Genomic DNA, 115343 nt, shown 5'->3' with positions numbered 1-115343 from the left:
AAAAGAACAAACGAATTTTAAAACTTCAGAAACAAACGCTTAATATTCAGAAAGATATGATTCACGTTTTAGGGGAGGCGATTGAAACTCGCTCCGGTGAAACCGGTAATCACGTTAAGCGTGTTGCTAAACTATCGGCATTGCTTGCTAAGCAACGTGGCTTAAGCCATCGTGAGGTCGAAATGATTGAGATCATTAGCCCGATGCACGATGTGGGTAAGATTTCAGTCCCAGAATCAATTTTGGATAAACCAGGTAAGTTAACCGATCAAGAGTGGGAAGTAATGAAACTTCATACTACTGCAGGTTATAACTTATTAAAGAGCGGATCTGGCGATATTACTAATTTGGCTGCAATTATTGCTAACGAACACCATGAGCGCTGGGACGGTACTGGATATCCTAGTGGTAAGGTGGGGGAAGACATTCATTTGTTTGCTCGTATCACGGCAGTTGCGGATGTGTTTGATGCGCTACTTAGTACTCGTTGTTACAAAGAGCCGTGGCCATTAGAGATGGTTGTCGATTTGTTCGAGCGAGAAAGTGGCTATCAATTTGATCCTCAGCTTACTAAGCTTTTATTGAACCACTTACCAGAGTATGTTGCTATCCGTGATTCGTATCCAGACACAGGTAGTATTGAGCTGGTTCCTATGCCCGTGACCGAAACTAAAGTTTCGAAAGAGTCGACTATTATTTAACGGTCTTTTTCTCATTTATCTTCGTTCTATGCTTAGTCATCTTGATATAAATAGGTGATTGAGCGGGTTCTTATATCTCTAGTTCATCTGCCTGTTATCCTTCGTACCATTCTCTATCGTAAATTTATATTTTCAACTGCAGTTGGGCTAACTTTGTATACCTATCAAGGCTTGACTTTGTAGAAACCTTGTCAATTTGGTGAAAACTGTTGCTTATGCTGAGTCATAAAGTGATCAACTGCATATTTCGCGAAGTGAAATAAGCTTGTGTCGGTAAAGTGTTACCTTAATCATCTCGACACTTCACATAACCCTATAGGATAAGGCATTGAATTCAATGCGAGTGAGAGAGCTATGCGGTTAGAACAGACTAAATGTGTAATTTTCGATTGTGACGGGACACTCATCGATAGCGAAAAGCTATGTTGCCAAGCCTTGGTGAATGTATTCTCTGGCTTTGGGGCGAAGTTAAACGTTATTGATTGCTATGCCCACTTTCAAGGTGGAAAATTGGCTGACATCTTGATGGATACACAAGAACGTTTAGGGTTATCTATCTCGATTGATACACTTGAACCACTTTATCGCACTGAATTAGAAGCACTGTTCCAACGTCATTTAAAGCCGATGGATGGAGCTATTGAGCTTATTGAATTTCTAAAGAGACAAGACATTGAGTTTTGTATCGCTTCTAATGCACCGAAATCTCGAGTGGAATCTTCTTTAGCAATGACCGGAATGCTCGACGACTTTAAAGGCAAAGTGTTTTCTGCTTTCGATGCTAATAGTTGGAAACCAGAGCCTGATCTTATTATGTACACCGCAATGAATATGGGCTTTCTACCTAATGAGTGCATCTATGTAGATGATACTTTGAAAGGAATTGAGGCGGGTGTTCGTGCGGGTATTCAATCGTTTCGATTACGTCCAAGTATTGATGAAGCAGTCGTAGATCCCGAAGCCGGCTCAACAGAGCTAGCAGTTCAGGATATCTACAGTTTGGAAGAGATTTCGGTTTGGATTAATGGCAAGCACTGCTCAAGTGGTGGTATATCGAATTCTGCAGCTTTGGTGGGGTAGAGCCTAGTGAAAGGCTTATTACCTTACTAAATTGTTTTGTGTGGAAACCACAAGATGCGCAAGTGAACTTTTCTCCACTTTCTGAAAGCAGATATTCGTCGTGTTGGCATAAAGGGCATGTAATATCGTCGGTGTTTGGTGCTTCTGTTTTATTCATTATGTGTCACCTGCAGCAAGAGGGTAAGCGAAAAAGACCCGTTCAATTAGATTACCCCTAAGCTCGAATATTAGACAGTTCTGACACCTCATAATCTCCCCTTTGCGACAAACTTCATGGTAATGATAATAGAATAGTTAAATATTATACGGTTTGATATACTGGTATGGAGTACCGTAACTTTGGACCATCCCGTGAAATCTATTGCTCTGTTATTTATTGTCTTTGCCCTAACGGGATGTAAGCAACAAACTGCTATATCGGATTCTGACGCAACTAAGCCCATTCGTAGCGTCAAATACATAACCACTGTCTTTCAATCACATACGCAAACTCGTGAGCTTAGCGGCATAGTGCGCAGTGCACAAACGTCTCCTTTGAGCTTTCAAGTGGGGGGAACGGTCAGTGAGCTTACTGTTTCTAAGGGGCAACGTGTTGAAAAAGGGCAAGTGCTTGCTCGACTTGAAACGAATGATCTGGTGTTTGCGTTACGCAAAGCAAAGGCGTCATTAGGAGCGGCAAAAGTCGCTAGGTTGCAAGCCGAAGATAAGTACCAACGTTCTGCAAAATTGAGTATTAAAGGCTTTGTATCAGAATCTGAACTGATCGCAATTCGCGCAGACTTAGATGCTAAGCAGCAACAAGAGAACCTCGCTCAAACCGACTTGTCGAATGCCGAGCTGAACTTAGAGCGTGCCAAACTATACGCGCCATTTTCGGGTCAAGTCACTCAGCTATCTGTTGATGAATTTACTAAGGTCAATTCTGGGCAGAAGATCATTGAACTGGTTAACGATTTTGTCTACGAAGTTGATTTATTGGTACCGGAGTCATTGATCTCTGAGGTTTATTTCGGCGAAGAAGCTAAGGTCAAAATCCCTGCACTAAATGACGGCCTATTAACCGGCATCGTCTCCGAAATTGGTGCCGTGGTTGAAAGAGGTAATGCGTATTCGGTGACATTACAGCTGAGTGAGCCAAAGGTTGAATTGCGAAACGGCATGTCTGCTGAAATTCAGCTCAATATTGGTACTGAAAATCATGGCGTTGTTTTACTTCCTATCGATTCATTTAACTTTAATGATCGCGATTCAAGCTCAGAGAGAAACAATGCTGCAATCTTTGTAGTGAATCCAGAACGTCATGTGATTGAAAAACGTTATGTTGAAATTAATCGCAGTGTCAATACTCAAGTTGTCGTGATCGGAAACCTTTTAGAGGGTGAACATGTCGTCACTGCGGGCATTCCTTATCTTTATGAAGGGCAACAAGTCACTTTGTGGGAAGGCTTGTAAGTATCATGCATAAAATTACTGAACTCGCCCTGAAATATCATAGATTTACGCAAGTGTTCTTGGTAATGCTTTTTGTTATAGGCATTAGCACCTTTAAGAATGCGCCAAGCAACGAAGACCCAGAAATTATAATTCGTAGTGCTGTCGTTATTGCACAATTCCCGGGTATGTCACCAGACCGTATCGAGAAGTTCATCACTAAGCCCTTAGAACGAGAAATCAAACAGATCCCCGAAGTAATAGAGATAAAGTCCTGGTCACGGACTGGGGTTACACAGATTACCGTTACCGTTCATGATAAGTACTTCGATCTACAGCCTATCTGGGACACGCTTCGAAATCGTATGGACAGTATGAAATCAAGCTTACCAGATGGTACACAAGGTCCTTTTGTCAACGATGAGTTTGGTCGTGTTTATTCGTCTACGATTGCTCTTACTGGTGATGCTTTCGATGACCAAGAGTTGAGAAAAACGGCTGAAGTATTACAGGACCGATTAAGTAGTGTTCAAATGGTGTCGCAAGTTGAACTCTATGGCGTTAATGAAGAGCGAATTTGGGTTAACGCAAGAAGTGGTGCATTGGCCAACGAAAAGTTTCAGTTTCGTCAGATCGTATCGGCACTTCAGGCTCGTAATGTTGTGTTACCCGGTGGTTTAATTGAAACAGATACTTTGCAAATCGAGATTGAACCTACAGGCAACTTCAACAGCATAGATGAGATTCTCGATCTTGATTTGATCGAGCGAGAGTCCGGAAACTCGGTTTACTTGAGAGACTTGGCCGACGTTGAGCGTGGTTATGAAAACCCATTTAATACACCCGTTTATTTCAATGGCAGGCGCGCGATTATCATTGCTGCGTCTATGGCGTCAGGTAGCCAAAGTGATGCTTTTGGTGCTGAAGTCTTGGAGTTTATTGAATCTGCTCAAGCTGAACTGCCGTTAGGTATGAATTTAGAGCTCGCGACTTTTCAACCAGAAAAAGTTGATGAGGCAGTGAGTTCCGCAACCAATAACCTAATGCAAACCATTGGTGTCGTACTAGCCGTTGTGATGGCGTTTCTCGGTGTAAGAATGGGGTTGATCATTGGCAGTATTGTTCCGTTAACCATACTCCTTACCGTTATTGGGATGTCGATTTGGGGTGTTGAACTGCAAAGGATGTCTATTGCAGCGATCATTATTTCACTCGGTTTGCTGGTAGATAATGGAATCGTAATCGCAGAGTTCATCAAAAGTAAAATGGCTGAAGGTGTCGACCGTTTTGAAGCGGCAGTCTCGGCATCGAAAGCCATGGCAGTTCCGTTGTTAACGTCATCATTGACGACGATATTGGCCTTTATGCCCTTGTTATTGGCCCAAGATGTTACCGGAGAGTATCTACGATCTTTGTCACAAGTGATTACTGTAGCGTTATTGTCTTCGTGGTTTCTGTGTTTATTCGCAACTCCGGTTATGTGTGTTTGGTTCATGAAACCAATCAGACAAATAGCACATGACGATAGGCAGCGGTCGCTTTCTCGTTTTCATCTAGGCTACCGACGCTTTATCAGTACTATTTTAAGCATGCGCTTAGTCACTTTGGCCGTGGTGCTGAGTATCTTTGCTGCCTCGATCTATAGCTTCAAGTTCGTCACTGTACAGTTCATGCCAGGCTCAGAGCGAAATCAGTATCTCGTGTTTGTCGACCTTCCTGCAGGGACTAAAGTTGAAGAGTCTGAAAGGGTGTCCGCGAGACTTGAAGATTGGTTGTTGGATAACGAACAAAACCCGAACGTCACCAGTACTATTCGATATGTAGGAGACGGTGGGCCGCGCTTTTTCTTAGCACTTTCACCAATCGATAGAGCGCCTAATCGCGTTTTTATGGTTGTTAATACAACAGACTACAAGGCCGCGTTGGCGATGGTTAATAAAACCAACCGTTTTATTGTCGAACAGTTGCCAGAAGCGAGTGGGCAAGCCAAACGAATGTGGTTGGGGGGAACTGAGTTGGGGTTGGTTGAGTACCAAGTGGTGGGTAAAGACATATCGACCATCCAGCATATTGCGAAACAGATTGAGTTAACCTTGCGACAAGTACCCGGCGCCGTTGGAGTCTCGAATGATTGGGAAAATAACGTCCCTAAACTTATTCTCGATATAGATCAAGCTCGAGCGATTCGTGCTGGTGTGAGTAGCCGAGACATAGCCACAAGTTTAGACAGCTACTTGCGTGGTAAAGAGGTCACCAGTTTTAGAGAAAATGAAAATGTGATTCCAGTTATCGTTGGTGCAGAAGATAAAGAGAAAACCATCGACAAGCTCTTTACCAAACAGATCGTATCTTCAACTAATGGTGAGGCTTTGCCGCTTATTCAATTTGCCACCATTAAAGCAACCAGTGAACCTTCGATCATTCGTCGTTTTGATTTACAAAGAACGGTGACTGTTAGTGTGAAGCATGAAAGCTTACAAGCGAGTGAACTTAACAAGTTGGTTCAACCTAAGCTTTCTCAGATTGAGCTTCCACCGGGCTACTATATAGCGCTAGGTGGGGAACTTAAGGGTGCAAGTAAAGCTAATGGCGCTTTGTTTGGGTATTTGCCCCAGTGCTTCGCTGTGATGATTTTGTTGTTGCTGCTTCAATTCAATTCTATTCGTCGACCGCTGATTATACTGCTGACGATTCCACTGTCTTTGATTGGGGCTGTATCGGGCCTATTGATTACTAGCGCGTATTTCACGTTTCCTGCGATGCTCGGTATTTTCAGCTTAGCGGGGATCATTATTAACAACGGAATTGTGCTGATTGATTGCATTGAACAGAATCGTAATAACGAGATGAGTGTACGTCGCGCCATTATTGAAGCTTGTACGAGTCGCTTTAGACCTATTGTTATGACCACGCTAACCACCATACTTGGACTCGTGCCGTTAGCGGTTTCTGGCGGTGAGTTTTGGTATTCAATGTCGATTGTGATGATTTTTGGAATGGTAGTCGGCACTATTCTGACACTCGGTGTAGTGCCTGTGCTTTATAGCTTATTCTTTCGAGAATCAGTGAAAGAACCCAATAAGAGAGGGCTGGTGTTGCCCGCTTACTGAGTCAATTCACTAATTAAGCTAGCTCTGTGGGCTTACTAATTAGTTAAAGAAAAAGGACTCATTTGAGTCCTTTTTATGTTGCCATACTTAGTTTTTAGGTGCCATTTGACGAAACAAAACAGATTGAGCTGAATGTTAATCCTAATTAAGTGCGGTATCGCGCCAACGTTTGAGACAGAGAAACCGATGCCTCTGTTAGCCTAGATACACCATTTGAGGAGTTTTGAGCCACTTCTTTAATCACATCAGATTGACTGCGAATATCGTTAAGTTCTGCTGCAATGGTATTGGCTACGTTGCTTTGCTCGTCTGCCGAAGTTGCGATTTGAATACTCATATCCATCAGCGCTTGAGCTGAATCTGCAATAGAGTTTACATCGTGACCAATGTCTGAAATCAGCTGGCTACTGGTTTGCGCTTGATCAACCGTTTGTTCGGTGATCTTCGCGATATTTTGGCTCTCTTGTTGTAAGCGCTCAATCATCGCTTGGATCTCTACCGTTGCTGACTGAGTGCGACTTGCCAGTGTTCTTACTTCATCAGCAACGACAGCGAAACCACGTCCTTGTTCGCCTGCACGAGCCGCTTCAATCGCGGCATTTAGAGCAAGTAAGTTAGTTTGCTCTGAAATAGCGTTGATCGTCGTGATGACTTCGTTAATTTGGCTTGTGTTTACATTCAAGCTCGTAACAGAAGAAGAGGTTTGCTCAATTAAAGCAGAAAGAGTCGTGATCTCTGAAATTGCTTGTTGAACCTTTGCGTGGCTATCGTTGATCTGCTGTGCGTCTTGTTCAGTTTGCTCTGTTGAGCGTGCAGAAATGTTAGATACTTCATTCGCTGAAGCCGTCATCTGATCCATTGCAGTAGCAACAGAATCTAAAGATGCGTTCTGGCTCATGATTTGAGTCTCACTGCGCTTCATCTCTGTTTCGAAAGAAGCTGACGTTTCACTTAGGGTTGCTGCACTGTGGTTTACGTTGTTGACTAACTCACTAAGGGTGTCCATTGAGCGGTCAAGAGCACAACCAATCGTTCCAAACTCGTCTCGGCCAGGGTGGAAGCCAAGGCGTGATGTTAAGTCACCATCACCAATCTTTTGTGTCGTTGAATAAAGAACCCAAAGTGCGCCGCCTAGGAAAGTCGCTACCCAGTAACAAAAAAGACCAAAAGGCACACACCATAAAAAACTGAGTAATAAAGAGTAAAGTGCTTGCTGCTTTTGATTCTGTATATCTTTAGTTGAAACGGTAAGTGAGTAGTAGTTACCATCCTGTGCAAGTGCTGTTGCAGTCACCGAACCATTGTTTGAAAGAGAGGTTTTTTGAGGGCTGCTTTGTTGACTAACAGAGCGAAGAGAACCGGGGGAGTCTGACGCTAATAAAATGCCTTGCAGTTGATGTTCAACCTGCTGTTTAGCACTAGTATCGATTTGTTTAATTGTGTTGACGTAGTTGAGGCCAGCAAGACTTGCCACTGCGGCGACAAAGATTAAGAAAATGACCCAAAACTTGTCGTTAATAGACATTTTAATAAACAGTTTGTCTATCGTTCGAAATTGTACTTCTTTCATAAAAACTCCACGGTAAATCCTTTACCGTGGACTCTAAATAACCGACCCTAATAAAAATGTGATATCAATCGACTAATTGTGAAAATTAATGATAACAACATATCGTTTATGAGATCTCAATCAAGTATTTTTGTGCGGTATGGATTTGTTAACCTAGAGAAGGCAATAGCCCTACTGAAATAAGGACTTGAACCGCAATGATAAACACGCCAACGCTACCTGCTAAAAACAGCGCTTTGCTTCCACCTAACACTTGGTACGTCGCTTCTGGAGCTTGAGGTTTAACTGAGAAGTCAGTGTAACGGACCTTGTATACCATGACTGTCGGCAAAAGAATCGCGAGTACTGAAAGTGCAATGGCTGCATAGCCTAATGCCATTATGAAACCTTGTGGGTAGAACAGGGCAAAACCTAATGGCGGTAAGAAAGTGATAGCGGCCGTTTTAACACGTTTAGCACTGCCTAGTTTCTTGCTTAACGAATCGCCCATGAATTCAAATAAGCCCAAGCTCACGCCAATAAAAGAAGTCAGCAGTGCAAGATCCGCGAATACACCGACGATGACGCTTAAGTTTGATTGATGAACGGTTTGCGATAGTGATACTAAAAGTGCCCCCAAGCTTGTATCGGACAACAATTGTTCTTGGCTAACCACACCCAAAGTAACACTCTGCCAGAAAACGTAGATAACTAATGGTAGGGCAGAGCCTGCAATCATAACCTTACGTAAAGAACGAACATCGCCGTCTAGGTATCGAACAATAGATGGGATACTGCCGTGGAAGCCAAAAGAAGTAAATACAACAGGAATCGCTGCAACAATCAAACCTTGCTGTAAAGGCATGCTTAATAGGTACTGAGATGTAATGTTTGGTGCTAGGAAGCTGAGTACTAGTACCATTGCAATCAGTTTGAGTCCGAATAAAACACGGTTAACTTTATCAACACTGTGAGTACCAATCGTAACAACGCCGGCAACTAATAGGGTAAATAGTAGTGTGGTGATTTGACCATTGAGTTCGATACCCGCGATATCCGAAATACGTTGGTTAAACTGCGCACCACCGCCCGCGATGTATGCAGCGCATAGCGCGTAAAATAGGAACATAACAGCGAAGCTCGCAATCCATTTACCTTTTGTTCCTAAAATGGTGTGAGCTAAAGTGTGTAGGGTTGCGTCAGATTCTGCAAATTGGTGAAGCTCTACCATTAATAGAGCCGTAAAGGCCATTAATGCCCATAAACCAAGCATCAAGAAAAGTGAAGTTGAAAAGCCAATACCTGCAGAAGCAAGTGGAAGGGCGAGCATGCCAGCACCGATGGTTGTGCCTGCAATGATCAAAGTACTACCAAAAACCTTTGATTTATTCATTGTATATAATTCTTTACGTTAGGGTGTGTTTTGATTGTAATTCTTCTAGCTTAAGCGCATAAACCCAAAGAATATCTCGATTTTGAAGTATTCTGATTGAGTTTAATTCCAAATGCAATGCCTAATGTAATTAAAAATATCCACTGTAAATTTATTCTTACATCGAGGGGTTTGACAGCATTGAACTGACCAAAGCAAACGTTTGACCATGATCGGCTTCAAAATTTGTAGAGTAATTTGTTGTACTTGGTGTAAGGTGGCAGTACATATGTCGTTCGCGTATACCCCTTTAGCGTAAAAAGCGCTAATGATCGCGAGTAGCTTCAAGCTATGAATATGGAATGGGTAGAGTAGAGTGCTTTCATCAAAGTGACATAATATAAGTCCAAGATGGTGCACTAGTTAATCGGACATCATGTCCACACTAAGGAATAGAGGGGGCACTATGAGTGACCAATCTTACAATGACGAAAGTCTTGAGTTGTTAGATGCTATGGAAATTGGCATCGATTTATCTGACTATGAACAGACGGTTAAACAATTAGCAGAAGAACTTTTTAAGTCTTCAAACTAGGCGTTACCTGAACTAAAGGTTTCTGTAGTTCAACGTTCTCAAATTAAACAATTCTTAAACTGAGCAAATCTCATTCGCTCACACGTCATAACAAAACTATCCTCATTAAAGTTCGCGAAGATAAACGAGTACGTTTACCATGTTACTTAGTTCTCGATACTTTAATGAGGTTCAATGAACTTTCTCGCACACCTTCACATCGCCAAGCACTGTAACAGCAACTTAGCAGGTAACCTGTTGGGTGATTTTGTTAAAGGCGACCCCAATAAACAGTATTCGGATTCACTTTCTGACGGCATTAGGCTTCATCGATTTGTTGATAGCTATACTGATCGTCATGATGTATCTCGTTCTGCTAAATCGCTGTTCTCAGACCAAACACGACGCTTTGCGCCTATCGCACTCGATGTATTTTGGGATCACTGCTTAGCCAATCATTGGGCTCAGTTCTCGCAGCAGACATTAGAGCGTTTTTGTTTAGATAGCCATCAACAGATCTTTGAACATCAAGAGCTGCACTGGCCTGAGAATTTCATTACGATGCATCAAAAAATGGCAGAACAACGTTGGTTGGAAAGCTATCAGGACATGTCATCTATAGAGGTGGTATTGCAAAGAATGGCACTGAGAAGGCCTAAGCTCGGTATGCTCGAAGTATGTTACGATGACCTCGAGCGTCACTATAATACGTTGCAGTGTCACTTTGTTGAGCTTTATCCCAACGTTTTAGAAGAAGCAAAGCAGTTTAATGCGCTTCAAATGAAGAAAAATCAAAAGGAAAGGTAAACAGCGTAATGCAGGTTTGCTACAATCCGCGCCTATTTAATCTTTGAGCATCATACTATGTCTGAATCTACTAAATCTTTTAACCAACTAGGATTGTCTGAGCACCTTCTTGCTACGCTATCAGAGCTTAACTTTACGGCTCCAACCAGTGTTCAAGAACAAGCGATTCCATTGGTATTAGAAGGCAAAGACGTACTGGCTGGTGCTCAAACGGGTACGGGTAAAACGGCTGCGTTTGGTTTACCGATTATCCAAAGATTAATCGAAACAAAAGACAACGTTATTCCGAACCCTAAGCTCGTTCGCGCGCTTGTGCTAGTACCAACACGTGAACTCGCACAGCAGGTGTTTGACAACCTCACTAGCTACGCGAAGGGCACTGAAATTAAAGTGGTTGTAGCGTACGGCGGCGTTAGCATGAAGGTTCAAACGGATAACCTACGCGGGGGTGCAGATATTCTTGTTGCTACACCTGGTCGTCTTATCGATCACATGTTCACTAGGAACATCATGTTGAGCCATACAGAAGTACTGGTGCTAGACGAAGCAGACCGTATGTTGGATATGGGGTTCATGCCTGACATCAAACGTATCCTTTCTCGTATGAATGAAGTGCGTCAAACGCTGTTCTTCTCTGCAACGTTTGATAACAAAATCAAAGCGATTGCACATCGTATGATGCAGAAGCCAAGTGAAATTCAAGTTACGCCAAAAAACAGCACCGCTGAAACCGTAACACAGATGGTTTATCCGGTTGATAAATCGCGTAAGAGTGAACTTCTGGCTTACTTGATCGGTTCAAAGAACTGGCAACAAGTGCTGGTATTCACTAAAACTAAGCAGGGTACCGATGCGCTAGTAAAAGAGCTTAAACTAGACGGCATTAAAGCGGCATCAATCAATGGCGATAAGAGCCAAGGTGCGCGCCAAAAAGCATTGGATGATTTCAAATCGGGCAAAGTGCGAGCGTTGATTGCAACGGATGTAGCAGCGCGTGGTATCGATATTCAGCAACTAGAACAAGTTGTGAACTACGATATGCCATTTAAAGCAGAAGACTACGTTCACCGTATTGGTCGTACAGGTCGTGCCGGTAACAGCGGTTTGGCAATTTCATTGATGAGCCAAGACGAAGCCTACCTATTGGGTGACATTGAGCGACTACTGGATACACGCTTGCCTCAAGAGTGGTTAGATGGCTTTGAACCAAGCCTTGAAAAAGACCTTGCACCTGATCGCAGTGGCCGTAGCAAGAGTCGTTCATCGGAAAAACGTAAGATGAAAGCAAAGCTTAAGATTCATCAAAACCGTGGTAAAGCGAAAGCACGTCGCTAATTCTTTTGGCGGTTGATGCTTATCGCTTTATTGACGTGAAGGCATCAATCTAATCCAATATAAAAATGCCCCATTACTGTCATTCAGTAATGGGGCATTTTCGTATTAAGCATTGAATTTGAAGCAGCGTCTTTAGTGTTTACTTTGCTCGTGTTCGCATTTCCACACGCAAGGTACTTCATAAACTAGCTCTTCAATCGAACTTGGATTCAATACCCATTCATCACTGATATTGAACGTATTGATCATTTGCTTGTTGAACAGTTGCCAATGTTTTAACAACGCTTCTTCCGGTGTCGATTGCATGTCACCTTCATTCCATGTGCTTTCCATGAAAGGGGTTAGGCATACCGCTCCGTGTGCATACATAATCATTTGCCATTTAATTTCATAAATGTTGATCAAGTTATCTGGGTTCGCATCATTATATTCTTCTGCCAACATATTGATTTCTTTTTCGACATCACCAACATTGTCGATAAAGTAATCGACCAAGTTGTCTTTTTGGCGCACAGAGTCAGTGATAAGTTGCATTGGCTTACGTGAATGAATCATGTTGCTAAAGAGGCGCATGCTAAATAGATAAATAGTAATACTCGGCGCAACACCTTTTGGTAACTCTTCCATAATTTTAGCAATGTAAGACTGAAAATATTCGTGTAAACAATCGCTTATGGAGTGCCAGATCTTTTCTTTGCTACCAAAGTGATGGCGAATAAGGCTATGCGAGACGCCGGCTTTTTCACTGATGTTTCGCAGTGAAACGCTATCATAACCATGCTCACAGAACATTTCCGCAGCAACACTCATGATCAAAAATCGAGTCTCTTCAGCGTCTTTTGCGCTTCTTCTACCTTGTTTCTTTTCTGTCATCTTCATTTCACACATTTACCTGATTACCACATTCTACACTGTTTTTACTGAAATAAAAAATACTGCACAGGTGGAAAGTAAAGCTTGAGAATTATTAAATATTAAATATACTGCCCATCTGTGTAATAAATCATAATAATTAGATGGAGAAGCATCATGCAATCCAAGTTGTCTATTCAAGCCAAGGCGGGTAAGCAGATAGGACTGGCGTTTGCTGCACTATTACTCGCAAGCTCTTTGACCGGATGTAATAAGGTTCAGTCAGAAGAAACGGTTCAAGTTGTTAAGCCAGTCAAGCTGTTTGAGATCCCTCAGCAGACGGATATCGAGCTTGATAGCTTTATCGCAAAAGTGGATGCGACCGACCGTGCCGCACTTTCATTCCAAGTGGGTGGAGATATTGAAACGTTCTCTGTTCGTATGGGACAAGAGGTGAAGAAAGGCCAAGTACTCGCTGTGCTAGATGCAACGGACTATCGTATTGCGGTTGATGCAGCCCAAGCAAAATTTGATCTGGCGAACAGCCAATACAAGCAAGCGTCTGAGCTGTACTCGAAGAAGCTTGTAAGCACGGATTACTACGACCAAGCCGTAAACACCTTTACTGCCGCTGAAGTTGAGTTGGACCAAGCACAAACAAACCTTGGTTACACCACATTAGTTGCTCCATTCGATGGCGTGGTATCGATGGTGTTTGGTAAGCAATATCAGTTAATCGCTGAAAAACAGCCTGTACTTAATATTTTGAATCACAGCGAGATGGATGTGACTTTCTCTATCCCTGTATCAAAGCTTGAAGACCGTTCTATCCAAGACCTAACTAGCTCATACATGTGGGTTGTGATGGATAGCCACCGCGGCATTCGTATCCCAACGCGTTTTAAAGAGATCTCAACGCAACCAGACGAAGACACGAACAGCTACCAAGCGGTTGTGTCTATCGAGAAACCTGAAGGTATTAATCTGCTTTCTGGTATGACGGCACAAGTTGAAGTTCAGAAAAATAAGTTGGACTACGGTATTGGCATTGTTGATTCAGCTTGGCTAAGCAAAGAAGCAGATCACGGTGAACTGTGGCGCTACAACCCAGAGTCTCAATTGATTTCTAAAGTACAAGTCACCCTTGATGGTCAAGGCAAGGTTATTGAAGGCTTGTCTTCTGGCGACTTAATCGTAGAAGCGGGTGTCGATGTGTTATCTGATGGGCAACAAGTAAAAGCTTGGTTACGTGAGGGCGGTATTTAATGAACCTTTCCAAATTATCAGTTGTGGTTGTATCTGCGTTATTGCTTCAAGCCTGTAACAATGAAACCGACCACCGTGAGCAACCTTCACTTTTGGTTTCAACCTTTGAAGTGGGTGCGCCACTGACTGACCAATTCAGAAGCTTTAATGGACAGGTGATGCCTGCAGAACTCACACCATTGGCATTTAAGCTTGCTGGTGAGATTCAACAAGTATTGGTTGAAGCTGGTGACAACGTAGAAAAAGGCCAGCTACTGGCGACCTTAGACAACGCGACATACCTGCAAGATCTGACAGACGCTAAATCTCAATTCAAATTAGCGAGTAAGCAACTGGCGCGTGGTTCTGAGATGTTTGACAGCAAGATGTTGTCGCAATCGGAACACGATCAACTGACCGCTAACTATAAACTGGCATCGGCTAATTTGGCTGCGGCAAAGCGTAAGCTGAGTTACACAGAGCTTTTAGCACCATTTTCTGGCACGGTTTCAACCGTCGATAAGCAACGTTTCGAAAACACCATTCCGGGCGAAACGTTACTCAGTGTGTACCAGAACGACAAGGTGTATGTGCGAATTCAAGTATCAGATTCGATCTTAGCGTCTATCAGCCCAGATATGCGTTCGAATAGCTATCGACCTGACGCAACCTTTGGCGGCCACTCTGGAAAATACCCTCTAACGTATCTAGAGCACACTAGTGAACTGCACCCGCAATCTCGCACCTACGAGTTTTGGATGCAGATGCAACAACCTGAAAGTGAAATTTTACCGGGTACCAGCGTTACGGTAAATGTCGATATGGCAAAAGCGGGCTTGAGTGATGTTCAAGGTTACCAGTTGCCGATGACGACGCTACAAGCAGGCGCTGAAGCGAACCAATTTTACGTGTGGAAGATGGAAGACGGCCAAGCATTCAAAAGTGAAGTGGAAGTCGACAAGATCAGTGGCCAAGGCGCACTTATCGCGCATGGCGTCGAACAAGGTGAGTTACTCGTAAATTCGAATCTAAGAAAACTCCGTGACGGAATGCAATTGTCAGGAAAAGCAGAATGAACATCGCAGAATATTCAATAAAGAACAAAGTAATCAGCTGGCTGTTTCTAGTCATTTTGGCCATTGGCGGTGTGACGTCTTTTGGTAATCTATCCCGTTTAGAAGACCCAGCTTTTACCATTAAAGATGCAATGATTATTTCAACTTACCCTGGCGCTACGTCTATGGAAGTTGAAGAAGAGCTAACTTATCCGCTTGAAAAAGAGATAAGACAGCTTCCTTATATCGACAAGATCACTTCGACATCATCGAATGGTATGTCTCAAATTATGGTCAGCATGAAGATGGATTACGGTCCAGACGAGCTACCACAAATCTGGGATGAAATGCGTCGTAAGATCAACGATCTACAGCCAACGCTACCAAGTGGTGTTAATTCCGTTCAGATCATTGATGATTTTGGTGACGTATTTGGTGTGATGATCATGCTGACCGGTGATGGCTACGATTACGTTGAGTTAAAACAGTATGCTGATTACCTCACACGTGAAATCGAACTGGTTGAAGGCGTAGGCAAGGTAAGTATCGCAGGCGACCAACAAGAGCAACTGTTTGTTGAGATGTCACTGGAACGTTTAGCCGCATTGAACCTAGATATGTCGACGGTTACGTCACTGTTAGCACAACAAAACAGTGTGGTATCGGCAGGCGAGGTGATGCTGAATGGTCAAAGCCTAACGATCAAGCCTAACGGCACATTGAGCACGGTTGAAGAGCTAGAAAATCTAATCATTCATGGTCGTGACACTGGCAACCTGATTCGTTTGAAAGATGTCGCTGAAGTGACTCGCGGTATTCAAGAAAAGCCAGGCAATGTATTAACGTACAACGGCAAACCAGCAATTAACTTAGGTATTGCGTTTTCTTCAGGCGTAAACGTAGTAGAGATTGGTAATGCGCTAGATGCGGAACTAGACCGATTAGAAAGCATTAAACCTGCCGGTGTAGAGCTGAACTACTTCTACAACCAAGCGCAAGAAGTAGATAAGTCAGTCGCTGACTTCTTAATCAGCCTAGTAGAAGCGGTAGCTATCGTTATCATTGTATTGCTGTTCGCAATGGGCTTACGCAGTGGTTTGATTATCGGTTTGGTTCTTCTATTGACGGTATTTGGTACCTTCATATTGATGGACTACAACAATGTCGAACTGCACCGTATCTCACTGGGTGCTTTGATCATCGCGCTCGGTATGCTGGTGGATAACGCGATTGTTGTCGTTGAAGGTATATTGGTTGGCTTGAAGAAAGGTAAGACCAAGCTTCAAGCGGCAAAAGACATCGTGACACAAACGCAATGGCCACTATTGGGCGCGACCATTATTGCTATTACCGCTTTTGCACCTATCGGATTATCGAAAGATGCAACGGGCGAGTTCATGGGCTCATTGTTCTGGGTACTGTGTTTCTCGTTATTCTTGAGTTGGGTAACGGCGCTAACACTAACGCCATTCCTTGCTGAAATGTTGCTTCAAGAAGAAGACAAAGTCGATCAGAACGAAGACCCATACAAAGGTATTCTGTTCGTTATATTCGGTGCATCTCTGAAATTTGCATTGCGTTTTAGATGGTTAACTGTCGTCAGCATGATCGCTTTGCTAGCGGTGTCTGTGGTTGGTTTTGGTAAGGTGAAGCAGCAGTTCTTCCCACCATCAAATACGCCGATGTTCTACGTAGACATGTGGATGCCAGAAGGTACGGATGTACGTGAAACGATCAAGCAGACTGAAAAGGTTGAGAGCTACATTCGTCAAGAAGACGACGTAGAGTTTGTAACCACAACGGTTGGGCAGGGCATGCAACGTTTCGCTCTGACATACCAACCAGAAAAAAGCTACGAAGCGTACAGCCAGTTACAGGTAAGAACCACTGACCGTGACACCATGTTTAAGGTTCTAGCGGAGTTAGACAAAAACTTAGCGAATGAATTTGAGCAACCAACGTTCCAGTTCAAACTGATTGAATTCGGCCCGTCACCAGCTTCAAAGATTGAAGCGCGTATTATCGGTGCTGATCCTCAAGTATTGCGTAGCATTGCCGTTGAAGTCGAAGACATCTTGCTTGCCGATCCAGGCTCACGAAATGTTCGTCACGATTGGCGTGAACGCACTAAAGAGCTAGTGCCACTGTTTAACGAATCAAAGGCTCGTCGCCTTGGCATTTCAAAAACTGATCTGTCTGAGACGTTACAAATGGCATTCGGCGGTTACAACATCGGTTTACTGCGTGATGGTACTCATATGTTACCTATCGTTGCGCGTTTACCAGAAGAAGAGCGTTTTGACTTTGAATCACTGAACAATGTGAAGATTTGGAGCCCATCGCTACAAACTTACATTCCAGTTGAGCAAGTGATTGATGGTGTAGAGCTTCAATGGTCCGAACCACTGATTCAACGTCGCGATAGAAAGCGTACACTAACAGTACTGGCTGACCACGACGTACTTGGTGAAGAAACGCCGGCTAGCTTATTTGCTCGTGTTAAACCAAAGGTAGAAGCATTAGACCTGCCAGAAGGCTACAGCATCAGTTGGGGTGGTGAATACGAAAGCTCAAAAGATGCACAAGAATCTCTATTTGGTTCATTACCAATGGGTTACTTGCTGATGTTTATCATCACTATGCTTCTATTTAATTCGCTTCGTAAGCCACTTGTGATTTGGTTTACGGTACCACTTTCTATCATTGGTGTTTCGATTGGTCTGCTAGGGACTAATATGCCATTCAGCTTCACGGCATTCCTAGGTCTACTGAGCTTAAGCGGCATGATCTTGAAAAACGGTATCGTACTGCTTGACCAGATCAACACTGAACTCTCAACAGGTAAAGACCCATACTTAGCGGTTGTCGACAGTGCGATTAGTCGTGTACGACCGGTATCTATGGCAGCATTGACGACTATCTTGGGTATGATTCCCTTGGTATTCGATGCATTTTTCGGCTCGATGGCGATTACCATCATGGCAGGCTTAGGCTTTGCTACAGTACTAACGCTAATAGTAGTACCAGTGATGTTCGCTATTCTATATAGAATCAAACCGTCCACTGCGGGTTATTAGGGAATGATATAAAACAGATTCTTTTAAGCCAGCCCAGTCAATTTTGACTGGGCTTTTTTATGCGCGTGATTTTACGCAACATCGATTTAAGTAAACATCTGCATGCAGAGAAAACGATGTGAAAACCGCTACACGAACAAAGAACTTCGTTAATAAAGGAATGTGTTCAGTAACAGGTATTAAAAAGCCGCTAACCAGTGGCTAGCGGCTTTAAGAAGAGTAAGGGCGGTTTTAGATTGCTAAACGGATATCCAACTCAATCGGTTTAGGCATCGCTAGATGGTAGCCTTGGTACATGTCAAAGCCCAAGCTTTGCATTGCCGTGAGTTGATGCTCTGTTTCAATGCCTTCGATGACAGTCTTAGCGCCGATTTGCTTCGCGAGTTCTAGAACTAATTCCATTTCTCGTGTGTCACCTTGCTCAAAATCTAACATCACTGAGCGATCGATCTTAATGATATGAGGATTGATGTGGCGGACGCGTTGTTCTGTTGATGCTTGTGTTCCGAAATCGTCGACCGCGATTTGAAAACCATTCTCCGCAAGAGAGAGGGCTGCATCTTTCAAGCGCTCTTCACTTTCGGCATTCAGTTCGACCAATTCCATCACGATCTGCTCACATGAAAGGTTCAACTCATGAAGACGTTTTGCCAGAAGGCTGTCACTGACCTTTTCTGCAGCAAATAACTCACCAACGTTTGGAAGAACATTCAAAAACAAGTCTAAATGGCGGATATTCGATTGTGCGAAGTTACGGATATGGATAGCGCGACTCAGCCTTTCTACATTGATCTTGTCAGTGCATAAGGTATCGTCGGAATGGAAGAAGTGATCAGGACGAACAACATCCCCTTTGCTATTCGAAATACGCACCAAAGCTTCAACGCCTATCTGAGTCATTGAACTGTCAAATATAGGTTGATAGACACTTCTAAGTGTTAAGTCTTGATATTTCGCAATAAACTGCATATCGGCATCCACAGATATACAGCTAATAAATTCACTTCTGTCTGATAAAATCATAGTCGCTAATAAAGGTGTTTATTTAATGACGAAAATATACGTCATGGCTGTCACAATATTGACAGGTGTAAGTAAATTGTCAATTAATAAAAAATCATACGTAGGGTCAATAATTAAATAAAGATAATTAACGAAAAATCAGCATGATAAATGACATTAGTCATTAAATTTACTTATCATTCGCTGTGTTTGATAGTTGCTGTGAATTTAATGGCTAAGTAACGTCTCTCATATTAACCTCAGCCAATATAAGGCTATAACGCTGATACACCAGCGAAAAGTAGGGTTAAAGGCTTAGATTGTGGGGGAATGTCAAAGTTACAAAATGGAGGGACTAAGAGAGTTACACAGAAATGATATCTATCTCTCAAAATCGAGACGACGAGTACAACAACTATTAATAATTAAAACAGAAGGTTCGAATAATTAATGAACAGGGAATGAGTTTTCTTTTATAAAATATTGGGATGAAGGTCTAACAATTTACTTTAAATATTGAATGAAAAAGTTGACCCGTATTATCACTGCCATTGAAGTACCGCATAAAGTTGCAGGTATTTACGAACCAATTGTTGATTTACTGACCGTTTGAGTGGGTGGCCGAATTTAATAAAGCAAGGGCTGATTCTGAAATTGTTATTTAAATCGGAAGCGAATTGAGAATCACTCTCTCTTAGAGTGATGCCTTGCTGGCTGTATTCCGTTATCTCGTCTGGGAGTTCTCCCATCCACCAATGTAACAACTCACTACTGTTTTTACTTCGGCTTATCCAATGGTCGGAGACAATGATCAAAACGTCATTGGGCTGAATTGCGAATCCATACTCTTGCTGCCAGTTATGAATGTCTAACATCAACTTTTTACGACACGTTTTTCCCGCGCTCACCATATGATGGCTAATCATCCAAACGGTACCGATTTCAGAAGAGATTCGGAAGTGTCTAGGGTTTTCACCAGAAGAGAGCATTTCGAGTGGGCTGATGTTGCTTGCATGGTTAAAGCTAACAAAGGTGTGTTCCATTCGTCGGGCAAAGGCTTTACCGATGTGATGCTCACTGATCCCTTGGTTGTGCACCGTAGGATAATGACGCTCACAGAGTTTTAGACAATCGTCTTGAAACTGATTGACGCTTTTAATCACGAGATCTAATAACAATGAAGTCCCTTATACACAGTTACTATCTTATTGATGGGCAATAGTACGGTAATTAATGTGTCATTACCTATTGCCAAAGTGCGAGTTCTTGATCCCTCTATCAAAATTAGCGATTGCGGAGCGATTTTATGGATAGCACTGGCACTTCGCGGGTCTGTATTCTAAATTATGAGGAATTCTAATCAGTTAGAAAGACTATCTTTAGCTGCAAAGTTACAAGTGAGCTAGCTAGATTATAGTTTAGTCAGCTGTTCACGATGGATTTATTTACTCTTTACTTGGAAACATTCATGACAATTCAACTAGATTCGAAGCAAAAGTCTGAGCTCACCCATACTCTACAAAAATACCTGCAAGATGAACTCGATGTGGAGCTTGGCCAGTTCGACACAGAATTCTTGGTCGACTTCATCAGTAAAAAGTTTGGGGCGGTTTATTACAACAAAGGGATAGAAGACGCTCAAAAAGTGATGGAGCGTAAAATGTTAGATATCTCAGATGAGCTTTACGAGATCGAACAAATCGTTGAAATCTAACGCTTAGCCCAAACTTGTTCAAATAATTTGAATAACTCGTTTAATTTGAAATGATGTTACCAATGTAAAGCTTGGTAAATAATATGTTACACAAACTTGGTGTAGGGTACGCTTTTCAAAACTACACTACTCGTTAACATTCGGAAGAGATGCATGGACAACAACGTTAGAAATTACAACCCTTTAGCAAGAGCGATGCATTGGATCTCAGCACTCGCGATTTTTGGCTTATTTGGTGTAGGCCTGTGGATGGTTGATCTTTCATATTACAGCGAGTGGTACAAAACAGCACCAGATTATCACCGTTCGGTAGGCATTCTTTTGGCTGCCGTTACCGTTATTCGCTTGCTTTGGAAACTAGTTACCGCGTCACCTAAGGTGGAAGGGAAAAGCTATGAAGTTGCAGCAGCGAAGATCGCTCACGGCTTCATGTACATCAACTTAGCGGTTTTATTTATTTCAGGTTATTTGATTTCAACATCAGATGGCCGCGGGATCGAGGTATTCAATTGGTTCACTGTACCAAGTATGGGCGAACTGTTTGCAAACCAATCTGATCTCGCAGGTACGGTTCACTACTATGCTGCATGGGTACTGATCATTATGGCATCAGTGCACGCCTTAGCGGCGATAAAACACCACGTTATCGACAAAGACGATACGCTACGAAAAATGATAGGAGCTTCAAAATGAAAAAGTCAATTATCGCTACAGGATTAGCATTTGCTATGGCAATGCCTTTCGCTGCGAACGCCGCTGATTACGTGATTGATACAAAAGGTGCGCATGCTTCAGTTAACTTTAAAGTTAGCCACCTAGGTTACAGCTTTATCCAAGGTCGTTTTAACACATTCTCTGGTGATTTCTCGTATGACGCAAACAACGTTGAAGCATCAAAAGTAAACGTTGTTGTTGATACAACGAGTCTAGACTCTAACCATGCTGAGCGTGACAAGCACATCCGTAGCTCTGACTTCATTGATGCAGGTAAATTCTCAGACGCTACTTTTAACAGCACGAAAGTGGTTGATAAAGGCGATGGCAAACTTGAAGTAATGGGTGACCTTAAACTTCACGGCGTAACTAAGCCTATCGTTATCGAAGCTGAATTCATCGGCGCTGGTCAAGACCCATGGGGCGGTGAGCGTGCTGGTTTCGTTGGTACAACTCGTCTAGAACTTGCTGACTTCAACATTCCAGTAATGGGCGCTTCAAGCTACGTAGACATGGATCTACACGTTGAAGGTGTAAAGAAGTAATCTAGCTATTGATGATTGCTGCAGGTATCAATCTTTTATGTAGCACCAAAAGTTGAATCGATACCTAGAAAGCAACAGTTAGAAAAAGAGAAAGGCGCAAAGTATTCACTTTGCGCCTTTTTATTACGGTAAATGGTAACGCGTTTAGATCTGTTTTGTGTCAAACCTTTAGTTGCGCTTTAAGCCACCATTTACTTTTAGCCAGTCAACGTTGCCATGACTGATTTTCGAGGAGAACAACTAATCCCTAATTGTTCAACCTTGTTCTAGTTAGCTAACCACTTCCTAGTAAAACAGTCGTTAGCTACACGCTTCCTAGTTAAACCATTGCAAGTTAATCCACTGTAGATTAAACCACTGCAAGTTAACCCCTTGACCAGTTAAGCCGTTTCTAGTTCCGCTTTTGGTACTACGTTTAGGCGGTCACCGTAGATTGGGCGAAGTGCTTGCATCACCTCAGTACGAGTAAGAACACCCACCATCACACCGTTTTCCAATACTGGAAGCATATGTGGCTGGCTCACTTTCATCGCTTTTGCACGCTCTTCTAGAGAAAGAGAAGTCAAGCGAGTTGCGAAGCCCATGCTGGTAGTAGGGTACAGTTGCTCTTTGTCGATACATAGGAACTCAGCTACATCAACCAGCTTGTCGTTTGCATCGATTGCCACCACGTCACGGCTCATTAGGTCTACGACTTTCTGGCCTTTAGTTGGGATGTAGTCTTGGCACCAAAGGTCGACCATTACGTCGTGAACAGAGAAGATACCAACCAGACGACCTTCAACATCGCAAACAGGAGCGCTAACAAGTTGAGCGTCTAAAAGTGAATCAATTGCCACTGATGTAGGCATTTCTACGCTTAGTGTAATTGGTTGAGTGTTCATGATTTGCTTGATAGTCGTTGCTGTGTTCATAGTGATTTCCTTAACTGACGTAATTTCTGTTGTTTGTGTAATTGCAGTAATTTTTGCTGCTTTAAGTTGTGGGCGACGGTAGATACTCCAGTTGGCTAAGCCGACCAATACTGAACCACCTACGATGTTGCCGATTGTCACTGGTATTAAGTTTGCGGTGACAAATTGCATGATGTTTAGGTCTGCGTACTGCGCTGGTGTTGCGCCGATTTGCATCCAGAAGCTTTCCGGTGCGAATGCTTGAATTGTGATGCCTAGCGGAACCATGAACATATTCGCCACACAGTGTTCAAAGCCTGAGCTTACGAACATTGCAACGGGTAACACGGTCATCATTGCTTTGGTCATTGCGTTAGCGGAGCTGAACGTTAACCAAATGGCTAAACACACCAGCAAGTTACAAAGCACACCCAAAGCAAAAGCTTGAACAGGGCTGTGGTGTAGCTTGTGCTGTGCAATGTTAAGAGCGTTTAAGCCCCATTGGCCACCATCTAATTGATATAAGCCTGCTGCGCTTACCAAAGCCAAAAGGAACATGGCACCGATAAAGTTACCGACGTAAACCTTGCCCCAGATAGACAGCATCTTAGTGAAGGTTATTTGCTTGTTAGCCCATGAGATGCTTGATAACACTGAACTGGTAAACAGCTCGCCACCGCAAATTACAATCAGGATTAACCCCATGCTGAATGCAAGACCGCCGGCTAAACGACTCAATCCCCATCCAGCATCAGCGCTACCTGTGGTTACCGTGATGTAGAATAAAAAAGCAAGCCCGATGAATGCGCCAGCCATGATTGCCAAACTCAATGTCATGCTGCTGGTTTTATTTGCTTTGCTTAATGCAAACTTCTCGGCTTCCGCCATCATTTCTGTTGGTGAGAACAGTTGCTGATTTTCAGAAGTGCTGGTTGCCATATCCCCCCCTTGAACAATCCGTCATGTGTAATTCCTAGTGTTAATGACTTGGTTAATCCGTAATGATTAATCAATCGTGTTTTGCAGGGCTCGTTGTGTCCTGCCATTCCAGATTAGGGTGTTGAGGGGTAGAGGTAAAATTGATAATTTTTAGAAACCACATCAAATTTATTGATATAGATTTTGTTACGCGTAGAATGAAATTGATTGCTCATCGGCTTAATAATAAACGAGCATCAGGACACAAATAATTAAAAGCATTAAGGATGAATTTTGCGTTATTCATTAAAGCAACTCGCGGTATTTGATGCAGTAGCAGACTCCGGGAGTGTCAGTCAGGCAGCAGACAAATTGGCGTTGACTCAGTCGGCGACAAGTATGTCTCTTGCACAGTTGGAAAAAATGCTCGGCAGGCCTTTGTTTGAAAGGCAGGGCAAGCAAATGGCCCTAACTCATTGGGGCATGTGGTTAAGACCAAAAGCGAAGCGTTTACTGCAAGACGCACAGCAAATTGAGATGGGTTTCTATGAGCAGCATTTGTTGAGTGGTGAACTCAAATTAGGTGCTAGCCAAACGCCAGCGGAACACCTCGTTCCGGATCTCATCAGTATTATTGATAACGACTTTCCTGAGATGCGAATCTCGCTCGGTGTACAAAGTACCGATGCTGTCATTGATGGTGTATTAGATTATCAATATGATCTGGGTGTTATCGAAGGTCGTTGTGATGACAATCGAGTTCACCAAGAAGTGTGGTGTACTGACCATTTAACGGTGGTTGCTTCGGCTCATCACCCGTTTGCGAAGCGTGAACGAGTGAGTTTGGCACAGTTAGAGCAAGCGAAGTGGGTATTGCGCGAACACGGCTCGGGTACTCGCAAAGTTTTTGATAGCTCTATTCACCATTTAATTGGTGATCTCGATGTTTGGCGAGAGTATGAACACGTTCCTGTTTTAAGAAGTTTGGTAGCAAACGGCCCATATTTAACGTGTTTACCTTATCTCGATGTCGAGCAGTTTGTTGAATCAGGGCAGCTTGTGACTTTGAATGTTCCTGAGCTTGAAATGGAGCGTACGCTTTCATTCATTTGGCGTGCCGACATGGCAGAAAACCCACTTGCTGAATGTATTAAGCGAGAAGGTAAGCGAATGATGAAAGGCAAACGGTCGGTTCTGTAAGGTAGATTTGATAAAATACTAATAACTAAATGTGTTGAATAAGCGTTTCCGGTCTCTATCTGGTGATAAATGCACATTCGCGTACATTATTAATGTGATCGTGATCGTCTAAATGAAGGCGTTCTTACCATAGTATGCTTACTTGATTTTAAGTGAGGCTAAATCCGGTTGCGTTCAATGACGTAATTAGGCTTTAGAAATAGTATGAGTACATTAGTCGCGATTTCATTAACAACAGGTATTTTGTCAGGTCTTTGGGGATGGATAGCTATCTCTTTCGGCTTATTGTCATGGGCAGGTTTCCTAGGCTGCACCAGCTACTTTGCTTCGCCAACAGGCGGCGTAAAAGGACTAGCAGGAAGCTTATTGACCAACATGACAGGCGTATTCTGGGCAATGGTGATTATCGAAAGCTCAACCTTCGCAGGGTTAGAGATTTTAGGCTACATGATTACTGCTGTTGTGGCTTTCTTTATGTGTATTCAAGCGAAACAAGCGTGGCTAGGTTATATCCCAGGAACCTTCATTGGTTGCTGTGCGACGTTTGCTGCAGGTGGCGATTGGCAACTTGTAGTACCATCTTTACTGCTTGGTGGTGTGTTTGGATACTTGATGAAAGCAACAGGGCTATGGCTTCACGAGAAATCGACTCAATCTTCGGAAGTTGTTGAACAACACGCTAAACAGGCAAAGGCTTAATAAATACGTTAAGAAAGCTATGGTTTAGTCACTGTGAACTCTTGCAAGATAACCCCCAATTAATTTGTATATCGATTTATACAGGCACACCATTTGGTGTGCCTTTTTTTGTTGAGAGGCAATAAACTAAAGATTTCATCAGTAGAGCAACTGATAGCATCTATAAAACAAATTATGCTTAGGTATTCCCGTTCGCCATGGTGATCACGCGTTTTAACGTCCACCTCAATAATAACGGAATGCATTCTTGTCCTTGGTCCTCACAATGAGAAACGATAGCTAATGCAAGGTCGGGTTTCGCGTGTTTCTTTAATACCTTCGCGACCACTTTTTTGGGAGGGATAGGATGGTCATAAGGGATCTTAACCATATCCCGGAAAAAGTTTTCAAAACCATTCATGTACAAGTAATGCTCGATGTCTCTATCTGGTAGTTCAGTGAGGCGATGTCTTGCTTGGTCTTTTCCTAACTTAGATAATACTGTTGCGGCGTATTTCTTACCTGCCGCATCTCCGTCGGTAACCACGTGCCAATCAATCCCGAACTCTTGAGCTACTTTGATTAGAGCTTTAAGCCCCGATTGAGCGAACTCTATAATTTGCACACCTTCTGCTGCAAGGTTGTAACCACATTGGTTGGCGAGTTCATTGAATAACCAAACTTCGGTTTCACCTTCAACTAATAACCAACAGCGAGCAAACAGGGCACCGGAACGGTGGAAACGAATATGAAACCCAATTCGTCTAAGTTCATCTTTACTGAAGTGATTCATGTTGAGCTGATTGGCGATGGTTTTGTCAGATTGACGTACCAAGCGACGAATTGATTGGAATGGCACTGCTGCAAGTAAATCGCCGCTATTAGTTGTAAGGATTTTCTGCATGGGTAGCTTTTGCATCAAACTCCACGCCCTTGCTAAATGGGTTGGATGTAATCGACCTTCGGGATCTTCAAGGATCAGAAGAGGACGAGCACATCGTCGTAAGTCGTTTGGCCCTTTAGCTTGCAGGTAGGCGTTAAGTAACCCCATGAATAATAAGCGGGTTTGTTTATTTTTTGTCTCTTCAACAAGTTGATGAATGCTCTTGTCGTTCGCACCAGCTGAGTAGAGTAGGCCATCCCTTTGTTTTCTAGGATTACGACGAGAAGTACTTTTGAAAGAAAAGTAGTGCTCGATTAGGCTTTGCATCGACTCTAGGCTACTGCGCATTTCGCCTTTATTGACATGGCCAGGTATCGCCATTAAGCGACGGCAGGTATTGTCGATTCGTTTTTCTATTCTTGCTTGGCGCCCATTACCATTGGTACCATTTCCGTTCGCCCCATTGCCATTGCTTGTATGATTACTGCCGTTTCCATTTCCATTCGTATTATTAGCCTGACCGTTAGTTGGTAGGTGAGCATTATGATTAAGAGACTTGCCGTTGAAAGGACGATCAAAGTGCCTCGCATCACGCAAACGGATGACGGGGTGTAAGGTCATTAATTCTTGAGCGAGCTTTTCCGAATGATGAAGCTTAAGCGGATTACCATCCAAACCTAAAAATGCATAGTGTGTGGTCGTTTCGTACTGCTCTAACGTCGCGCTTATTCGGTAATAGATGCGAAATGCGCCAAACTCATCTTGAACCCAGATAGGTTTGAGTTTGCGATAACGACCTGCGTTAAGTTCGCTCTTGTCGTTAGCTTTTAATGCGAGAACAATTTGAAGGTGTTGAGACTGTGGATGTGACACAGAGTAATCGACATGAAAATCGGTCATTTCAAAGTGATATGGTACACCGTCTGAAGGCAGTACGACGGAAAGGGCATCCAATAATGAAGACTTACCCCAAGTATTTTCACCAATAAGCGTGGTTAGCTCGTCAAACGCGAGTGACATGCGCTTGATACCTCGAAAGCCAGAAATCTCGATTCTTTCTAGTTGCATAGGCTTACTCCTAACGGAAGGCTCTGCTAATTGTTTGAAAGCTAACAGATATCTTTAATCATAATCGAAAAATACCAATCCGGTATGCTCACCTGTCACAAAACCCGTTGTTTATTAATACGGTGCAAAATGAGATTTTTGATCTATCTCGAGTATTTTTTTGCAGTGCAGTTTCATAAAATTCACGATTCTGTCATGATTCTCGACCTAGTATGAAGGGACAAAGAGAGAAGAAAATATGACTAAAAAGAATAAGCCGACAAAAATAGTGTTGGCACACATCAACGACACCCACTCATACTTTGAACCAACCTCGTTACAGCTATCACTTAAAATGAACAATCACATCATTGAACCTTATGTCAGTGCTGGTGGCTTTGCTCGAATTTCAACACGCTTTAAACAAATAGAACAAGATGCCCAGCGCCAGAAGGTTGGAACCTTGTTCCTACACGCTGGCGACTGCTTCCAAGGCACTTTGTACTTTTCTTTATTCAAGGGAAAAGCCAACGCCGATTTGTTGAACGCCCTTAATATAGATGCCATGACACTCGGCAATCACGAGTTAGACATGGGTAATGAACCCGTTGCGATTTTCGCGAAAAGAATCAAATTCCCACTGTTAGCTGGTAACTGGAATCTATCGAATGAGGATATCAATAAAACTCATACGTTAGCGGACAACGAAATTGTTAAGCCTTATCTGCCTGAAACACGAAGTGCTTCTTTTATAACGAAAGAGTTTGATGGCGAGAAGGTCGCAATATTCGGCTTAAGCATCGACAAAATGGCGGGCATTGCGAATCCAGACTTTGATACGCCATTTGAAAACGCGCTAGAAACGGCAAAAGCCACAATAGAGCAGATCCATCAAGCTGGTATTAACAAGATTGTGCTGCTGAGTCACCTTGGCTATGAGGCTGATTTAGAGTTAGCAGCGAATGTAAAAGGCATCGGTGTGATTGTTGGTGGCCACAGTCACCGCTTACAAGGTGATTTCTCGGATATCGGCTTAGTGAAAGACGATGACTACGGTGTAAAAATTGGTGACACCTATGTTGTGCAAGCGGGTTTCCACGCAATGAGTCTAGGCCACTGTGAAATTGAATTCGATGCTCAAGGCAAAGTGACGCACTTTAATGGTAAGAACGAACTGTTATTAGGTCGTCGACTCTTTATAGACGCGAAATTGAGTGAAGTAGGGCAAGACGACGCACATGATATGGCGTGTGAGTTTTTGAACAATCACCCCAATATTGCAGTGTGTAAAAAAGATCCTGAACTGCAGAGTATTCTTACGGATAAATACCAGCCGCGAGTTCGAAAGCTTCAGCAACAAATTATTGCTCATGCAGATACAAAACTTCGCCATGTACGTATCCCGGACGAGAAAGGCCCGAGCCAACTTGCGCCCTTGGTTGCTCAGTCATTCCATTACTTAATGAATAAGAAAGGCCATCAGGTAGACTTTGCGATCCATAACTCTGGCGGTGTAAGAAATTCACTGAATAGCGGCGATGTCTCTGTTGCCGATATTGCCGGAAAACTACTACCGTTTGCCGTACCCATTGGTGTGTATGAAGTAAAAGGTGAAACGATCGCTGGCATGCTTGAAGGTGCAATCAATAACGCGATTGATAATGGCGTCGTGGGGACGGGGTCTGGCAGTTTCCCTTATACGTACAATCTGAGGTTTTGTTACCACAAAGAAGCGCCTTTAGGGCACAGGATTCACCATCTAGAAATCCACTCTGATGAATCGGGTTGGCAGACTGTTTCTCGCAAGCGTATTTACCGTGGCGCGTCGTCTGCCTACACAATGAAAGGGAAAGAGGGCTATAACGCCGTGTTGGATATGATAGGCGATGGCACGGTAACCACTGACTCTATGGCAGACTGCTTCATTGAGTTTCTGCAAGACCACCCAGAGTCTCTTCAACACATTGAACCGTTGAATTGTATGGAATGTTTTAGATAAGCGAAGCTAATACTGATGTTAAATGCTATTAACTGGGGTTATTTATAAAATTGGCATTGTTTATGCTTCACCTCTGCAGGTCGCCTTCTTGTGGAGATATGCATGGATAAGAAAGATTGGTTAGATGCGGTAGCGGTTGTCGGTTGGGTATCGGTTTGGTCAGCGTTAGTGTATTTGGTGCCAACTACAGGTTTGTAATGGTCCTACGTGCTGGATAAGATCAGCTTTGAACAGTCGCAGTATTCCCATTATCAATAAACGCTATACCAAGCGTAAGTGGAAGAAATAAAAAAGGAGCAGGTTGCTCCTTTTTTGCTTTTTCTGTGCAAATTTATATAGACGAAACACAATCAGAGGATTATTATCCACGCGTTTGGGGAGTAGTTAGCGCAAGTTTACATATCGTCATCTCGTTAGGCCAAGAGTCTATCCGGTATGTAAAGGTGAAATCCCATATTTCACTTCAACGAGACCAACGCAATCACAGTCAAGATCCGTAATGGAGCTTGATATGCTTTGTTTGCGGAAGGTCTTTGTACAGTTCTTCCGCCCGGAGGAATAATGAACTCAACTCAATCTCTATTATCTACAAATAGTGAATCCTTTTTTTCATCGCCAATCATGACGACTTATGCGGGCTTTTTCCTGCTGACCGTTATTCTCGTCTCTATTGATATCTATCAGACTCGTGGCGGCAACGTTACTATCAAAAAAGCGGCAATCTGGAGTGTTTTCTGGTTTGTACTTGCGTTTTTGTTTGCTGGCTCTATTTACCTATTTTGGGACATTTATGCGCCGAATAGTGATTACACAGCGCAAAAAGCAACCGTGTCATTCATTACGGGTTATTTGTTAGAAAAATCCCTTAGCGTAGACAACTTGTTTGTTTTTGCGATGATCTTTGCTCAATACCAAGTTCCTGAGCATCTGAGACCACGTGCGCTTCTTTGGGGTGTAATTGGTGCACTTGTACTTCGTGCAATTATGATCGCATTAGGCGCACAGCTATTGGCTGAATACCACTGGGTACTTTACGTGTTCGCTGCGTTCTTGATTGGTACTGGTATTAAACTGGCATTAGACAAGGGCGAAGAGGAGAGTGTGAATACACTGCCTGAAAAGTTACTTCGTAAAGTGATGCCGGTAACAGAGGATTTCCATGGCCCTGCATTAATGGTTAAACAGGGTGCTAAATGGGCGTTCACTCCAATGATGTTGGTCATCGGTGCGATTGCAGTCATGGACGTGATGTTTGCATTGGACTCTATCCCTGCGATCTTTGCGGTAACACAAGAACCGTTCTTGGTATTAGCGGCAAATGTATTTGCGTTACTTGGCCTTCGTTCGTTGTATTTTGTACTACAAGGTATGATGGATAAGTTCATCTACTTGAAACCAGCACTGGCATTCATCATGGTGTTCATCGGTGTGAAAATGCTATTGGTTGATAGTGAGTGGGCTATCCCAACTTATTGGTCGCTCGCTGTACTGATCTCGACTATGACGATTGCGGTTATAGCGTCGGTTTATGCGAAGAAGCCAGGTATTGAACAAGTAAATTAAAAACAAATATAACTTATCGAAAAGTCGATAATGAATACGTGGCTGATGAAGTGAAAAATTTATTTATGTAAATTTTCTGTGACATTGGCCACTGTTGTTTGCGGGGTATTTGTACTAAATGCATGATTTAAACACCATATTGAATTTGTAGTCACTTGATATGCATATCTATTTCTTGGCATTGTTAATGGTTTGTTTTATTAGAAAAACTAATCCCAAAGTCTAATTTTAGTCATTTTTTAACCTACAAAAGATCACCTATTATTCTTGTCATCAGAACGAAACACATTAACAAATTTATAGAGAGGCAATCATGGCTCAAGCAGTACAAATGAATACTATCGCTGTTCCTAACTCTATGGATAAGAAGACCTACTCGGTTAACTTCAAAGGATTGATTGCACACATTTTCGATATTCTTTTCGTAGACAACTCTCCACGTAGTTACTACGCAAGCGACTTATCTGGTCACATGCAACGCGATATCGGCATTAACCGTTAATCTCAGCGTTAACATGTAAATATAGAATTTTAAGAAAACGCCAGCTTCCCAAGCTGGCGTTTTTGTATCTGAAATAAATTCTATCTCTTCGCAAATTAGCACCTGAAAAAAAGCTTAGGCATAACGGTCTGTCACACGTCGAATGCGGCAATGATAAAGCTAAGAATGTATGCAGACGAGGTGGATACAGTGAGTAGTGACGCTCTAGCATCGATAACTTGGTTTCTGAAGGGTATTAATCGGGGAAATAGAAGCGAAAGGGCGATTTAGTTACGTAATACAGCTGAAATACGTTAATATAGCGCGCTATTATTTTAGCTTTGAGTTCCTGCAATTAATGACTAACACCACAACATCAACCAACTTCTCTGATCTTGGCTTAATCTCACCTTTGATGGCTCGTTTATCTGAGCTTGAATACCAACAGCCAACGCCTATCCAAGCGCAAGTTATTCCAAGTGTGTTAGCAGGACGCGATTTAATTGCAGGCGCAAATACCGGTTCAGGTAAAACCGCAGCATTTGCACTTCCACTGTTACAAAAGATTCATGAAGATGCACCTCTGGACCGTCGTTCAGGCAAAGGTAACTTTGTTTCTGGCCTTATCTTGGTTCCCACTCGTGAACTTGCTAAGCAAGTGGCTGACAGCGTTAAATCTTACGCTGTACATTTCAACGGCGCGATTAAAACGGTTTGTGTGTTTGGTGGTGTATCGGTAAACACTCAGATGCAGGCGCTACGTGGCGGCACTGATATTTTGGTAGCAACGCCAGGTCGTCTGCTTGATCTCATTTCAAGCAACGCAATCAAGCTAGACAAAGTAAAAACGTTAGTGCTTGATGAAGCCGACCGAATGCTAAGCCTAGGTTTTACCGAAGAACTTGATGCAATCTTGAAGCTATTGCCGAGCAAGAAACAAACATTATTGTTCTCTGCGACTTTCCCAGAGCAAGTTCAAACGCTTACTCACGAACTACTAAGCGATCCCATTGAAGTTCAACTTCAAAGTGCCAATGCGAGCACACTGGTTCAACGTGTATTTGAAGTAGAAAAAGGTCGCAAGACAGCGTTACTCGCACACCTAATTCAACAACACGAATGGCGCCAAGCTCTTATCTTCGTAAATGCTAAGAACAGCTGTGAGCACTTAGCAGACAAGCTTTACAAGCGCGGCATCATCGCTGAAGTATTCCACGGTGATAAAGGGCAAGGTTCACGTACTCGTATCCTTGAAGATTTCAAATCTGGCGAGATTGACGTTCTTATCGCGACAGACATTGCGGCACGTGGTCTGGATATTGAGAAGCTGCCAGTAGTAATCAATTTTGACTTACCGCGTAGCCCGTCAGACTACATGCACCGTATCGGCCGAAGTGGTCGTGCGGGCGAGGTTGGTCTTGCGCTATCTTTGATCGATCACGAAGATTACCACCACTTCAAAATCATCGAGAAGAAGAACAAGATTCGTCTTGAGCGTGAGCAAATTGAAGGCTTTGAAGTGGATGAAGAAGCGACGGCTGAACTTATCGCAGCACTAAAACCTGTTGCGCCACCGGCTGGCACAGGTAAAAAGAAGAAAAAGAAAAAAGCACAAACCAATCAAGATGTTTGGTTAAGAAATAACTAAATTGAAAACAGTTAGATAGTAGATACAAGAAAGGCGCTCAATTGAGCGCCTTTCTTAATTCAAACAGTAAAAAGAAATTACTTCTTACGGCAGAACTCAGCGATTACGTACATTGATTGACCACCGTTTGTTTTACCAGAAACAAGCTTAGGATCATCACCAACGCTGATACCACGGATAACAGTACCTTGCTTAATCACTTGGTTAGTACCTTTGATTGGCAGGTCTTTAATTACTGTTACGTCGTCACCTTTCTTCAGTTCAACGCCGTTCACGTCAAGAGGCTTGTCATCAGCAGACATACCAATTTGTGCCCAAACTGACGTTTCTTCTTCAAGGTACATCATGTCTAGCGCGTCTTGAGCCCAGCTCTCTGTGTTCAGACGAGTTAGTTGACGCCATGCAGTTACTTGAACTGGCGCTTCCTGGCTCCACATGCTGTCAGTCAGACAACGCCAGTGGTTGATATCTTTAGGATCGTCAATCTCACCAAGACATTTGTCACATACCATGATGCCGTGATCCACTGTTACGTGGCTGTGTGGCGGCACTGCGTATGCAGTAAGAGAAGAATCAGAACCACATAGTTCACATTTAGATTGGCAGCGTTCTAGCATAGTAGCTTCAGAAGACATAATGGACTCACATTTATTAGGTATTAAATTTACGGGGCTATTATCCACTTTATTTGCAATAAAGAAAGAGGTCGTACGGTATTCTGTCTTGATTAATTTTAGCTGAGATCAACCATTTGTGTTTTAAGTTTCTATGCAAACGGTTAACTAGGGGAATTGTTCGAACGACAGAGACAAAAATGCCAGCGGTTAGGCTGGCATTTGGTTTCATTTAGAACTCGTAATTATTCCAATACAGAACCAGTAATAGACGCTGCAGTTAAAGCGTTATCTATCAAGAAGTCTAAAGCTTGTGCCTGCATGCTAGCGTGATGAGCTGCATCTAGGGGTACCGGAGTTGTGTCATCTTGAGGAATCACGAAGGTACTGTGTGAAGCAACATCACTAAACTTAACAAAGTCTTTTGAACCGTCGGGAGTTAGATTAGCTGAATCAACAACAGTCAGGCCAAGTTTTGTCGCTAATGGTGTTGTTCCGGCAAACGGAGCACTTGCTACGGAATTAGGTACTGTATTATCGCCTTGTACTTGGCCCATATAAATAGGAAGGACAGGTGAACCAGAGCTTAACAGGTGGTCAGCGTTAGTGAACGGGTCGATGGTATCTAACACGGTTTGAGCAGCATAAGCAAATTGCTGAAACGCAGCCGTCATCACGGCTAGCTGCGCTGTGGTTGCATTGCTTTCAAACGTTTCATAACAGATTTTGTCTGATAGGCTGGCACAGGTAGCACTTGCGAAACTCGCGTATTCCGTTGAAGCGCTCAACGCAACATTGTGTTTAACCTGAGGGCCGAACTCAGTAGAACCGAGTAGAAGGTTAGATATTTGACCGCCAGAGTTTTCTATGGCTGCTGCACTGAATGAGTAAAGCGAATTAGCTGCGACACTACCGAGCGTGCGGTTAGAGGCTGCAACTGCAGTCGTTCCAACAATACCGCCTAGCGAGTGGCCTAGAAACTTAACTTGCGAGCCTTTGGTTAAATCAAAACCTTTAAGTGGTGACGCGCCTAACAATGTTGCTTGTGATGATACGGCTAAAGCCGCGCGTAAGCCCATTACATCAAGTGCACTTTGGCGTACGTTATCGCTAGCGACAGGTAAGTTCGCTAAGTTTAGATAAGCCAGAACGTCAGCGTTTGCCGAACGAGTATCATCCAAACTACGCGTACCATGTATTGGTAAGTCAATGGCTAAAACTGCTGTTCCGGCTCTTGCTAAGTTGTAGGCAAATGCGTAAGCGTTTTCTTTAGCAGAGGTGATACCGTGTTGGTAGATCACTACATTAGTAGGATCAGAACCATTCGGTGTAAACAACAAGAATTCAACAGCTTCCAGTGATTTAACTTGTGGGACAGGAGAGTACTTGGTGATCACTCTTTCACTATCAAGCGGTGAGCCGTCAGCCAGCGTTAAATTCAAACCGATTAACTTCAACTGTTCAGTTTGACTCGTCGCTAATATGCTTGTGTCGATGCCTGCAGCAACTAACTGGGCTGCCATATTTGCTTGCTCAGCACTATTACCTAAAGCATTTGAGACCTTAGCCAGGCTAGGCATACCAGATTCAAATGGCTGAGAGTTCCATTCAGTAGTGCTTGTTTCTAAGTAGTAAGGTAATTGAACGAAACCTTGGCTGACATCTACGTTGTCAGTGGCACCGTACATAAATTCGATGGCTCCTTTGGCTTTCGCGATTGTTGCTGCATCTCCGCCTCCAATGTATTTGTCAAAATCAGTATCGTTAGTTAATGCGGTTTTGAAGGTTTCAGTAGAAACAAACTGCATCGCATAAGCTGTCGACAGGTCAACAGAGTTGGGGTTTGCACTGCCTTTCCAGACACCATTGAGGTTTGCAGTTGCTAATCCTGTTGCGGTTGCAGCCTTTGTTGCGAAAAGAGAATCACCAACGGATTCAGTAGTAAACCATGTCGAGTAAATGATGTTCTCAGTATCAAGAGTAATTGCACCTTGAGCGTTCGCTCCGGCGAAGATCTTCTCGACGCCTTGAGTTACTTGTTGCGCTTGAGCAAGGCTACCTTCGGTGTAAGTTACTGCGCTTGATTTTAAGGCTGCGTAGCTTGACGACATACCTACCGGGTCGCCATTAACGTCAGTTAACTCGTTCGACAGAGCCAACACATAATCACTTGAAGCATCGAGAGAGTCTTTGAATACGATTGTGAATGTGTCAGTTGAGGCGCTAGATAGAACATTAAAATCAACACCTAGAGTTAGTATGCCTGCAACTGTTGGTGCAGTTTCAGAAGTGAGCGAGCCGCTAAGTTTTAGCAGGTAAACACCACCAGTGGCCACACCATCAGCTAAACCAGTACCTTCAAAATCCATGATGATTGGCATTGAAGTAGACCAGCCATCCATTGTGTTCATTGCTGCAATAGGGTTGGTTAATGAATCATCACCACCAGTCGGCAAGCCAAGAGTACCGTCCGTAGCATCCATCAACGCGAAACTAGGAAGAGGAACGGCGATATCAGCACCCGTTAATTGAAACTTGATGCTCGTCGCTTGTGCGAGTGAATCTTGAATGTATTGTTCATATTGAATCGCTGTTGAAGCACCTGAACTCGAAGAGTCATCACCACAACCCGCAAGAAACATTGCTGAAGCGAGCAGCGAAACATTAAATAACTTTTTCATGTTTTAATTCCGTTTAGTTGAAGGTGTAGTTCATTTGAATTGCAGATAGGTAAGCGACTGCATCACCAGAGAATTCAAGTTCCTGACCAAGTTCATTGGTTTCAGTGAAATCACCTTCTTTACTTTGAACAAGAGCGAAACCAGCATCGATTGAAAGGTTAGGGCTGTATTGGTAAGTCAAACCTGCGCTGTACCAGAAACGGTCGCTATCTGGAATACTCAATGTCGCTTCACCAGCTTGCTCGTCATAAGCTAGACCCGCTCTTAAGGTCCATTCTTGGTTTAACTGGTAAGTTGCACCCAGTGAGTAACGGTTATTGTCGTCGTAGTCTTCGGTCTTTTTAAAACACTCGCCATTTGCGCAATCTGAACTCGTCGCTTTAAGCTCTTTAAAGCTACTCCAACCCGTTTGTTGCCAGCCGTAATGGATAGCCCATTGATCGGTGAGTTGATGGAAAGCTGAAACCTCAATGATCGAAGGTAATGTAATTTTTAGACGACCGGTTGTGGTCGTTGCACTGCCTTGTACGATGCTACCCGTGTAATCGCTGAAGTCGCCATCATCAAAATCTAGGTCCACTTCTGAACGATATGCGATAGAGAATCGATTGTTTTTATTCAGTTCATATAACGCGCCTACGTTCCAACCAAATGCAAAGGTTTCGCCTGTCATGCTAATCAGTTTTGTAGAAGCAGGATCGCCAGTGATGTTCGATATAGAACCCTGGTGACGATTAAGTTCTGCCTCTGCGTAAACAAGGTTTGCACCAGCACCAACACTGAATTGGTCATTAATTCGATACGCCACATTCGGGTTCAGGTTCACTGACACAAGTGAAGTATCACCGGCAAGATCACCAGCATAAATATCATCTGGGTAATCGGTAGCAACGCCGTAGTTAGAAAACATACCGATGCCCCAAGCCCATTTGTCATTGATTGGGCTGATGTAGTAAGCAGCCGGAACCACTTGCAAAGGTGCAACATCTTTCGATACTTGGCTTTGTCCACCAGAACCTGGAACATTGTTTTGAGTAATATCCACCTCTGGATCAACGATAGAAACCGCGCCTGAAAATTGGGCTGTATCAAATAGGGTCATTGCGGCGGGGTTTCTCGCTAGTACACTCGCGTTGTCAGCTACTGCACCTTCACCTGAGAACGAGCGACCAAGACCTGAGGCAGAATGCTCAGCAACTTGGAAACCAGCCGCAAGTGAATTGCATGCAAATAGCACAGAAAGAGAAACGAGAGAGCGTTGTATTGTTTTCATCCTTGACCCTCCTAGGGCATCGAATTTCATTATTATCGTTTGAAAACACACTGAGCATTGTTGGTGTTGAAGCTCTAATGTAAACAGCATGTTAAATTCATGTTTTATATAAAGTCAAAGAAATAGTTGTTATTTTGTGAGGTTATATTTTTAAGGGGCGGCACTTTAACACTAATAATATAACTACAATCAATGATTTATTTGTGGTTGGAGGTGTGACCAGAATGTTTATGTTAACTATTGGTACAAATAGTGTTCAATTGCTCGATATGTAACAACTTTGTTTATGTTTACCACCGATCGCTAAATCAGCATAATATCGACACTCGTTAGAAGTTATTAAATTGGAATTTAAGTTTGGAATTACTCGCGATAGAGTTTCTTGGTAAACCGCTTCGTTTAGAAGGTTCAATGGCAGGGTGGCAACAGTTGTATTGGGATAACACTCTGGTATCTCAATTAGATGCGACCACAGACCAAGAAGACGCACGAACACACGAATTTACACTACGTGCTGGCGAAGAAACGTTGCAGTGTCACGTTGAGTCAACCGTTCAGTGGCAACCGTTTGAGATGACGTATAAAACGTCGGTGAATGGCCAAACTGTTACCGAAGGCAATCGAAACACCAAAGATATCGAGCAACAAACCCCGGTTGTCGCACCAAAACCAGAGAAGCGTTTTAGCTTAATCGGGTTAGTTTCGCTGGGAATGAAAGCCCTTAAGAGTGCCAAGTTAATCAAGGTGGTACTTGCCTCCGCGAGTTTAGCGGCTTACTCATGGTTATTTTCAATTCAGTTCGCGCTTGCCTTGATCGCTTGTCTTATGTTCCATGAATACGGTCATATCAGAGCAATGAAATACTTCGGCATGAAGACCAAAGGCATTTATTTGATACCATTCCTTGGTGGTTTGGCGTTATCCGACGAAAAGATTAATACGCGCTGGCAAGATGTGGTTATCTCAATCATGGGGCCACTGTTTGGTTTGATATTGTCGTTGATATTTACTGTATTGTACTGGGTAACTGGTGAGATGTTCTTTGCTGGTCTAGCCGTGTTCAACGCTTTGTTAAACCTATTTAATTTGCTGCCGATTTTGCCTCTTGATGGTGGACATGTTCTTAAAAGTATCAGTTTTTCGATGAACAGTGTGCTTGGGATCGTACTCTGTGTCGCGGCTGCCGTTGCTGGCGTGGTATTGAGTTATCAATTGAATTTAACCCTGTTTGGTTTCTTATTGATCATGGGCAGTGTTGAAATACTATTCGAATGGAAAGGGCGTCATCACAGTCATTTGTTACCGTTAGACAAATACGGTCAAGTCGTGTCATTCGTTTGGTATGTGGGTTTAGTCAGTAGTTTGATCGGTGTTATCTGGTATTTTGCATCGACTGGTGATCAGCTATTAAGCCTACCATTACAAATTCTTGGTACTTAACCAATGAGTTTCTGTTGTTGGATTTATTTAGCAACATAGTTCACTTGAACTGATAGTTAGCAAGAAACTAAAAATGCCCTAACCAATATGGATAGGGCATTTTCGTATTTACACTAGCTATGCGATTCTAACTTAGACTACGCTTTGCAATTTGGTCTTGGAGAGCCTGATTTAGGTAACGTTTTTATCGTCGCCTGCAGATCTTTGATACGCGTACTGTGGGAAGGGTGCGTAGACAGCAATTCTGGCGGTTGGTTACCACCTGATGCTTTCGCCATATTCTGCCACAAATCGACACTTTGATTAGGATCGAACCCTGCTTGAGCCATATACTCTAGACCAACAACATCGGCTTCAGACTCTTGAGTTCGGCCATACGGTAGAATAACACCATATTGAACCCCTAAACCTAACGCCGCCATCGTCATACCTTGGTATTGTTTGTACTCTGATGCTCCCAAGGCAACACTGGTAATAGACAAACCAGTATTAGCGATTTGAGACTGAGATAAGCGTTCATTACTGTGGTCCGCTAAAACGTGTGCCACTTCGTGACCGATAACCGTCGCGAGTTGGTCTTGATTGACTGCGACCTTGAGTAACCCTGTGTACACACCGATTTTCCCGCCAGGTAGGGCGAATGCGTTCACTTGGTCACTATCAAACACAACAACTTCCCATTCACTAAAACCTTGTTTAGGAATATATTGAGTGATGCTGTTCGCTACGCACTGTACATAAGCATTTGTTTTGGCATCTTTGCTGATGGGTTGTTCTTTTTTCATTTGTTCAAAAGACTGCGCTCCAAGCTGAGACATGTCTTTATCTGAAAAAAGCAGCAATTGGTTTCTGCCTGTCGGAGAAGCGCTACACGCAGTTAGGCCTGCAAGTGTGAGAAGCGAGGCAAACTTCATCCATGACGTCATACAATATCCTCTGTGTATTCGGTTTTTATGCATGTTAACATCAACTTGCGTAATAACTAAGGGCTGTAAGATAACTAACAGCCAGTAATATAGAAAAAGCTATGTACGCGATAACAAGATCAATAATTAAGGAACCCACATGAGTATTTGGAAAAAGCCCGTTGACTTAGATACCTTCAACGCGACCTCAAAAAATACCTTAATTGAACACCTCAACATTGTTTATACCGAAGTAAATGATAATTCTTTGGTGGCAACCATGCCGGTTTGTCATTTTACGCACCAACCACTGGGTATGCTTCATGGCGGTGCGTCGGTTGTGCTAGCAGAAACGCTTGGCTCATTGGCTGCAAACTTCTGCGTACCAGAAGGCTATTATTGCGTTGGTCTCGATATCAATGCGAACCACGTAAGATCAATGCGCGAAGGCAACGTCATCGGTACTGCTGAACCTATTCACCTTGGTGTATCGACACAAGTATGGCAGATCAATATCACTGATGAACGTCAACGCTTAGTTTGTACCAGCCGCTTAACCATTGCTGTAAAGAAACACAAGCGATAATAGCCAGAGAGTCGTCAGTTGTTTTTGTCTTTAGAAGAAGCAATCAGTATTTAAAGAAGTAACCCGAGAAGCCCATGGTCATAACGTTTAAAAGTGGAAAAGTCATCGCAACCGCACATGAGCTGGTTGTTCGTTTAGATGGTGAGCATAGAGTCACGCTACAAGCTCAAGTTGATGCAATTCAACTTATCGGAAAAGGGGCAAATGTCATTTCAGCCAACGGATCAGAGTGTAAATGGTCGATAAAATTAGACGACGAACAACAGCTTCGTGATATTGCAAATGAAATTGGCTGCGATGTCATATAATCCTTTACTGCAAAAGAACTTAACCCTTCAGATTGAATAACATCTTAGGATGTCATACTCAATAATTCACAATAAAATCGTATCAGTAATATTGATTTTACGCCATAAAATAGGGAAACTGAATTCAATGTCCTTTGAATAAGTTTTCCTCTTTATGAGCAGCCCAAGACTTCGCGTTCAATTTGAAACCCTGTTTGAATACTTCGATGGTAAAGATTCTGATGTTCAGCTCGACGACATCACGGATGTGCTCTGTTGTACCCGTCGTAATGCCCGAATGGTACTCAACAAGCTTGAAGAAGAAGGGTGGGTAGAATGGTTACCTGCAGCTGGTAGAGGGAAGTTATCTCAACTCATCTTTAAGCAAAATCGCTGTGATGTCAGCGAGAACTTAGCAAGACGCTATTTACAAGAAGGCAAAATTGGACAGGCACTGTCAGTGCTTGATCACAATGCAGCCAAACTCACCCAAGTTATTCAAAACTACTTGGGCGTACAGTATCAAGAAGGCGAACAAGTTATTCGTTTGCCTTATTACCGACCGCTTTCAATGCTTAACCCTACCAAATCGATGCGACGCTCTGAACAACATATCGTTTGCCAGGTATTCAGTGGCTTAACGCGTTTGGATGAGAATGATCAGTTACAGCCCGACCTTGCTCATTCGTGGCAAAAAATCAGTGACTATCAATGGCGATTTTTCTTGAGACCGGGTGTTCGTTTCCATAACGGGGAGCCTTTGTTAACCAATCATGTTGTAGATACGCTTCTTGCGCTCGAACCTCTCAACATGTTTTCACATATCAAAGATGTCTCTTCACCTGCAAATTGTGTAGTTGATGTCTTTCTCACACGCCCAGACAAGTACTTTCCGCTCGCGCTAACGGAATCGGTCGCTAAAGTTACCTTACCAATGACTTTACGTGGTGAAGACTACGATATTCGACCGATTGGTACGGGACCTTACCGCATTGAAAAGAATGACGAAAAGCAACTCGTGTTGAACGCATTCAACGGTTATTTCGGTTTCAGGCCGTTGATTGATCGTGTAGAGGTATGGGTGGTCGATGAGGCTTATTCCTCAATGGTTTACCCAAGCTTGTCTAAACCAGTAATGGCAGACCGTAGTGAAAGTGACGAGGTAGAACTTGACCCTGGCTGTACGTATTTACTGTTGAATAGAAAGAAGGGCATCGCGCAAAACCCTGCATGGGCAGAATTTTTGTCTAACGCTTTGAATGCCGCAGATCTGTTTATGCATATTCCGAAAGAAACCTTGATCGATTTAGGCATGTTGCACGCATATGGAATAAAACCGGGTTGGTATGACATAAAGTTAAAGACACCAGTTTGTCCACCAGCAGATTCGAAGCCTACCATAAAATTGGCATACCAATGCCAGCACTCAATGTTCCCTATAATTGCCAAGGCCATTGTCACCATGTTGAAACAATACAATATCGACGTTGCTCTTTACGGTTACGAAACGGATCCTCCACATGCCGATGATGTTGATATTTGGATTAACCCAATGGGTATCGCTAATAACAGAGACGATGCACTGGCATGCTGGCTTATGGATTATAGTTTCCTCGATGAATCGAGCCCCGCAGACGATTTTGATCAATGGTGTCATATGATTGATCGTTGGCGCTCTGGTGAGTTTGAACAGTTCCCAGCAAGGCAACTCGGTAAGCAACTGGTACAAAGCAACCAATTGATTCCGATGTTCCATTGTTGGCTAGGCGTAAACAAAGACCAGTGTGGTACGTTGCAAAACGCAAAGTGTAATGCATTGGGGTGGTTCGACTTTAGCCAAGTTTGGGTTAAACCTGACGTTGACTGAAACCAGAGATAACTCGATTAGGATAACGTAATGCAAACCGTGATTATCACATTTATTACGCTGGTGGCATTTGCTGCCAATTCTGTGTTGTGTCGTTGGGCATTGATGGATCAAACGATTGATCCTTTGAGTTTTTCGATCGTGCGTATCTTGTCGGGAGCGCTCACCCTGTTGATTTTATTAAGTTTATCTTCAAACGCTAAACGTAAACAAGATAAAGCAATCAATGACACATCAATGTATACCAAGGTTCGCTCTCAGTTTGATTTAACCGCCATAGTAGCGTTACTCGTTTACATGTTCGGTTTCTCGTTTGCCTATTTAACGCTAGGGGCAGGGCTTGGTGCTTTGGTCCTGTTTGTCGCGGTTCAATTCACGATGATTGCCGCACACCTGATAGCTGGTAACAGAATGTCATTGTTAGAGTGGTGTGGTTGTTTGTTGTCAGTTTCTGGGCTCATTTACTTACTCATGCCGACGGAGTCGACAAGTTCGCCAGATATAACCTCCATCATATTGATGGCTCTGGCTGGAATTGGGTGGGGCATTTATACATTGGCGGGTAAGAAATCCACAAACGCGTTGCAATCTACGACTGCCAACTTTGGATTTAGCTCGTTAGCGCTCTTTGTGTTATTAAGCCTGTTAGCGGTGATTCCAAGCGTGGCATCGCAAATATCCATCACTGAGCAAGGTTTGATTTACGCAGTATTGTCGGGCTCAGTGGCTTCTGGTATTGGTTATAGCTTGTGGTATTACGTGGTGAAAAAGCTGAATACCGTCCTCGCATCGATTGCCCAGCTTTCTGTTCCAGTTATCGCGACACTTGGCGGCGTTTTGTTGCTATCCGAATCTGTCACCATGCAATTTGTTATCTCATCGACTGTCATTTTACTTGGGATAAGCTTGGTTCTTGTCGCTCCTAAACTTAAGAAATAATAAGTACAATCACTAACGGCTATGGCTAAACCTAACAAGAAACAACCGACCAAAACAGTTCAGATATTCTGCGCTAAATGTAAGACACAACTTTTCAAGTATCGAAAAGGTGGCAAAGGTGCGCTCGTAAAGTGCTTTAAGGAACGTATAGTTGAAGACTTCACGACAGAGCCATGCGTATGCCCTGAGTGTGGTATTGAGTTCGCGCGAGATACCTTGGTTCGAGGTACGCCAGCCTACAAATTTGTTGGTGGCAAGGTAACGATGAAATAACCCGTCACGATGAAACAAGCAGTCATATTAAAACGAGCAAGCAATGTTGAAACTAAAAATGCCACAGCACAGTTTGTGTGTGGCATTTCAACGTTGCTTTTGATACTCAGAATAAAGGATTGAGCTTAGTAAGCTCTGACACGACCTTGAAGCTTAAGAAGTAATAACGAGACAATTGCGCCCGTGGTGTCACACAGCATATCTTTCTGTGCATCCCAAATATCGCCTTGTGACCCTAGGAACGCGATACCTTCGTCACCACCGGCAATCTCTGCATACCACCACTCAATAATCTCGTAACCAGCTGCAACACTCATGATTGCAAACAGTGCGAAGAAACACGCAATCATGGGTTGAGCCAACTTCTTGCGAATTAAGTACTCAGCGAGTGGGTAAGCATAAAGGCCAATAGAGAAATGGGCGACACGGTCAAAGTTATTGCGTTCAGAACCTATCACGTTATTGAACCAATCAAATGGTACTTCGGCGAAGGTATACTTCGCGCCTATCGTGTGTAAAATCAGCCAGATAAACATCAAAACATAGGCTGTCTTAGTGAAGGTGAGCTTTGTTGATAACCACCAAATCCCCACCAATATCGCAAGCGCTGGGACAATTTCGGCAATCCATACCGCTCTTGAAGAGGGAGCAAACGCTGAAAATAGAAACACAATTAAATACAGCGTCGTCAGTGACAGTAATGGTCGATTTTGAGCAAGTGGCGTGATTGTCATATCAAGATCTCTCGTCGAAGTTTTGAATAGTGCTACACAATAATGAACAGTGTTCAATTGGGCTTTAATCACCAGATTTGTTGAAAAGTAGCGTTATCGCCCAGTATCTAGACAAACGGTTGCTAGAGTTTCACAAAAGTTTGATTTACAACAAAGCGATCCTTAAAATTGCTTTATTACTACATAACAAGAAAGAAAGTCATGAAACTGGAAACTGTCGATTACCTTGCTGACGACGCAGCAGAACAATTTGTTCGCTCTCTACGTGAAACTGGTTTTGGTGTTCTTAAGAACCATCCAATCCCGAAAGAGCTTGTTGAGTCAATTTACGAAAATTGGTACCAATTCTTCATCTCTGAAGATAAAGAGAACTTCCACTTTAATGTTGAAACACAAGATGGATATTTTCCACCTTCAGTGTCTGAAGTTGCTAAGGGCCACACTGTAAAAGACATCAAAGAGTACTTTCACGTATACCCTTGGGGCCAAATCCCTGAGCAGCTAAAAGAACAGATTCTAGATTACTACCAACGTGCGAACGCTTTTGCTCAAGAGTTGTTAGGTTGGGTTGAAGCTCATGCTCCTAAAGAAGTACAAGAGAAATTCTCTATTGCGTTATCAGAAATGATCAACGGCAGTGAGCAGACTCTGCTTCGTGTTCTTCACTACCCACCAATGCAAGGTGATGAAGAGCCAGGTGCAATCCGCGCTGCGGCACACGAAGACATCAACTTACTGACTGTACTTCCTGCTGCAAACGAGCCGGGCCTTCAAGTTAAAGCTAAAAATGACGAGTGGTTAGATGTACCATGTGATTTCGGTAACATGATCATCAACATCGGTGACATGCTTCAAGAAGCATCAGGTGGTTATTTTCCATCGACAACTCACCGTGTAATTAACCCATCAGGTGAACGCCAAGAGAAATCTCGTATCTCTTTGCCTCTATTTCTTCATCCGAAACCAGAAGTAGTGCTATCTGAAAAATACACAGCAAATGAATACCTAATGGAACGCCTGAGAGAGCTTGGCGTTATCTAATGAGTTAAATGCTTCGTCCCTAAAACTAGGATAGATGTGAAAGGTCAGCTAAATTGCTGACCTTTTTTGTATCCGCACCAAAGAAGAGCGGCTTTATTGCTAACGATTGTGTTCAACTAAATGGTACTCAGTTTTTGACGATGAAAGGTGTCTTTAAGCCAAACGTTAGAAAGTTGTTTGTCCTTAAGCTCGACAAACCGAAGAAAATCGCTTTCAATTAAAGGAGATACGTTACGGGTGTGAAATAGGTTACGTATAGTATCTACTAGTCGAACAATCCATTAATTCAGAGATGTTAACTGAGTCAACTATGTCGAATCATCAAGATGTGAGAGCAAACTTTCATTGCCATATGGAAAACCCGTTGCTTTGGCCGATAATGGAAGTGCTTAAGCAAAAGCCAAGCGGATGGAAAGTACATACATTGGCGGCTCATTTGAACGACCTTGGGTTTGTGCCAGTGTTAGACCCGATACCTGAGAAAGAGTTGTTTAAAAAGAACTTCCTCATCATGAATGCGCTATATCAGCTTCAAGAAACTTTACACCCTGATGGTTGGCTCCAAGTCCAAGCTATGGACATTGAATTGATGAACGGTCGTTATCACGGAAGCAGCCATAGCATAGATCATCAAGACCCACTTCGAGACTACTATATTAATTGGGTTAACTATGAAGCGGATGAGGGCGAAGTCAAAAGGCTGTTGAACGAGTTTTGGACTCGATACAGAAAGTTTGTTGGTGGTGATGAACTCGATATGGATCGAAGCCGAGCATTGAACCTGTTTGAATTACCGCTGGATGCGACCCACCACGAGATTAGAAAGCGTTGGCGACAACTGGCGTTGAAATGGCATCCAGACAGAGAGCAAGGTAACACCGCAAAATTTCAGACACTCTGTGAAGCATGGCATGTATTACGAAGCTCGTAATCGAACGTAGCTTTTAGCTGCCTAGTTGGTTGGACACCTAAAATAGAAAGCCCCACATTGTTGAGTGATACAAGCGGGGCTCGCTAAGTGCTGTAATTACGTTAGGCGTTGTAACTACTTTATTTGTTGGTGCTACGAGTGATCTTTACTCTCACCACTTTTATGCTCAAATGCATAGTCGAGTACTTTACGAATATAAGGTGCGCCGACTTTTGAACCGCCGTTACCATGTTCAATAACCACAGTCGCGACATATTCTGGGTGTTCATAAGGTGCAAAAGCCGTGTAAAGGGCGTGGTCAAGTAAATGCCTAGCGAGTTTCTTCGAGTTGTAGACCTGATCTTTGGCAAGATCAAACACTTGTGCCGTACCTGATTTCCCACCACTCGTGTAGTTGCTTCCCTTAAATGCACGTCTACCACTACCACGACTGCCATGGTTTACGAGTCGCATTGCGTTGAGTGGTACATCCCAAATTCTATCGGGTACTTCCGTAATCGAAGGCATCGACTCAGGTTCAACAAGTTGCTGTGTACTAAAATCTTCACCGTGTTCTAAGGTGGCTCTTAATATATGCGGTGGCATTACCTTTCCATGGTTAACCAGTACCGAGGTCGCTTTCGCAAGTTGCATTGGCGTGGATGTCCAATAACCTTGACCAATACCAATCGGGACAGTGTCGCCTTGATACCACGGGGTACGATAACGCATCATCTTCCACTCTCGAGTCGGCATGTTGGCGGTACTTTCTTCATAGATATCGATGCCCGTAGGTTCACCAAAGCCAAAGCGATTCATCCAGCTTGAAATGCGGTCGATACCCAAATCAAACGCGGTTTGATAAAAGAATGAATCAACGGACTCTTCGATGGCTTGGGTGACATCGACAGGGCCATGACCCCAGCGCTTCCAATCTCGCCATGATTTAGAGTTTCGTTTTGACCCCGGAATTCTCCAAACCCCATGGTCATTACGAATGGTATCCTCAGAGATGACATGTTCTTGCAGTCCTGCCACTGCCATAAATGGTTTAATAGTTGATGCAGGAGGATAAACACCTAAGGTCGTGCGGTTTACCAACGGATGAGCAGGGTCATTTAATAGACGTTGGTAGTTTTTACTCGAAATGCCATCCACAAATAGGTTCGGGTCATAACTTGGGCTTGATGCCATCGCCAACACACTATTGTCTTTAGGGTCGAGAATAACTGCGCTGCCAGTTCGGTGATTAAGTTGTTCAAAGACGTATTTTTGTAGCTCAAGGTCTATATTTAGCACGATATCTTTGCCAGCTACTGGCGGCACGTACTCAATAGTTCGGACAACTCGTCCACGACTATTTACTTCGACTTCTTGATAGCCTTTAGTCCCATGTAGAATATCTTCATAGTAACGTTCAACTCCAAGCTTCCCGATGATTGTTGTAGCTTGGTAATTTGCGTCTATACCTTGTTCTTCGAGCTTTCTGAGGTCGTTATCATTGATGTGTGCTACATAGCCTAATACATGAGTAAGGACTTCACCATTCGGATAAAAGCGCTTTAAGCTGGTATCAATAGATAGGCCGGGGAATTGGTATTGATGCACAGAGAACTTTGCAATCTCTTCTTCCGTTAGATTCTCTAATATCGTCACTGATTTGAAACGGCGAGTGTTGTGATAACGTTTTTTGAATCGAGCGATCTGCTCGGCATCACGCGGGACGTATTTGTCTAGCTTGGCGAGCATTGCATCGACATTGTCGGTTTGCTCTGGAATCATCGTCAGATCAAAGACAAGCTTGTTCTCCGCAAGCAAGACGCCGTTACGGTCGTAAATCAGCCCTCGAGTAGGGGCGATAGGGAGTACTTTGATTCTGTTGCCATCGGCACGAGTTTGATAACTTTTAAAGTTTTCGACTTGGAGTCGGTACAGGTTACCAACTAAGACAAGAGTGAAGAGCAAGATCCCACAAAACGCGACGATTACACGATTTTTGAATAGGTTTACTTCTTTTTTATGGTCACGCATCTTAACGCGTTTATGATTCATTGAAGCCTCAAAGTTTTGTTACATTTGGTTACACCTGTCGAGTCGGGACTTTATCTGAATATCACTAGGGTTTTGTAAAAGCTGTGTCATGATTTAGGAGATCTAAGGCATTAGATGGCGGTAAACAACGCCTTTAATTTTCTCATTAGAAAAGTTGATAAGTAATTGATGTAAAGATTGGTTTTGTGAATTTCTAGAGTTGAAGAGTTTTGAGAGTACTAGAGGTTAGATAAATAGAGGTTAGATAAATAGAGGTCAGATAAATTTACGGCCCTCAGAATGAGGGCCGTAAACAGTTAATTTGCTTACTTAGTAGCTAGTGGCTTAGAAGCTTTAGTAAATTAGAAACTTAGAACTTCAAAAGCCTAGAAGCGCAATAAATCTATTATTTAACGAAATCAGTTCGAAGGCTTGAACTGAGATTTACGCATTCGGTTCAGAGCGGCCATCACATCTAATGTTCTTGGTTTCGCTAGGTCACCGTAGTTAGGCATGTTAGCGTGCCATTCGTTTTCTAAAATAGCTTTGAACTCTTTCGCAGGGTTGTTTGACCAACCTGGAGTTTGTGCGAATTGGAACCAAGCCCAACCGATCGCGTTCACTTCAGACGGCGACTCTAATTGCTCAAGGGCAGAAAGGTCTGCAAACTCTTTACCAAAACGCAGTGACTCTTTGCCCTTCGCGTTAACACGGAACTTACCGTCAGTCAGAATGTTCATGAGTGAAGCACGGTTCAATGAACGCGGCACAAACGTTTCTAAAGCCGTCTCACACTCGTTAGTACGCTGAGTAGGGTGCTGAGCAATAACGTCTTTTGCTTTTTCAGTCACATCTACCGCTTGGTAGTCGTGCATTTGAATCACAGTGTTCGCTACATCTAGGTAATCACCAGAACCGCCCATTACAACAATGGTAGAGATATCCATCTCTTCACGTAACTGGCCAATACGGTCAACAAGTGGGGTAATTGGTTCGTCGCCTTTTGACACTAGCGCTTGCATACGTTCATCACGAATCATGAAGTTAGTCGCTGACGTATCTTCATCGATAAGTAGAGTTTGAACACCGGCTTCAATCGATTCTTGCAACCAAGCAGCTTGAGACGTAGAGCCAGACGCATCTTGTGTGCTGAAATTAGAGGTGTCTTTTTGCATTGGTAAATGATTGATATAGTTCGATAGATTCAAGTTGTGCACACATCGACCATCTTCAGCGCGGATCTTCATCGTATCAATCGCAGTCACGATGCCTTCACGACCGTCACCGGGAATATGGTTATAGATAGAACGTTCAACCGCGTTCAACAGCGTAGATTTACCATGGAAGCCACCACCAACAATCAGCGTGATACCTTTTGGAATTCCTAGGCCTGTCACATCACCTTGGTTTGGTGTGTTTAAAGTAACGCTCAATGATTCTGGAGCAACGAAAGGCACTGCATCTTTCATTGGTAGGTCACAGTTACCCGCGATACGTGGTAGCACGCTGCCGTTTGCAACAAATGCCGCTAGGTTGTTTTCATCTAGTTGAGCACGCAGCGCTTCTTGGTCTTCGATCGTTTCACAATGTTTAATCATTGCGTCGATGTTCAATTCACGCTCAAGCGTCGCGCGACGAATAAACTTCGGTAAGTAAAACGTAATAATGTTGTTCGCTTTCTTAGCAAGAATGCTTCGGCCATCGGCAGGTAGATTGATACGGAAACGGATTTCGATGCCGTGTTCTGTGAAAACAACGGCTGTGTTGTCTAATACCGTTTGACCTGTCAGTGCGATAGACACGGTCGATTCTTGTTTTGCGAACTCAGAGAAGCTACGCGCGATAAAATCACGTGCTGCTACTTGGTATTCGTAAGACTTTTCTTTCAGCCAATCTAACCCAGTTAACGACCACGCGCGCGTTGCACGAAAACGAGAAGCTGACGCATATGGGTCACCTTGGATGTGGTCGATGTGTAATTCAAAATCAGCAAAGTCGTATTGACCTTTAATTTGTTGATATGCACGGTAGTTTTGTTTTTCGAGCTTTTTAAGCTTTGCAGTCAACTGATCCATAACGAGGAATGCCTATATAAGGGGAAAGATAAAAACAGAAAGGCGGCGATTATAAAAATCACCACCTTTAGAGTAAAGAGAAAGTAGACCTAAATCCAAAACTAACTGCTCTTTTTCGCTTTAAGCGTAACGAGTAGTCCCCAAATAGTTTTGATTGATTAAGCTGTGTTCGAATTCTTGGCTCGGCATTGGCCTTCCGTAAAGGTAACCTTGGCCCACATCGCAGCCTTCATTGATAATAAATTGCTCCTGAACTTCCGATTCTATGCCTTCAATGGTTACTTTTAGGTCGAGCTTTTTGGCAATTTGGACAATAGAACGAACAATTTCCGAGTCTTCCTGAGAGTTAAGCATTTGATCAATGAAGCTCTTGTCAATTTTAATGGTATCGAACGGAAATTTCTTCAGGTAACTGAAAGAGGCGTAGCCTGTCCCAAAGTCATCAAGTGACAATGTAACTCCAATGTCGTGCAACGATTCCAAGGTGTTCTTAGCGACAACTTCATCTGCAATAAGGCCGCTTTCCGTGACCTCAAGCTCTAAGAAGCTAGGCTCTAAGTGGTAGGTTTCAAGTAGGTGAACCACTTGTTCCGCAAAATGTACGTTCTTGAGTTGAATTGCAGATACATTCACGGCCATTTTGAAATCGTCGACGTATTCGGACCACTCTTTGGCTTTTTCAATCGCATTACGTAGAACAAAGCTACCCACTTCGAAAATCAAACCGTTTTGCTCAGCCATATGTATCAGGGTTTCGTTAGAAATGTCGCCCAAAACAGGATGTCGCCAACGAAGCAAAGCTTCTGCACCAACCCAGCGATGTGTTAACGGACAGACTTTGGGTTGAAAGTAGAGCATAAGGTCATCATTACGAACGGCTTGAAGCAAATAGCCTTCGATCTTATTAATGTGGGTTTGTTCTTCGGTATGAGATTGAGAGTAGTAAGCGAACTTTTGTCCTGAATCTTTACACGCTAACATCGCTTCAGAAGACTTTTGTAGAATGCTTTCCGCGTCATCTTCGCCGTTCGTAATTGCAATTCCTATAAAGGCATGCAGATGCACTTTGTCACTTTCGATATCGAATTCTGAATGCCCGACCTTAACTAGCGTTTGGCAGAGTTCTTCGAGGCGTTGGTGCAAATCTTTAACGCTAAACGCCAATACGAGGTCAACCGAAGTAGGGCGTGCAGTTAGTACATCAATATCAGAAATACTGTCGATGCGTTTTCGGTATTCAACAAGCACTTGGTCTAACGCGTTATAGCCGTATCGAGCCTGTATGCGTCTGCCGTTGGTAAAACCAATATGAACGACGGCAAATGAGCAGTCTGTCAGTCTTTGTTGTGACGCTAGCTTGTGGTTTAAGCGGGATTCAAATGCGTTTCGGTTCAAAAAACCCGTACCGAGGTCATGATTCTTTTGAAAATTGATCTTTTGTTCTGCCGCTCTTCGCTTATCAATCTCTTGATTTAATGAATAATTGAGGCTAGCGAGATCTTTAGTACGTGTATAAACACGATTTTTCAAGTCTCTATTCATTTGAGTGAGCTTAGCATGCTGAAACAGGGTTTTAAGCTGAGATTCTATCGAGGTACGAAAGCTTTCCAAAAGCTTAATATAGGTTGGTGTGTAGTGATTCTCTTTCGAATCCAAGATACAAATGGTACCGAACAATTCGCCGTTAGGCCAAAGTATTGGGATACCACAGTAAGAGACTAAGCCTAGTTTGATGTCAGGGTTGTCTTCCCAGTCAGGATCAGCGAGGGCATTGGGCACAACAAGTTGTTGTTGAGACTCCATCACCGTTTCACAATAAAGCCCATTGCCTAAGGTTTCAGAGTCGCCTTTGTTGTATGGGTTGTTTTTACTGCGACTGGTTGAGAACACTTCAATATAGTTGGCGTGAACACGCATGATGAGTGCAGCGGGCACTTGAGTGATTTGAGCTAAGAGGTCAACAATGTTCTGCCAACCGGACTCCATATCGTCTGGAATATCTAAGTCTAGCGTTTTTATTTTCTTCATATGACTCCGAGTCAATTATGCTAAATGCATCAACACATCCTGTGTTAATTATGATGAACCAAATAAACTATGAATCTTACGTTTAGTAAGTATAAGAAATGTTGCACGAAAAAACCTCCGCAATTTTGCAGAGGTTTTCAAATGTGAATCCGGATCTCAGTAATGAGATAAGTTTCGATTAAGGCTTTAACTTTATAAAATCTTCTGTATTAAGTTTCTGGCTATAGTCTACCGATGGTTGAGCAAATCCATTTAATTGCAGAAATTCCTCTTTAAACCCTTGGTAATCGCCTAAAGTTTGGAAGTTATTTTCATCCATCTTTTCTATTAGCTCAGTTACGTGAGCTTGGGTTTCTGGGTCTAGTTCCCAATCATCCATACGAATCAATCGCTCGCCATCAAGTGGTACTTTTGATTGACCATAAAGTTTGCTGCTAAACAGACGCTGCATTTGCTGGATACAACCTTCGTGGGTCTCTTTCTCTTTCATCACTTTATACAAAGCAAGTAGGTACGGGCTGAGTCCTGGGATGAAAACGCTCGCTTTAGTGACTAGGGCTTTACAGACCGTAGCGTAAGCGTTGCCATCAAAGTTTGCTAACTCTAGGTTGAGTGCGTGGCTTGTTTGATGAAGGTCAATCTTAGCGCGTCCCAGCGTACCATCTAAGTAAATAGGGTGCGTGACTTCTGGACCAACATATGAAAATGCGATTGTCTTGCAACCTGGTGCAATAGATTCAGCGTTGATGAGCTCATCTATCCATTGTTCCCAATCTTCGCCGCCCATCACTTTGAGTGTGCTTTCGGCTTCTTCTTCCGTCGCGGCATCAAGAGTGTTGGTCACCCAGTTGTCATGTTCCAGCGAAATAGTTGCACCCGTTACGCTTTCCCCAATAGGCTTAATCGCAGAGCGCCAAAATTCCTCAGAATCTGGTTTAGGACGAACGCCTGCAGCTAAGCTATAGATAATTAGATCCACTTCCCCTTCGAAGTAGGTTTCAATGGCTTCGACAACTTGTGAACGTGTTTCTTGCGAAAATGCGTCGCCAACGATGTTGATAGCAGTACGTTGCTCTCGTTCGGCTTCTTTTTTGAAGTAGATGTTGTTGTACCAACCGGCACTACCTAGGGATTTTTCGTTTGGACCGCGCTCGAATGAGACGCCTATAGTGTCAGCTTTTGCGCCGCCAAAAGTAAGGGCAATACGAGCGGCAAGGCCAAAGCCCGAGGAAGCTCCGATAATCAGTACTCGTTTAGGGCCATCTTTGATTTGCGGCGCACTCTTAACAAACTTGATTTGTTGCTTTACGGCTTCTTGACAGCCAAGAGGGTGAGCGCTTTTGGCTACCACACCCTTGATAACAGGTTCGATCAGCATAAATAACCTTACAGTTAACGGTGATATGCACTCAGGCTAACGTAAAGCTGTGTAAAATTTATTGAGCTAGACCATTAAAACTTAAAGATACTGATATAATTCTTCGGCGACGAATTCAGCAATCCAAGGTTGAGCTTCTGGTTTTGGATGCAGTCCATCGTTCATCATCCACTCAGGCTTAAGGATGATATGCTCTAGGAAAAACGGCAAAAGTGGCACGTTTTGTTGATCAGCAAGCGCTGCAAAAACGTATTCAAATTGCTGGTTGTAACGCTTTCCGTAATTCGGTGGGATTTTAATCTGCATCATTATAGGTTTCGCGCCCGCAGCTTTTATCTGCTCAATGATTTGATCAAGATTCGCAGACATCAGCTTAGGTGGGAATCCACGAAGCCCATCATTCGCACCAAGTTCAATAAGAACGGTGTCTGGAGCGTGTTCTTCAAGCAATTGTGGTAGGCGAGCTAAACCATTGCCAGTTGTGTCACCAGAAATACTTCCGTTAACTACGGTTACCGTTTTGTCATGCTTTGCTAACGCGTCTGGTAACAAGCTTGGCCAACTCTGTTTGATGTCCATGTTGTAACCAGCACTCAAGCTATCACCAAGGACCAGTAACTTAGAATCTAACTCGGTATCTTGAGCCAAAGAAGCGGTTGAAAATAAAATAAAGAATAAAAAGGAAATTAGTCTAGTCATGCATACATCCATCATTAAAGCCGAGTCCGTTTCGAAGACAGTGTCTACTAATCAAGAACATTTAACAATCCTAGAGCATGTTGATATTGACATTCGCGAAGGCGAAACTGTCGCGATTGTCGGCACGTCTGGTGCAGGTAAATCGACCCTAATGACGTTGCTTGCCGGGCTTGATGTACCAACGAATGGCGAAATCAGTTTACTAGGGCAGTCACTTTCACAGCTTGATGACGAAGCTAGGGCGAAAATCCGAAGTGAGTCGGTCGGGTTTGTATTTCAAAGCTTCTTATTAATTCCAAGCCTTTCTGCGCTACAAAATGTCACGCTGCCTTGTTTGTTGAAAGGAGAAGACGAAGATATCGAACGTGCGACGGCTTTGCTTGAATCAGTAGGCTTGAGAGACAGGCTTGAACACTTGCCGTCTCAGTTATCTGGTGGTGAACAACAAAGGGTCGCTTTAGCTCGTGCTTTTATGATCAAGCCAAAAATCCTTTTTGCTGACGAACCAACCGGTAACTTAGACCAACAAACCGCAGCAAAAATCGTTGAACTATTATTTGAGCTGAACTCTTCTCACGGCACCACATTAGTATTAGTGACACACGATCCTAAGCTTGCGCAACGTTGCCAAAGAACACTTAAGATGCATGTCGGTCAGATAGAGGAAGTCTAAATTGAATTCATCAAACGGACTGAACAAACGCCTGTTCTCATGGAGTATCGAAGAGATTCGACACGGTCAGTTGTGGCCAGTTTCAATCGCTTTAACGCTTATTATTGCTTGTGTATTTGCATTATCGGCGTTGGCCGAACGTATGGAGCAGGTGATTGTTAAACAAGGCAAAGATGCGCTTACTGCCGATAGCGTGTTTATCTCAGCAAACCCAATCCCGCAATCCTTATTAGACCTCACTAAAGTTGAGCAATTTGAAAGCTCTCAGTTGACTCGTTTTTCAACCATGGCATTCAGTGACAACTCGATGCAGTTAGTGACGGTGAAAGCGGTTGAAAGTAATTACCCTTTACGCGGTGAGATGATCTTAGAGGGTGCAGATAAAGCATCCAGTAACCATGTTAAGCCGGGTGAACTTTGGTTAGACGAGCGAATATTCGCACAGTTAGAGGTTGATATTGGTGACAATGTCACTATTGGCGATGCCGATTTAACGATAACTGGGCGAATCAAACAAGAACCAGGCTTGAGCTTTAACCCATTCCAACAAATGCCTGCTGTGCTAATTCATACCAGCGATATCGAGGCCACTGGAGCGATTCAACCGGGCAGTCGTGTTAGTTTTAGGCTGTTTCTAAACGGTGATGATACAAAACTGAAAGCCGCGCAAGAGAGTATAGAATTAACACCAAGCGATCGCTGGCGTACTCAAGATTCAGCCAGTCGTACCAACGACATGTTCGAAAGCACAACTCAATATCTTTCGTTAACGGTTGCTATCGTTGTGATCATGGCTGCGACCACTTTGGTACTCACGTGCCAACATTATGTTGCGAGTCGTCGCAAAACCATCGCGATGCTTAAGAGTTTGGGAGCAAGCAAGCAGTGGATCGTTAAATGGTTGTCAGTACAGGTATCTCTGTTAGTGGTTATCGGTGCAGTACTGGGAATTACCATCGGTATCGGCTTAGAGTTTTTGCTTCGTATACCTCTGGGCGACTTATTACCAACGCCACTTCCTAGCTATGGTATTGAACCTGCTATCTTGGCTATTTTATCAAGCATCTTAATTGGTGCTCCTGCTCTTGGTATTCCGTTAATTGGCTTGGTCAACACTTCTGCAATCAGCGTTATTCAATCAAGTCATCAGTCCAATGAAAGCTACAAGAAATACTTGTTGTTACTGGTACCGATTATTCCAATGATGCTGATGTATGGCGACAATCTATTGGTATGGATAGTTCTAGCGGGTATCGCTTGCCTGTTCTTAGTGCTCGCGATTGTCAGTACGTTTGTTCTGCGTTTAGTTGGCAAGCTGCCGACAACGACATCTATGCGTTTGGCATTAAGCCGAATTAATCGCACACCATTAGCAACAGGGATTCAATTTGGTTCTTTAGCGCTATCTTTGATGCTGCTATCGATCATTTGGTTGGTGAGAAGCGATCTACTGTCAGATTGGCAACAAACCTTGCCCGAGAATGCGCCCAACGCGTTTGCACTTAACATTGCAAGCTATGAGAAAGACAGTTACCTTGCAACCATTGATGAAAATGAAGTCGAACGTACTCAAGCATTCCCAATCATTCGTGGACGATTGACGACTATCAATAGTGTCGAAGCATCTGAGTATAGCGACACATCAGAGCGAACTGATGCTCTAAGTCGCGAAATCAACTTCACATGGGGAGATAGCTTGCCCGAGTACAATGAAGTGCTTGAAGGCAAATGGACGCAGGAGCAGGGCGTATCTGTTGAATCTGACGTGGCTGAGCAGCTAGGTCTGAAAATTGGAGATGAACTTGCTTTTACCATCAACAGTCAAAATGTATCAGCCAAGGTTAACAGCATCCGTAAAGTAGAGTGGCGAGAAATGAAGCCGAACTTCTACTTCATATTTACGCCAGATGTTTTGAGCTCTATTCCTTCTACTTGGCTAGTGAGCTTTAGATTAGAAGAGCGACACAATCAAATGCTCAACGAACTCTCTCGAAATCACCCAACCGTGAGTTTGATGGATATTCGTAAGATGGGCAGCAAGATCCAAGAGTTGCTCAAACAGATTGTTTGGTCGATAACGGTACTTGCGGCGTTAGGTGTGGTTGCGGGGCTGTTGCTTATCTTTACTTTGTTGAGATTGAGCTTATCTCAAAGACAACAAGAAATACGTTTATACCGAACGTTAGGCGCAAGTAAGAAACGCATTCTCAATACCATTTGGTGTGAGTACGGTTTAATGGCATTAGTGGCAGGCTCAATTGCTGCGCTCGGTTCTGAGCTCAGTGTCGCAGGGGTAATGAACTTTGGCTTCGAACTAGAACCTTCACTCCACCCGATGCTTTGGGTGGTGCTACCTGTGCTAACATTTATAACATTGGCCGCAGTGGTGAACAGCTTAATAAAACGTCTATTGGCACCAGTAAACAAGGATTTTGGTTAGTCATTAGCGTGATCTAACCAAATGCTTAAAACGGTTTAAAAGTGAGATTATTTGTATTTAGTCATGCACTATTTATAAGGCGTCGCTTTAGACCGTTTTTTATTTGACCAACGCGTAGCACAACTAGCAAATATCTCACCTTTATTTTCCAACTTTTTAGTATTTTTTAAAACTAATTGCGCAATAATGCCGATTTAATGAACAGTGGTTAGTCCCTGTAAACAAAGGGTTTGCGCAACTTAGCAAGAACGTTATCAACAGTTATCCACAAAAACGGTGGATAACTTTAGGGATAAGTTAACCTCTATGTTTTAAGAGTACTTAGGCAGCCTTTATGTGGCGTCACTTAGGACAAATTTGACTGTTAGAATAACCTTCAAAACTCTATCTGGAGTTATTGAGTCAAGAGGTTATTTATGTTTTTTACATAGATATTAAATCCCGCCTATCTAAGACCTTGATAAAAATGTGTTTTAATTCATCTCAGAACAAAAGTAGAATAGCGGCAGTTAATCTTATTCTACAGAACACGATGAACCACAACAAAACGGATACAAATCAACCTTCTATTGCCATTGTTGGTGGTGGTATTGCCGGAACCACGAGCGCTATTCATTTTAGTGAGCTGGGTTTTAAGGTCATTATCTTGGAAAAAGGGCCAAGTTTGGTTAATGGGCCACCCATTTGCCACTTGCACGCTGGCGGCAATTTGTATCGAGATATTTCTGTAGAGCAGTGTCTTCAGTTACTCACGCAGTCAATTGATACCGTCCGCTTGTTCCCTCATACGATCAATATTCGTCCTACAATCATCGCGGTTCCGCACAGTGATGGTGGAGAACCGTTGGATCTACTTCCTCGCCTTAAGATAATCAAGAACGCTTATGCCGAGCTTGTTAAACAAGATAAAAGCAACCAAGTGCTTGGTGATCCGGAAGAGTATTACAAGCTGTACAGCAAACAAGATTTATTAGCGCTTTCTGCGAAAACACAGCCTCTGAAACCCACATCGCTTGATGATTGGTGTATTCCTTTTGCCAAACATACCGATTTAGAAACCCTTAAGTATCCTGTTGCTATGGTTCAAGAGTATGGTTGGAGCGTATTCCGCTTATCTGCAACCGCTCAACTCTCTTTGGGGCAACAAGCAAACTGTACTGTGTTAACCAACAGCCGATTACAATCTGTTGAGTCGACAGGCCAAGCTTGGGTTTTGACTTATACAGACGCCGAAAACCAAAGCTGCCAACTAACGACCGATTACTTGATCAATGCGAGTGGATTTGAAACGGGTATCGTGGACGACTTTGTTGGCTCTAAGCAGCAAAGACTTGTTGAGTTTAAAGCTGCATACGTTACAGAGTGGCCATATTCACAACAATGTAAGGAAGAGTGGCCAGAGGTTATCTTCCATGGTCCTAGAGGCACACCGCAAGGCATGGCCCAATTAACGCCGTATGCTGATGGTGTGTTCCAACTTCACGGTATGACAGAAGGGATTACTCTGTTTGAGGGTGGTCTTGTTTCTTCATCAACAGATTCGTCACAGCCACAGTTACCTTCGAAGCTTCTTAAGAAAATCGTATCGGGTTGGAGTGAAGAGCAGCTTGAATTAAGAACTCGTGCTGCAATAAAGCATATGTCTCAGTTCATTCCAAGTTTTCTCTCTGCACAGGTGGGCGGCAAGCCGTTGTTCGGTGCTCAACAGATTCCGGGAACCGATCCTAGCTTACGAGCTTCAGACGTTTCATTCTGTGGTGATCGCTATGCTCGACTTGAAGTAGTAAAAGCGTCTTCAACGTTAGAGGCGGCGCAAAAAGTTGCTGAGCAATGGTTTGATATTGCGGAGGCTGTTTCGATTGAAGAGACCCACCCAGTGACGCTGTCACTTAAGTTGGGTGATATTGAAAATAGAGCGATAGGTTTAACTCAAGAGCGCGGATACCCAAATGCTCTTGCTAAGGTATCAGGGCAAGAACACGGTTAAAATTACGCTAATTCGCCTAGCGCTTAAATCGCGATTGTCTTGCCAAAAGCACAGTCCAGCTTGCTGCCAACAGTAAGCTGGACTTTTAGTTTATACGTCTTGATCGAGTGGCATTTATCTGAAGGTGCGCATCAATAACCGAAAAATTGCGCCCACTGACACCATACATCTTGTAAGCCCAGCCTGTCGCCTTTACTAAACGATATTTCATGTCCAGGTTTGGCTTGTGCTAAGCGTGGTAAGTCGATTCTCGCGACGCAACCAATCTTCGGGTAACCACCAATGGTCTGCCTATCATTTAGCAACACGATAGGCTGCCCATCTTGGGGGATTTGAATAGAGCCCAAGGCGATACCCTCTGACAAAAGCGAAATCTCAGGCGAGGCGACTGGGTCGCCACTAAGTCGATAGCCCATCCGATTAGAGTTTTGATCAACGTGATACTGTGCGTTATACAAAGTCTCTTTTGCTGACTTCGAGAATAGCTCGCTTTGATAACCTTCAATAACTCGTAGGTTCACGGGTAGGTTGTAATTAGGTGTGTATCGGAAGGTGACACTCAGTGCTTTAAATGGGCGAGATAGTTGGTGTTGGGTAAAAGCTATTTGTTGCCCTTGCTGGCATGGCTCTCCATCTTGTGTTAATCCACCAATCTTTTCACGAGTCACTGTAGAACAGCTATGAAGAGTTAATGGAACATCGAAGCCACCCTTAACGGCTAAATACGCCCTTAGACCATTTTTAGGTAAACCAAATGAAAGAACTTGCCCTTCGAAAGCTTGAAAAGTACGCCAGTTAGACAGTGGTTTACCATCGAGCTTAGCTTGTAAATCGCCACCACATAATGCCATTTCGCAATCAAAATCGATTCGCAACGCACATTGCCCAAGCGTAATTTCCAATACCGCTCGGTTTACTGGGTTTCCCAATAAGTGATTGGCCCAGCTATAAGAGTAATCATCAACCGGACCTCCTTGTGTCAATCCAAGGTGAGCAACACCAAATCGCCCAAAGTCTTGAATTAGACTCAACGGTCCGGGCTTAATCACTGTCAGTGTTGGTTTAGCTATTGTTTTAACCATTAACGGCACCTCCACTAATCGCCATAAACCTAAGCTCAATAAATTCTTGTTTTGATATCGCGGTGAAACGAACGGTGTCACCGACATTAAGTAGTGATAGTGGCGTTTGCGTGTTACCAGCGTTCTTCAATTGGCTGTGCTCAAACAACGGCAGCGGGCAATTGCCAATAATATTCCAGCCACCCGGTGAATCCGAAGGGTACACAGCCGTTTTTGTATCCGCGATGGCGATACTGCCTTTCGGTACATTTAAGCGGGGTGTGGAATGACGGGGCAAAGCAAGCTCATTAACCACATCAGACATAAACGCAAAGCCAGGCGTAAACCCAATCGCACTGACGCTGTATGTGTGTGAGGTGTGGTATTGAATAATATCGTCCAGAGACAGGTCTTTGTCTTGATACCTGTCTAAATCGAGCGCCGTTTCGGGTGAATAATAGGCAGGAAGATCAATAGTATTACGAGTGTTACTCACATTAGAGAAAGACGATAGAGAGTGATTCAACAAATCATTGAGTTGTTGAATGAACTGATGTTCTGAAACTCGATAAGGCAAGTAGTCCACCAGAACGGTGTGGTAAGCCGGTGTCACATTCATCAACACTGATGCTAAGTTTTGGCGAATAGCATCGGAAAAGTGAGCCATGTACTGCGCATATTCAGCACTAGATTGTTTATTTGAAGGCGATAGCGTCAAGGTGACCAAGATACTACATTCTGCGACTGGCACTATATTGAATTCAATCTGATTCGTCATCATTTCGTTTCCATACGTTTGTTTGCTTACCTTTGGTTTGATTACTTGGCGTGTCTAACTTCCGTGTCCAGGAACTAGATTTTATGAGCTATTGGTCAGGCGAGCGATTAAGCCGTGCGCCCTACACATCACACGCGCTAGTTAAAAGCATTGAGGTCTTGTCTGATTTTTCTAATTAATGCGATGGATTGAGGGTTATCGCCATGGACACAGATGGTATCCGCTTCAATGGGTAGCCTTTCACCTTCAATGGTCGTGACAGAACCATAGTTAATGATTTGCATGACTTGGTTGTAGATGTCGTCTTGATTGACGTAAACCGAGCCTTTTTGAGTTCGCGGTGATAACTGTCCGTTATTTAAATAGGCACGATCGGCAAATGCTTCAAATAAGAGTGGCAAGTCGTGATCGTCAGCAATATCCAAGTATTGCTGATTGTCTGATGAAGAGAGAATCATCAAGGGGATGTTAAACTCAGCGACCGCTTGGGCAACAGCGTTGAACACATCGATATTTGCCATCATATCGTTGTAAAGGGCACCATGAGGTTTCACATAGCCAACAGAGGTATGGTGATAGCGGCAAAGCGCTTGTAGTGCACCGACTTGATAGCAAACCAGTTCACTGATTTCATCCATGGTATGGGGGATAGAGCGACGTCCAAAACCAACTAAATCTTGATAACCGGGGTGAGCACCAATTTGAGTATGATAGTGCTGAGCCAGTTTAATGGTCTTGGACATAACGTGCGGATCGGAAGCGTGAAAACCACAAGCAATGTTCGCCATATCAACCCATTCCATGACAGATTCATCATCGCCCATCTTCCAGTTACCGAAACTTTCTCCCATGTCGCAATTAAGCAGAATCTTCGTTGTCACGTGGTGTTAATCCTTTACGTTGTTGTATCTAAAGACGTTCGTATAAATGACAGAATTAAACAGTGACCTAACTCAAAGTTTTGCGGTTATGAATTTATTAGTACAGCATTTCATATATAGTCTATTATCAATAAAAACATTAATATTTGTCTGTATATTAGGTGAGCGTATGATTTCCCGACCAGTTTGCTTAGGATTAGCATTGACCACACCAGCTTGTGTAATGGCTCAGGAAAACTCTCTAGATCAACTCATGTCAATGAGCCTTGAAGAGCTATCGATGTTAGATGTTGAAATGGAAACAGCATCTAAGGTTACTCAAAAACTCACAGATATTCCCTCGTCTGTGTATGTACTTTCAAACGAGCGAATTCAGCGCAGCGGTGCAAAAAGTATCGCCGAAGTTTTAAAACTCGTACCGGGTTTAAAAGTTACTAAATTCAATGAAACATCTTGGTTTGTCTCTACAAGAGGATTTCATGATGGTCTCTATAACAAAATGTTGGTGATGATGGATGGGCGGAGCCTATTTAGCCCTGTCTATGGTGGAACTTATTGGTCCGACGTTGATTACGTACTCGCTGATATTGACCGAATCGAAGTACTAAAAGGGCCGGGTGGTACAATTTGGGGGGGCAATGCTGTCAACGGCGTCGTAAATATCATTACTAAGTCTGCTAATGATACACAGGGGACTTATCTCTCTGGTGTCGCTTCTAATACGGATAACTATGAGTTTAGCGTTCGTCAGGGCTTAAGCTTGAACGACAATGTGAACGCTCGTGCGTTTTATAAGTACCGAGAAGAACCAACGTATCGCACAAATGAATCTGAAAAATGGAAAGCGCAAACTGCTGGTATGGTGTTTCAACCGAGCAATACCAATGAAAGTTGGTCATTACGTATAGGCGGTGAAAAAAGCTTTTATGAGTCTGAGCTGTACACGTTCCAGTATGACAACTCAGGATCGTTTGTCGAATCAGAATCCAATGATTTCGATAACAAGAGTCAATCTTTTTACGTCCAATTTAACGACTCCCTTCATTTTGAAGAAAATTCGACACTCTCGTATTCGCTATGGGGAGAGTATAATGAGGACAATGCGCCAGACGCCCCGGGAAGCTATTCCACCATCGATTTTGACTCTACCTATATCAGCCAGTTATCGGTAAACCATCAAATGACACTCGGCGGTGGATTGCGATACATGTATCTCGACTTCTCTTCAAGCCAAGTTTCTGACGTCGATTGGTATAACCCAGATTACTACGGTCGAGCTTATAACATTAAATCAGCAAATGACTATATTGCGAATGCTTTTGTTCAATCTCAAATTCAATTGACCGAAGCACTATCTATTACGGTTGGCGCCAAGGTAGAACACTTTACACAGAGTGATTCGACGGAACTTTCACCTCAACTGCGCGGTTTATACAAGTTAAATCAACGTCACTCTGTCTGGGCGGGACTAAGTCGTGCGGTCGTTGCGCCTTCTTATATGGATTCAAACTCCACATACTACTTCAACAGTTACTATGCCGATTCAAATGACAGTTACCTCGATGTCTATAAATCGAACTCGAACCTAGAAACAGAGAGTGTCATTACAGCTGAGATGGGATATCGCTATTCTAACAATTCAAACTTCGAGCTCGATGCGACGATATATTTAAGTGAACATGACAACCTTCGCTTCCATAGTTATGACGCTAGCGATATCCCCGCAAATCATGTCTATGTCGGCGCGTTATCTGACGACTATAAAGCGAAAACTTATGGGTTAGAGTTGGGGGCGAGTTATCACCTAACTGAAGATCTAACCAGCTACCTAAGCTACGCTTACACAACGCTAGAAGGTCAAAATAAAGGTGATGACCCTAAATCTAGCCCTCAAACGAGTGTTTATTACGATATTGATAATGAACATTTAGCTACGGCACAGTTGATGTGGAATATCACCGATAGTTGGCAATTCGATGTGATAGGCCAGTACATTAATGTGAATTACCCAGACTATTGGGTAGCGGGTGATGGCACTCAATATGAATGGCAATCTTACCCGCATGAAATAACCTTTGATGCGCGTCTCGCATGGAAAAAATCGTCCGCAGCGCCTTTAATTGAAGTGGTTGTTGAAAACATAGGTAAGAGTGACGGCTATCAAGCTGAATTCACATCTCAGAAAAGCGTCAATCAAGAGTCGGTGTATGTGAGGGTCTCTCATGAATTCTAAATGGCTTAAGCACCGCATTAAGCTCTGCTTCACTAAATTAAGCCTTGCCGCTTTGACTATGCTTATTGTGCCTTGGAATACATCGGCGGCTAGCTTCAAACCGCATGAAGTTAAAGCGGTGTACCTGTTTAGAATTGCGAACTTTATTCGTTGGAATGACGAAAGCACAATGAATGTTGTTAACTTTTGCGTTATTGGCGATAAAAAAGTAAGCAAAGTACTAGCGTCAATTACAGAAGGGAAATCTATTCGTTCACTCGATATCCGAGTTCAACAATCGGTGGCGCCTAAGTGTGATATCACCTATCTATCTGATCTGGATAATAACGAATTTAGTAGCAATGCACACTCACCCCATACTGTCACGATCAGTGATATTCCTAACTTTACGGATATGGGAGGTATCATTGAGTTAACGCACATTGATAACAAGCTCAAACCTAAAATCAACTTAACAAACGCGAGACGTGGTGAATATATCATCGGTTCAAATTTGTTACGAATCGCTATAGTGGAGGGCCAGTAATGCTGTCTTTCATTAATAATATATCGATTAAAAACAAGCTGATCTTGCCGATTATTATCTTTATCGGGGTTACTTTCGTCACTATTCAATCAGTTAATTACACTGTCACTTTTGAGCGAGAGAAAGAGAGCCTGATCCAGCGAGTTAAGGTATTGGCGCAAGGGGTAGCATATAACCTACAAGCAGCAATCTTATTTGAAGATAAGTCGTCTGCTCAGGAGATTTTATCAGCGTTCATTGCAGATAGAGATATTGTGAGGGTAAAGCTCTATGACACTAATGAGCAGTTATTTGCTAACTATCAAGTGAGCAATACCTTGATCCCAAGGCCGACTGCTGATGAATTAATTGATATCGCGGATCATCAATTTGCCATCTCTGAACATTTCATCTTTTTGCTTGTTCCGGTGACTCTGGATGATGCTGTTATCGCGAACTTGAGAGTGACGATATCAAAACAGACGTTTAATTCGATCTTAACGAATATTTTCAAGGTTGCAGCCGTCTACCTGTTGTTTCTGGTGATATTAGGGGGAATATTGGTCAAATTGGTTCAACGCTTGATTATCGAGCCGATGTTTGACCTCAATGAGGCGATGCAAGCCTTTGTTGAGCGCCGATCAGAACAACCAAAATTAGTCGCAACCAACCGTGATGAGATAGGGGATCTAGTTCGCGCATTCAATACCATGCTGGAAAGGCTTCAACATCGCGATAACCAAATCAATTTTACGCTAGATAAATTACAAGAAGAAAAATCATTCGCAAATGAAGTGGTTGAAACCGTTCAGCACTCGTTGTTAGTCGTGGACGACAAAGGGCTAATCGTTCATGCGAATGTCGCCACTCGTGATATTTTTAAGTGCTCAGAAGCGTTTCTTGACAACTTGTTGATCCAAGAGCTGATCACAACGAAGCAAAAAGGATTTTTACAAGACGTCATCGACGCCAATATTGAGCTCAATGACGAACTACTTGAAACCACAGATCTATTTCAATCAAAGCGCTGGCTTCGTGTGAGTAGTCGTTCGCTGTCAAAACAGGGCCGTATACTTTATGCAATACAAGATGTAACTGAAATAGAGATAGCAATGAGCCGCCAACGTATTGCGGCAGGTGTTTTCGAGAACAGTAAAGACGGGCTTATAGTATTAAATTCGTCTAACGTAATTACTATGGTTAACCCAGCTGTGACTCAACTTCTCGGTTATCACGCCGATCTGCTGGTGGACAAAACACCATTTGAAGCATTTTCTTGGCAACAATTCTCTTCATTAATGCCGACTATTCGTAGCTCATTGGAAAATTATGGCCAGTGGCAAGGAGAAATCTGGGAGAAGAGTGCGTCTGGCACCTTGATTCCAATGTTTGTCAAAGTGAATAGAGTTTCATCAGACAATGAAAAAGATGAGTTTGATATGGTATTAACGCTGTCGGATTTATCTAACGTCAAAGAGATGGAGAGGCTCGAACACTTGGCTCATCACGACGCGTTAACAGGATTAGCCAATAGGGCTCAACTGTATAAGGTGATGGATGATGTCATAACCTCTAGTCATTATTCAAATCAGCTCTTTGCGGTGATCTATTTGGATCTTGATGGTTTTAAACACGTTAACGATAATTATGGACACGATGCGGGCGACGCAATTCTCAAACAAGTATCAAATAGGCTGTTATCTCAGGTACGGGCAGGTGATTTGGTTGCACGTTTGTCGGGAGATGAATTCGTTCTTATTATTAAACAGACAAACAAAGCCTTGTTGGTTAAGTTAGCTGAACGATTGTTAGAGCTTATTGGACAAGAAGTAAGTTATAAACAGAGCTCACTTCATGTTGGAGCAAGCTTGGGGATCCATTTAGTTGATGGCTCTGAGCGCGATATTGACGTGATTCTGAGAATTGCTGATGAGGCGATGTACCAAGCGAAACGCAAAGGAAAAGGGCAATTTGTGTTCTCTCATGATGGTTAATTGCCTCAGGCATTTGTGACCTCAACCTAAGTTGTTGTATCATAAGTGATAGGTTAAGTATTTTTAATTAAAAGGTCTGCTAAACATGAATGTTCTAGTTACAGGTGGCATGGGTTACATTGGTAGCCATACAAGTATCCAGATGATTAACGCAGGTATGACTCCTGTACTTTTTGATAGCTTGTACAACAGTAAACCAAGCGTTCTAGAGCGTATCGAAAAGGTATCTGGCGTTCGCCCTAGCTTCATTGAAGGCGACGTTCGTGATAAAGCGCTTTTAACTGAAACCATGAAGAAACATAACATCGAAGCGGTTATCCATTTTGCAGGCCTTAAAGCAGTCGGTGAGTCAGTGGCAAAGCCTCTTGAATACTACGACAATAACGTAAATGGCACGTTAGTTCTTGTTGATGCAATGCGTGACGCTGGTGTTAAAACTTTAGTATTCAGTTCTTCAGCAACGGTGTACGGCGATCCTGCGAGTGTGCCTATCACAGAAGATTTTCCAACTAGTGCGACGAACCCTTACGGTCGAAGTAAGCTAATGGTTGAAGAGTGTTTAACCGATTTCCAAAAAGCCAATCCGAATTGGAGCATTACACTGCTGCGTTACTTTAACCCTGTAGGTTCACATCCAAGTGGTGAGCTAGGTGAAGACCCGCAAGGTATCCCAAATAACTTAATGCCATTTGTATCTCAAGTAGCAGTGGGCCGACGTGAATTCCTATCTGTCTTTGGTAGTGATTACCCAACAAAAGATGGGACCGGTGTTCGTGATTACATCCATGTAATGGATCTATCTGACGGCCACATTGCAGCGCTCGAGAAAGTAGGGCGTAAAGACGGTCTTCATATCTACAACCTTGGTACAGGTAACGGTTCAAGTGTATTAGATATGGTTAAAGCATTTGAAAAAGCGAGCGGCAAAGATATCCCTTACCAACTTGTTGATCGTCGTCCGGGTGACATTGCTGAATGTTGGGCAGACCCAGCCAAAGCTCAAAAAGAACTCGGTTGGAATGCGACACGCACACTGACTGAAATGACCGAGGATACATGGCGCTGGCAGTCAACCAACCCTGATGGTTTTCCTGGCTAACCGAGTTGTTTCGTGAATGGTTAATGTACAAAAAGATGCTTTAGAGCATCTTTTTTGATCTAAATCGAATAAAAACTGAATTAGCGGTTAAAAAGTATCATTCTGTATCGGTTGTTGTTATCATGCTTGCGAATTATATGTTTAATGTTAATTTTCTTTGGAGTTAATCATGGAACTAGGCCTAATCATCACTTTTATCATTGCTGCTGCAGTAATGGTTAAGAAAGAAATGGCAGAGAAGTAATTTCACTTACCCCTTTTTGATACAATTTTTAGTGAAATAATAAAAGCCAGCATTTAGCTGGCTTTTTAGTATCTGCAGTTCAGCTTTTTAACGAATTAGAATTCGTATTTAGCTGAAATACCATAGTTTCTTTCCGCTTGAGAGTTTTCTTTGTAAAGCTCATCATCTCCGCGAACATCATTCCAACGGTAGTATTCTTCGTTTGTTAGGTTGAACACACCGCCACGAATCGTTAAGTCTTTGATAGGCTTGTAGTAAGCCGTTAAATCAACAACGGTTGCACTTGGAAGCTCTGCTTGACCAGCGTTACCGCCATTTTCATCATCAAAGTTGATGTCTGAACCAGATTTATCAGCCGTATAGTTTAATTTAAGGCTAGTACCCCAGTTTTGGCTTGGCGCATCATAGTTAAGACCTAATACAGCATTCCAAGGGTTCACACTGTTTAGTGCATTTCCGTTACCGTCTTCACCTTCAGTGTAAGACGCCACGAAATGAGTTGAGATGCCTTCAGGCGCTCCCACTAAAACATCCCAAAGTAACGTGTTAGAGAACTCAATGCCCTTAATCGTTGCAGATTCTAAGTTAACATTAGAGTAGTGTGTCGTACCACCAACTTTCTTCGTTACCACAGTTTCAATGAAATCATCGTAGTCACTGTAGTAAGCGGCAATTTCAGATGAAGAAGCCTGAGTATTGTGACGGTACCCTAACTCGTATGAAATACTTGTTTCTGATTTCAAATCTGGGTTCGGATCGTTTACGTAACCATGACCAGGGTTGTCATATGTATAGTACAGTTCATCAAATGAAGGAGCTCTAAAGCCTTGGCTAATTTGCCCAAACACAGTACCTGTATCTGTGAGTTTGTAAGTCGTACCTAAACGCCCTGTTACTGCAGAATCTGAGAAATCAGTTAGTGATTCAGCTGTATTTTTTCCTGGATCTGTTGAGAAGTAATCAAAGCGTACTCCTGGGGTAACAATGAGCTTGTCATTCAATAAACTAATTTCGTCTTGTACAAATAGACCAAACTTTTGTTCTTTAGCATCAGGAGTGTATACATAAAGCTTGTCATCAGTCGCAGGATCAGAGTTGTATTCCATATTTGTATTGCTGATGTCACTATGTGTATAAGTAGCACCATAAACTAGGTAATGGTTATTAATCTCTTTATCAAGCTGTGTTTCTATCTCTAGCTTATCTTCGGTGTATTCATAGTCTTTTGTTTGAAGATTGTCATTGTTAGCAGGGACATAAGGGGGGAAACCAGGACCTGCAGGTTTAAAGCGCTTCGTCACACCATTCTCTTCTTTAGAAATGTACGACACTTTGCTGGTCACGGTATCGGCAATTGCGCCATCAGCGAACCAAATGTGTTTAATCGCAAATCGATTTTGCTCTGTATCATCTGCACCCGTGTAGCTATCGTAGCTTGAGTGATAAATGTCAGAGTCTGAAGTGTCTTTGATTAGCTCAGCTAGAAACTCAATACGATGGCTTTCATTCAATTGATATTGCAATTTTACCAATAGGTTATCGGCTGATGTATCTTGATCTTCTACTGCGTAATTCTCTAAGTTATTAGAGTCGCGGAAGTTTTGAAGCTCTTCACCGTCACGACGAGTGTAGGCAACCAATGTTTCTAAATCACCGAATCGATTAGCTAATGCAACATGCTCACTAAAAGAATTATCTTCTGAAGAGTAAGACAGTTTCGCTTGGCCACCGAAGTCTTCGCCATCTTTCAAGAAATCGGAAGGGTCTTTAGTTTCAAAGGCAACAACACCACCAATTGCGTCACTTCCGTGTAAACTTGAAGCAGCACCTTTGATAATTTCGACACTTTTAAGCATGTCGGGATCAATTGAAATACCGCTAGAATTGATAAATGCGTATGGACCACCATCAAATGAACCTGGCTGAGAAGAGCCATCGACCAAAATCTTAACGCGTTTACCTTCCATGCCACGAATGTTGATAGTCTGTGCGCCTTGGCGAGAGCTTGAATTCATCGTTACACCCGGAGTGTATTCGAAGATTTCATTCACATCTTTCGCCATATTCTCTTCAATTTGCTTATCCGAGATGACAGTAACAGAAGCTGCTGTATTGATAAGTGTTTGATTAGTACGAGTAGAAGATACAACAACCTCATCAAATAGGGCATAATCGTCAGCAAAGGCTGATGTTGATGAAAGCGCTAAAACGATTGAAGCAGAGAGTAGGGATTGCTTATACATCTGATAGTTACCTTAGTTCCATAGTCTTATCTTGATTTGCGAAAGATAATATTGGATCTAAATGATAATTACTATTATTTGCATTTAAATAATTTTCAATCTTATCAACTAATTCATAATTAATACTCTTAAACACCTGTATTAAAAAGACTTTTACAGTTCCATTCGCAGCATGAATGCTTCTGTTTTTGTGATTCAGATCTCATTTATAAAGTAGGAAAGCTATGCATAGTCCAATAACACTTGAAGCATTACACATATTAGATGCCATTGATCGTCGTGGGAGTTTCGCAGCTGCAGCGAATGAACTGGACCGAGCGCCTTCTTCATTGAGTTATCAAATCCAGAAGTTAGAACAAGACTTAGATATCATGATTTTTGATCGCTCAGGCCACCGTGCAAATTTCACGGAAGCGGGGCAGTTAATATTAGAGCAAGGTAGAATCATTCTTGGTGCCACTGAACAACTCGTTAACGATGCGAATATTCTTGCTAATGGCTGGGAGCTCGATTTAACCATTGCCTTTGATGGCATCATTCCTATTGCCAATTTCTTCCCGTTGGTCGACGAACTCGGGAAAATCAGCAAAACACGTGTTCGCTTACAAGAAGAGATCTTAGCCGGATGTTGGGAATCCCTGACAGATGGCCGAGCCGATTTGTTGGTATGTCCCAAGCTCGACACGATTCCAAACGATATGAAAAGTGACACCATTGGTAAGATGGAAATGGTATGGGTCGCGGCATCAAGCCACTACGTTCATAAGCGCTCTGGCGAGTTCGACCAAAAGGCAAGGGAAAGTTACAGGGTTATTGCAATTGCAGACACTGCACGCGATCAACCAGCGTTAAGTCGCAACATTCTAGAGAAACAACCTCGTTTAACCGTAACAAGCTTCCCTGCAAAAGTAGAAGCTCTAACGACGGGATTAGGGATTGGTACATTACCGAGTGTTATAGCGAAACCATTGATCGAATCTGGCGTTCTACAGCAGATTTCGGGAACAGAACCGCAACCTATCGATATTGTGATGGCTTGGCGACGCAACAAAATGGGCGACGCCAAGTCTTGGTGTATCCAACATCTTAAAAAAACATGGGCGTTAAAGTAACGGTAACACCATATCTGCAGTACCATCTTCAAAACTGATATCTAGCTCGAAGCCGAGCTTCTGGGCTAGTGTTAGCATGCCTCTATTGGTTGGCATTGTCATACCGGACATCTGTTTTGTCTGCTTCGCACGACAGTAATCGATAACCTTAGTCATAAGAATTCGACCTAAACCAACACCTTTAAGATCAGACCGAATCAATATCGCGAATTCAGCGTCCGTATTCTCTGGGTTAATCAGCGCACGAGACACACCAATAATCGCTGGAACGCCTTGTTCCTCACGTACCACTACAAACGCAATCTCTCTATCGAAATCAATCTGAGTAAAATTAGCTAATGCTTCATGATTAAACTCGCCCACATCACTAAAGAAACGCTTGTAGAGATCCTCTTTAGAGACACGATTAATGAAGTCGGCATGAAGTGGTTCATCTTCAGGAAGAATAGGGCGCAGCAACACTTCTGTCCCATCTTTTAACTGGATGCGTTCTTCAAGCTCTACAGGGTAAGGGCGAATCGCCAGTCTTTCTTGTGGATCACCTTCGTAGGCTTTCAATATAATATCGGCATCCAATATCGTAAATTTGTCTCCATTAGCGAGTACTGGGTGTATATCCAAATCGTGTATCTCTGGGCAATCCACCACCATTTGAGAGATACGGACCAACAGCTCAGACAAACCTTCTATATCAATGGGGTTAGGCAATTTTTGCAGGCGAATCTTGCCACTTTTTATCGCCCTAATGATCAAGTAACGCGCCAGTGTCATGTTAAGCGGTGGGAAAGCAGCCGCGGCATCAATTGATTCGTCCCACTCAGAGCCACCTTGGCCAAGTAAAATGATAGGGCCAAAGGTTTCGTCCGTTGTAACCTTAACTCGCAGTTCTTGGCCGCCTGCAAGCTTGGCCATTCCTTGAATCAACAGCCCATGGATATGCGCGGTAGGGAACGACAATTGAGATCGATCGAGAATTGCCTGAGCGGCATTCGCGACTTCACTACTGTTTCGTAAATTCAGCATCACGCCTTGAACGTCCGACTTATGCGCAATGTCTGGAGAACGAAGTTTTACGGCAACCGGATAACCAATTGTTTCAGCTATATGTACCGCTTCACTTGGGTCGGAAGCGATCCATGTGGGTAGCACATCGAGGTTAAAACTCTTGAAAAACTGGCTATTTTGGTGAGTGTCAAGACTAACTGTATCTTTATCCAGTAGTTGGCGCTCTATCCAATTTTTTGCATCTGCCAAGTCTTCAATGTGCACTTTTTCTGCCGTGGTCGGCGTTTCCATTAACTGACGTTGGTTACGTCTGTACTCGACCAAGTGCATGAATGCGACCACTGAGCTTTCAGGCGTTCGATAGGTCGGGAAACCCGCTTCGGTAAACAGCTTTCTCGCTGGCCTAGCTGTTAACTCACCAGACCAATTCGTCAGGATGTTAAAGCGCTTGTGGCGAGGGTGCTTCTTAATCGCTTCAATAATTCGTTCAGCCGTTCTAGCGGAATGTGCAATTGCTGAAGGGCTATGCATGATAAGAATCGCATCCGCTTCATCGCCATCGAGTAAGATGTTTATGGTATCGATATAACGCTGATCACCAGCATCACCAACAATATCGATAGGATTGCTATGAGACCAACTCGATGGCAACACCTTGTTCAATTGGTCGAGTGTCTCTTCAGATAACTCTGCGAGTTTACCACCACGCTCAAATAGGGTGTCCACTGCCATAATTGCAGGGCCGCCCCCATTGGTAACAATAGCCAAACGCTCACCACGCAAGGGCACTGAATGAGTCAGTGTTTCTACCGCAGCAAACAGTTCATGTAAGTTCTTAACTCGTAGCATGCCACTACGTCGGATCGCAGAGTCATAGATAATGTCTAAAGTGTCAGCACCGCCAGTATGGGCCATGGCCGCCGCTCTGCCTTTCGCCGTGCGACCGCCTTTTAACACCAGAATGCGTCGGTTTCGCGATGCTGCACGCGCCGCAGAAATAAAGCGCCGAGCATCAGTAATGCTATCAACGTAAAGTAGTATCGCTTCAGTATGAGAATCGGTACTCAGGTAATCCAATAATTCCGAGAATTCGATATCACTGCCATTGCCTATCGAGATAAACGCTGAAAAGCCGATCTCTTTGTCATTAGCCCAATCTAAAATCGTGGTACACACAGCAGCAGATTGAGAAACAAAGGCGATTTTACCAGGTAATGCTGTTACTGGAGAGAATGATGCGTTCAAATTTAACCAAGGGACAATCACCCCCAAACTATTGGAGCCAAGCACTCGGATGTTGTTCTTTTTGGCTATCGCCAGGCATCTTGCGTCATACGTCTCACCATTATCACTTTGTTGTTGCATGTCGGATGAAAGCACAATGACAGAAGCGATGCCTTTCTCAGCCAGCTCTTCAAAAATGGCGACATTACGAGTCGCATTGGTACACAATATCGCAAGGTCAGGAACGATCGGCAGCGACAAAATGTTTTTGTAAGAGAGTACACCTGCCACCGAGTCATATTTTGGCGTAACCGGCATCACCGCACCTTTGAAATCCCCGTGCAACAAATTGTTCATGACGATATATCCTGCACGCATTTCTCGTTGAGAAGCACCAACAACAGCGATTGAGCGGGGTTTAAGTAGGGGATCAAGATGATTCATAGACATATCCTAGCAATGCACGTAAGTTCATCGTAACTTACTTTTCACTAACGGGTTGATGGCAAATTCACCGAATTAAGATGAATAAGCAGACACTGCATAAAGTTTGTGAAATAGGTCACCCACTAATGGTGTATAATCTCAAAGTTAACTTGATTCTAAACCGACGTATCGGCATGATTTATAGTAATTATTATTAAGGATATAGAGCTTTCCATGAAAAAATTTGCAATTGTGACTTTGCCACTGCTCTTGGCTGCATGTGTATCTGACGACTACGTTACCAATGTCACTTCAGATAGTTATCAAGAAGAGTACAAGACGGCCAAAGTTGAAGCTCCAGTTGTATCTCAATCTGAGCAAACAGGCGTTGTTGAAGAAAACGTTGTCAACGTGATCAGAACTGAACCTGTTGAACAGAAAGTCACTCAAACGACTAAAGCTAAGCCAGTTGCAGTAGTGACAGGACCAACGAAGAAACAACAAGACATGAACCAGCGTTTTGGTTACACAGTTCAAGTTGTTGCTGTTGGCAGCCAAAGTAAAGTCGATTCTTTCGTGAAAATGCTACCTACGACTTCTCAGCCAGTTTGGGAAAACTACAAAATGGTTAACGGCACTAAGTGGTTCACCGTACTTTATGGTGACTATGCAACGCGCTTAGAAGCTAAAAAGGCAATCTCAACGCTGCCGAGCACTTTCCAAAACTTGAAGCCGTTTGTTAAGAGCATTGATGACATCAAGAACTCTGAATACCCAACGCTTAACAAGTTGAACTAAGTTTTCATTCATAAAGAAGGGGCAAATGCTCCTTCTTTTGTTTTAAGACTCGCTGTTTTGTTTAATAGTTAATCGCTCGCTCTTTCGAACGCAATTTTAACAATCAAAACACTGTACCTATCTCGACTTTTGTTTATCATTGAAGTCAGTACTCCTAGTTTCAAGGACCGAATTTACCCATGAACACCACAAACATCCTTCTACTTTGCGGCGGTGGATCTTCAGAGCATGAAGTGTCTTTAGTTTCAGCTAATTACCTTTTTGAACAACTCAATAGCGTTGCAGATTTTAACGTTGTAAGAGTTGAAATTAAAAACGAGGGCTGGTGTCTTGATTCAGGTGAATTAGTTTATCTTGATATTAACGATCAAACCTTACGCGGTGACAATTTAGAATCTAAAGTCGATTTCATTGTGCCTTGTATTCACGGTTTCCCGGGGGAAACCGGTGACATTCAATCTCTGTTTGAAATGGCTAAAATTCCGTATCTAGGCTGTGGTTCAGAAGCAAGTAACAACAGCTTCAATAAAATCACTTCAAAGCTTTGGTACGACGCGCTTGGCATTCCAAACACGCCTTATCTATTCTTATCAGAAAACGATGAACAAGCTCACTCACAAGCGACTCAAGCCTTTGAAAATTGGGGTAAAGTGTTCGTGAAAGCTGCCCGTCAAGGCTCTTCCGTAGGTTGTTACCAAGTTAACCAAGTAGAAGATTTAAGCGAAGCGATCAACAAGGCGTTCACTTTTTCGGACCAAGTATTGGTTGAGAAATCAGTGGTGCCTAGAGAGCTAGAAGTTGCTGCTTATGAAATCGATGGCGAGCTACATATTAGCAAGCCGGGGGAAGTGATTGCACCTAATGGCGCATTTTACTCTTACGAAGAGAAGTACAGTGCAGACAGCCACTCCATTACCGAAGTTGAAGCAAGTAACTTAACAGATGAACAGCGTGAATTGATTGCAGACAGCGCACGCAAAGTCTTCACTCAGATGAAGCTTCGTCACTTGTCTCGTATTGATTTCTTCCTAACGCAAGACAACGAAATCTACCTGAACGAAGTAAATACGTTCCCAGGTATGACGCCAATCTCCATGTTCCCTAAAATGGTTGAGCATGCCGGTCACAAATTCAGCCAGTTCTTGGAGAACTGCGTGAGAACAAGTCTTTCTTAGGTCTTCTAACTCGTTTTCGTTCACTTAGAGCTAAACCCAACAAGTGCATTGAGTTTTCTGCCAAAGCACTTGTTGGGTTTAAAGCTGGCCGTTTTTAAAAATCGATCGTTTTAGCCGCTACTTATATCCAAGTAACAATATCCAAATAATCTACGAACCGTTTATTGCCAAGGGGTTAGCGCCTTAAACTTCATCTTCTCACTTTCAGCAGTACCCGAAAAGCCAACATATTGGGCTGGCATTGCGGGGCTAAGCCAGCGGCCAAAGTCCTGAATCTCTCTAACCTTAAGACCTTGTTTCGACAACTCTTGTGCAGCACCAACACGAATCGAATTTCCAGAGAAATAGTGGTTTTCCGGCAGTTGAAGTAAGTCGCTAGCTCGTCTCAATATCCGGTAAATGGACGAATCATCTAAAGGCTGCAAACCAATATTCTCATGCTTGTCTATCGCACGAAATACTGGCAACTCATCTTGTGTACCAGTAAACGAAAGCCAACGTTGAAGTGCAACACTGGCTATTTGTGACAACTGATAAGCCGAACCTTTGACCGTGACTTGGTAATGATCTTCAACGTACTCAACATCAGTCATTGATAACGCCTTAAGTTCTGAGCGTTTTAAAGCACACTCGAACATCACGTTATAAATAGCTATATCCCTGATCTCTTTCAAGTTTGCTTTGTCGTCGGAGAGTAACACATTTAAATCAGTGAGATGCTTAGATGTCATAGCATTGGTTTGCTTCGCGTCACCGGCCATTTGCGACTGTAAGTGGAGCAGGGTAAAGCGAACTTGCCTGTGCTTGATTGGATTAGCAAAGTTCAACACAGTATGAAGCATACTAAGCGTTGCGGTGTAACGTTTTAGAGATGCGTATTTTCTATCGTTAGACTCCGTCTCGAGAAAACGACGAACAGCGGTTATAGATGCGGGAAGTGTGTTAATACGATGTTTGGTACAGAACGCATGATAGCGATTCCAATCACTGTAGATACCTAACAGTGAATTACGAGAGTATTGAAATCCTGTCAACTCATCTATAATTTCAATTGTCGCGCACCTGTTCAATTTTTCAACAAATGAATTAATTCTCACAGAGTCGGTTAGAATAGGGACATTTTTTCTCAAATTACCGTACCTCGACAGGTGTTTTTACCATATTATGCTTGATATCATTATAAGTATACTTATGATTAATGTAGTGAAAACAAAAAGATGATTAATGGATATGGCTAATTCAATTTACCGAAGCGTCCATCTGCAATCGACGGATGCCACTAACACGGTTTGGCGTGCTAAGTTAAAGAACAATGTTATTCAGGGCAACCTAGCTGCCGTGAAAAAGAGTATTGATTGGTGGATTGACACCGCATCTATTATTGACCCGAAAGAGTTCACGACGTTAAATAAGTCGAGAGGAACTGGTGGCCAAACTGAAAACTTCAACGGCTATCAGATAAAGAATGACACAGGTGAGCCTAACGCGTGGTATTGCATGTTTAACGGACGTCTTATCAAAGGCGGCAAGGTTGCAATTCAGCGTCATATAGAAGCTTACTTACTCGCAAAACAAAAAGCAGAGCAACAAAAGAAATAAGTTATGAGTTTAGTATATTCAACAGAAACAGGTCGCATTAAGCCTGAAGAAGAGAAAGTCCAGCGTCCTAAAGGCGATGGTATCGTTCGAATTCAAAAAGAAACCAAAGGCCGTAAAGGCAAAGGCGTTTCTGTCGTAACTGGCTTAGACCTAGATGACGCACCATTAAAACTAATGGCAGCAGAACTTAAGAAAGTCTGTGGCTGTGGTGGATCCGTAAAAGATGGCAACATCGAGATTCAAGGTGACGCTCGTGACAAGATCAAAGCGCACCTTGAAAAGAAAGGCTACAAAGTTAAATTCTCTGGCGGTTAATTTCTAACTAATACCAGGGTTAAAATCGAAGATTATTATCACTGGATATTAGGTATTTTATGGTAAATAACCATTATGGTTAAATACACAGTATAATTCAGAGAATATCGACACCAAATAAAGGCAGGGCATCACACAAAGAGTCCTGCCTTATAAACATCAAATTCAATTTAACATAACGTACATAATACGCAGTTGGCTAGTGCTTTATTTGGGGTGGCTGCCATCAGTGCTAATCCCGCGCAAGTCATTGAAATTGCTTTTAATCCTAGCCCGTTGCACTTTTTTGCTATGTGTTCCCATAGCTGTTTAATCTCTGGATTTTCGTTGCGGTCAACGTGACAACCAAGCAATGCCATCTCTGGATCAATTCCTGCGCTTTCCGCTAGAAAAACTGCTTCTGAATCAGATATATAGCGAGTTCCTTTTCGCATTTCACCAATCCGTTGTCTAGGCAGATTCAAATCATGTGCAATCTGCTTATCTTGTACGTAGTTTTGAGCCTTTTTGTAGGCATCTAACAGTTCATTTTGATACATAAGACATTCTCCCTTTAGCTACATTCTAGCTGATTAGGCATGATTTTCCGTGCTTAACAGGCACAACTTTTCGTGCCTATAATCCTCCTAAGTCAATCACAACCAACTTATCGAGGTGCTGTTATGTTTACAATTGAACCGATTCAATACGGCTCTGTTTTGAAATCTGAACACGTTAGCTTCTCTAACTACCCAGATTTCACACACGCGTCCGTGTCTCTTCATAACTCACCACTAGAAATCTGCTTTGAGTTCCTTGTTAGCGAACTTGAGTTTGGCCAACGCACAATTGGCGAAGAACTTTTTCACACTGTCAGTTATAAGAATCCACTTTATAACTCTAGTGACTCTTTCACTTTTACGTTTGATAACGACCAAGAGCTTGAACAGTTCTGCGCGTTCTACGGCTTGGAACGTTAATCATGGACTCTATCTACTTCGACAACGAACCCAATCACGGCATCAACGCCTATTTTCCTTGGGGTCATAACTTCTTCAAGACTCCGCGTGATTTTTTCCAGTTTATGGAAGCTCATTACGGCATGGTGTCATTTCAGATTGTTGAAATCACCGATGAGAACTACCAAGAGCTTTTGGTTAAGGGTGTGTTCCATGCCATCTAAAAAGCCTCATAAGTTCCATGATGAAATTCGTCCGGTTCAAGTGGATCACTTAGCGTTTTCATTTTCGTACGGTTCGCTTAGACACTTGGACAACTCGAACGAACAAGACTTTATCAACATGCAGTTCCCAGAGTTTAAAAAGCAAAGCGTTAAAGGTCGCTTTAACTCATCGGAAGCTATAGAAAAATCAATTGAGTTACACCGTAACAAGTGTCGTAAGGTTTTAGCCGATAGGTTTGATGAGTTCATGGCAAAAGTCTTTAACTTCCGTCTGTCTCCTATGCGTGGCCGTGGCTTGCATGGCTATGAAGATTCAATGGTGATTTACGATTCTACGGGAACGGTGGAATGCGGTCTGGTTGGTGTTGGTGGTAACAACGATACGGTCTACGTACAAATCAATGGTACGGGTTGCGCTAAGTTGTTCGACTTCACTACACACAAAAAGGTGCATTGGTGGTTGTCACTTTTGGGTATCACTCGCCTAGCCCGTTTGGATCTCTGCGTGGATGACTACACCGGAATCTTTGACTGTAAGTATGCTGAGAAATGTTTTTATGAGGGAGCATTTCGCACTGCTTCTCGTGGTCGTGGTCCGACAATGGTTCCTCATAAGCGCGTTTCACAATCCGGTGAATTATCAGAGGAAGCCGTTTTAGTTGGCTCTCGTACCTCTGCAATTTACTGGCGTGTGTACAACAAGAAGTTCGAGCAAAACATCGCTGACCCTGAAGTGATTTGGTATCGCAACGAAGTGGAATTGAAGAAGTGTGATTTGGCACTACTCGCCTCGCCTGCTTCGGCCTTTGCTGGTCTTTGTGACTTCTCAGCAAGTATCGACCCTGCTGAACCGATGAAGATTGAGCTTAACAAAAAGAAAGCAGGTCTTGAGTTCTTTGCTCGTATTGCTTGGGTTCGTCGCCAATGTGGTAAAGCACTTTCTGAAGTTGTGGCAATGACTGAAGGTGACTTGGGTGAAGCATTCGGAATGCTCATTCCTACGCACCATAGACGCGCCAACTTTGAAACCTCGTTAGGCATTCCTGACGAATACACTAAACAGAAAATCGAAATTTTGGAGTCAAGAATATGCCTACAATAACTGGTATCTCTATCAAGCGTTTCCCGAAATCTAATATGGAGTTCGCGGAGCTGTCTGTCCTACGTGCTGTTGAAGAAGTCGATAACGAGAAGTTTCAGCAAACTGGTATCGGTTTTTCAACTGACATCCCTTACAACAAACAAGCTCTGAAAATTGATGTGGCCTACGCTCGTCAGCTTATCCAATCACGCGCTTTCGTTGCTAACCGTGAATACGAACTGAGCTTTGGTGCTAACCCAAATGATCCACTCGACATCTTGGTGAACAAGCTTGTTCCTGTCGATGAGGAAGTTAAAAAGCACTTCGATAACTTCATGAAATCTAAGTAATTAGGTCTTAGGTGCTATGTCTATTTGCGTGACTGTTATTGATGGGATTTTGCAACAATCATCCGGTGATGTTTGTGAGTATGTCTTGGTCTCTAAAGAGCAGTTAACGCACTTGGTTAATGGTCAATTTGATTGGTCATTATTGGAATTCGACGAATCGCTTTATGAGTTCGTCGTCAAACAGAGCCTAATCACGTTCATTGGTGGACATGTATTAGGTCGAGTCTTAAAACACTTTCGTTAATCCTTTTAGGAAAATTATTATGAATAAACTACGTCAAATGGCTAACAACAAAATTCTTCTTGCTTCAATCGCTCTTACTTCTGGCTCTGCGTTCGCTGAAGCAAGTGCAAACGAAACCGCTATCACTACCGCTATCAACTCTGGTAAAGCAATGGTTGGTACAACTACCTCAGGTGTAATTGGTATCGCTGCTCTGGGCTTCGGCCTTGGTATGGTGGTGTCTTGGCTCCGTAAGTAATGATTGTCTCCGTTGTTCTTGGCTCTCTAATGTGTGCCTCATTCTTATATGGGGTTTACACCGGAGTCATAGCGGGTTGATTGATTGGGAGCTTCGGCTCCCTTTTTTATAGGTGAATATTTTGAGAGTTTTCTGTCTTCTAGTTTCCCTTTTCTTATTTTCATTCAATGCCAATGCAACTATGTGTCACGCTCAATGGGGAGGAGGATTCTCTTTCGGTGACATTGTTGATATGAGCGTCCTGTTAGAGAACAACCCCAATTGGCGCTTGAATAAAGCCTGTGAAGCTAAGGCAGGAAGAAACACTACCGTTTTCATGGGTTGGCCTGTAAAGAACTGTCCCGCAAATACTACTGTTAACCCTGAAACAGGCAAATGCGAGGATATTTGCGGGCAAATGGAAGGAAAAAGTTTAGGTACTGTGACTTTCCCTGCTGGGACTCGGGATGTTGCAACGCTTTGTAGAAATTCTTGTAGTGCTAAGTCGGACTTGTTTTTCCCTGCTGCTAACCCTCCATATGGAGTTTTTACCTACACAGGTGATTCTTGTGATGGATCGACTGGTGGTGACGGTTCCACTGGCGGTGATGGTTCTACTGGTGGTAACGGTTCTACTGGTGGTGATGGTTCTACTGGTGGTGATGGCTCTACTGGCGGTGATGGCTCTACTGGTGGTGACGGTTCTACTGGTGGTGATGGCTCTACTGGTGGTGACGGTTCTACTGGTGGTGATGGTTCTACTGGTGGTGATGGTTCTACTGGTGGTGATGGTTCTACTGGTGGTGATGGTTCTACTGGTGGTGATGGCTCTACTGGTGGTGACGGTTCTACTGGTGGTGGCGGTTCTACTGGCGGTGATGGCTCTACTGGTGGYGGCGGTTCTACTGGTGGYGGCGGTTCTACTGGYGGTGGCGGTTCTACTGGYGGTGGCGGTTCTACTGGCGGTGGCGGTTCTACTGGCGGTGGCGGTTCTAATAATGGTGATGGCCTTACCAAAGGTGATATCAAAGACGTTCTTGAAGATGTCTTTGGAAAATCAGGTTCATTCAGTGCTCCAGGGCAAGGTGATGGATACGCTACTAACACTGTACTCACTACAGCAGTTCATGATCTAAAAACTGAAATTGATGACCTAGAAAAAACACTTGAAAGTAAGGTAAAGGAATCCCCTTTAAAGCTTGGTCATATGTCCTTCTCTAGCGGCTCATATGAACCCACGACTTTTTCTCTGAGTCGATGGAATGTTGATGTCGGGTTCAACTTGTTCAGCTCTTTAGGCTCTAACAATACCAATATGATTCGCACCGTTATCTTATTTCTTGCCACTCTACTAGCTGGCTTTATCTTGCTTTCTTCTGGTCGCTCTAAGGTATAAATCATGGAATATTTCTACAGCGCACTTGATTACATCGTTTCTGTCTTCGGTAGCATTTACGACTTCTTCGCCACGATACCGGACTTGTTTCTGGATGTGTTTACATACGCTTGGTTCTGGTTCATTAAGCTCTATATCTATCTAAAAATCCAAATGCTCGAAATGGCCTATAGCGTTGCCTCTTTGCTGCTTTCAGAATATGAGGTCTACACAGTATTGAACATGGCCTTTAACAAGCTTCCCTCAGACTTACGCTTTGCCTGCTACCAGTTCGGCATTGTTGATTCAGTTCGAATTGTTGTTGATGCATTTGCTACGGCATTTGTGCTTAGAATTATGGGGTGGTGATATGGCTGTTTCATTTCGTCATGGCTCTAATGGAGCTTATAAAACCGCTTACGTTACATGGTTCGAAATCCTCCCTGCTTTACGTGATGGGCGTATCGTTGTCACTAACATCGAGGGCTTGAAACCTAAAGAATCTATTGAAGAATTGTTAGGTGAAAAATTTCCAGATTCAGCACGACTGATTAGGATCTTCACACGATCTTCTGAAGGCGTAATGCTCTGGCAAAACTGGTTCAACTGGATGCCTCTTGGCGCGTTCGTTGTGATTGATGAGTGTCAGGATTTGTATTGTCCCGAAGCTGGATTTAAGCGTGAGAAGTTTTTGCAGAAACCGTTCTCTGAGTTCGTAGATTATCTACCCAAAGACTTTTCAGAACTGTTCTATTCTCGTTGGCTTCCGGTTGACCCTGATTCGTTTGAAGTGGGTGACGTTGACGATTGTGAACGGACTCAACTCGATGAAAATAACAGACTGCTCTACCCGTTCGATTTCTATGGTGCATTCATGCGACATAGGAAATACCAATGGGATATTGTCATGCTTACACCGGATTACACTGCAATCCCCACTTGGTTAAAAGGTTGTGCCGGTGAAGCTTATTCTCACCGCTCAACAGATACTTTCTTTCGAAGTCGAAAGCCTAGGATTTTTAACCACTCTCCAAAAGCTACTAAGACTGCTCCCTCTACTAAGGCAGACATGGCAAGTAGCACGAACAAGAAAATTCCTGTTGATGTGTTCGCGCTTTATCAGTCCACAGGAACGGGCGGCTTTAACTCTACCAAATCTGACATCTCGGTTTTGAAGTCACCAAAGTTCATTCTCGCGATCGTTATCGGCTTCGCGGCCATTGGCAAATTTCTATGGGATTTATCTTATGTACTATCTGATTCTGATGTGGATGAAATTCAAACGGTTGATACGCCAGCTGCCCCTACCAACTCGCCTACTCTATCCAGTCCGGCTAACATTCCAGTATCTGAAAATGTTCCTATCAAAGATGGGGAAAGTTCTGTTCGGGTGGGTTCTAGCAATGCTGCTTCTCAAGCTTCTTCTGAAAGTCTTCCTGATGATGTGAATCCTTTCTTTGATGCTTTTCCAGTATTCAACGGCTCTACAGCGGTCTATCTTACGTCAGTAAGTAGAACGGTTTATCCAAAGGGCTTTGGTGAATATTCGGACTTTGTCTTTAGGATAGATAAAGGTGTAGACACCTTTTATATACGCTCGGCTGTGTTGAACCGCTATGGCTACCGCTTCGAATTGATTGATGATTGTTTGATTCAAGTGCGCTCTAAATCAGTGTCGAGGGTTTTAACGTGTCCACCTGCATCGAGTGGCGTTGCTATCGCTTCTGAAGGTAACGACTTGATGAGTGGTAGAGTTGAGGACGTTCAAAGGTCTGTCGACATCTTCAGCATGTGAGGAATGACATACTTGAACGGCAGTATGTCAAAAAATGACATACTCGCCCCGCAGGGATAAGGGCACTCGATACAGTTCTTGGGTATGACTTCCCCAAATGCCCGAAAAGCAGCGAAGCGTAGCTGACTTGATGAAACCACATCACTAGCCCTTCACATTGCCAAGATCACCCTAGCAGAGCCTCACAACATCAGTGGGGCTTTTTGCTACTGCAACCCATCTTACTAACAACTCTTTTCTATCCTGCTCACAGCTTCGCGTGAGTCGTGAGAGCTGAACAGCGAGCGCGACGCTGTGGGCAGCAACCCCCGTGTTGTATCACGGGGGTAAATTCGACGTAACTATCACCAAACGAGTAACCATGTCTCATTCCTGCCTATAATCCTTCGGTGAAGAATACCCCTACCTTTCATAAGGGACTTGTTTTCTATAGAATAAATCTAATTTCCCTTTATGGTTAGGTTAAAGATGGATTGGAAAACAGCAGAGCTTATAAACGCAGAAGAAAGAGACAGTAACCATTTCGCAAACCCGGAATATGTAATTCCTGCGGAATGGATTCAAGTTCATTACTACGAAGCCGCTAATATTCTTTTTCGATTCGAAAACTCATTTAGAGTTTTTGTATATTCAATTTTGAAAATGCAATTTGGCAAAGACTGGGCCAATACAAAGGTCAATGAAAACCAAACATTAAATCAAGTTTACAAAGCTCGTTCAGCGCTAGACAACAAGCACGGATACCTAGGACAATCGGTGTCATCTCCAATGTTATACCTGAACAGTGGTGAGCTAACTTACATTATAGATAGCGAAACATTGTGGACGCATTTCAAGCCATATTTTAAGGCAGACCGGAGTGTGATAGTGAACAAGCTTCATGAAATCAACTCGATTCGTAACTCCTTTGCGCATTTTAGACCGGTAAGCGAGAATGACTTAACACTCTTAAAATTGAATATTAGCCATATCTTTTATAGTGCAGTTGACTATTTTGAAAATCTGTATAACCAATTCACAGAAGTACCAAGCAACTTGAACGAAAAGTGGTATCAAGAGTTGAAAGCACACAATACAGAGAATACTACCTTAACTTTCAATCGTTCTAAGAATGATAAATGGGTAACTCTAAGGTTGACATTAAGCCTTCCACTTTTAAACACTATTGTTGCCACTCGTTCACACCACAATATACGTACTATGCAGCTTCGGTTAGATCGGTTGCTAAAACAGTTCAAGGATTTGGTTTCCATAACTACGTTTATTACTGATGGTCGTTATGTTTTGAAGGCTAAGCCCCCAAGCTTCCCCATTAATCAGAAAAGCCTCTCCCACTCAGTAAATTTTACGTTTTCACGCTCAACAATTAATCGTGAGAGCGAACTAATTGTTGGAAAAATCAAACAAATCATTGAAACACTAGAAAGTGATATTGAAATAATTCGACAGGATACTCGTGCTGAAGGTGGACTATTAGCTCCACTAAGTTTCTTTGTTCACGATATTGATGGGGATATAAGCGTAAAAGCGTTCCATAGTTCGTATAACAACATAGCCGATGATGCAGGGGTTGTTGAATACTGGGGCAAGACAGTTGGGACATTCATGGACCCTGTATCCGACATATCCAATATCCCTTGGATAAAAGGGTTGATTTCCAATTGTAATACCTCCTTTTAGTTTGGCTCTAAACGCATTAGCATTCAGTACTTCTACTAAATAATTTTTAATACATCAGTAAAAAGCCGAACTCAATAAGTCCGGCTTTTTCTCCTTGATATGACCAAAAAGGAGGACTGGTTAACTCAAAAGAAAACAGGACATTTCTTTGCTCCAGTCAAAGTGACTTTACCAATTTTAATCATCATATGTTAAGTAATGTTAATGATATTTTGAGTTCGCATTGATAAAACTATACTTTTCTAGTCCTATTTTCGTTGTCGGTTATTGCTTCAATTAGCCTATGTGGATTTCTTTACACTTTCGACATCAAAGCTAAAAGCACCTGATTTGACAGTAATTTTTTGCACTCTATAATACCCACCATAATATTTAGCAATGGATAACGCTTTGACAATTGACGCAAAATATACGGAATTACGTTTGTCTATTTGTTCCCAAGTAGAAGATTATTTCAGTGAAGAATACCCTGAGCTTGTTGATCATTTGCGTTTAACGGAAATCGATGGCACAGCATTGCGTGCTATGCGTGACACATGGGTACCCCACCCTATACATAGTCGTAACGTTGGAACTCTTGAAGACTGGAGATATCAACTGCAGCAATACCGTATAAGCTATAACTCTAGAATGGAGCTCGCTATTTGGTATGATGACCATCTATGTGCGCTAATGCTTGGGAAAGTCTCAAGACGTAAGCTAACTCTAAAAATTACTTATTTGCAGGGTGCGTACAATATTGATCAGCTAATAGGTTTAAGAATGGCCATTGCCACAACTTATGCTGAAGCTTACGCTAGTGCTTTAGATATAGCTTGGGTCGGAGTACAAGACCCATACGAAGGTGCTGAACAATTATATCGAGATAACGGATTCGTAGAGAGTGATCCTTTCGATTTAAACAATGATGCTCTCTTCAAAAACATTTCCGATTAGCATTGCTTTGATTTTATACAATAACAATGCGATACTTAATTACAGATGGGAAATTGGGAGAACAAAAATGAAAATGAACTTTGTTGCAAAACCACCCCAAAAAGATCAAAAATCTATGGCAATTGATGACTTTAATCTTACGGATGCAATAAATAAGTCTTCTTCTTACTTGAAGAAGAAAAAGCGTAAGGTGAAATTTTTCAAATGCGAATTTTCAGACGTTGAACGTGGTGCAATCGCAGGTAAAACCATGAAAATTTCTGGCTAACAAAAGCACCTTATGGTGCTTTTTTTTAGTAGAACTTATTTAAGTTTGGCTATGACTCTTGCTAGTTTCAACAATTGCGTAGAAGTCTTTATCTCCAACTCAGACTGAATCCCTAAGAGTGCAATCCCTGCTAAGATTTGTTGCGGCCTTACCACTTGGCCTGTTGGTAATTCCATCCGATCATATAACATTTTAAACTGCCCCCAATCTTCACAAATGCTTAGTTCTCGACCTTTTGCCATTCGCATAAGTCTTTTGCACTCGGGTGGAATTGGCTTTCCCTCATCCCAACCCGTGACAGTTCTCACAGTTTTGAAACACAGTTCAGCAACTTCTTCCTTCGTCATTTGGCACTCTAACTCTCGAAAAATGTAATTCTTACTCATTTCGCGATACTTCAATGATAAAACCTCTAAATACAAGAGGTTGCACTGAATTTATAATATATGCACCATTAAACATAATCAGACATAATACGCAGTTAAGGTGCTTAAAATCTGAGTGTATTCAGCACCTTAGTCCTTACAGATTTTGCGTACACGCGTGTTATAGACGCTTGAAATTCAAAATGTTTCCACATAAATACGATCATTAATTAGTTTTCGTCCTTCCATTTTCCGTTATACCTAGTTTTCGTCACTGTTCTTTTTTCCGGTTTGACGACCCGTTTCATCGAATTCACCGATGAACATCGTGTTTTGTCATCGAAAAAATAATTCGACGGATGTTTGATAACTTGAAGGAGATCACATGCTCACGCCCCGTTTTGCCGATCTGTTGAATCGCTACTTCGACGACATTCATGAAGCCGCCGCGTATTTTTACGTACAACCAATCACGATCAAGCGATGGCTGTCTGGCGCGGTACCGGTCAATCCACTGGCCGAAAAATTGATGAACATTCACGCCCGTGGCTACTTACCGTTGGATCATCGCTGGAACGGATTTCGGATCAACGTTGACCGTGCGATTCTGATTACCCCTGAAGATCGGGAATTCAATCCCAAGGAATTGCTCAGTTTTGCGTACTGGCGTGACGAGCACCGGCAATTGGTTGAGCGCCACGGCAAAATTGAGTCCCCGAAATACTATCCAGCTAAGGAGCATCCTTTGCCATTTCGTGGCGGTCGACGCATGCCACCCAAACCCTGGATCCCGGCCAAATTTAAATAACGGCGCCATTCAGAGCCAAATCCCTCGAGATAAGCGTCTTTAATCTAGGAACGTAAAACGTCATGACAACGATAATAGCTAGCCCGAACCTCTTCATCGCAGGAGACGCCATGTGGACCAGTCAAGTCAGCGGTTTAGAGGTGGACTGTGAGACGCGCAAACACGTTGTGTGTCTCGAGCAAGTGATCTTTTTTTCGGGTGATGAGCACCCTATTATTCTCGCTCAAGCCGTGCTTCTGGCCCTCATTTCTGACGAGGAATACCTCCAGTTAGCCCAAGCGCTCGACGAACGCGATGAGATTGGCTTGATTGCGGTAACAGAAAACACCGGTGCGTTGATAGACATGCCCATCGGCAACAACGCGACCACCGGAGAGTTGGTGTTTACCGGATCTGGGGGGTTCCATGCGGCGACGTTTTATCAAGATCTCAACAATCTGTCTTGCCTGTTACAACGGATAGACACGGCCATGACGATGGCGTTCCATGTTGACGAGCAATCTGGCAACGGGATCCATAAGAAGGTGTGGCCTCAGCGCTACGACAACTTGTGTTATACTGACACCAGTTACCGTAAATACATCGGGGCTAAAATTGAAGAATATCATGAGTTCATCGCCGAATGGGCCTCAATGGAGGGCGACAATATGGCCGCACAACTTCCCCGCTCTACCAACCGCACAGCGCCGGCACCAAACGCGCCCAAAGCGACCCCAGAGCGCATGAAAGAAATCCTCGAAGCATTAAGAAAAAATCAGGAAAAACAGACTGAAAAGAAGAAGGAGTCTAAATAGGCTCCTTCTTTGATCATAACGAGTAAGGAGTATTAACGTGTTTACACGCTACCACCTAAACTAAACCATTGCATTAAAGTCCTATTTGACTTTCAATAAACGTCTGAAAGATACCAGTAGCAACGTCTCCAAGTTTGCCTCTAGTTAAAATCAAAAAACCTTTAAGTTTCTGCTTTGCGGTTATACGATCTATTTCTGGGACGCTACTATCATTTAATTCATGGACAGCTGACGTTAATTCAGCTTTATCACTACCTGCATATAGCTTTATAGCTTTAAGGAAGTCTTGTGCTTCAGCTGGAAGATTGACTGTACCCGTAATTTCTTTTGCAATTACTCCGTGCGCTTTTTGTATAATCTGGGAATTAATAAAAACATTATTCCTAGCACCACAACGTTGTAAAGGGTTTGTTAATCCATCGAGAACATTTGAAATACGTTTAGGCATAGGAATACTTGAGTCCACTAAATGCTCAAGTGCCTGCCAATCTTCTTCACCGACAACAAAATCAGTAAGCTCAGACTCGAGTTCATGCCGAATATTAAGCAACTTCCGCTCTCTCTCATGCTTCAAGTCAACTTGAATGCGGCGAGCTTCTTTAGCGTATCTCGAGACTAAATCTATGACTTCACGGTTATTTAGATTACTTCCAGAAAGGGATAACTTCGCTACTTCGGGATTTTGGACACAAGCGTCCATAAATGATGAAAACTCTTCAAATTTTGAAGATAACGAAGATGGGGCTACATCGTTATCACCAAAAAATTCATGAATCACGCCATTATTTGTTTTGTATTGGTCATGCCGTGCATTAAATCCCGAAATTTTCTGAAGATAACCACGAAAAAGTTCTAGTAATTTCTCAGCTTCGCTTGCCCATATACGTTCTGAAGGAACGTATATTCTAAAAATCAGGTTATGCTCATTTTTTTCGATGAAGGATGAGGTTAATACACTTAACTCAGCATTCTTTCTGTATGGAGTTATTTTTAAGCCGTACTCGTTAAATAACGTATTTACTGTTTCTATAACGTCAATACTAGGAGCTTTAAATGACTTGTAATGAAAAGCATCAACGTCCACATCTATCAGATCGTCAATTAATAATAATCCCTCGTGAGCAAGTATTAAATTCGGTTTTTTTGAAATCTTATTCAACAATTCATTCGCAATAGCTGAGTATTCATTTTGAGCTAGTGTATCGAGTGCTACCTTTGTTAACTTGATAACGGCACACGTCACATCGTAATCATCAAAGTAAGATGAGATACTGTGCCAGTTGTCGATACTTGACTCTAACATTTTGCGTTTATAAAGCGTATTTGTTGCATCTAGTTTGGCGGTAGCACCCTCTGTATCCGCATTGCCAATAAAGAGAATAATTTTATTTTTCTTATCCATCAAATAATTCCAACGTAATCTCTAAGTCAAGCCTAGAACGAACCAATTCGCCTTTTTTAGGTGAGTAGCGTAATGCTGAAGCCATTGAAAACCATCTTGTTATTTCATGTATTGTTGAAAATTTCCAAAGTATGGCTTCAAGGCAGTTACTATAGACTCTTTGCATTCCCCCTTTATCAGCCTTACTACTGTTTCGGGTAAGCTACCATTGGATAAACCCAACGATGTGCTAGCTTGAGTACAAAGTGATTTACGGTTATATAAGGCTAACAATTGTTTATAATCTTTACTTTCCAATACATCGATAAAACGTTGATTTGTATCTGTATATATTTTGTTAACGTCTATGCTTGTTACTAAGCTTTGTAGCGCTGTATTAATATTAGTTGCACCTTTTTGCTTAACATCAAAGACATTCAGCTTGAATTTCACTTCACTCGATACATGTAGTGATACTTGCGTATCAAGTTCTGATTGAAGTCGACCAAAGATTGTATTAGACACGGTTGAGAAATCAGCAGACGAATCACGAGCAAGCCTTTCACTCACTATATTCAAGACTTCCTCTGTGCAAAACAAATTTTCTACTTCAGCAACTTCTAAAACATATATAGAGTTTTGCTCCAGCTTCGTTATTTCAGCTTGAAGGCGTCTATCTCTATCTATTATCCCAAACACATCTAAATGATGAATTTGAGAATTAGCCTTCAACGCTTTTACTGATTGGATCACTTCTGAGCAACTTCCCCGAGGAATGACAAGAAAGTTAGATAATAATTCTCGATAAAGGCTACTATCAAAGCTACCACTTTCACCTTCAACAAAAACAATAGGTTTTCGGCTTCCTAGCACTTCAATCATTAATTCATTAGGCAAATTCTCATCATCATTTATAAGCAACCAATCCCATTTTTGGCCATCAAATGATTTCAACCATATACTTTTTGATGCTTCTTTTGCAGCCGCGAAATCTACGTCATGAGTTAAGTATACAAATAGGCAATCTTTCCGTAATTTTTCAATGGCATCCCAAAGAGGAACTTGCACGGACTTATGCAGATGTAATTCTGGTTCGTCAATTATTACAATTCCATTTTCAGGCGCAGCTAAACATTGGCCGATTAGGTAAAATATAACTCGTTCACCATCACTCATTTCAGACGAATTATATATTTTTTCTTCTTGCCCTTTGACCTGAGTTTGAATCCTCAATCCCCCAATAACTAATTCCCTATGTGGGAGAATCTCTTCCCACAATTCTTTTACGAGGTCAATTTTAGTTTTTGGTGGTGAAATACGAGCATCTGTTGCTTTGCAAGCTCTTTTAAACTTCGCGTTTTCTTCTGTTTCATCAGAAAACAAATAAACCATCAGTTTTTGGAAATCATCCAAAAATTTAGTAGCTGGCTTTCGGTCCCACTTATGAGCTTTATGTTGAAAACTCCACCCAGGATTACCAAACAACAGATCTTTTTCCGCCTGTTCAATTGATTGAGGAGTAGTCGAATCAGGTAATGCTAAAGACTTTTGAGCGGAAATTCTATGCACCAATTCTTTTTGTGGTGAGTCTATTTCTATCCATGACCCTAATCTAGTTTTTCCAGAGCCATTAGCCCCGATAAGTAGTACACTTTGATTGGTTTCGATTGATTCCATTGAACCATCGAGGGGAAGAGTAAGTTTTCTCATTGTCAAAATAGACGACTCCGTTTGAATGAAATAACAACTATCAGATCTAAAAACCTGCATTTAAATTACAAGTGTTACGTCTAATCTGATTTATGGGAGTAGATTATAACTATCAATCCTATTTATAACAGTGATTTACATCATTAGATGTGAAACTGCACGACTAACATACAGGCTCTATTCGTGGAAATGCAGAAAGGACCATTCCCCTAAGAAAATAGCCCTTTTGATTGGTCGATTTTATCGGCGTTTCTTGTAACGTTTTCGTGTAGTGTTAGCCCTAACCACGCGCCCATTTCTAAGCGTGTAGCCCTTCATTAACTGGCCATTTTGCGTGCGGCCTTTGCACTTATAACCTTTCTTAGCCATTGGGGTCCTCCAGTTTTTGTATCCGTTGCTCTTGGCCTTGCTGCACTCGCTTGATCCAGTTGATGTCCGTTTTCAGAGCCGCAATCGTGCCAAGGCTTGAGACTCCACTGGTAATCAGAGCGATGATTAACGCATCAAGGAACACCATCACTTCGTTTTCCATCGAGATGCGTAGTATTCAAGTAGGTATCGCACCATGGCACGCATGCCTAGCGTGTCGACTACTACAACACCCACCACAAACCAATACGGATTCGGGATAACTTGCAGTGCGTTAAAGCTTATTCGACATATGGCGCGTAATTGGGAGTGAAAGACAAGAACGCTCTCATAGACAACAAAGTGTTTCGATAAAACTGAGCTCCAAAAAGTGACACTGCAACACAACTGCCCTCCACTTTAATTGACTAACAGTAAACAGTGGCCTCGTGCCTCGTTATCACAGCAAGCCATAAAACCCGCACACACCGCTCTGATTACACAAACCGAGCCACTTTAAATTTAACTGTATAAATATACAGTTAAATTACTACCACCGTAAAAACCGCACTTATTGAGCAAATAACATTCAGAATCAAGGGTCTGCGTTCAATTTTTAAACTTGAATTTGGTCTAATGGTTCGCTTTCCTGTATAACCGTCAATTCTGGATCAGTTCTGGGTATAGCAATTTTATCAATGCTAATACTCTAATCTCCGATTGCGCCAATTTAAGGCATTGCGCATTAGGTTCGAATCACGTGTACGGGTTAGTATCATGAGCGACAAAGCATTCCGAAAACTCAACATATTCCTTTCGATTTTTTGTCTAGCAATCACGTTAGTGTCGTTGATCTCTTTTAATACGCTCATGAATAAGAGCTACGTTATTACACCAGACAAATACGCTACACGCGTTAACACAGACAGAGACCACGACGGTGGCACCGTAGGCTCATTACATAAGTCAGAAGATGGAATTGAGTTACAGTGTGACTTTGAACGAACCTATAGCTTGCCCTTCTGTGAAATTGAGTTCGTTATATCGACACAAGGTAAAGGGCTCGATCTCTCTACGTTCGATTCGGTCACCATTAATATGGATTACCAAGGTCAAGAAGACCCAAGGTTTCGCTTCTACATTCGTAATTACGACAAGAATTACAGCGTGAAAGGCGATGCTATGTCGAACAAGTTCAATCGCTTAGACTTCTCATTACCAGATAAAAACCACATCGACTTAAACTACTTCAATGTTCCTTTCTGGTGGATTGATCATTATAACCGCCCTGTTTCTGATAGCGCTGTAGACATTACGAACGCGGTATCTGTTGAACTAGGGCTTGGTGCCAGCACGCTTGCTGGACATCATTCACTTAACATCTCGAGTATTGTGTTCCACGGTAAAATCATCAGCAAGGCTTTGCTAGGTGAGCTATTGGTTGGACTATGGGTGGTATACGCGATCTACTACGTCGCTTGTGCTTTACATATTGCACAACGAAACAAAATGCGTTCAGCACAGCAACAACGCCATTTAACCCAAGAAATTGAAGAGCTAAAGGTAAAGGCCACAACCGATCCGTTGACCGGATGTAGAAACCGAACCGAAGCGTTAGATACCTTCTATGATTTCGAATGGTTGGCGCAGCAAGGAAAAACGATTCACATCGCGTTGTTTGATTTAGACTATTTTAAGCAGATCAATGATCAACATGGCCATGAAGTGGGTGACAAAGTACTTATTCAGTTTGTCGCAACAGCGAACAAGAGCCTTGGTGAGCAGTACTTGCTTTATCGCTGGGGTGGTGAGGAGTTTCTACTCGTTTGCCTGGAACAAACTGCGCTACAGTGTAACGAATCAATCGATAATTTTTACTTAGCAATGGACCAAAGCCCTTGGCCTAAAGCGCTTAAAGTCACGGCTTCGACCGGAGTAACGCAGCTTAAGGAGCATGAATCGATACGTACTGCCATCAAGCGTGCAGACAAAGCGCTCTACCAAGCTAAAGACAACGGACGAAACCAAGTCGCTACGTTTTATTAAGGCTCGCGAGACTGGACTGCAGCTACACATTCAACTCTCGGCCACTACTCAATCAACAAGCAATCAATACCCTGTCGATATCGACTCTCCACTTAAGCACCCGTTAGATTTTTAACTGCTGACTAAACAAGCCCATAAGCTTTGCTGTCTCATCAGAACTCAAATCGATTCGTATGCCTATAAGCGCGCTCTCACCATCTGCTATAACACCATCTTTAATAACGCCATCAATAGCATTCTCAGGTTGATACTTATCGTTCCTGAATCGCTCTATAAACAGCTCTTCCTTACGCCTCTAAGCTTCCTTAGCACTTGTTCTGCAGTCACGTATTGGCGAGTAAAGCTTGCTCTAACCAGTGCTCAGTCACTCGCGGTTTCGGTTTTGAACATTACCGTCGCTACTTATCTCGCACTGTTTTTAGATGAAATCCTCATTTGTCTGCTTGTGAACATTCATACACTCGTATCCGCTAAAAACAGAAGTCACAACGTCACTAGCCTTAAAAAACGCAATATATTTAACCACTTAGATGTGGTGACACAAATACTGACACCAAAGATGGCAATTGTTTTACTTTCAGATCTTGCTGTAATTTAATTACAAATAGAAACCGAGAAAAGCTTATAAAGTGGATTACTCTGACATAACTTATTGAATAAACTGAATTTAAGAAGCTTGGGCAGACCGGGAGTTAGGGTAACTAAAGAGTGGGTATGTACGAGATAATATACTAGAGGGTAATATATTTAGTTATAGTGCATTAAGGTGTTAAAAAAGAAGGGCTGATGCCCTACTCTTCTTTATTACTCATTTCTTCACGAATTTGCTCAGCAACGATTTTGATAGCTTGTGCTGTGCTGATGCCCTGAGTCATCATTTCTTGAATTCGTTCAACAGCTTTCTGTTGTTCTTCGTGAGAAAGGGTTGGTAAGTCGTTTAGCATGCTCTGCTCCTTTATTTAGGAGCAGAACTATATAAGGACTGTTAGTAACTAGCAAGGAAATTGATTGAAGCACCCATTGCATTTTCGTTTGTGTAGTTCGCACTTAGATCTAACTGGAACAAGTTGAGTGGCGAGATACCAATACCGGCTGTGACTGTTCCTTCCGAATCAGAGTAAGCCAGGTTCTTGTAGTACCCTCCCCTTAACTTAAGCTGACGTAGAAGATCGACTTCGGTACCAATACGAATCATCTGTTCGTTGTCTTCAAACGAAGTAAACTTTTCAGTCTCATTCAAATCGTAATCGACACTCAACGTAAAGTAGTCAGACACGATACCTGCACCAACGGTGTATACCGGTTCAAGTTGGTAAGTGTATTTACCACCAACTTGGTGTGTCGCACTACTTGTGCTGCTGGTTAACGTTCTCGTCGTATCTTTGGTTTCGATGTCTCGTGAGATCAAGTTAGTTGCTGCAACACCGACTCGGAACGGGCCGAAGAACCAAAGCGCACCAGCATCCATGTTAAATGCAGTGTCGCCATCACTGTTTTCTCTAACGTCAGACAAATCGTAATCATTAACCGACGCGACATAGTTGTATGTGTAAATACGTTGGATCTTAGGTGTAATACCAAATGAGATATGTTGGCCCATAAAAGTTTGGTATTTTGCTAAAGAAATGCCGACTTCTGCGACACCGATAGAAACAGCTTCAACAGTAGACAGTTCAACTTTGTCTTCATCGGAACCTGTTGTGTAAACGTTAGGTGTCGCAAATGATTCTGTGTAGGCTTTCGCGAAAAGGTTTGCAGCAACAAACTGATTAGGCAGAGCAAACGCGACAACACCACCAAGTTCTACATTAGCTTGGTTACCATCGAGTTTATTAAGCGCTGCATCTAAGTCTGCGGTATTTGACGCATCAACGACGCTATCGATATTCGATTTCATATCGTTAGGGTCATTATAGCTACCGCCAAAACTTGGCGTAATCATGCCCATATCATCGTTACGACGATAAATAGCAACAAGTGCCGGGTTATAGAATGGAGCGGTTAGGAAGTTTGCTGAAACAACACCAACACCACCCATAGCATCACCACGCGCTTCAATGGCGTAATTTGCTGCTGAAAGAGGAAGACTGGCGAATGCAATTGATGCTGCGAGTAGTTTAGTTGTATTTTTCATGCCGTTTATCTTTGTTAGATCCCTTACATAGTTAACGGCACAATTTTAAATTACTTTAACTCTTCTTCGCTAGAAATATCATAAGTTTTACTGATAGTTTGTGCTTGTTCTATCGCTATGTCCCCTTGCCAGCGTGAATGCACCATTGAAACCGCTAAAACATAGCGATCATTTGGAAGCTCTTCGCCGGTCAGGTTCATCGGATAATCAGATTCATAGCTCTTGCCCCATACTTGCTCATAGCGCTCGTCGACGTAATCGTACAAACCAATTTCTAGCTTAGGGAGTGGACAATATGGGTTCAGCAGCTCTTTTTTATCAATACGCCACGTGTCTTTTGACGACCAGCGAACTTGCTGACGCATGGCTACTTCGCCAAGAATAATCCATGTGCTCCAAGAGTTGCCGCCATCGCCTTTCACACTTAAACGATACAAGCCTGATTCAAGCTGAGATGGCAAATTGTAACGCTTGCGGTATAAACTCACCGATGCGTTATTTACCATTTCACTCTCTTTAGTGAGTTCACTATCTGAAGAAACGATCTTATCGACCCACCTCTCAAGAGTTATATCTTGGATGTTATTATCGGATTCAACATTAATCGCGACACGAAAAGTATCTCGACCAGGGCTTTGAATGATGTGTCTTTTAACGATGACAGAACTGATCCAATCAGGAAGTGTTTTTCTAGTGAGGGTTTTTCCACAATCTTTGTTCAATGCTTGATCGAACAGTTCATTGAGGTGATCTTCGCGTGATTGAGAAGAGTTGATTTGCCAAACTTCCACTAATGAATCAAACATCTGAGGCAAGTCATTATCTAATAGATGTTTATGTACTTGAGTCAGAGCATCACTACTCTTGAACCAATCAGCTGCTTGCGTGGTATTAGCTACACAAGACAAGATTAATAGTGGAAGTAAGACTTTTTTCATTACGCTTTCATCTTGTAACCAACGCCACGTAGCGTTTCTATTTCTAGACCCGGTAATTTCTGTCTTAGTTGCAGAACATGGGTGTCTACTGTACGTGTTGTTGGGAAATGGTTGTAACCCCATACATGGTCAAGCAGCTCGTCACGTGTGAAAACACGACCAAGATTACTTGCCAAAAACAGCAGTAGGTCAAACTCAGTACGAGTTAAGGTGACTTCTAGCTCGTTGAAAAACACTTCACGAGTCGCTTTATCAATAATAAGGTTTTGAGCGACAACTTTTGATGCGTCTTGTTCTTCAGCGTCTGGTAGGCGAAGTTGAGCTCGAATTCGAGCAAAAAGCTCAGCCTCTGCGAATGGCTTAGTGAGGTAATCATTCGCACCTGAGTCTAAGCCCGCGACTTTGTCTTTTACTGTCACAAGAGCCGTTAGCAGGATTACAGGAATATCTTTCTTTTTCTTCCAACCTGGAAGCGAATCTACTGAGTCACCATCTGGGAGTTGACGGTCTAGGATAACTAGGTCCGCTTGCTCCCAATAGCCTTCAACTTCAGAGATCAGTTCTGCATGCAAACATTCATATCCAGCTTGCTCAAGGCTAACTAATAAACCGTCAGCTAAATTTTTATCATCTTCAACGAGAAGCAATGTCTGTTTCACAAGGTATCTCCAAAATAAATGTTGTTGGGGGGCCGATAAGCGTCATGTGACCGCCCATTTTTCCGACCATAGATTCAACTATCGTCAGACCTAAACCGAGTCCACTCTTACTTACGAATGGCTTTCTTAGTTGCCCCCAATCTTTGCGAGACAAGTCTCCATTATCTATAACTTTGAATGTCAGCTTCTTGTCAGAAGTATTCAGTTCTAGTATCACTGGAGCTACACCGTATTTCACGGCATTTCTGATCAGGTTGTCGATACACGTTCCTAACCAATATACGTTTACTTTTGCAGCAATATCTTTGTTTACGCGAAGTTCTATACCTGGAGCAAAGTCTTCTTCAACTTTGTATTGAAGCCACTCCTCCACACTTGGTACCCACTCTGTCGCCAACGGTTGGTTGTCTGATTGCAAATAGTCTTTGCTTGCTTCTGCCAACTGCCTCAAACGGCGCGTATCTTCGCACAGCCGACGAAACTCATCATATACTGATTCAGGCAAGTGTTCGAACTCTCGTCTGAACCCTTCAACCGTCAATGACAAACTCGCAATTGGCGTTCTTAATTCGTGCGTTAGAATTTGAAGAACCAGCATACGGCTCTTCATCTCTTGTTTCTTACTGTTCCAACGGTAAATCGCCCAACCCAAAACAAGCATGATGTTGGCAATCACCAAGATAAACATGGCAACTTGCAGAAGCTCTGAATGATCTTCTATTTCCCAACACACATTGCCGCGTTGTACGAAGCAACTTTTACCTTCCGAAGACAAACTGAACGATAAACCAGAAAGTGTTGCGTTTTCATTCCAAACTGATTCTTTGTACAGGTAATATCTGTCGCCGCGCTTTACCCACATTTCGTCAAGCTCTACAAACATGCTCGCACCTGCTAATAGTGCTGTGATGGCCTCACTGTCCATGTTTTGTAGGCGAGATAAAAGTTCATCATGCTCTGTGTTTGGGCGCTCTTGAATATGCATAAAACGTTTCAGAGAGCCGAACTTGTCTGGATATTTTTCTACATACCTCGCCGCATAAGAACCACCACCAGGGTGAATCAAACCACTACGGCTAAACCAGCGATCAGAAAGCTTGGTTCCTTTGCACATTGCACGAGTAAAAACCAAGGGTTCTGTAATCAAAGGGCTTAACGGTAGTTTTCCGCTACACGTTTTTGATAACTGATATAAACGCTGGATGTCTTTTAACGGATACTCTGCAGTTTGTGGCAACATAGAAGACGGCATGATCAAGCGTGTTGGATAATCAGCCTGCAGCACTCGAATATCATAAGATTCGATTGCGGTTTCATGATCAAAAAGTTTGGTGAAATTATCGATACGCTCAGGCAAAGAATCAGCAAATGCGTTTGCTGACACAGATAACGTAGCGATAATAAGAGTAAATGTTCTTTTGATGATCACAAACCAACGCAAATTCATATAGATCAAACAAATATATACCATTCGCTATCAAAGATAAATTTTTAACCGCATGAAAAACAATAGTAATGGCGAGTTATAACAATAAATACCATCATATTAGAATTGTGTTGCACAAGCGTACTCACAAGTTTAGTGGATGAATCCAACGATCATTCGAACACGTTTTGCGTCAGTTTCCACGTCCTACTTGTTATTAGTTTTGAGTAAAGCAACTTACTGAGAACAAAAAAAGGAGCTCAACGAGCTCCTTTTTAGTTATCACACAAAGTGCTTTCTATAGATGTTCTAGAATACCTAGACAGCTCTGTTTCGCATCACCAAACAGCATCTGCGTGTTCTCTTTGAAGAACAATGGGTTTTGTACACCTGCGTAACCCGTATTCATCGAACGTTTGAATACGATAACGTTCTGAGCATTCCAAACTTCAAGTACTGGCATTCCAGCAATTGGACTGTTTGGATCTTCAAGCGCAGCTGGGTTAACGGTGTCATTTGCACCAATAACCAATACAGTATCTGTCTCACTTAAGTCGTCGTTGATTTCGTCCATTTCAAGAACGATATCGTAAGGCACTTTCGCTTCAGCGAGGAGTACGTTCATGTGACCCGGTAACCTACCCGCTACTGGGTGGATACCAAATCGAACATTGATGCCCTGCGCTCGTAGCTTCTCAGTGATTTCATGCACTGGGTATTGAGCTTGAGCTACAGCCATGCCGTATCCTGGGGTAATGATGACAGACTTTGAGTTTTTCAACATGTCAGCTACATCTTCAGCTGATGTTTCGCGGTGCTCACCCTGCTCTTCATCGCCATCAGACACCACCACTTCTTGGCCGAATCCACCAGCAATAACGCTAATAAACGAACGGTTCATCGCCTTACACATGATGTAAGACAGAATCGCACCTGACGAACCAACCAATGCACCTGTTACGATAAGCAGATCGTTTGCAAGCATGAAACCTGCCGCCGCCGCTGCCCAACCAGAGTAAGAGTTAAGCATAGAGACAACCACTGGCATATCTGCGCCGCCAATCGATGCCACTAGGTGGTAACCGAATGCGAATGCGATAAGTGTCATCACCATAAGCGCGAACATGCTGCCGTCCGCTTTAACGAACATAATCATTAGCAATGTAGAAGCAACGATAGCCGCTAGGTTCCACTTGTGCTTATGAGGGATGTTCAATGCAGACGAAGAGATAACGCCGCGAAGCTTACCAAACGCAACAATAGAACCTGTAAACGTCACCGCACCGATAAACACGCCAAGGAACACTTCCACTAGGTGGATAACGTGCTCTGCATGAATATCTGCAGGGTTGATAGAAACAGCAGCAGGTGGATCAATATAACTGTTGTAACCCACAAGTACCGCCGCCATACCTACGAAGCTGTGCAGAATTGCCACCAGCTCAGGCATCTCAGTCATTTCTACTTTTCTTGCGTAGTGGATACCAATACCACCACCGATCACCATAGCAATGATGATCCATACAATACCTGCAGAATGAGGGCCAAAGATCGTTGCGATCAACGCGATTGCCATACCTGTGATACCGTAATAGTTACCTGCACGTGCAGATTCCTGTTTCGATAACCCAGCCAAGCTCATTATAAAGAATACAGCAGCAACAATATAAGCTGCTTGTACTAATCCTTCAGACATCTGTTACTCCTTAGTCTTTACGGAACATTTCAAGCATACGTTTGGTCACAGTAAAGCCACCAAAGATATTGATACTTGCAATTAATACGGCAATAAATGATAAGAACGTGACGACGCCACTTCCTTGTCCTATCTGTAACAGTGCACCGACTACAATGATGCCTGAAATCGCGTTAGTCACGGACATCAGAGGCGTATGCAGAGAATGGCTTACATTCCAAACTACGTAATAACCCACCACACAAGCGAGAACAAAAACGGTAAAGTGAGATAAGAACGCAGCAGGAGCAACCGACGCTATCCAAGCGAAAGCACCAACCGCAATTGCAATGCCGGCGACTTTCTTGACTGGAGACACAGGTTGTTGAACCTTCGGTGGAGCTTTAGCTTCTTCAGGTTTAACTTGTTGTGGTTGAGCTGACACTTGAATTGGTGGCGCAGGCCAAGTAACTTCGCCCTCTTTAACCACAGTTACACCACGCAGCACGACATCTTCAAAGTCAATATTGATGTTGCCATCTTTCTCTTTACATAGCAGCTTAAGTAGGTTGACTAGGTTAGTGGCGTATAGCTGAGATGACTGAGTCGGCAGTCGACCAACCATATCGGTGTAACCAACAACTTTTACGCCATTAGCGGTTGTGATCACTTGATCTGCAACCGTGTATTCACAGTTACCGCCATTCGCAGCTGCAAGGTCAACAATAACGCTACCTGCACTCATGCTGTCTACCATCTCTTTAGTAATCAGCTTAGGTGCCGGACGACCTGGAATCAGTGCCGTTGTAATGATGATGTCAACGTCTTTCGCTTGAGCCGCATAAAGCTCTTCCGCTTTCTTGTTGAATGCTTCAGACATCTCTTTTGCGTAGCCATCACCCGCGCTGGTATCTTCCTTGAAATCGACTTCCAAGAACTCAGCGCCCATAGACTCGACTTGTTCTTTAACTTCAGGACGAACGTCGAACGAACGAACGATCGCACCCAAACTACCCGCAGCGCCAATTGCCGCTAGACCAGCAACACCCGCACCAGCAACCAGTACTTTCGCTGGTGGAACTTTACCTGCCGCTGTAATTTGACCCGTGAAGAATCGACCAAATTCATGCGCCGCTTCAACCACAGCACGATAACCCGCGATGTTAGCCATAGAACTCAATGCATCTAGCGCTTGAGCTCTTGAAATACGAGGTACAGAGTCCATCGCCATCACATTGATGTTACGACTGGACAATTGTTCCATTAATTCAGGATTTTGAGCAGGCCAAATAAAGCTGACCAATGTTGCGCCATCTTTAAGTAGCTCGATTTCATTTTTAGACTCGTCAACGATCGGAGCGTTAACTTTAAAGATAATATCGGATTTCCAAGCTTCATCTGCGGTAACAACTTTTGCTCCAGCTTGTTCATAAGCTGCATCTTCAAAACTTGCTAACGCACCTGCTTGTGATTCAACACAAACTTCAAATCCTAATTTTAGAAGCTGTTCTACCGATTTCGGCGAAGCAGCGACTCGCGTTTCACCTGCGAGTGTTTCTCTTGGTACACCAATTTGCATAGCTATTCCTTGACTATTGGCACAATGACTTATTCGTTTGTATCTAACGACAACTAATACTTCAAGCGTTTTGTTCAAAGAACAGGAAAAGTTATTACTTATAACGATTTGGATGGATTTTGAGCGCTTCATTTGAAGAAATGACGATCCTCTCGAACAAAGAGGTCAAACCACTTGCAAATAATCCTTTAAATAACAACCTTCTAGCTGTTCTTTATCCCTAAAACTAAAAAGAGCTTTCAGCATATACACTGAAAGCTCTCTAAATTATGACCAACATCAATTCTAACCCTAATTGGTTAGCTAAATATATTGTCGCCCATTTGGTCGATGAACATCTGCGATTTTTTAAGCATCAATTCATCGGCATCTTGTTTGTTTGAAACAACATCTGAACGAATGAAACGGTGGGTTTTGATTTCACCATCGAATTCTTTCTCGATTCGCCCAGCAACACGGTATTGACCAGATTCTGCAATGGCATCTTGATAGATATTGAAGCCTTTATATTCGATTGGTTCAATCTCTACTTTTTGTTCGGTTTTTTCTTTGCCACCAAATAATCTAGAAAAAAATCCCACGTTTTATACTCCTTAAATGACCGTATTAACCCTAAACTATCATGAGTGTTTACGGTTCAACAATGGCTTTTCATACCATTGCAATTCTACATCTTCATCAAAATTGTGTTGACTAAATATAACGGGCACATTGTCGTCACGTTCGCGTCTTCTATCGTCAATAATCATGCTTTCCGCATTCTTGACTGCGATCTCACTATTTCGTTTATAGAGCACCAGTTTGTCTTCTGGTAATGCCGAAAGAAAATCGATATCGAAACGAATATAAATAGGTTTAAGCTGCCCTAAAGCCAAGCACGCAAGATCAGCCAGCTGTTCGTTGGTATAATTAGACACATATTCCTCGGTAGCCAAAACATGACCAACCAGAGTTTCCATATAGTTATGTACATCAACACTAATTTGCATACTACACCTCCATTTGTAGCTATCACGACAGATCGTGTTCTAGCCTGATTGGCAACGACCTACATATTGTTACCTTACTATACCCTACTCATTACTACAGATTTACTAACTACATGTTAACTAACTATAACGACTAATTAATTTCTCATATATACTATGTAGTTCGTTCTATGGTTAATAGCAACTCAAATACATATAAAAAGAGTTGCACCAATAGCGACCTATGACTATGTTTTTGCTCTGATTTAGGCAAAAAGCTTGGCAATCGCTTGTTTAACCGTATCCTACGTATAAAATTAAATTATAAGATCATCAGTATAGTTAGGCTCACCAAATAAATGGCATCTTCTTTTGTAACGTCGAGCATGTTTCGATTTTGCTTCCCCCTATTTTTATTGGCAATTATACTCGCTGGTATGAACAACGTCATTCTTGTGACGGATTCAAACTTAGGGTTTGCTAGCAACCTTCCATATATCCTATTGAGCGTTGCCGTTTTACTATGCCATACATTCAGACAAGGGCGTATGGCCATGGTGTCATCAACCATGCTAGTAGCATACCTGATCATCCAAGTTCGCTTACAAACGCCTCTTAATACCGGAACGACTTTGTTAGAACTATCGCTTCTTGCGGCATTAGTTCCTGTAACCTGTTTATTGGTGTATGCATTTCCTGACAACGGCGTAAACTCAAAATCCATGCTCCTCTACGCGATCGTTCTGGTTCTTTTCATGGTTTGGGCACAATTGATCGTTTCTCACTTCCATGCTGGTGGGTTTGAATCATGGAGTGAAGGCCTTCTTTTTGTTGTCAGAGATTTCTCAAAACTGCCTTTGGTTCTAGTGTTATATAGCCTTTGCTTACTTGGCCTTACAGCCATTCTTGTGTTGGTGTATAACCGCTCTATTGATGTTGTCGTTTATAGCGCAATCTTGCTTTCTTCTTGTACGTTCATCTTCTTTGACGTGCAATATATCTCTAGCACAATGTTCTCGTTATCAGGCACTTTGATCATCGTTTATGTGATGTCTGCCAGCCACGATATGGCCTTTAATGACCAATTGACTAACATCCCTGGCCGACATGCCTTAGAAGTGGATATGAAGCATCTAGGACGTAAGTATTCAATGGCCATGGTTGATATCGATCATTTCAAAAAATTTAACGATACGTACGGCCATGACATTGGCGACGACGTATTGAAGCTAGTAGCACGTATATTGAGAGAGACCACGGGTGGAGCTAAAGCTTATCGCTATGGTGGTGAAGAGTTCACGATCATTTTTAAAGGCAAATACTCGGAACAAGTTAAAGAACACCTTCAAACTTTGATTTCCGAGATTCAGAACTACGACATGACGATTCGTAATAGCCACGAGCGTCCTGATGATCATGAAGTGGGTATGAAAAAGCGTGGTAAGAACGGCAAACCATCGGAAGTAGTAAATGTGACAGTAAGCATTGGACTGTCTGATAGCACGACTACCAAACACCCTGAAGAAGTATTAAAGCTTGCCGACAAAGCGCTTTACAAAGCGAAAGAAACTGGTCGAAACAAGCTATGTGTTGATAGCTAAACGCAAGTGTTGATAGCTAAACGTAATTGTTGATAACTAGACTAAAGGGAGCTTAATCTTGGTTAAAGAAGATAACTAAGCTCCCTCCTTTTAAACTACTTCCGTAGTTGATCGTAAATCCAATTCCCACATTATCGACCCATTCATTAAATAGATTTGGATTAAGCAACCAACCTACACTGCCCTCATAGTAAGAAGTGGTACCCATAGAAGCCACGGTGTCACCGCCAATATCAATTCTTCTAATACTTGAGTACATTGATGTGATATTTTTATCCCAACGTACTAGATCATAAAAAATCTTGGCCTCATTAGCGATATACCAACCTTCAGGGTTTCCGATATCACCGTTATTGGCTTCTCCCCAACCTACACCATTAAAGTAGTGCCAACTGGTACTGAGCTTGTATTTACCCCAATCATTCTTGTCTTCGAAAGTCAGCTTGATCTTAGGCTCAATGATGTATGCCCATGCATCAGTATTATAATAGAGCCCGTCCAATTGATCTTGAATAGGTTCAAGCAATGAAGATCGATATTCAAAGTCATTACGGTAATATGAAATATGGTTACCAATTGCCGAACTGAAGCTCCAGTGTTCGTTGAGTTGAGACACATTGGCAAACGCCACGTAACCAGAAATCACTGACTCTTTTTGAAAGTCACTTTTAATTGTTGACGCATATTCCACATCATTCTCAATTCGTAACGCTGAGAGGCGTAGCGTTACCTCTTGATGGTTGTCTTCAATGTAACTTGGTAGTTCAAATGTATAAGGGAGACTGAGGGAGGTGATGTTTTGTCGGCGACTCACTGAATCATTCGAACCAATATCTTCATTGTCCAAGCTCAACACTTTATTTGGATCGAAATTATTGATACCAAAGGTAAAAACATCAGTATCATTAAGTAATACACTGGTAGCAAAGCGCTGCTCTAATTCCTTACGGAAGAGATCAGACAGGGAGCTGGCATATACGGTGGTTGACACTGTAGTTAAAAATAGAGGAGCCGCGGTTAAAAATAGAGGAACCGCAAGCGCCCAATAGGTGTTAGTCACAGAAAATGACTTTGAATGTGGCATTTCTTTTATCACTTAAAGCATTTCCTAGCTCAAATGCTAGTAAAGTATAAATTCAAATATCTAAAAGAGCTCATCAACTAACGTGCTAGCTCTAAAATGTTGCGTTGTATAAAGGTATTTCTGCCACTTTGTTTCGCTTGATAAAGCGCTTGGTCAACCTTTTCGTAAATAGAGGCGATAGATTCACCACCTTCTGGTACAAATGACAACACACCTTGTGACGCTGTCACTCTATCGGACACCGTTGAATAATCGTGGACGTAATTCATTTCATGTAACGCTTCTTTTATACGTATCGCCTGTTGCATAGCAGCATCACTATCCGTATCACTTAAAATAAGAACAAACTCTTCACCGCCATAGCGACCGACAAACTCTCCCGCTCGAACAAAAAGCAGCCTCAAGGTATTAGCAAGCTCTTGCAAGCACTTATCCCCTTGAATATGGCCGTAATTATCGTTGTAAGGCTTAAAGAAGTCTACATCTAGTAATATGACTGTCATTGATATATTACGTCTTCCATGCCACGCTATGCTCTCTTCAAGCTTAGTGTCCATATATCGACGGTTATACAATTTAGTCAGGCCATCTTCATTGGCTTGTTGCTGCAGGAGGATATTCAGCTCTTCGAGTTTGGCGGTACTCTGTTTTAACTCTCGCCTCATATGCGCGATACGCTGCATCGCAATCAACTTGGAATTCAAAACAACTTTGTTCACAGGCTTTATCAGATAATCATCCCCACCAGCATCAATCGCTTTCGCAATCATTTCAGGTTCTTCATGACCACTCAAAAAGATGATAGGAACCCATTCTGGGAATTGCCTGCGAACCTCGTTAGCAACCTCAAAACCATCCATGTCTGGCATACTGATATCAAGCAACACAAGTTCAGGATCAAAATCAGAATAGACATTCAGGGCTTCTTTTCCGCTACCGACAGCTTCTACAATATGACCCAGCTGCTTGAGTCGAATAGCAAGTTGCATCCTGTCTAGTTGAACGTCATCAACCAGCAATATGCGCATCGAAGATCCCTTTTCTATCATCACATCACCTTTATCTAGTGTTGAATATTCAAAGTAGCTCAAATTTGAGCTTAAATCATGCCCTAATCTCTATATTATATTGACTTTTTTACAGATCTTTTTAGCATTGTTTCTTTTTAAAGAGAAATACTATGTCAGACGCTACAAACAACGAAGTACAAGAAATCGATTTAACCACTATCTCACCAGAGCTTCGCCAAGTTATCGAATTTGATGAAGTGCCTAAAGAGATGCACAACATGGTTACTTCTATTCATGAGGTGTCTGAAGAAGCAGTGCGTGAAACTTGGAGCAGCCTTCCAGCAAGCGCACAAAATGTTTTGGACAATTTTGAGCAGTTCCACGCTCTAATCTCTGTTAGCCAAGCTTTTGCTGGCGTAAACATGATGGAAGAGTTCCCTACTCTTAAACTTCCAGAAGGCATGTCTGATGAAGAAAAAGAAGAGTACCGAGCTCAACTGCTTGACCAAATTTTACATAACTGTGTAAAAGACATGGCTAAGCAAATCAAGAAAGCGCGTCGCGATGCTATCTTGAAGCGTGATTTCAAAGAAGTTTTCATCCGCTAAGCTATTCATCGCATCTAAATTTAGGTTGAATGTTTAACGAAAACTTAATGATTAAGCCGTATGTTAATTAAAACATGCGGCTTTTTTGTGCCTGCAGCTTTTTCTGTTCGTTGCTTGAGAGCTTCGCTCACAATATCTTTGTGTGTTTTGCCACTGAAACTCTTGTCAGTGTCGCTTTTGACATTCTACAAATAAGTAATATGCCTTAACACTCATACAGTGTGGCGCAAAACTGGCAGTGATACCGTATAAAAATGACGCATGTATCCATTCATGGAATCAAGATCGAGTTTTACAAACTATAGAATAAAAATAAGAACGAAAAACACCGCGTGAACTTAATACCTTGCCACGAGAATTTGATAACTTGCCGTATGGACTTAGTGTGTTACAGCGATATCTCTTTGAGCGACACTTACACCTTTTATTTGCACATAAACACGTTGTCCAATTTCTAGGTTCAACTCATCAAGCGCCCACAATGTAATGGTTGCCCATAGATAGCATCCAGGCTCCAATTCTAACTCTACAGCCACACTCTGCTTATTCGTGCCTTGTTGATGCGTCTCTACGCTTTTAATCGTGACTGGAAGGATATTACGTATCGAAGTCCCTGTTGGCTGTTCTAGCGTGATGGAGACGTCATTTGCCCTCACTTGCAACCTCACCGTAGCACCAAGCTTGCTTGATACTTTCTGAACCCAAAGTGACGTCGATTTACCTAGCGTTAAACGAGACAGCGCATAGTCATCATTGTGTTCTGCTAATGTTCCTTCAAACAGTGAGCTTTGCTCTGAGAAAGATTGCCAAGGTTGCATCGCTCTCGATGCCCATACCTCTTCCGTCGCGCCCGATGAAATAACTTTACCTTGGTCAATAATCACAAGGTGATTTGCCAAGCGTAAAATTTCATTGAGGCTATGAGTGACATAGATGATCGGTATTTGCACGCTTTCGGATAAGTTTTCCAGAAACGGCATTACTTCGCGCTTACGGGGCAAGTCGAGAGATGCCAATGGCTCATCCATCAACAAAATACTTGGCTTTGATAACAAGGCACGGCCAATCGCCACTCGTTGCTTCTCACCGCCAGACAAACGTGCAGGGTAACGATCAAGCAATGAACCTAAAGACAATAGCGAGACAATTTGTTCAAAGTGCGCTTTATCAACACCTTTCATACCGTACTTAAGATTAGCCCCTACCTTCATGTGTGGGAACAAGCGTGACTCTTGAAATACATAGCCCACATTGCGTTTGTGAGTCGGCAGGTTAATGCCATTTTGACTATCAAACAGAGTGGTTCCAGATACGCTGATCAAACCTTTATCTGGCTGTTTAAGACCACTAATCGCATTGATAAGTGAGGTTTTACCTGCACCAGAACGTCCAAAAATTGCAGTAATGCCACTGCTAGGCAGTTCTAAATCGATATCAAAAAATGTTTCACCAAGCTGTTGCTGATACCGGAGGATCAAAGCACTCATGCATTACCTCCTAATCGCTGTGCAGACTTTTTGTTAAGCCATTCAGATAGCATCAATGAACTAAGGGCAATCACAATAGAAATGATACACAAACGCGCTGCTTCCATTTCCGCACCAGGGGTTTCAATAAAGGTATACATGGCCAATGGAATGGTTTGAGTTTCGCCGGGAATATTTGAAACGAAGCTGATCGTCGCACCAAACTCACCTAGGCTTCTTGCGAATGAAAGCATGGTGCCGGTAATGATCCCAGGGATCATCAAGGGCAAAGTTATCGTAAAAAACACGCGAACAGGTGAAGCCCCCAGTGTGGCAGCGGCCTCTTCAAGCTTACTGTCTACGGTTTCTAGGCTCAACCTGATAGAACGAACCATCAACGGCAACGCCACAACCACGCAAGCAAGTGCCGCGCCCTTCCAGCTAAAGCTGAATACAATACCAAACACGTCATTGAGCCACGAGCCAATAATGCCTTGCCTACCCATCATCACTAACAGTAAATAACCGATGACCACTGGTGGCAATACCAAAGGTAAATGGACAATACTCTCTACAATACTTTTGCCTACAAATTGCTTCTTAGCAAGCAGCCAGGCTAAGCCAATGCCGATAGGGATAAGCCATAAGATGGCAAACCCAGCAACTTTCAAGCTCAGCAATAAGGCTTGATATTCGTATTCCGATAAATACATCATTTAACGCACTTCAAATCCAAAACTGTTCAAGGTGTCCTTCGCTTTTTCGCTATTAAGGAAAGTATAGAACTCTTCTGCAACGACTGTATCGCTCAATCTCGCTACAGGGTAACGTATTGGCGTATGTAAATCTGATGGGAACGTCTTTACTAGGTTCACTTCTTTAGACAGCAGCGCATCTGTTTTGTAAACAATACCAAGCTTAGCCTCACTGCGCTCTACTAAAGCTAAGGCCATACGAACATTGTTACTTGGTGCTAATCTAGTCTTCACATCGTCCCATACACCTAACGTTTCTAACGCCTCTTTAGCGTAGATACCCGCAGGAACAGAAGTGGTATTGCCCACAGCAAGCCTTTCATTAGTAAGCAGTTTAGCCCATTGATCACCTTTTGACAGGCTCAGTGATATCGACGTCTCTTTTGGGGCTATCAACACAAGTTCGTTTTCACATAGATTTGTGACATTGTCACTAGAAACCAATTTACTATCGACTAGGTACGTCATCCATTTCTCATTTGCCGAGATAAAGATGTCGGCTGGTGCTCCTCTTTCGATTTGTCGTACCAAAGAAGATGTGCTCGCATACACAGGAATCACATCGACAGAATGGTCTTTCTCAAACTCTTCAACCAACAAGTTGACTGCATTGGTCATTGAAGATGCAGCATAAACTCGTAGCTTTTCGGCAGCCAAAAGATGACTAGAACTCAATACCGAAGTTAAGGCCATGGTTAAAAGGAAGACTCGCTTTTTCATTGTTATCACTTATCTATGTTCGTTTAGGTTCTTTAGCTAACTTCTAAATGGCGGCCAAAGCTGTTAATTCTGGCCAAAGCAGGTCAAGATTTAAGTACTCTTCGATGGCATCCGCGATTCGATTAATACCCAGCTCTTTAAGCTGTTCGTGGTCAATCGCTGTCACATCGTTGGCTCCTGCCCATTCGCAAATAAGCGACAACGCATCACTGTTGTCGAATACGCCATGCAGGTAAGTACCAAAAATCGAGCTGTCTTGATTTACAGCGCCGTCTAGGCTGCCAGATTCTAACTGAACCGGTAAGGCTGTTTCATTGACATCAGTCCTACCTACGTGAATTTCATAACCTTTTACTTGTGCTGATTTTCCATCCAGCGTCATGGTACCGCGCACGTTAGTTAAGGTTTTCTGTTGCGTTAAAGTCGTTTCAGTATCGAGATACCCTAACCCTTCACTGCTGCCGGGGTCACCCTCAACTCCATCCGGATCGTGTATGATCTTTCCTAGCATCTGGTAACCGCCACAAATACCCATCACTTTGCCGCCTAAACGTAGGTGGCGCTGAATATCTTTGTCCCAGCCTTGCTCTTTTAAGTAATCCAAATCGGCTCTTACTGATTTTGTACCCGGCAAGATAATCAAATCCGCGTTGTTTACACGCTCGCCTTTGCCTACGTAACGTAAATCAATGGAAGGATTGAGCCTTAGTGCATCAAAGTCTGTGTGATTGCTAATTCGGGTTAGCACAGGCACCACGACTTTAAGTTTAGCTTCTCCGTCAGACTCTTGGGCTGAAGTAATGGCATCTTCCGCTTCTAGGTTAAAACCATGGAGATATGGCAATACACCAATCACTGGCTTGCCGGTTTTCTCTTCTAGCCAATCAAGGCCAGATTGAAGCAGCGCAATATCGCCTCTAAAGCGGTTTATCACAAAGCCTTTTACGCGAGCTTGTTCAGATTCAGATAACAGAGCCAACGTGCCGTAGAGGTGCGCAAAAACGCCACCACGGTCAATGTCAGCAACAATGATCACTGGGATATCCGCCTTTTCAGCAAATCCCATGTTCGCAATATCATTTTCGCGGAGGTTAATTTCAGCTGGGCTACCCGCGCCTTCAATCATCACGCTTTCGTATTCTTCAGAAAGTCGGTCAAATGAGTCAATAACGGTATCCATCGCCACTTTCTTGTAATCATGATAGCCCGTTGCTTCCATATTACTGATCGCTCGGCCTTGCAGAATCACTTGTGCGCCAGTATCTGAATTAGGTTTTAGCAATACCGGATTCATGTGAACAGTGGGTTCAATGTTACAAGCTTGCGCCTGAACCGCTTGAGCGCGACCAATTTCGCCGCCATCTTTTGTCACCGCACTGTTTAACGCCATGTTTTGTGGCTTAAAAGGTGCCACTTTGATCCCTTTCCTTGCCAAAACACGGCATAAACCTGCCACCAAAACACTTTTTCCGGCATCTGACGTTGTCCCTTGAACCATAAGGGCGTTTAACGGTGATCGCATCTGTACTTAAATCCTTAATTTCTTAATGTTCAATTTATAGCTGTACGCAATATCTCTCTGCCTCCATCTTAACGCCATTGCCGAGTAGATGCTCAATAAAATGAATGGAAAATGAATGTGTTACTCACTCTGGATTCAACCCCAGTGTTGTTTAATAGCTCCATCGAAACGAAGCTTATGAACAATAAGCAGCGCATCAACAAATAAAACGTACTAACGAAAAGAGACGTTTCAAATTCAGAAAAACGTTTCTACTAAAAACAACATTAAGGGATTCACCATGAAAAAAACTGTATTAGCTATCGCATCTACTATTATCCTTGCTCCTACTTTCGCAATGGCTGATGACCACAAAGATAACTCCAATCACGCCAACAACAGCAAGCACGAGAGCGCTATTGCTTACACTGGACCAATTGAAACCGTTTCTGTTGCAACACTACTTGCTGACACAAGCATGTTCGCAGAGCAAGAAGCGATTGTGGATGGCAAGATTGTTCGTCAACTAAAGAATGATACGTTTGTCTTCTCTGATGGACAGAGTGAAATTCAGATCGAACTGGATGATGATATCCGTCTTGCGCAACCCCTAACCGCAGATACAAAGGTTCGCATCTTTGGTGAATATGAAGGCGGAAAGACACCTGAAATCGAAGTAGATCATATCCAGGTTCTATAAGCGATTAATATAAAAATACTGACTTTAAATAATTGGCCTGCATATTGCAGGCTTTTTTGTATTATACTGCCGCAAAATACAATTTATATGGAGTCACCATGCTAGGTTGCACGAATAAGACTGTCCTTTTAGGACTCGCTGCACTGTGTTCATTCTCTGCGTCTGCAAACAACTTTAACTACAACACATTCGAGCTGCGAATGGGGACTAGCCCAAGTACTTTCGGTGGTGAAGTCACGACAATGTTCACTCAGAACTCTCACTTTGTTGCTCGTATCGATTCAGAATTTGAAAGTGATTGGGATGCCGCAGTAGGTATGGGATTCAACGGCCCAATCAGTCAATTTGCTGACGTTACTGGTCAAATGCTGTTACACAACATTGAACGTAATGATGACAATCACATTAAAACAGAAATCAATATTGGCTTAAGAGCTTGGTTAATGGCAAACGTTGAAGTTAACGCACGCCTTGGACAACTGATAGACAATGATGACACTCGTTCTATTGTCGGTATTGGTGCTCGCTTCCACTCAACCGATCAACTGTCTGTTGGCCTTGATATGCGAAACAACGGTACTTACGGTCACCAAATCCTAATGTCGGCTCGATTCGGCTTCTAAGCCAGATTTTGTACCTAGGTTTTATTAATAAGCTAGGGTTTCGTCACTAAGTAGTAAATAGCCGAATGACCCGTCCTGATATGGGTTGACACTTGATTGACTAAAACGCTCGATGTATTTCATCGGGCGTTTTGTATTTTAGAGCTGTGTGAGGCCTATATTCATTATAGATTTTTACTGATTCAGCGACCATTTTCTTTGCTTCATCTAAATCATTCGGTTTATTCAACAGATACTCCATCTTCAATATTCCGTTGATCCTCTCTGCCAACGCATTCTGATAACAGTCATAGCCATCAGTCATTGATTG

102 protein-coding genes (1 of these 102 running past the window's edge) are annotated in these 115343 nt (G+C 42.8%); 58 read left to right on the top strand and 44 right to left on the bottom strand.

Annotated features, from left to right (window positions below):
* The 4 genes from L4C44_RS03625 to L4C44_RS03610 form a co-directional block, all read left to right on the top strand.
* Positions 1-701, top strand: partial view of an HD domain-containing phosphohydrolase gene (locus tag L4C44_RS03625; protein WP_146491623.1) — the 3' end only. It extends 1108 nt beyond the left edge of the window; 701 of the gene's 1809 nt are visible here — the last part of the coding sequence; the start codon falls outside the window, past its left edge; it ends in the stop codon at positions 699-701.
* 354 nt (positions 702-1055) lie between these two features.
* Positions 1056-1781 (top strand): HAD-IA family hydrolase, encoded by a 726-nt coding sequence (locus tag L4C44_RS03620; RefSeq protein WP_146491622.1) that lies wholly within the window; start codon positions 1056-1058, stop codon positions 1779-1781.
* Positions 1782-2132: 351 nt separating this feature from the next.
* Positions 2133-3233, top strand: a complete 1101-nt coding sequence (locus L4C44_RS03615; RefSeq protein ID WP_327784322.1) for an efflux RND transporter periplasmic adaptor subunit — start codon at positions 2133-2135, stop codon at positions 3231-3233.
* Positions 3234-3238: 5 nt separating this feature from the next.
* Positions 3239-6322, top strand: coding sequence for an efflux RND transporter permease subunit (locus tag L4C44_RS03610; protein WP_428804381.1), 3084 nt, complete (start codon positions 3239-3241; stop codon positions 6320-6322).
* 145 nt (positions 6323-6467) lie between these two features.
* Here L4C44_RS03610 and L4C44_RS03605 read toward each other — a convergent pair whose 3' ends face one another.
* Together L4C44_RS03605 and L4C44_RS03600 are read right to left on the bottom strand one after the other, a co-directional pair.
* On the bottom strand, positions 6468-7892 hold the full coding sequence (locus L4C44_RS03605; protein ID WP_409438355.1) for a methyl-accepting chemotaxis protein: 1425 nt from the start codon (positions 7890-7892) through the stop codon (positions 6468-6470).
* A 148-nt stretch (positions 7893-8040) separates the two neighbouring features.
* Positions 8041-9264, bottom strand: a complete 1224-nt coding sequence (locus L4C44_RS03600) for an aromatic amino acid transport family protein (RefSeq protein ID WP_146491617.1) — start codon at positions 9262-9264, stop codon at positions 8041-8043.
* 445 nt (positions 9265-9709) lie between these two features.
* Between L4C44_RS03600 and L4C44_RS03595 the strand changes: the two genes are divergently transcribed.
* The 3 genes from L4C44_RS03595 (at position 9710) to L4C44_RS03585 (ending at position 11959) form a co-directional block, all read left to right on the top strand.
* On the top strand, positions 9710-9838 hold the full coding sequence (locus L4C44_RS03595) for a hypothetical protein (protein WP_017059831.1): 129 nt from the start codon (positions 9710-9712) through the stop codon (positions 9836-9838).
* 174 nt (positions 9839-10012) lie between these two features.
* On the top strand, positions 10013-10624 hold the full coding sequence (locus L4C44_RS03590) for an acyl carrier protein phosphodiesterase (protein WP_327784319.1): 612 nt from the start codon (positions 10013-10015) through the stop codon (positions 10622-10624).
* A gap of 57 nt (positions 10625-10681) precedes the next feature.
* Positions 10682-11959, top strand: coding sequence for a DEAD/DEAH box helicase (locus tag L4C44_RS03585; protein ID WP_146491615.1), 1278 nt, complete (start codon positions 10682-10684; stop codon positions 11957-11959).
* Between the two features lie 132 nt (positions 11960-12091).
* On the opposite strand, the gene L4C44_RS03580 is transcribed toward L4C44_RS03585, so the two are convergent.
* Entirely contained in the window at positions 12092-12838 is a 747-nt protein-coding gene (locus L4C44_RS03580; protein ID WP_146491614.1) for a TetR/AcrR family transcriptional regulator, read from the bottom strand.
* A gap of 150 nt (positions 12839-12988) precedes the next feature.
* On the opposite strand from L4C44_RS03580, the gene L4C44_RS03575 reads away from it, so the two are divergent.
* Genes L4C44_RS03575 through L4C44_RS03565 form a run of 3 tightly spaced genes read left to right on the top strand, consistent with a single transcriptional unit; the run spans position 12989 to position 18188 of the window.
* Positions 12989-14077, top strand: a complete 1089-nt coding sequence (locus tag L4C44_RS03575) for an efflux RND transporter periplasmic adaptor subunit (protein WP_327784318.1) — start codon at positions 12989-12991, stop codon at positions 14075-14077.
* Positions 14077-15132, top strand: a complete 1056-nt coding sequence (locus tag L4C44_RS03570; protein ID WP_285954512.1) for an efflux RND transporter periplasmic adaptor subunit — start codon at positions 14077-14079, stop codon at positions 15130-15132. Before L4C44_RS03575 ends, L4C44_RS03570 begins: the two co-directional genes overlap by 1 nt.
* Complete coding sequence (locus L4C44_RS03565) at positions 15129-18188, top strand: efflux RND transporter permease subunit (protein ID WP_428804380.1); 3060 nt, start codon at positions 15129-15131, stop codon at positions 18186-18188. Before L4C44_RS03570 ends, L4C44_RS03565 begins: the two co-directional genes overlap by 4 nt.
* A gap of 231 nt (positions 18189-18419) precedes the next feature.
* Here the strand turns inward: L4C44_RS03565 and L4C44_RS03560 are convergent, their stop codons facing one another.
* Together L4C44_RS03560 and L4C44_RS03555 are read right to left on the bottom strand one after the other, a co-directional pair.
* Positions 18420-19157 (bottom strand): EAL domain-containing protein, encoded by a 738-nt coding sequence (locus L4C44_RS03560; RefSeq protein ID WP_327784316.1) that lies wholly within the window; start codon positions 19155-19157, stop codon positions 18420-18422.
* A 575-nt stretch (positions 19158-19732) separates the two neighbouring features.
* Complete coding sequence (locus tag L4C44_RS03555) at positions 19733-20368, bottom strand: hypothetical protein (protein ID WP_146491609.1); 636 nt, start codon at positions 20366-20368, stop codon at positions 19733-19735.
* Positions 20369-20658: 290 nt separating this feature from the next.
* Here L4C44_RS03555 and L4C44_RS03550 point away from each other — a divergent pair, with 290 nt between their 5' ends.
* The 3 genes from L4C44_RS03550 (at position 20659) to L4C44_RS03540 (ending at position 22163) form a co-directional block, all read left to right on the top strand.
* Complete coding sequence (locus L4C44_RS03550) at positions 20659-20904, top strand: DUF2164 domain-containing protein (protein WP_017059821.1); 246 nt, start codon at positions 20659-20661, stop codon at positions 20902-20904.
* A gap of 153 nt (positions 20905-21057) precedes the next feature.
* The gene (locus tag L4C44_RS03545) at positions 21058-21597 is read left to right on the top strand and encodes a cytochrome b (protein WP_048660207.1); all 540 of its coding nucleotides are present in this window, start codon (positions 21058-21060) and stop codon (positions 21595-21597) included.
* A complete protein-coding gene (locus L4C44_RS03540; RefSeq protein WP_128164231.1) occupies positions 21594-22163 on the top strand; it encodes a YceI family protein in 570 nt (189 codons plus the stop codon). The genes L4C44_RS03545 and L4C44_RS03540 overlap by 4 nt, the downstream gene beginning before the upstream one ends.
* 380 nt (positions 22164-22543) lie before the next feature.
* Here L4C44_RS03540 and focA read toward each other — a convergent pair whose 3' ends face one another.
* Positions 22544-23995, bottom strand: a complete 1452-nt coding sequence (focA, locus tag L4C44_RS03535; RefSeq protein ID WP_428804379.1) for a formate transporter FocA — start codon at positions 23993-23995, stop codon at positions 22544-22546.
* A 273-nt stretch (positions 23996-24268) separates the two neighbouring features.
* Here focA and L4C44_RS03530 point away from each other — a divergent pair, with 273 nt between their 5' ends.
* Positions 24269-25174 (top strand): LysR substrate-binding domain-containing protein, encoded by a 906-nt coding sequence (locus tag L4C44_RS03530; RefSeq protein WP_010429535.1) that lies wholly within the window; start codon positions 24269-24271, stop codon positions 25172-25174.
* Between the two features lie 204 nt (positions 25175-25378).
* A complete protein-coding gene (locus tag L4C44_RS03525) occupies positions 25379-25873 on the top strand; it encodes a DUF1097 domain-containing protein (protein WP_371714851.1) in 495 nt (164 codons plus the stop codon).
* Positions 25874-26051: 178 nt separating this feature from the next.
* Here the strand turns inward: L4C44_RS03525 and L4C44_RS03520 are convergent, their stop codons facing one another.
* Positions 26052-27803, bottom strand: coding sequence for an ATP-dependent endonuclease (locus L4C44_RS03520; protein WP_285954510.1), 1752 nt, complete (start codon positions 27801-27803; stop codon positions 26052-26054).
* 238 nt (positions 27804-28041) lie between these two features.
* On the opposite strand from L4C44_RS03520, the gene L4C44_RS03515 reads away from it, so the two are divergent.
* The 4 genes from L4C44_RS03515 to L4C44_RS03500 all read left to right on the top strand — a co-directional run bounded on the left by L4C44_RS03515 (position 28042) and on the right by L4C44_RS03500 (position 33473).
* Entirely contained in the window at positions 28042-29781 is a 1740-nt protein-coding gene (locus L4C44_RS03515) for a bifunctional metallophosphatase/5'-nucleotidase (RefSeq protein ID WP_285954509.1), read from the top strand.
* A gap of 561 nt (positions 29782-30342) precedes the next feature.
* Positions 30343-31344: a TerC/Alx family metal homeostasis membrane protein gene (locus L4C44_RS03510; protein WP_048612514.1), complete on the top strand. Its 1002-nt coding sequence runs from the start codon at positions 30343-30345 to the stop codon at positions 31342-31344.
* 313 nt (positions 31345-31657) lie between these two features.
* Positions 31658-31846, top strand: coding sequence for a hypothetical protein (locus L4C44_RS03505; protein WP_017059812.1), 189 nt, complete (start codon positions 31658-31660; stop codon positions 31844-31846).
* Between the two features lie 337 nt (positions 31847-32183).
* Positions 32184-33473: a DEAD/DEAH box helicase gene (locus tag L4C44_RS03500; protein WP_146491605.1), complete on the top strand. Its 1290-nt coding sequence runs from the start codon at positions 32184-32186 to the stop codon at positions 33471-33473.
* Between the two features lie 77 nt (positions 33474-33550).
* Here the strand turns inward: L4C44_RS03500 and L4C44_RS03495 are convergent, their stop codons facing one another.
* The 3 genes from L4C44_RS03495 to L4C44_RS03485 form a co-directional block, all read right to left on the bottom strand.
* The gene (locus L4C44_RS03495; protein ID WP_017060062.1) at positions 33551-34108 is read right to left on the bottom strand and encodes a PhnA domain-containing protein; all 558 of its coding nucleotides are present in this window, start codon (positions 34106-34108) and stop codon (positions 33551-33553) included.
* Between the two features lie 224 nt (positions 34109-34332).
* Positions 34333-36768, bottom strand: a complete 2436-nt coding sequence (locus L4C44_RS03490) for a VolA/Pla-1 family phospholipase (RefSeq protein ID WP_428804378.1) — start codon at positions 36766-36768, stop codon at positions 34333-34335.
* Between the two features lie 13 nt (positions 36769-36781).
* Positions 36782-38041 carry an outer membrane protein transport protein gene (locus L4C44_RS03485; RefSeq protein WP_057622220.1) on the bottom strand — a complete coding sequence of 420 codons (1260 nt, stop codon included), beginning with the start codon at positions 38039-38041 and terminating at the stop codon, positions 36782-36784.
* Positions 38042-38398: 357 nt separating this feature from the next.
* Between L4C44_RS03485 and L4C44_RS03480 the strand changes: the two genes are divergently transcribed.
* Entirely contained in the window at positions 38399-39481 is a 1083-nt protein-coding gene (locus L4C44_RS03480; protein WP_057622219.1) for a site-2 protease family protein, read from the top strand.
* 137 nt (positions 39482-39618) lie between these two features.
* On the opposite strand, the gene L4C44_RS03475 is transcribed toward L4C44_RS03480, so the two are convergent.
* Entirely contained in the window at positions 39619-40407 is a 789-nt protein-coding gene (locus L4C44_RS03475) for a M48 family metallopeptidase (protein WP_146491603.1), read from the bottom strand.
* A 139-nt stretch (positions 40408-40546) separates the two neighbouring features.
* Between L4C44_RS03475 and L4C44_RS03470 the strand changes: the two genes are divergently transcribed.
* From L4C44_RS03470 to L4C44_RS03450, 5 genes are all read left to right on the top strand, one after another.
* The gene (locus tag L4C44_RS03470; RefSeq protein ID WP_048660192.1) at positions 40547-40972 is read left to right on the top strand and encodes a hotdog fold thioesterase; all 426 of its coding nucleotides are present in this window, start codon (positions 40547-40549) and stop codon (positions 40970-40972) included.
* A 74-nt stretch (positions 40973-41046) separates the two neighbouring features.
* Positions 41047-41280, top strand: coding sequence for a DUF3389 domain-containing protein (locus tag L4C44_RS03465; RefSeq protein ID WP_146491602.1), 234 nt, complete (start codon positions 41047-41049; stop codon positions 41278-41280).
* A gap of 154 nt (positions 41281-41434) precedes the next feature.
* Positions 41435-43126, top strand: a complete 1692-nt coding sequence (locus tag L4C44_RS03460) for an SgrR family transcriptional regulator (protein ID WP_285954505.1) — start codon at positions 41435-41437, stop codon at positions 43124-43126.
* A gap of 30 nt (positions 43127-43156) precedes the next feature.
* Positions 43157-44065, top strand: a complete 909-nt coding sequence (locus L4C44_RS03455) for a DMT family transporter (protein ID WP_428804377.1) — start codon at positions 43157-43159, stop codon at positions 44063-44065.
* A 21-nt stretch (positions 44066-44086) separates the two neighbouring features.
* Entirely contained in the window at positions 44087-44338 is a 252-nt protein-coding gene (locus L4C44_RS03450) for a hypothetical protein (RefSeq protein ID WP_017067298.1), read from the top strand.
* Positions 44339-44463: 125 nt separating this feature from the next.
* On the opposite strand, the gene L4C44_RS03445 is transcribed toward L4C44_RS03450, so the two are convergent.
* The gene (locus tag L4C44_RS03445; protein WP_146491599.1) at positions 44464-45072 is read right to left on the bottom strand and encodes a DUF2238 domain-containing protein; all 609 of its coding nucleotides are present in this window, start codon (positions 45070-45072) and stop codon (positions 44464-44466) included.
* Between the two features lie 201 nt (positions 45073-45273).
* Between L4C44_RS03445 and L4C44_RS03440 the strand changes: the two genes are divergently transcribed.
* Together L4C44_RS03440 and L4C44_RS03435 are read left to right on the top strand one after the other, a co-directional pair.
* Positions 45274-46113, top strand: a complete 840-nt coding sequence (locus L4C44_RS03440; protein ID WP_146491598.1) for an isopenicillin N synthase family dioxygenase — start codon at positions 45274-45276, stop codon at positions 46111-46113.
* Between the two features lie 310 nt (positions 46114-46423).
* The gene (locus L4C44_RS03435; RefSeq protein ID WP_146491597.1) at positions 46424-47044 is read left to right on the top strand and encodes a DNA-J related domain-containing protein; all 621 of its coding nucleotides are present in this window, start codon (positions 46424-46426) and stop codon (positions 47042-47044) included.
* 132 nt (positions 47045-47176) lie between these two features.
* Here the strand turns inward: L4C44_RS03435 and mrdA are convergent, their stop codons facing one another.
* The 5 genes from mrdA to L4C44_RS03410 all read right to left on the bottom strand — a co-directional run bounded on the left by mrdA (position 47177) and on the right by L4C44_RS03410 (position 55234).
* Positions 47177-49075: a penicillin-binding protein 2 gene (gene mrdA, locus L4C44_RS03430; RefSeq protein ID WP_146491596.1), complete on the bottom strand. Its 1899-nt coding sequence runs from the start codon at positions 49073-49075 to the stop codon at positions 47177-47179.
* Positions 49076-49473: 398 nt separating this feature from the next.
* Positions 49474-51129 (bottom strand): ABC-ATPase domain-containing protein, encoded by a 1656-nt coding sequence (locus tag L4C44_RS03425; protein WP_285954501.1) that lies wholly within the window; start codon positions 51127-51129, stop codon positions 49474-49476.
* Between the two features lie 120 nt (positions 51130-51249).
* Entirely contained in the window at positions 51250-53157 is a 1908-nt protein-coding gene (locus tag L4C44_RS03420; protein ID WP_428804376.1) for a sensor domain-containing phosphodiesterase, read from the bottom strand.
* Positions 53158-53335: 178 nt separating this feature from the next.
* Positions 53336-54535 carry an enoyl-ACP reductase FabV gene (gene fabV, locus L4C44_RS03415; RefSeq protein WP_372385074.1) on the bottom strand — a complete coding sequence of 400 codons (1200 nt, stop codon included), beginning with the start codon at positions 54533-54535 and terminating at the stop codon, positions 53336-53338.
* An 81-nt stretch (positions 54536-54616) separates the two neighbouring features.
* Positions 54617-55234: an arylesterase gene (locus tag L4C44_RS03410; RefSeq protein WP_076657240.1), complete on the bottom strand. Its 618-nt coding sequence runs from the start codon at positions 55232-55234 to the stop codon at positions 54617-54619.
* Between L4C44_RS03410 and L4C44_RS03405 the strand changes: the two genes are divergently transcribed.
* The 3 genes from L4C44_RS03405 (at position 55233) to L4C44_RS03395 (ending at position 60334) form a co-directional block, all read left to right on the top strand.
* Positions 55233-55907 carry an ABC transporter ATP-binding protein gene (locus tag L4C44_RS03405; RefSeq protein WP_428804375.1) on the top strand — a complete coding sequence of 225 codons (675 nt, stop codon included), beginning with the start codon at positions 55233-55235 and terminating at the stop codon, positions 55905-55907. The two genes, L4C44_RS03410 and L4C44_RS03405, sit on opposite strands and share 2 nt — an antisense overlap.
* A 1-nt stretch (position 55908) precedes the next feature.
* Positions 55909-58347: an ABC transporter permease gene (locus L4C44_RS03400; RefSeq protein ID WP_428804374.1), complete on the top strand. Its 2439-nt coding sequence runs from the start codon at positions 55909-55911 to the stop codon at positions 58345-58347.
* 532 nt (positions 58348-58879) lie between these two features.
* Entirely contained in the window at positions 58880-60334 is a 1455-nt protein-coding gene (locus L4C44_RS03395; protein WP_428804373.1) for an FAD-dependent oxidoreductase, read from the top strand.
* Positions 60335-60465: 131 nt separating this feature from the next.
* On the opposite strand, the gene L4C44_RS03390 is transcribed toward L4C44_RS03395, so the two are convergent.
* The 3 genes from L4C44_RS03390 to L4C44_RS03380 all read right to left on the bottom strand — a co-directional run bounded on the left by L4C44_RS03390 (position 60466) and on the right by L4C44_RS03380 (position 63054).
* The gene (locus L4C44_RS03390; RefSeq protein ID WP_285954496.1) at positions 60466-61416 is read right to left on the bottom strand and encodes a 5-oxoprolinase subunit C family protein; all 951 of its coding nucleotides are present in this window, start codon (positions 61414-61416) and stop codon (positions 60466-60468) included.
* Positions 61409-62176: a 5-oxoprolinase subunit B family protein gene (locus tag L4C44_RS03385; protein ID WP_428804372.1), complete on the bottom strand. Its 768-nt coding sequence runs from the start codon at positions 62174-62176 to the stop codon at positions 61409-61411. The genes L4C44_RS03390 and L4C44_RS03385 overlap by 8 nt, the downstream gene beginning before the upstream one ends.
* Before the next feature lie 134 nt (positions 62177-62310).
* On the bottom strand, positions 62311-63054 hold the full coding sequence (locus tag L4C44_RS03380; protein ID WP_017095551.1) for a 5-oxoprolinase subunit PxpA: 744 nt from the start codon (positions 63052-63054) through the stop codon (positions 62311-62313).
* Positions 63055-63223: 169 nt separating this feature from the next.
* Here L4C44_RS03380 and L4C44_RS03375 point away from each other — a divergent pair, with 169 nt between their 5' ends.
* The 4 genes from L4C44_RS03375 (at position 63224) to galE (ending at position 68885) form a co-directional block, all read left to right on the top strand.
* The gene (locus tag L4C44_RS03375) at positions 63224-65287 is read left to right on the top strand and encodes a TonB-dependent receptor plug domain-containing protein (protein ID WP_428804371.1); all 2064 of its coding nucleotides are present in this window, start codon (positions 63224-63226) and stop codon (positions 65285-65287) included.
* Positions 65277-65813: a YfiR family protein gene (locus L4C44_RS03370; RefSeq protein WP_146491586.1), complete on the top strand. Its 537-nt coding sequence runs from the start codon at positions 65277-65279 to the stop codon at positions 65811-65813. Before L4C44_RS03375 ends, L4C44_RS03370 begins: the two co-directional genes overlap by 11 nt.
* Positions 65813-67786: a sensor domain-containing diguanylate cyclase gene (locus tag L4C44_RS03365; protein ID WP_428804370.1), complete on the top strand. Its 1974-nt coding sequence runs from the start codon at positions 65813-65815 to the stop codon at positions 67784-67786. The genes L4C44_RS03370 and L4C44_RS03365 overlap by 1 nt, the downstream gene beginning before the upstream one ends.
* A gap of 85 nt (positions 67787-67871) precedes the next feature.
* Entirely contained in the window at positions 67872-68885 is a 1014-nt protein-coding gene (gene galE / locus L4C44_RS03360) for a UDP-glucose 4-epimerase GalE (protein WP_428804369.1), read from the top strand.
* A gap of 339 nt (positions 68886-69224) precedes the next feature.
* Here galE and L4C44_RS03355 read toward each other — a convergent pair whose 3' ends face one another.
* On the bottom strand, positions 69225-71372 hold the full coding sequence (locus L4C44_RS03355) for a TonB-dependent hemoglobin/transferrin/lactoferrin family receptor (protein ID WP_146491584.1): 2148 nt from the start codon (positions 71370-71372) through the stop codon (positions 69225-69227).
* Positions 71373-71596: 224 nt separating this feature from the next.
* Between L4C44_RS03355 and L4C44_RS03350 the strand changes: the two genes are divergently transcribed.
* A complete protein-coding gene (locus L4C44_RS03350; protein WP_146491583.1) occupies positions 71597-72484 on the top strand; it encodes a LysR family transcriptional regulator in 888 nt (295 codons plus the stop codon).
* On the opposite strand, the gene L4C44_RS03345 is transcribed toward L4C44_RS03350, so the two are convergent.
* Positions 72476-75157 (bottom strand): bifunctional acetate--CoA ligase family protein/GNAT family N-acetyltransferase, encoded by a 2682-nt coding sequence (locus tag L4C44_RS03345; RefSeq protein WP_285954488.1) that lies wholly within the window; start codon positions 75155-75157, stop codon positions 72476-72478. The genes L4C44_RS03350 and L4C44_RS03345 overlap by 9 nt on opposite strands.
* Positions 75158-75373: 216 nt before the next feature.
* Here L4C44_RS03345 and L4C44_RS03340 point away from each other — a divergent pair, with 216 nt between their 5' ends.
* Both L4C44_RS03340 and L4C44_RS03335 read left to right on the top strand, forming a co-directional pair.
* Complete coding sequence (locus tag L4C44_RS03340; RefSeq protein WP_060981319.1) at positions 75374-75937, top strand: SPOR domain-containing protein; 564 nt, start codon at positions 75374-75376, stop codon at positions 75935-75937.
* 179 nt (positions 75938-76116) lie between these two features.
* Positions 76117-77112, top strand: coding sequence for a D-alanine--D-alanine ligase (locus L4C44_RS03335; protein WP_146491581.1), 996 nt, complete (start codon positions 76117-76119; stop codon positions 77110-77112).
* A gap of 161 nt (positions 77113-77273) precedes the next feature.
* On the opposite strand, the gene L4C44_RS03330 is transcribed toward L4C44_RS03335, so the two are convergent.
* Positions 77274-78242, bottom strand: a complete 969-nt coding sequence (locus L4C44_RS03330; RefSeq protein WP_146491580.1) for a tyrosine-type recombinase/integrase — start codon at positions 78240-78242, stop codon at positions 77274-77276.
* 100 nt (positions 78243-78342) lie between these two features.
* Between L4C44_RS03330 and L4C44_RS03325 the strand changes: the two genes are divergently transcribed.
* Both L4C44_RS03325 and yciH read left to right on the top strand, forming a co-directional pair.
* Positions 78343-78711: a DUF3319 domain-containing protein gene (locus tag L4C44_RS03325; RefSeq protein ID WP_060981728.1), complete on the top strand. Its 369-nt coding sequence runs from the start codon at positions 78343-78345 to the stop codon at positions 78709-78711.
* A gap of 3 nt (positions 78712-78714) precedes the next feature.
* Positions 78715-79026 carry a stress response translation initiation inhibitor YciH gene (gene yciH, locus L4C44_RS03320; protein WP_050649524.1) on the top strand — a complete coding sequence of 104 codons (312 nt, stop codon included), beginning with the start codon at positions 78715-78717 and terminating at the stop codon, positions 79024-79026.
* Positions 79027-79196: 170 nt separating this feature from the next.
* Here the strand turns inward: yciH and L4C44_RS03315 are convergent, their stop codons facing one another.
* Positions 79197-79565 carry a DUF3693 domain-containing protein gene (locus tag L4C44_RS03315; RefSeq protein WP_061038269.1) on the bottom strand — a complete coding sequence of 123 codons (369 nt, stop codon included), beginning with the start codon at positions 79563-79565 and terminating at the stop codon, positions 79197-79199.
* Between the two features lie 123 nt (positions 79566-79688).
* Here L4C44_RS03315 and L4C44_RS03310 point away from each other — a divergent pair, with 123 nt between their 5' ends.
* The 12 genes from L4C44_RS03310 (at position 79689) to L4C44_RS03255 (ending at position 88134) form a co-directional block, all read left to right on the top strand.
* Entirely contained in the window at positions 79689-79985 is a 297-nt protein-coding gene (locus L4C44_RS03310; RefSeq protein WP_061038268.1) for a hypothetical protein, read from the top strand.
* A 2-nt stretch (positions 79986-79987) separates the two neighbouring features.
* Positions 79988-80188: a hypothetical protein gene (locus L4C44_RS03305; protein ID WP_054546865.1), complete on the top strand. Its 201-nt coding sequence runs from the start codon at positions 79988-79990 to the stop codon at positions 80186-80188.
* A complete protein-coding gene (locus L4C44_RS03300; protein ID WP_048659349.1) occupies positions 80178-81290 on the top strand; it encodes a replication initiation factor domain-containing protein in 1113 nt (370 codons plus the stop codon). Before L4C44_RS03305 ends, L4C44_RS03300 begins: the two co-directional genes overlap by 11 nt.
* Positions 81278-81619 (top strand): DUF1293 family protein, encoded by a 342-nt coding sequence (locus tag L4C44_RS03295; protein ID WP_050644780.1) that lies wholly within the window; start codon positions 81278-81280, stop codon positions 81617-81619. The genes L4C44_RS03300 and L4C44_RS03295 overlap by 13 nt, the downstream gene beginning before the upstream one ends.
* Positions 81620-81635: 16 nt before the next feature.
* The gene (locus tag L4C44_RS03290) at positions 81636-81863 is read left to right on the top strand and encodes a hypothetical protein (RefSeq protein WP_050053072.1); all 228 of its coding nucleotides are present in this window, start codon (positions 81636-81638) and stop codon (positions 81861-81863) included.
* A gap of 19 nt (positions 81864-81882) precedes the next feature.
* The gene (locus L4C44_RS03285; protein ID WP_050053071.1) at positions 81883-82101 is read left to right on the top strand and encodes a hypothetical protein; all 219 of its coding nucleotides are present in this window, start codon (positions 81883-81885) and stop codon (positions 82099-82101) included.
* A 121-nt stretch (positions 82102-82222) separates the two neighbouring features.
* Complete coding sequence (locus L4C44_RS03280; protein ID WP_428804368.1) at positions 82223-83476, top strand: hypothetical protein; 1254 nt, start codon at positions 82223-82225, stop codon at positions 83474-83476.
* Positions 83477-83479: 3 nt separating this feature from the next.
* Positions 83480-83824: a hypothetical protein gene (locus L4C44_RS03275; RefSeq protein ID WP_050053069.1), complete on the top strand. Its 345-nt coding sequence runs from the start codon at positions 83480-83482 to the stop codon at positions 83822-83824.
* A 1-nt stretch (position 83825) separates the two neighbouring features.
* Positions 83826-85250, top strand: a complete 1425-nt coding sequence (locus L4C44_RS03270; protein ID WP_428804367.1) for a zonular occludens toxin domain-containing protein — start codon at positions 83826-83828, stop codon at positions 85248-85250.
* Between the two features lie 468 nt (positions 85251-85718).
* Positions 85719-86930, top strand: a complete 1212-nt coding sequence (locus L4C44_RS03265) for a hypothetical protein (RefSeq protein ID WP_428804366.1) — start codon at positions 85719-85721, stop codon at positions 86928-86930.
* Between the two features lie 390 nt (positions 86931-87320).
* Positions 87321-87866, top strand: coding sequence for a hypothetical protein (locus L4C44_RS03260; RefSeq protein ID WP_428804365.1), 546 nt, complete (start codon positions 87321-87323; stop codon positions 87864-87866).
* A 67-nt stretch (positions 87867-87933) separates the two neighbouring features.
* The gene (locus L4C44_RS03255) at positions 87934-88134 is read left to right on the top strand and encodes a hypothetical protein (protein ID WP_428804364.1); all 201 of its coding nucleotides are present in this window, start codon (positions 87934-87936) and stop codon (positions 88132-88134) included.
* Between the two features lie 35 nt (positions 88135-88169).
* Here L4C44_RS03255 and L4C44_RS03250 read toward each other — a convergent pair whose 3' ends face one another.
* Positions 88170-88535, bottom strand: coding sequence for a regulator (locus L4C44_RS03250; protein WP_428804363.1), 366 nt, complete (start codon positions 88533-88535; stop codon positions 88170-88172).
* A gap of 349 nt (positions 88536-88884) precedes the next feature.
* Here L4C44_RS03250 and L4C44_RS03245 point away from each other — a divergent pair, with 349 nt between their 5' ends.
* Entirely contained in the window at positions 88885-89307 is a 423-nt protein-coding gene (locus tag L4C44_RS03245; RefSeq protein WP_017073518.1) for a phage protein, read from the top strand.
* A 110-nt stretch (positions 89308-89417) separates the two neighbouring features.
* Positions 89418-90101, top strand: coding sequence for a hypothetical protein (locus L4C44_RS03240; RefSeq protein WP_428804362.1), 684 nt, complete (start codon positions 89418-89420; stop codon positions 90099-90101).
* A gap of 73 nt (positions 90102-90174) precedes the next feature.
* Here the strand turns inward: L4C44_RS03240 and L4C44_RS03235 are convergent, their stop codons facing one another.
* The 3 genes from L4C44_RS03235 to L4C44_RS03225 form a co-directional block, all read right to left on the bottom strand.
* Positions 90175-91503, bottom strand: a complete 1329-nt coding sequence (locus L4C44_RS03235; protein ID WP_428804361.1) for a hypothetical protein — start codon at positions 91501-91503, stop codon at positions 90175-90177.
* Between the two features lie 99 nt (positions 91504-91602).
* The gene (locus L4C44_RS03230) at positions 91603-93159 is read right to left on the bottom strand and encodes a DUF4435 domain-containing protein (protein ID WP_428804360.1); all 1557 of its coding nucleotides are present in this window, start codon (positions 93157-93159) and stop codon (positions 91603-91605) included.
* A 394-nt stretch (positions 93160-93553) separates the two neighbouring features.
* A complete protein-coding gene (locus tag L4C44_RS03225; protein WP_428804586.1) occupies positions 93554-93724 on the bottom strand; it encodes a hypothetical protein in 171 nt (56 codons plus the stop codon).
* Between the two features lie 554 nt (positions 93725-94278).
* On the opposite strand from L4C44_RS03225, the gene L4C44_RS03220 reads away from it, so the two are divergent.
* A complete protein-coding gene (locus tag L4C44_RS03220) occupies positions 94279-95586 on the top strand; it encodes a GGDEF domain-containing protein (protein WP_428804576.1) in 1308 nt (435 codons plus the stop codon).
* 791 nt (positions 95587-96377) lie between these two features.
* Here L4C44_RS03220 and L4C44_RS03215 read toward each other — a convergent pair.
* The 9 genes from L4C44_RS03215 to L4C44_RS03175 all read right to left on the bottom strand — a co-directional run bounded on the left by L4C44_RS03215 (position 96378) and on the right by L4C44_RS03175 (position 104986).
* Complete coding sequence (locus L4C44_RS03215; RefSeq protein ID WP_004731009.1) at positions 96378-96530, bottom strand: YoaH family protein; 153 nt, start codon at positions 96528-96530, stop codon at positions 96378-96380.
* Between the two features lie 41 nt (positions 96531-96571).
* The gene (locus L4C44_RS03210; RefSeq protein ID WP_285954484.1) at positions 96572-97720 is read right to left on the bottom strand and encodes a conjugal transfer protein TraF; all 1149 of its coding nucleotides are present in this window, start codon (positions 97718-97720) and stop codon (positions 96572-96574) included.
* Between the two features lie 50 nt (positions 97721-97770).
* Positions 97771-98658 carry a DUF2861 family protein gene (locus L4C44_RS03205; protein WP_146490449.1) on the bottom strand — a complete coding sequence of 296 codons (888 nt, stop codon included), beginning with the start codon at positions 98656-98658 and terminating at the stop codon, positions 97771-97773.
* Complete coding sequence (vxrB, locus tag L4C44_RS03200) at positions 98658-99317, bottom strand: response regulator transcription factor VxrB (RefSeq protein WP_146490448.1); 660 nt, start codon at positions 99315-99317, stop codon at positions 98658-98660. The genes L4C44_RS03205 and vxrB overlap by 1 nt, the downstream gene beginning before the upstream one ends.
* On the bottom strand, positions 99292-100764 hold the full coding sequence (gene vxrA / locus L4C44_RS03195) for a sensor histidine kinase VxrA (protein ID WP_428804359.1): 1473 nt from the start codon (positions 100762-100764) through the stop codon (positions 99292-99294). Before vxrA ends, vxrB begins: the two co-directional genes overlap by 26 nt.
* 277 nt (positions 100765-101041) lie before the next feature.
* Positions 101042-102439 (bottom strand): Re/Si-specific NAD(P)(+) transhydrogenase subunit beta, encoded by a 1398-nt coding sequence (pntB, locus tag L4C44_RS03190; RefSeq protein ID WP_060981310.1) that lies wholly within the window; start codon positions 102437-102439, stop codon positions 101042-101044.
* A gap of 10 nt (positions 102440-102449) precedes the next feature.
* Positions 102450-103997, bottom strand: coding sequence for a Re/Si-specific NAD(P)(+) transhydrogenase subunit alpha (gene pntA / locus L4C44_RS03185; protein WP_428804358.1), 1548 nt, complete (start codon positions 103995-103997; stop codon positions 102450-102452).
* Between the two features lie 299 nt (positions 103998-104296).
* Positions 104297-104578 (bottom strand): HlyU family transcriptional regulator, encoded by a 282-nt coding sequence (locus L4C44_RS03180; RefSeq protein WP_060981308.1) that lies wholly within the window; start codon positions 104576-104578, stop codon positions 104297-104299.
* A 39-nt stretch (positions 104579-104617) separates the two neighbouring features.
* Positions 104618-104986 (bottom strand): late competence development ComFB family protein, encoded by a 369-nt coding sequence (locus tag L4C44_RS03175; protein ID WP_060981307.1) that lies wholly within the window; start codon positions 104984-104986, stop codon positions 104618-104620.
* A gap of 338 nt (positions 104987-105324) precedes the next feature.
* On the opposite strand from L4C44_RS03175, the gene L4C44_RS03170 reads away from it, so the two are divergent.
* Positions 105325-106566, top strand: a complete 1242-nt coding sequence (locus L4C44_RS03170; RefSeq protein WP_060981306.1) for a GGDEF domain-containing protein — start codon at positions 105325-105327, stop codon at positions 106564-106566.
* Positions 106567-106618: 52 nt separating this feature from the next.
* On the opposite strand, the gene L4C44_RS03165 is transcribed toward L4C44_RS03170, so the two are convergent.
* Together L4C44_RS03165 and L4C44_RS03160 are read right to left on the bottom strand one after the other, a co-directional pair.
* A complete protein-coding gene (locus L4C44_RS03165) occupies positions 106619-107650 on the bottom strand; it encodes a Solitary outer membrane autotransporter beta-barrel domain (protein WP_146490445.1) in 1032 nt (343 codons plus the stop codon).
* A gap of 77 nt (positions 107651-107727) precedes the next feature.
* Complete coding sequence (locus tag L4C44_RS03160) at positions 107728-108699, bottom strand: diguanylate cyclase (RefSeq protein WP_171387816.1); 972 nt, start codon at positions 108697-108699, stop codon at positions 107728-107730.
* 131 nt (positions 108700-108830) lie between these two features.
* Here L4C44_RS03160 and L4C44_RS03155 point away from each other — a divergent pair, with 131 nt between their 5' ends.
* A complete protein-coding gene (locus L4C44_RS03155) occupies positions 108831-109268 on the top strand; it encodes a DUF3069 domain-containing protein (RefSeq protein ID WP_004731036.1) in 438 nt (145 codons plus the stop codon).
* Between the two features lie 380 nt (positions 109269-109648).
* Here L4C44_RS03155 and modC read toward each other — a convergent pair whose 3' ends face one another.
* From modC to L4C44_RS03135, 4 genes are read right to left on the bottom strand one after another with little or no spacing between them, the layout of a single operon-like run.
* Complete coding sequence (gene modC / locus L4C44_RS03150) at positions 109649-110755, bottom strand: molybdenum ABC transporter ATP-binding protein ModC (RefSeq protein WP_428804357.1); 1107 nt, start codon at positions 110753-110755, stop codon at positions 109649-109651.
* A complete protein-coding gene (modB, locus tag L4C44_RS03145; protein ID WP_146490443.1) occupies positions 110752-111450 on the bottom strand; it encodes a molybdate ABC transporter permease subunit in 699 nt (232 codons plus the stop codon). Before modB ends, modC begins: the two co-directional genes overlap by 4 nt.
* On the bottom strand, positions 111451-112209 hold the full coding sequence (modA, locus tag L4C44_RS03140; protein WP_285954481.1) for a molybdate ABC transporter substrate-binding protein: 759 nt from the start codon (positions 112207-112209) through the stop codon (positions 111451-111453).
* Positions 112210-112252: 43 nt separating this feature from the next.
* Positions 112253-113731, bottom strand: coding sequence for a cobyric acid synthase (locus tag L4C44_RS03135; protein WP_428804356.1), 1479 nt, complete (start codon positions 113729-113731; stop codon positions 112253-112255).
* Between the two features lie 280 nt (positions 113732-114011).
* Here L4C44_RS03135 and L4C44_RS03130 point away from each other — a divergent pair, with 280 nt between their 5' ends.
* Both L4C44_RS03130 and L4C44_RS03125 read left to right on the top strand, forming a co-directional pair.
* Positions 114012-114410 carry a YgiW/YdeI family stress tolerance OB fold protein gene (locus tag L4C44_RS03130; RefSeq protein WP_428804355.1) on the top strand — a complete coding sequence of 133 codons (399 nt, stop codon included), beginning with the start codon at positions 114012-114014 and terminating at the stop codon, positions 114408-114410.
* A gap of 98 nt (positions 114411-114508) precedes the next feature.
* Positions 114509-115033 carry a hypothetical protein gene (locus L4C44_RS03125; protein WP_019822713.1) on the top strand — a complete coding sequence of 175 codons (525 nt, stop codon included), beginning with the start codon at positions 114509-114511 and terminating at the stop codon, positions 115031-115033.
* A gap of 100 nt (positions 115034-115133) precedes the next feature.
* Here L4C44_RS03125 and L4C44_RS03120 read toward each other — a convergent pair.
* Positions 115134-115343: integrase core domain-containing protein (locus L4C44_RS03120; protein ID WP_428804354.1), on the bottom strand; the 210-nt coding region annotated here is incomplete at its 5' end.

The organism is Vibrio satsumensis, from assembly GCF_050337435.1.
Lineage (GTDB): Bacteria > Pseudomonadota > Gammaproteobacteria > Enterobacterales > Vibrionaceae > Vibrio > Vibrio satsumensis.
The sequence above is the reverse complement of the archived record's forward strand: the minus strand, read 5'-3'. Positions and strand labels throughout refer to the sequence as shown.

Bases quoted from the DNA above. Each gene is read 5' to 3' on its own strand.
- yciH (WP_050649524.1), top strand. From the start codon at position 78,715: ATGAGTTTAGTATATTCAACAGAAACAGGTCGCATTAAGCCTGAAGAA.
- fabV (WP_372385074.1), bottom strand. From the start codon at position 54,535: ATGCTGATCGAACCTGTTATCAAGGGTGTGGTAGCCAAAAGCGCTCAC.
- L4C44_RS03270 (WP_428804367.1), top strand. From the start codon at position 83,826: ATGGCTGTTTCATTTCGTCATGGCTCTAATGGAGCTTATAAAACCGCT.
- L4C44_RS03610 (WP_428804381.1), top strand. From the start codon at position 3,239: ATGCATAAAATTACTGAACTCGCCCTGAAATATCATAGATTTACGCAA.
- L4C44_RS03235 (WP_428804361.1), bottom strand. From the start codon at position 91,503: ATGGATAAGAAAAATAAAATTATTCTCTTTATTGGCAATGCGGATACA.
- L4C44_RS03440 (WP_146491598.1), top strand. From the start codon at position 45,274: ATGAAACTGGAAACTGTCGATTACCTTGCTGACGACGCAGCAGAACAA.
- L4C44_RS03465 (WP_146491602.1), top strand. From the start codon at position 41,047: ATGGTCATAACGTTTAAAAGTGGAAAAGTCATCGCAACCGCACATGAG.
- L4C44_RS03550 (WP_017059821.1), top strand. From the start codon at position 20,659: ATGACAATTCAACTAGATTCGAAGCAAAAGTCTGAGCTCACCCATACT.
- L4C44_RS03205 (WP_146490449.1), bottom strand. From the start codon at position 98,658: ATGAAAAAAGTCTTACTTCCACTATTAATCTTGTCTTGTGTAGCTAAT.
- vxrA (WP_428804359.1), bottom strand. From the start codon at position 100,764: ATGAATTTGCGTTGGTTTGTGATCATCAAAAGAACATTTACTCTTATT.
- focA (WP_428804379.1), bottom strand. From the start codon at position 23,995: ATGGCAACCAGCACTTCTGAAAATCAGCAACTGTTCTCACCAACAGAA.
- L4C44_RS03525 (WP_371714851.1), top strand. From the start codon at position 25,379: ATGAGTACATTAGTCGCGATTTCATTAACAACAGGTATTTTGTCAGGT.
- L4C44_RS03355 (WP_146491584.1), bottom strand. From the start codon at position 71,372: ATGTATAAGCAATCCCTACTCTCTGCTTCAATCGTTTTAGCGCTTTCA.
- L4C44_RS03435 (WP_146491597.1), top strand. From the start codon at position 46,424: ATGTCGAATCATCAAGATGTGAGAGCAAACTTTCATTGCCATATGGAA.
- L4C44_RS03545 (WP_048660207.1), top strand. From the start codon at position 21,058: ATGGACAACAACGTTAGAAATTACAACCCTTTAGCAAGAGCGATGCAT.
- modB (WP_146490443.1), bottom strand. From the start codon at position 111,450: ATGATGTATTTATCGGAATACGAATATCAAGCCTTATTGCTGAGCTTG.
- L4C44_RS03155 (WP_004731036.1), top strand. From the start codon at position 108,831: ATGTCAGACGCTACAAACAACGAAGTACAAGAAATCGATTTAACCACT.
- L4C44_RS03215 (WP_004731009.1), bottom strand. From the start codon at position 96,530: ATGCTAAACGACTTACCAACCCTTTCTCACGAAGAACAACAGAAAGCT.
- L4C44_RS03585 (WP_146491615.1), top strand. From the start codon at position 10,682: ATGTCTGAATCTACTAAATCTTTTAACCAACTAGGATTGTCTGAGCAC.
- L4C44_RS03240 (WP_428804362.1), top strand. From the start codon at position 89,418: ATGTGGACCAGTCAAGTCAGCGGTTTAGAGGTGGACTGTGAGACGCGC.
- modC (WP_428804357.1), bottom strand. From the start codon at position 110,755: ATGAGTGCTTTGATCCTCCGGTATCAGCAACAGCTTGGTGAAACATTT.
- L4C44_RS03390 (WP_285954496.1), bottom strand. From the start codon at position 61,416: ATGGTTAAAACAATAGCTAAACCAACACTGACAGTGATTAAGCCCGGA.
- L4C44_RS03160 (WP_171387816.1), bottom strand. From the start codon at position 108,699: ATGATAGAAAAGGGATCTTCGATGCGCATATTGCTGGTTGATGACGTT.
- L4C44_RS03315 (WP_061038269.1), bottom strand. From the start codon at position 79,565: ATGTATCAAAATGAACTGTTAGATGCCTACAAAAAGGCTCAAAACTAC.
- L4C44_RS03420 (WP_428804376.1), bottom strand. From the start codon at position 53,157: ATGAAGAAAATAAAAACGCTAGACTTAGATATTCCAGACGATATGGAG.
- L4C44_RS03370 (WP_146491586.1), top strand. From the start codon at position 65,277: ATGAATTCTAAATGGCTTAAGCACCGCATTAAGCTCTGCTTCACTAAA.
- L4C44_RS03175 (WP_060981307.1), bottom strand. From the start codon at position 104,986: ATGCAAATTAGTGTTGATGTACATAACTATATGGAAACTCTGGTTGGT.
- L4C44_RS03470 (WP_048660192.1), top strand. From the start codon at position 40,547: ATGAGTATTTGGAAAAAGCCCGTTGACTTAGATACCTTCAACGCGACC.
- L4C44_RS03335 (WP_146491581.1), top strand. From the start codon at position 76,117: ATGAACACCACAAACATCCTTCTACTTTGCGGCGGTGGATCTTCAGAG.
- L4C44_RS03365 (WP_428804370.1), top strand. From the start codon at position 65,813: ATGCTGTCTTTCATTAATAATATATCGATTAAAAACAAGCTGATCTTG.
- L4C44_RS03345 (WP_285954488.1), bottom strand. From the start codon at position 75,157: ATGAATCATCTTGATCCCCTACTTAAACCCCGCTCAATCGCTGTTGTT.
- L4C44_RS03450 (WP_017067298.1), top strand. From the start codon at position 44,087: ATGGCTAAACCTAACAAGAAACAACCGACCAAAACAGTTCAGATATTC.
- L4C44_RS03565 (WP_428804380.1), top strand. From the start codon at position 15,129: ATGAACATCGCAGAATATTCAATAAAGAACAAAGTAATCAGCTGGCTG.
- L4C44_RS03425 (WP_285954501.1), bottom strand. From the start codon at position 51,129: ATGGATCAGTTGACTGCAAAGCTTAAAAAGCTCGAAAAACAAAACTAC.
- L4C44_RS03255 (WP_428804364.1), top strand. From the start codon at position 87,934: ATGAAAATGAACTTTGTTGCAAAACCACCCCAAAAAGATCAAAAATCT.
- L4C44_RS03455 (WP_428804377.1), top strand. From the start codon at position 43,157: ATGCAAACCGTGATTATCACATTTATTACGCTGGTGGCATTTGCTGCC.
- L4C44_RS03445 (WP_146491599.1), bottom strand. From the start codon at position 45,072: ATGACAATCACGCCACTTGCTCAAAATCGACCATTACTGTCACTGACG.
- L4C44_RS03595 (WP_017059831.1), top strand. From the start codon at position 9,710: ATGAGTGACCAATCTTACAATGACGAAAGTCTTGAGTTGTTAGATGCT.
- L4C44_RS03135 (WP_428804356.1), bottom strand. From the start codon at position 113,731: ATGCGATCACCGTTAAACGCCCTTATGGTTCAAGGGACAACGTCAGAT.
- L4C44_RS03130 (WP_428804355.1), top strand. From the start codon at position 114,012: ATGAAAAAAACTGTATTAGCTATCGCATCTACTATTATCCTTGCTCCT.
- galE (WP_428804369.1), top strand. From the start codon at position 67,872: ATGAATGTTCTAGTTACAGGTGGCATGGGTTACATTGGTAGCCATACA.
- L4C44_RS03265 (WP_428804366.1), top strand. From the start codon at position 85,719: ATGGATTGGAAAACAGCAGAGCTTATAAACGCAGAAGAAAGAGACAGT.
- L4C44_RS03520 (WP_285954510.1), bottom strand. From the start codon at position 27,803: ATGCAACTAGAAAGAATCGAGATTTCTGGCTTTCGAGGTATCAAGCGC.
- L4C44_RS03505 (WP_017059812.1), top strand. From the start codon at position 31,658: ATGGCTCAAGCAGTACAAATGAATACTATCGCTGTTCCTAACTCTATG.
- L4C44_RS03405 (WP_428804375.1), top strand. From the start codon at position 55,233: ATGCATACATCCATCATTAAAGCCGAGTCCGTTTCGAAGACAGTGTCT.
- L4C44_RS03340 (WP_060981319.1), top strand. From the start codon at position 75,374: ATGAAAAAATTTGCAATTGTGACTTTGCCACTGCTCTTGGCTGCATGT.
- L4C44_RS03410 (WP_076657240.1), bottom strand. From the start codon at position 55,234: ATGACTAGACTAATTTCCTTTTTATTCTTTATTTTATTTTCAACCGCT.
- L4C44_RS03575 (WP_327784318.1), top strand. From the start codon at position 12,989: ATGCAATCCAAGTTGTCTATTCAAGCCAAGGCGGGTAAGCAGATAGGA.
- L4C44_RS03485 (WP_057622220.1), bottom strand. From the start codon at position 38,041: ATGAAAACAATACAACGCTCTCTCGTTTCTCTTTCTGTGCTATTTGCA.
- L4C44_RS03605 (WP_409438355.1), bottom strand. From the start codon at position 7,892: ATGAAAGAAGTACAATTTCGAACGATAGACAAACTGTTTATTAAAATG.
- L4C44_RS03310 (WP_061038268.1), top strand. From the start codon at position 79,689: ATGTTTACAATTGAACCGATTCAATACGGCTCTGTTTTGAAATCTGAA.
- L4C44_RS03230 (WP_428804360.1), bottom strand. From the start codon at position 93,159: ATGGAATCAATCGAAACCAATCAAAGTGTACTACTTATCGGGGCTAAT.
- L4C44_RS03560 (WP_327784316.1), bottom strand. From the start codon at position 19,157: ATGCAGTTTATTGCGAAATATCAAGACTTAACACTTAGAAGTGTCTAT.
- L4C44_RS03170 (WP_060981306.1), top strand. From the start codon at position 105,325: ATGGCATCTTCTTTTGTAACGTCGAGCATGTTTCGATTTTGCTTCCCC.
- L4C44_RS03510 (WP_048612514.1), top strand. From the start codon at position 30,343: ATGAACTCAACTCAATCTCTATTATCTACAAATAGTGAATCCTTTTTT.
- L4C44_RS03475 (WP_146491603.1), bottom strand. From the start codon at position 40,407: ATGACGTCATGGATGAAGTTTGCCTCGCTTCTCACACTTGCAGGCCTA.
- L4C44_RS03275 (WP_050053069.1), top strand. From the start codon at position 83,480: ATGGAATATTTCTACAGCGCACTTGATTACATCGTTTCTGTCTTCGGT.
- L4C44_RS03375 (WP_428804371.1), top strand. From the start codon at position 63,224: ATGATTTCCCGACCAGTTTGCTTAGGATTAGCATTGACCACACCAGCT.
- L4C44_RS03570 (WP_285954512.1), top strand. From the start codon at position 14,077: ATGAACCTTTCCAAATTATCAGTTGTGGTTGTATCTGCGTTATTGCTT.
- L4C44_RS03285 (WP_050053071.1), top strand. From the start codon at position 81,883: ATGAATAAACTACGTCAAATGGCTAACAACAAAATTCTTCTTGCTTCA.
- L4C44_RS03125 (WP_019822713.1), top strand. From the start codon at position 114,509: ATGCTAGGTTGCACGAATAAGACTGTCCTTTTAGGACTCGCTGCACTG.
- L4C44_RS03295 (WP_050644780.1), top strand. From the start codon at position 81,278: ATGCCTACAATAACTGGTATCTCTATCAAGCGTTTCCCGAAATCTAAT.
- L4C44_RS03395 (WP_428804373.1), top strand. From the start codon at position 58,880: ATGAACCACAACAAAACGGATACAAATCAACCTTCTATTGCCATTGTT.
- L4C44_RS03540 (WP_128164231.1), top strand. From the start codon at position 21,594: ATGAAAAAGTCAATTATCGCTACAGGATTAGCATTTGCTATGGCAATG.
- L4C44_RS03325 (WP_060981728.1), top strand. From the start codon at position 78,343: ATGGCTAATTCAATTTACCGAAGCGTCCATCTGCAATCGACGGATGCC.
- L4C44_RS03500 (WP_146491605.1), top strand. From the start codon at position 32,184: ATGACTAACACCACAACATCAACCAACTTCTCTGATCTTGGCTTAATC.
- mrdA (WP_146491596.1), bottom strand. From the start codon at position 49,075: ATGAATCATAAACGCGTTAAGATGCGTGACCATAAAAAAGAAGTAAAC.
- L4C44_RS03350 (WP_146491583.1), top strand. From the start codon at position 71,597: ATGCATAGTCCAATAACACTTGAAGCATTACACATATTAGATGCCATT.
- L4C44_RS03290 (WP_050053072.1), top strand. From the start codon at position 81,636: ATGTCTATTTGCGTGACTGTTATTGATGGGATTTTGCAACAATCATCC.
- L4C44_RS03210 (WP_285954484.1), bottom strand. From the start codon at position 97,720: ATGAAAAATACAACTAAACTACTCGCAGCATCAATTGCATTCGCCAGT.
- L4C44_RS03490 (WP_428804378.1), bottom strand. From the start codon at position 36,768: ATGAAAAAGTTATTTAATGTTTCGCTGCTCGCTTCAGCAATGTTTCTT.
- L4C44_RS03460 (WP_285954505.1), top strand. From the start codon at position 41,435: ATGAGCAGCCCAAGACTTCGCGTTCAATTTGAAACCCTGTTTGAATAC.
- pntA (WP_428804358.1), bottom strand. From the start codon at position 103,997: ATGCAAATTGGTGTACCAAGAGAAACACTCGCAGGTGAAACGCGAGTC.
- L4C44_RS03165 (WP_146490445.1), bottom strand. From the start codon at position 107,650: ATGCCACATTCAAAGTCATTTTCTGTGACTAACACCTATTGGGCGCTT.
- L4C44_RS03300 (WP_048659349.1), top strand. From the start codon at position 80,178: ATGCCATCTAAAAAGCCTCATAAGTTCCATGATGAAATTCGTCCGGTT.
- L4C44_RS03305 (WP_054546865.1), top strand. From the start codon at position 79,988: ATGGACTCTATCTACTTCGACAACGAACCCAATCACGGCATCAACGCC.
- L4C44_RS03225 (WP_428804586.1), bottom strand. From the start codon at position 93,724: ATGGAAAACGAAGTGATGGTGTTCCTTGATGCGTTAATCATCGCTCTG.
- L4C44_RS03600 (WP_146491617.1), bottom strand. From the start codon at position 9,264: ATGAATAAATCAAAGGTTTTTGGTAGTACTTTGATCATTGCAGGCACA.
- modA (WP_285954481.1), bottom strand. From the start codon at position 112,209: ATGAAAAAGCGAGTCTTCCTTTTAACCATGGCCTTAACTTCGGTATTG.
- L4C44_RS03580 (WP_146491614.1), bottom strand. From the start codon at position 12,838: ATGAAGATGACAGAAAAGAAACAAGGTAGAAGAAGCGCAAAAGACGCT.
- L4C44_RS03385 (WP_428804372.1), bottom strand. From the start codon at position 62,176: ATGATGACGAATCAGATTGAATTCAATATAGTGCCAGTCGCAGAATGT.
- L4C44_RS03495 (WP_017060062.1), bottom strand. From the start codon at position 34,108: ATGTCTTCTGAAGCTACTATGCTAGAACGCTGCCAATCTAAATGTGAA.
- L4C44_RS03245 (WP_017073518.1), top strand. From the start codon at position 88,885: ATGCTCACGCCCCGTTTTGCCGATCTGTTGAATCGCTACTTCGACGAC.
- L4C44_RS03515 (WP_285954509.1), top strand. From the start codon at position 28,042: ATGACTAAAAAGAATAAGCCGACAAAAATAGTGTTGGCACACATCAAC.
- pntB (WP_060981310.1), bottom strand. From the start codon at position 102,439: ATGTCTGAAGGATTAGTACAAGCAGCTTATATTGTTGCTGCTGTATTC.
- L4C44_RS03590 (WP_327784319.1), top strand. From the start codon at position 10,013: ATGAACTTTCTCGCACACCTTCACATCGCCAAGCACTGTAACAGCAAC.
- L4C44_RS03620 (WP_146491622.1), top strand. From the start codon at position 1,056: ATGCGGTTAGAACAGACTAAATGTGTAATTTTCGATTGTGACGGGACA.